Origin of the sequence: Pseudomonas syringae group sp. J248-6 (assembly GCF_032586995.1) — a bacterium.
GTDB lineage: Bacteria > Pseudomonadota > Gammaproteobacteria > Pseudomonadales > Pseudomonadaceae > Aquipseudomonas > Aquipseudomonas amygdali.
In genome coordinates this window covers 1-115,220 of the sequence record NZ_JAWHOP010000018.1, presented here as the reverse complement: position 1 = coordinate 115,220, position 115,220 = coordinate 1, and the positions used below count along the sequence as shown (strand labels likewise).

Annotated in this window: 106 protein-coding genes and 2 pseudogenes; 50 read left to right on the top strand and 58 right to left on the bottom strand. The window is 58.3% G+C overall.

Annotated elements, in window-relative coordinates; genetic code table 11:
- From RYC17_RS20880 to RYC17_RS20845, 8 genes are all read left to right on the top strand, one after another.
- A partial coding sequence (locus tag RYC17_RS20880) for an energy transducer TonB (RefSeq protein ID WP_316904314.1) occupies positions 1-503 on the top strand: 503 nt, incomplete at its 5' end.
- A gap of 74 nt (positions 504-577) precedes the next feature.
- Positions 578-1,264, top strand: a complete 687-nt coding sequence (locus RYC17_RS20875) for a MotA/TolQ/ExbB proton channel family protein (protein ID WP_003435083.1) — start codon at positions 578-580, stop codon at positions 1,262-1,264.
- On the top strand, positions 1,264-1,665 hold the full coding sequence (locus RYC17_RS20870; RefSeq protein ID WP_002555939.1) for an ExbD/TolR family protein: 402 nt from the start codon (positions 1,264-1,266) through the stop codon (positions 1,663-1,665). The genes RYC17_RS20875 and RYC17_RS20870 overlap by 1 nt, the downstream gene beginning before the upstream one ends.
- Before the next feature lie 100 nt (positions 1,666-1,765).
- The gene (locus RYC17_RS20865; RefSeq protein ID WP_316904312.1) at positions 1,766-4,591 is read left to right on the top strand and encodes a TonB-dependent receptor; all 2,826 of its coding nucleotides are present in this window, start codon (positions 1,766-1,768) and stop codon (positions 4,589-4,591) included.
- A 144-nt stretch (positions 4,592-4,735) separates the two neighbouring features.
- Entirely contained in the window at positions 4,736-6,619 is a 1,884-nt protein-coding gene (locus tag RYC17_RS20860) for an extracellular solute-binding protein (RefSeq protein ID WP_219170723.1), read from the top strand.
- Position 6,620: 1 nt separating this feature from the next.
- Positions 6,621-7,688 (top strand): microcin C ABC transporter permease YejB, encoded by a 1,068-nt coding sequence (locus RYC17_RS20855; protein ID WP_316904310.1) that lies wholly within the window; start codon positions 6,621-6,623, stop codon positions 7,686-7,688.
- Positions 7,688-8,710 carry an ABC transporter permease gene (locus tag RYC17_RS20850; protein ID WP_316904308.1) on the top strand — a complete coding sequence of 341 codons (1,023 nt, stop codon included), beginning with the start codon at positions 7,688-7,690 and terminating at the stop codon, positions 8,708-8,710. The genes RYC17_RS20855 and RYC17_RS20850 overlap by 1 nt, the downstream gene beginning before the upstream one ends.
- 1 nt (position 8,711) lies before the next feature.
- The gene (locus tag RYC17_RS20845; RefSeq protein ID WP_044324527.1) at positions 8,712-10,295 is read left to right on the top strand and encodes an ABC transporter ATP-binding protein; all 1,584 of its coding nucleotides are present in this window, start codon (positions 8,712-8,714) and stop codon (positions 10,293-10,295) included.
- Positions 10,296-10,304: 9 nt separating this feature from the next.
- On the opposite strand, the gene RYC17_RS20840 is transcribed toward RYC17_RS20845, so the two are convergent.
- The 4 genes from RYC17_RS20840 to gabT all read right to left on the bottom strand — a co-directional run bounded on the left by RYC17_RS20840 (position 10,305) and on the right by gabT (position 14,738).
- Positions 10,305-11,801, bottom strand: coding sequence for a methyl-accepting chemotaxis protein (locus tag RYC17_RS20840; protein WP_316904306.1), 1,497 nt, complete (start codon positions 11,799-11,801; stop codon positions 10,305-10,307).
- A gap of 358 nt (positions 11,802-12,159) precedes the next feature.
- Positions 12,160-12,648, bottom strand: a complete 489-nt coding sequence (locus tag RYC17_RS20835; RefSeq protein WP_002555947.1) for an Lrp/AsnC family transcriptional regulator — start codon at positions 12,646-12,648, stop codon at positions 12,160-12,162.
- A 47-nt stretch (positions 12,649-12,695) separates the two neighbouring features.
- Positions 12,696-13,352, bottom strand: a complete 657-nt coding sequence (locus RYC17_RS20830; protein ID WP_058409791.1) for an HAD family hydrolase — start codon at positions 13,350-13,352, stop codon at positions 12,696-12,698.
- 81 nt (positions 13,353-13,433) lie between these two features.
- The gene (gene gabT / locus RYC17_RS20825) at positions 13,434-14,738 is read right to left on the bottom strand and encodes a 4-aminobutyrate--2-oxoglutarate transaminase (RefSeq protein WP_316904304.1); all 1,305 of its coding nucleotides are present in this window, start codon (positions 14,736-14,738) and stop codon (positions 13,434-13,436) included.
- Between the two features lie 284 nt (positions 14,739-15,022).
- Between gabT and RYC17_RS20820 the strand changes: the two genes are divergently transcribed.
- The gene (locus RYC17_RS20820) at positions 15,023-15,952 is read left to right on the top strand and encodes a glyoxylate/hydroxypyruvate reductase A (RefSeq protein ID WP_316904301.1); all 930 of its coding nucleotides are present in this window, start codon (positions 15,023-15,025) and stop codon (positions 15,950-15,952) included.
- Between the two features lie 189 nt (positions 15,953-16,141).
- On the opposite strand, the gene RYC17_RS20815 is transcribed toward RYC17_RS20820, so the two are convergent.
- The 11 genes from RYC17_RS20815 to RYC17_RS20765 all read right to left on the bottom strand — a co-directional run bounded on the left by RYC17_RS20815 (position 16,142) and on the right by RYC17_RS20765 (position 29,157).
- The gene (locus RYC17_RS20815) at positions 16,142-17,599 is read right to left on the bottom strand and encodes an NAD-dependent succinate-semialdehyde dehydrogenase (protein ID WP_316904300.1); all 1,458 of its coding nucleotides are present in this window, start codon (positions 17,597-17,599) and stop codon (positions 16,142-16,144) included.
- Between the two features lie 114 nt (positions 17,600-17,713).
- The gene (gene argE / locus RYC17_RS20810; protein WP_316904298.1) at positions 17,714-18,871 is read right to left on the bottom strand and encodes an acetylornithine deacetylase; all 1,158 of its coding nucleotides are present in this window, start codon (positions 18,869-18,871) and stop codon (positions 17,714-17,716) included.
- The gene (locus RYC17_RS20805; RefSeq protein ID WP_058400883.1) at positions 18,868-20,022 is read right to left on the bottom strand and encodes an NAD(P)/FAD-dependent oxidoreductase; all 1,155 of its coding nucleotides are present in this window, start codon (positions 20,020-20,022) and stop codon (positions 18,868-18,870) included. Before RYC17_RS20805 ends, argE (RYC17_RS20810) begins: the two co-directional genes overlap by 4 nt.
- Positions 20,019-21,428: an NAD(P)/FAD-dependent oxidoreductase gene (locus tag RYC17_RS20800; RefSeq protein WP_316904297.1), complete on the bottom strand. Its 1,410-nt coding sequence runs from the start codon at positions 21,426-21,428 to the stop codon at positions 20,019-20,021. The genes RYC17_RS20805 and RYC17_RS20800 overlap by 4 nt, the downstream gene beginning before the upstream one ends.
- Positions 21,407-21,718 (bottom strand): (2Fe-2S)-binding protein, encoded by a 312-nt coding sequence (locus RYC17_RS20795; protein WP_122259065.1) that lies wholly within the window; start codon positions 21,716-21,718, stop codon positions 21,407-21,409. Before RYC17_RS20795 ends, RYC17_RS20800 begins: the two co-directional genes overlap by 22 nt.
- Complete coding sequence (locus RYC17_RS20790; RefSeq protein WP_316904295.1) at positions 21,715-23,556, bottom strand: ABC transporter ATP-binding protein; 1,842 nt, start codon at positions 23,554-23,556, stop codon at positions 21,715-21,717. Before RYC17_RS20790 ends, RYC17_RS20795 begins: the two co-directional genes overlap by 4 nt.
- Position 23,557: 1 nt before the next feature.
- Positions 23,558-24,436 (bottom strand): ABC transporter permease, encoded by an 879-nt coding sequence (locus RYC17_RS20785; RefSeq protein ID WP_316904293.1) that lies wholly within the window; start codon positions 24,434-24,436, stop codon positions 23,558-23,560.
- Positions 24,433-25,389 (bottom strand): ABC transporter permease, encoded by a 957-nt coding sequence (locus RYC17_RS20780; protein ID WP_002555958.1) that lies wholly within the window; start codon positions 25,387-25,389, stop codon positions 24,433-24,435. Before RYC17_RS20780 ends, RYC17_RS20785 begins: the two co-directional genes overlap by 4 nt.
- A gap of 31 nt (positions 25,390-25,420) precedes the next feature.
- Complete coding sequence (locus RYC17_RS20775; RefSeq protein WP_058400887.1) at positions 25,421-27,058, bottom strand: ABC transporter substrate-binding protein; 1,638 nt, start codon at positions 27,056-27,058, stop codon at positions 25,421-25,423.
- A gap of 89 nt (positions 27,059-27,147) precedes the next feature.
- Positions 27,148-28,422, bottom strand: coding sequence for an NAD(P)/FAD-dependent oxidoreductase (locus tag RYC17_RS20770; RefSeq protein WP_058409787.1), 1,275 nt, complete (start codon positions 28,420-28,422; stop codon positions 27,148-27,150).
- A gap of 66 nt (positions 28,423-28,488) precedes the next feature.
- Positions 28,489-29,157, bottom strand: a complete 669-nt coding sequence (locus RYC17_RS20765) for a haloacid dehalogenase type II (RefSeq protein ID WP_058400889.1) — start codon at positions 29,155-29,157, stop codon at positions 28,489-28,491.
- A gap of 35 nt (positions 29,158-29,192) precedes the next feature.
- Here RYC17_RS20765 and RYC17_RS20760 point away from each other — a divergent pair, with 35 nt between their 5' ends.
- The 5 genes from RYC17_RS20760 (at position 29,193) to RYC17_RS20740 (ending at position 33,381) form a co-directional block, all read left to right on the top strand.
- Positions 29,193-29,546, top strand: coding sequence for a hypothetical protein (locus RYC17_RS20760; RefSeq protein ID WP_227447903.1), 354 nt, complete (start codon positions 29,193-29,195; stop codon positions 29,544-29,546).
- Positions 29,547-29,691: 145 nt separating this feature from the next.
- Entirely contained in the window at positions 29,692-30,549 is an 858-nt protein-coding gene (locus RYC17_RS20755; RefSeq protein ID WP_316904288.1) for a GNAT family N-acetyltransferase, read from the top strand.
- Between the two features lie 160 nt (positions 30,550-30,709).
- Entirely contained in the window at positions 30,710-31,423 is a 714-nt protein-coding gene (locus tag RYC17_RS20750) for a cupin domain-containing protein (protein ID WP_316904286.1), read from the top strand.
- A 539-nt stretch (positions 31,424-31,962) separates the two neighbouring features.
- Positions 31,963-32,670: a hypothetical protein gene (locus tag RYC17_RS20745; RefSeq protein ID WP_316904285.1), complete on the top strand. Its 708-nt coding sequence runs from the start codon at positions 31,963-31,965 to the stop codon at positions 32,668-32,670.
- 138 nt (positions 32,671-32,808) lie between these two features.
- Entirely contained in the window at positions 32,809-33,381 is a 573-nt protein-coding gene (locus tag RYC17_RS20740; RefSeq protein ID WP_316904319.1) for a hypothetical protein, read from the top strand.
- A gap of 18 nt (positions 33,382-33,399) precedes the next feature.
- Here RYC17_RS20740 and RYC17_RS20735 read toward each other — a convergent pair whose 3' ends face one another.
- Entirely contained in the window at positions 33,400-33,900 is a 501-nt protein-coding gene (locus RYC17_RS20735) for a GNAT family N-acetyltransferase (RefSeq protein ID WP_193601229.1), read from the bottom strand.
- Positions 33,901-34,343: 443 nt separating this feature from the next.
- On the opposite strand from RYC17_RS20735, the pseudogene RYC17_RS20730 reads away from it, so the two are divergent.
- From RYC17_RS20730 to RYC17_RS20720, 3 genes and pseudogenes are all read left to right on the top strand, one after another.
- A pseudogene (locus RYC17_RS20730) lies at positions 34,344-35,648 on the top strand (DUF6402 family protein); the annotation flags it as partial.
- Between the two features lie 99 nt (positions 35,649-35,747).
- A complete protein-coding gene (locus RYC17_RS20725) occupies positions 35,748-36,170 on the top strand; it encodes a hypothetical protein (RefSeq protein ID WP_410478467.1) in 423 nt (140 codons plus the stop codon).
- 45 nt (positions 36,171-36,215) lie between these two features.
- Positions 36,216-36,410, top strand: a pseudogene (locus RYC17_RS20720) (T6SS amidase immunity protein Tai4 family protein); the annotation flags it as partial.
- A gap of 153 nt (positions 36,411-36,563) precedes the next feature.
- On the opposite strand, the gene RYC17_RS20715 reads toward RYC17_RS20720, so the two are convergent.
- The 3 genes from RYC17_RS20715 to RYC17_RS20705 form a co-directional block, all read right to left on the bottom strand.
- Positions 36,564-38,108 carry a phosphoenolpyruvate carboxykinase gene (locus RYC17_RS20715; protein ID WP_316904283.1) on the bottom strand — a complete coding sequence of 515 codons (1,545 nt, stop codon included), beginning with the start codon at positions 38,106-38,108 and terminating at the stop codon, positions 36,564-36,566.
- 179 nt (positions 38,109-38,287) lie between these two features.
- Entirely contained in the window at positions 38,288-39,190 is a 903-nt protein-coding gene (gene hslO, locus RYC17_RS20710; protein WP_122259072.1) for an Hsp33 family molecular chaperone HslO, read from the bottom strand.
- Between the two features lie 172 nt (positions 39,191-39,362).
- Positions 39,363-39,770, bottom strand: coding sequence for an RNA-binding S4 domain-containing protein (locus RYC17_RS20705; protein WP_044310511.1), 408 nt, complete (start codon positions 39,768-39,770; stop codon positions 39,363-39,365).
- A 171-nt stretch (positions 39,771-39,941) separates the two neighbouring features.
- Here RYC17_RS20705 and RYC17_RS20700 point away from each other — a divergent pair, with 171 nt between their 5' ends.
- From RYC17_RS20700 to RYC17_RS20670, 7 genes are all read left to right on the top strand, one after another.
- Positions 39,942-40,724 (top strand): EAL domain-containing protein, encoded by a 783-nt coding sequence (locus RYC17_RS20700; protein WP_122280186.1) that lies wholly within the window; start codon positions 39,942-39,944, stop codon positions 40,722-40,724.
- Between the two features lie 49 nt (positions 40,725-40,773).
- Positions 40,774-41,217, top strand: a complete 444-nt coding sequence (locus tag RYC17_RS20695; protein WP_170947379.1) for an ATP-dependent zinc protease — start codon at positions 40,774-40,776, stop codon at positions 41,215-41,217.
- Positions 41,214-42,119, top strand: coding sequence for a 30S ribosomal protein S6--L-glutamate ligase (gene rimK, locus RYC17_RS20690; protein WP_003318100.1), 906 nt, complete (start codon positions 41,214-41,216; stop codon positions 42,117-42,119). The genes RYC17_RS20695 and rimK overlap by 4 nt, the downstream gene beginning before the upstream one ends.
- 456 nt (positions 42,120-42,575) lie before the next feature.
- Positions 42,576-43,907, top strand: coding sequence for a glutamate/aspartate:proton symporter GltP (gene gltP, locus RYC17_RS20685; RefSeq protein WP_316904279.1), 1,332 nt, complete (start codon positions 42,576-42,578; stop codon positions 43,905-43,907).
- A 91-nt stretch (positions 43,908-43,998) separates the two neighbouring features.
- Positions 43,999-44,274, top strand: a complete 276-nt coding sequence (locus tag RYC17_RS20680) for a hypothetical protein (RefSeq protein WP_080394867.1) — start codon at positions 43,999-44,001, stop codon at positions 44,272-44,274.
- Between the two features lie 216 nt (positions 44,275-44,490).
- Positions 44,491-44,739, top strand: a complete 249-nt coding sequence (locus RYC17_RS20675) for a TIGR02647 family protein (protein WP_003367562.1) — start codon at positions 44,491-44,493, stop codon at positions 44,737-44,739.
- 183 nt (positions 44,740-44,922) lie between these two features.
- On the top strand, positions 44,923-47,769 hold the full coding sequence (locus RYC17_RS20670; protein WP_316904277.1) for a class I adenylate cyclase: 2,847 nt from the start codon (positions 44,923-44,925) through the stop codon (positions 47,767-47,769).
- Positions 47,770-48,391: 622 nt separating this feature from the next.
- Here RYC17_RS20670 and rnk read toward each other — a convergent pair.
- The 3 genes from rnk to cyaY form a co-directional block, all read right to left on the bottom strand.
- Positions 48,392-48,799 carry a nucleoside diphosphate kinase regulator gene (rnk, locus tag RYC17_RS20665; protein ID WP_057401476.1) on the bottom strand — a complete coding sequence of 136 codons (408 nt, stop codon included), beginning with the start codon at positions 48,797-48,799 and terminating at the stop codon, positions 48,392-48,394.
- A 137-nt stretch (positions 48,800-48,936) separates the two neighbouring features.
- The gene (locus RYC17_RS20660; RefSeq protein ID WP_044295754.1) at positions 48,937-49,167 is read right to left on the bottom strand and encodes a DUF1289 domain-containing protein; all 231 of its coding nucleotides are present in this window, start codon (positions 49,165-49,167) and stop codon (positions 48,937-48,939) included.
- 2 nt (positions 49,168-49,169) lie between these two features.
- Complete coding sequence (gene cyaY, locus RYC17_RS20655; protein ID WP_058402142.1) at positions 49,170-49,502, bottom strand: iron donor protein CyaY; 333 nt, start codon at positions 49,500-49,502, stop codon at positions 49,170-49,172.
- A 237-nt stretch (positions 49,503-49,739) separates the two neighbouring features.
- Here cyaY and lptM point away from each other — a divergent pair, with 237 nt between their 5' ends.
- From lptM to RYC17_RS20625, 6 genes are read left to right on the top strand one after another with little or no spacing between them, the layout of a single operon-like run.
- On the top strand, positions 49,740-49,886 hold the full coding sequence (gene lptM / locus RYC17_RS20650) for an LPS translocon maturation chaperone LptM (protein WP_002555817.1): 147 nt from the start codon (positions 49,740-49,742) through the stop codon (positions 49,884-49,886).
- A gap of 9 nt (positions 49,887-49,895) precedes the next feature.
- Positions 49,896-51,143 carry a diaminopimelate decarboxylase gene (gene lysA / locus RYC17_RS20645; RefSeq protein WP_316904274.1) on the top strand — a complete coding sequence of 416 codons (1,248 nt, stop codon included), beginning with the start codon at positions 49,896-49,898 and terminating at the stop codon, positions 51,141-51,143.
- Between the two features lie 4 nt (positions 51,144-51,147).
- Positions 51,148-51,978, top strand: a complete 831-nt coding sequence (gene dapF / locus RYC17_RS20640; RefSeq protein ID WP_058402144.1) for a diaminopimelate epimerase — start codon at positions 51,148-51,150, stop codon at positions 51,976-51,978.
- 13 nt (positions 51,979-51,991) lie between these two features.
- Complete coding sequence (locus RYC17_RS20635) at positions 51,992-52,726, top strand: DUF484 family protein (protein WP_058402145.1); 735 nt, start codon at positions 51,992-51,994, stop codon at positions 52,724-52,726.
- Between the two features lie 2 nt (positions 52,727-52,728).
- Entirely contained in the window at positions 52,729-53,628 is a 900-nt protein-coding gene (xerC, locus tag RYC17_RS20630; RefSeq protein ID WP_058409779.1) for a tyrosine recombinase XerC, read from the top strand.
- A complete protein-coding gene (locus RYC17_RS20625; protein WP_058402147.1) occupies positions 53,621-54,313 on the top strand; it encodes an HAD family hydrolase in 693 nt (230 codons plus the stop codon). Before xerC ends, RYC17_RS20625 begins: the two co-directional genes overlap by 8 nt.
- A gap of 74 nt (positions 54,314-54,387) precedes the next feature.
- Here the strand turns inward: RYC17_RS20625 and sutA are convergent, their stop codons facing one another.
- The 4 genes from sutA to glnK all read right to left on the bottom strand — a co-directional run bounded on the left by sutA (position 54,388) and on the right by glnK (position 57,193).
- Positions 54,388-54,717 carry a transcriptional regulator SutA gene (sutA, locus tag RYC17_RS20620; RefSeq protein WP_058402148.1) on the bottom strand — a complete coding sequence of 110 codons (330 nt, stop codon included), beginning with the start codon at positions 54,715-54,717 and terminating at the stop codon, positions 54,388-54,390.
- 104 nt (positions 54,718-54,821) lie between these two features.
- The gene (locus RYC17_RS20615; RefSeq protein WP_058402158.1) at positions 54,822-55,241 is read right to left on the bottom strand and encodes a secondary thiamine-phosphate synthase enzyme YjbQ; all 420 of its coding nucleotides are present in this window, start codon (positions 55,239-55,241) and stop codon (positions 54,822-54,824) included.
- A 242-nt stretch (positions 55,242-55,483) separates the two neighbouring features.
- Positions 55,484-56,821 carry an ammonium transporter gene (locus RYC17_RS20610; RefSeq protein WP_003435008.1) on the bottom strand — a complete coding sequence of 446 codons (1,338 nt, stop codon included), beginning with the start codon at positions 56,819-56,821 and terminating at the stop codon, positions 55,484-55,486.
- A 33-nt stretch (positions 56,822-56,854) separates the two neighbouring features.
- A complete protein-coding gene (glnK, locus tag RYC17_RS20605) occupies positions 56,855-57,193 on the bottom strand; it encodes a P-II family nitrogen regulator (protein WP_002555808.1) in 339 nt (112 codons plus the stop codon).
- A 418-nt stretch (positions 57,194-57,611) separates the two neighbouring features.
- On the opposite strand from glnK, the gene RYC17_RS20600 reads away from it, so the two are divergent.
- Positions 57,612-57,887 (top strand): accessory factor UbiK family protein, encoded by a 276-nt coding sequence (locus tag RYC17_RS20600; protein WP_058402149.1) that lies wholly within the window; start codon positions 57,612-57,614, stop codon positions 57,885-57,887.
- Positions 57,888-58,058: 171 nt separating this feature from the next.
- Here the strand turns inward: RYC17_RS20600 and RYC17_RS20590 are convergent, their stop codons facing one another.
- Positions 58,059-58,973 carry a LysR family transcriptional regulator gene (locus RYC17_RS20590; RefSeq protein WP_244392284.1) on the bottom strand — a complete coding sequence of 305 codons (915 nt, stop codon included), beginning with the start codon at positions 58,971-58,973 and terminating at the stop codon, positions 58,059-58,061.
- Positions 58,974-59,448: 475 nt separating this feature from the next.
- Here RYC17_RS20590 and RYC17_RS20585 point away from each other — a divergent pair, with 475 nt between their 5' ends.
- From RYC17_RS20585 to RYC17_RS20545, 9 genes are all read left to right on the top strand, one after another.
- Positions 59,449-60,969 (top strand): amino acid ABC transporter permease/ATP-binding protein, encoded by a 1,521-nt coding sequence (locus tag RYC17_RS20585; protein ID WP_316904271.1) that lies wholly within the window; start codon positions 59,449-59,451, stop codon positions 60,967-60,969.
- Positions 60,970-60,993: 24 nt separating this feature from the next.
- Entirely contained in the window at positions 60,994-61,866 is an 873-nt protein-coding gene (locus tag RYC17_RS20580) for a phytanoyl-CoA dioxygenase family protein (RefSeq protein ID WP_316904268.1), read from the top strand.
- Between the two features lie 26 nt (positions 61,867-61,892).
- A complete protein-coding gene (locus tag RYC17_RS20575; protein ID WP_316904267.1) occupies positions 61,893-62,726 on the top strand; it encodes a transporter substrate-binding domain-containing protein in 834 nt (277 codons plus the stop codon).
- A gap of 58 nt (positions 62,727-62,784) precedes the next feature.
- Positions 62,785-63,516, top strand: a complete 732-nt coding sequence (locus tag RYC17_RS20570) for a class II aldolase and adducin N-terminal domain-containing protein (RefSeq protein ID WP_057405245.1) — start codon at positions 62,785-62,787, stop codon at positions 63,514-63,516.
- Positions 63,517-63,642: 126 nt separating this feature from the next.
- Positions 63,643-64,938, top strand: a complete 1,296-nt coding sequence (locus tag RYC17_RS20565) for a flavin-containing monooxygenase (protein ID WP_054082343.1) — start codon at positions 63,643-63,645, stop codon at positions 64,936-64,938.
- 31 nt (positions 64,939-64,969) lie between these two features.
- Positions 64,970-65,386, top strand: a complete 417-nt coding sequence (locus RYC17_RS20560) for a RidA family protein (protein WP_003408344.1) — start codon at positions 64,970-64,972, stop codon at positions 65,384-65,386.
- A gap of 12 nt (positions 65,387-65,398) precedes the next feature.
- Positions 65,399-66,076 carry a DUF1028 domain-containing protein gene (locus RYC17_RS20555; protein WP_316904265.1) on the top strand — a complete coding sequence of 226 codons (678 nt, stop codon included), beginning with the start codon at positions 65,399-65,401 and terminating at the stop codon, positions 66,074-66,076.
- Entirely contained in the window at positions 66,073-67,227 is a 1,155-nt protein-coding gene (gene argE, locus RYC17_RS20550; RefSeq protein WP_316904263.1) for an acetylornithine deacetylase, read from the top strand. Before RYC17_RS20555 ends, argE (RYC17_RS20550) begins: the two co-directional genes overlap by 4 nt.
- A gap of 113 nt (positions 67,228-67,340) precedes the next feature.
- Positions 67,341-67,958 (top strand): hypothetical protein, encoded by a 618-nt coding sequence (locus RYC17_RS20545; RefSeq protein WP_193600999.1) that lies wholly within the window; start codon positions 67,341-67,343, stop codon positions 67,956-67,958.
- A 66-nt stretch (positions 67,959-68,024) separates the two neighbouring features.
- Here the strand turns inward: RYC17_RS20545 and RYC17_RS20540 are convergent, their stop codons facing one another.
- The 4 genes from RYC17_RS20540 to RYC17_RS20525 form a co-directional block, all read right to left on the bottom strand.
- Entirely contained in the window at positions 68,025-68,711 is a 687-nt protein-coding gene (locus RYC17_RS20540; RefSeq protein WP_316904260.1) for a hypothetical protein, read from the bottom strand.
- Entirely contained in the window at positions 68,711-69,403 is a 693-nt protein-coding gene (locus RYC17_RS20535) for a hypothetical protein (protein WP_058409685.1), read from the bottom strand. Before RYC17_RS20535 ends, RYC17_RS20540 begins: the two co-directional genes overlap by 1 nt.
- The gene (locus RYC17_RS20530; protein WP_316904257.1) at positions 69,400-72,798 is read right to left on the bottom strand and encodes a toxin VasX; all 3,399 of its coding nucleotides are present in this window, start codon (positions 72,796-72,798) and stop codon (positions 69,400-69,402) included. The genes RYC17_RS20535 and RYC17_RS20530 overlap by 4 nt, the downstream gene beginning before the upstream one ends.
- 321 nt (positions 72,799-73,119) lie before the next feature.
- Positions 73,120-73,662 carry a GNAT family N-acetyltransferase gene (locus RYC17_RS20525; RefSeq protein WP_058402712.1) on the bottom strand — a complete coding sequence of 181 codons (543 nt, stop codon included), beginning with the start codon at positions 73,660-73,662 and terminating at the stop codon, positions 73,120-73,122.
- Positions 73,663-73,839: 177 nt separating this feature from the next.
- On the opposite strand from RYC17_RS20525, the gene RYC17_RS20520 reads away from it, so the two are divergent.
- Complete coding sequence (locus tag RYC17_RS20520; RefSeq protein WP_058409292.1) at positions 73,840-75,333, top strand: YifB family Mg chelatase-like AAA ATPase; 1,494 nt, start codon at positions 73,840-73,842, stop codon at positions 75,331-75,333.
- A gap of 60 nt (positions 75,334-75,393) precedes the next feature.
- On the opposite strand, the gene RYC17_RS20515 is transcribed toward RYC17_RS20520, so the two are convergent.
- The 14 genes from RYC17_RS20515 to RYC17_RS20450 form a co-directional block, all read right to left on the bottom strand.
- The gene (locus tag RYC17_RS20515) at positions 75,394-76,242 is read right to left on the bottom strand and encodes an aminotransferase class IV (protein ID WP_058409291.1); all 849 of its coding nucleotides are present in this window, start codon (positions 76,240-76,242) and stop codon (positions 75,394-75,396) included.
- A gap of 48 nt (positions 76,243-76,290) precedes the next feature.
- Positions 76,291-77,178: a hypothetical protein gene (locus tag RYC17_RS20510; protein ID WP_058409290.1), complete on the bottom strand. Its 888-nt coding sequence runs from the start codon at positions 77,176-77,178 to the stop codon at positions 76,291-76,293.
- 12 nt (positions 77,179-77,190) lie between these two features.
- Positions 77,191-78,126, bottom strand: coding sequence for a hypothetical protein (locus tag RYC17_RS20505; protein ID WP_057402752.1), 936 nt, complete (start codon positions 78,124-78,126; stop codon positions 77,191-77,193).
- A 37-nt stretch (positions 78,127-78,163) separates the two neighbouring features.
- A complete protein-coding gene (locus RYC17_RS20500; RefSeq protein WP_316904253.1) occupies positions 78,164-81,532 on the bottom strand; it encodes an ATP-binding cassette domain-containing protein in 3,369 nt (1,122 codons plus the stop codon).
- Positions 81,533-81,537: 5 nt separating this feature from the next.
- Positions 81,538-82,623, bottom strand: coding sequence for a cupin domain-containing protein (locus RYC17_RS20495; RefSeq protein WP_122258927.1), 1,086 nt, complete (start codon positions 82,621-82,623; stop codon positions 81,538-81,540).
- Positions 82,624-82,649: 26 nt separating this feature from the next.
- Entirely contained in the window at positions 82,650-83,813 is a 1,164-nt protein-coding gene (locus RYC17_RS20490; RefSeq protein WP_122281521.1) for an acetyl-CoA carboxylase biotin carboxylase subunit family protein, read from the bottom strand.
- A 677-nt stretch (positions 83,814-84,490) separates the two neighbouring features.
- Positions 84,491-85,798 carry a CitMHS family transporter gene (locus tag RYC17_RS20485; RefSeq protein ID WP_057402756.1) on the bottom strand — a complete coding sequence of 436 codons (1,308 nt, stop codon included), beginning with the start codon at positions 85,796-85,798 and terminating at the stop codon, positions 84,491-84,493.
- A 423-nt stretch (positions 85,799-86,221) separates the two neighbouring features.
- Positions 86,222-87,619, bottom strand: a complete 1,398-nt coding sequence (locus RYC17_RS20480) for an aminoacyl-tRNA deacylase and HDOD domain-containing protein (RefSeq protein WP_044324611.1) — start codon at positions 87,617-87,619, stop codon at positions 86,222-86,224.
- 86 nt (positions 87,620-87,705) lie between these two features.
- Positions 87,706-89,781, bottom strand: coding sequence for an ATP-dependent DNA helicase RecG (recG, locus tag RYC17_RS20475; protein WP_219170746.1), 2,076 nt, complete (start codon positions 89,779-89,781; stop codon positions 87,706-87,708).
- 11 nt (positions 89,782-89,792) lie between these two features.
- Positions 89,793-90,716, bottom strand: a complete 924-nt coding sequence (locus RYC17_RS20470; protein ID WP_219170747.1) for a hydrogen peroxide-inducible genes activator — start codon at positions 90,714-90,716, stop codon at positions 89,793-89,795.
- Between the two features lie 92 nt (positions 90,717-90,808).
- Complete coding sequence (locus RYC17_RS20465; protein ID WP_316904251.1) at positions 90,809-91,555, bottom strand: energy transducer TonB; 747 nt, start codon at positions 91,553-91,555, stop codon at positions 90,809-90,811.
- Positions 91,552-91,977, bottom strand: a complete 426-nt coding sequence (gene exbD, locus RYC17_RS20460; protein WP_002551495.1) for a TonB system transport protein ExbD — start codon at positions 91,975-91,977, stop codon at positions 91,552-91,554. Before exbD ends, RYC17_RS20465 begins: the two co-directional genes overlap by 4 nt.
- Positions 91,978-91,980: 3 nt before the next feature.
- On the bottom strand, positions 91,981-92,934 hold the full coding sequence (gene exbB / locus RYC17_RS20455; protein WP_010192284.1) for a tonB-system energizer ExbB: 954 nt from the start codon (positions 92,932-92,934) through the stop codon (positions 91,981-91,983).
- A gap of 471 nt (positions 92,935-93,405) precedes the next feature.
- On the bottom strand, positions 93,406-93,846 hold the full coding sequence (locus RYC17_RS20450) for a hypothetical protein (protein WP_058409287.1): 441 nt from the start codon (positions 93,844-93,846) through the stop codon (positions 93,406-93,408).
- A gap of 272 nt (positions 93,847-94,118) precedes the next feature.
- Between RYC17_RS20450 and RYC17_RS20445 the strand changes: the two genes are divergently transcribed.
- Positions 94,119-94,964: an SDR family oxidoreductase gene (locus RYC17_RS20445; protein WP_219170749.1), complete on the top strand. Its 846-nt coding sequence runs from the start codon at positions 94,119-94,121 to the stop codon at positions 94,962-94,964.
- A 51-nt stretch (positions 94,965-95,015) separates the two neighbouring features.
- On the opposite strand, the gene RYC17_RS20440 is transcribed toward RYC17_RS20445, so the two are convergent.
- The 6 genes from RYC17_RS20440 to RYC17_RS20415 all read right to left on the bottom strand — a co-directional run bounded on the left by RYC17_RS20440 (position 95,016) and on the right by RYC17_RS20415 (position 100,311).
- A complete protein-coding gene (locus RYC17_RS20440) occupies positions 95,016-95,753 on the bottom strand; it encodes a hypothetical protein (protein ID WP_057402761.1) in 738 nt (245 codons plus the stop codon).
- Positions 95,754-95,807: 54 nt separating this feature from the next.
- Complete coding sequence (locus tag RYC17_RS20435; protein WP_044319282.1) at positions 95,808-96,188, bottom strand: RidA family protein; 381 nt, start codon at positions 96,186-96,188, stop codon at positions 95,808-95,810.
- A gap of 24 nt (positions 96,189-96,212) precedes the next feature.
- A complete protein-coding gene (gene spoT / locus RYC17_RS20430) occupies positions 96,213-98,318 on the bottom strand; it encodes a bifunctional GTP diphosphokinase/guanosine-3',5'-bis pyrophosphate 3'-pyrophosphohydrolase (RefSeq protein WP_002551499.1) in 2,106 nt (701 codons plus the stop codon).
- A gap of 60 nt (positions 98,319-98,378) precedes the next feature.
- Positions 98,379-98,642, bottom strand: coding sequence for a DNA-directed RNA polymerase subunit omega (gene rpoZ, locus RYC17_RS20425; RefSeq protein ID WP_002551500.1), 264 nt, complete (start codon positions 98,640-98,642; stop codon positions 98,379-98,381).
- A 147-nt stretch (positions 98,643-98,789) separates the two neighbouring features.
- The gene (gmk, locus tag RYC17_RS20420) at positions 98,790-99,434 is read right to left on the bottom strand and encodes a guanylate kinase (RefSeq protein ID WP_002551501.1); all 645 of its coding nucleotides are present in this window, start codon (positions 99,432-99,434) and stop codon (positions 98,790-98,792) included.
- 13 nt (positions 99,435-99,447) lie between these two features.
- The gene (locus RYC17_RS20415) at positions 99,448-100,311 is read right to left on the bottom strand and encodes a YicC/YloC family endoribonuclease (protein WP_002551502.1); all 864 of its coding nucleotides are present in this window, start codon (positions 100,309-100,311) and stop codon (positions 99,448-99,450) included.
- Positions 100,312-100,621: 310 nt separating this feature from the next.
- On the opposite strand from RYC17_RS20415, the gene rph reads away from it, so the two are divergent.
- Both rph and RYC17_RS20405 read left to right on the top strand, forming a co-directional pair.
- Positions 100,622-101,344 (top strand): ribonuclease PH, encoded by a 723-nt coding sequence (rph, locus tag RYC17_RS20410; protein ID WP_002551503.1) that lies wholly within the window; start codon positions 100,622-100,624, stop codon positions 101,342-101,344.
- A gap of 20 nt (positions 101,345-101,364) precedes the next feature.
- Positions 101,365-101,733 (top strand): DUF4870 domain-containing protein, encoded by a 369-nt coding sequence (locus RYC17_RS20405; RefSeq protein WP_044344530.1) that lies wholly within the window; start codon positions 101,365-101,367, stop codon positions 101,731-101,733.
- A 69-nt stretch (positions 101,734-101,802) separates the two neighbouring features.
- Here RYC17_RS20405 and RYC17_RS20400 read toward each other — a convergent pair whose 3' ends face one another.
- On the bottom strand, positions 101,803-102,582 hold the full coding sequence (locus RYC17_RS20400) for an exodeoxyribonuclease III (protein ID WP_002551505.1): 780 nt from the start codon (positions 102,580-102,582) through the stop codon (positions 101,803-101,805).
- 82 nt (positions 102,583-102,664) lie between these two features.
- Between RYC17_RS20400 and pyrE the strand changes: the two genes are divergently transcribed.
- Positions 102,665-103,306, top strand: a complete 642-nt coding sequence (pyrE, locus tag RYC17_RS20395; protein WP_316904248.1) for an orotate phosphoribosyltransferase — start codon at positions 102,665-102,667, stop codon at positions 103,304-103,306.
- Positions 103,307-103,316: 10 nt separating this feature from the next.
- Positions 103,317-103,949: a hypothetical protein gene (locus tag RYC17_RS20390; protein ID WP_058402723.1), complete on the top strand. Its 633-nt coding sequence runs from the start codon at positions 103,317-103,319 to the stop codon at positions 103,947-103,949.
- A gap of 313 nt (positions 103,950-104,262) precedes the next feature.
- Here the strand turns inward: RYC17_RS20390 and argB are convergent, their stop codons facing one another.
- Genes argB through coaBC form a run of 4 tightly spaced genes read right to left on the bottom strand, consistent with a single transcriptional unit; the run spans position 104,263 to position 109,504 of the window.
- Positions 104,263-105,168: an acetylglutamate kinase gene (argB, locus tag RYC17_RS20385; RefSeq protein ID WP_002551508.1), complete on the bottom strand. Its 906-nt coding sequence runs from the start codon at positions 105,166-105,168 to the stop codon at positions 104,263-104,265.
- A gap of 28 nt (positions 105,169-105,196) precedes the next feature.
- Positions 105,197-107,782 (bottom strand): phosphomannomutase/phosphoglucomutase, encoded by a 2,586-nt coding sequence (locus RYC17_RS20380; RefSeq protein ID WP_316904246.1) that lies wholly within the window; start codon positions 107,780-107,782, stop codon positions 105,197-105,199.
- Positions 107,783-107,833: 51 nt separating this feature from the next.
- Positions 107,834-108,289 carry a dUTP diphosphatase gene (gene dut, locus RYC17_RS20375; RefSeq protein ID WP_005731629.1) on the bottom strand — a complete coding sequence of 152 codons (456 nt, stop codon included), beginning with the start codon at positions 108,287-108,289 and terminating at the stop codon, positions 107,834-107,836.
- A gap of 6 nt (positions 108,290-108,295) precedes the next feature.
- Complete coding sequence (gene coaBC, locus RYC17_RS20370) at positions 108,296-109,504, bottom strand: bifunctional phosphopantothenoylcysteine decarboxylase/phosphopantothenate--cysteine ligase CoaBC (RefSeq protein ID WP_316904316.1); 1,209 nt, start codon at positions 109,502-109,504, stop codon at positions 108,296-108,298.
- Positions 109,505-109,639: 135 nt separating this feature from the next.
- Between coaBC and radC the strand changes: the two genes are divergently transcribed.
- Positions 109,640-110,314, top strand: a complete 675-nt coding sequence (gene radC / locus RYC17_RS20365) for a RadC family protein (RefSeq protein WP_058402727.1) — start codon at positions 109,640-109,642, stop codon at positions 110,312-110,314.
- A 157-nt stretch (positions 110,315-110,471) separates the two neighbouring features.
- On the opposite strand, the gene RYC17_RS20360 is transcribed toward radC, so the two are convergent.
- On the bottom strand, positions 110,472-112,058 hold the full coding sequence (locus tag RYC17_RS20360; protein ID WP_058402728.1) for an ABC transporter substrate-binding protein: 1,587 nt from the start codon (positions 112,056-112,058) through the stop codon (positions 110,472-110,474).
- Positions 112,059-112,422: 364 nt separating this feature from the next.
- Here RYC17_RS20360 and rpmB point away from each other — a divergent pair, with 364 nt between their 5' ends.
- Positions 112,423-112,656 carry a 50S ribosomal protein L28 gene (gene rpmB, locus RYC17_RS20355; protein ID WP_002551514.1) on the top strand — a complete coding sequence of 78 codons (234 nt, stop codon included), beginning with the start codon at positions 112,423-112,425 and terminating at the stop codon, positions 112,654-112,656.
- A gap of 11 nt (positions 112,657-112,667) precedes the next feature.
- Positions 112,668-112,823, top strand: a complete 156-nt coding sequence (gene rpmG / locus RYC17_RS20350) for a 50S ribosomal protein L33 (RefSeq protein ID WP_002551515.1) — start codon at positions 112,668-112,670, stop codon at positions 112,821-112,823.
- Between the two features lie 81 nt (positions 112,824-112,904).
- Here rpmG and RYC17_RS20345 read toward each other — a convergent pair whose 3' ends face one another.
- On the bottom strand, positions 112,905-113,273 hold the full coding sequence (locus RYC17_RS20345) for a cupin domain-containing protein (RefSeq protein ID WP_058402729.1): 369 nt from the start codon (positions 113,271-113,273) through the stop codon (positions 112,905-112,907).
- Between the two features lie 239 nt (positions 113,274-113,512).
- Here RYC17_RS20345 and RYC17_RS20340 point away from each other — a divergent pair, with 239 nt between their 5' ends.
- Positions 113,513-115,006 carry an aldehyde dehydrogenase gene (locus tag RYC17_RS20340; RefSeq protein WP_122281543.1) on the top strand — a complete coding sequence of 498 codons (1,494 nt, stop codon included), beginning with the start codon at positions 113,513-113,515 and terminating at the stop codon, positions 115,004-115,006.
- Positions 115,007-115,220: the final 214 nt, after the last annotated feature.

Genomic DNA, 115,220 nt, shown 5'->3' with positions numbered 1-115,220 from the left:
AGCCGGAACAACCGGTCGAGGACCCGGACGCGGTAGAGCCGCCGCCAAAACCGGTGGAGAAGCCTAAGGTCGAGAAGCCCAAGCCGGTCAAGAAAGTCGAGCCGGTGAAAAAGCCGACGCCACCTGCGCCAACGCCTGCTGCCGCGCCCAGCCCGCCTGCGCCGCCAGCACCTGCGCCTGCACCTCCGGCACCTGCCGCGCCACCGGCGCCAGCCAAGGAAAGCGCTGCCGTATCCGGGCTCGCCAGTCTGGGCAACCCGCCGCCGGAATACCCGGGGCTGGCCTTGCGCCGCAGTTGGGAAGGTCGCGTGATTTTGCGCATCAAGGTGCTGCCAAACGGCCGCGCTGGCGCTGTCGAGGTGACCAAATCCAGCGGCAAACCGGTATTGGACGAAGCAGCCGTTGAGGCCGTGCGCAACTGGAAGTTCATACCGGCCAAACGGGGTGACACGCCGATAGAAGGCTTCGCGACGCAGACCATCGACTTCAAGTTGCCGGAATGATCCGGCACCTGACAACCGACACTTCAATTATTAAAGCTGGTGAGGTTTAAACCATGAACGCATCGCTCTCTTCCATGATTGTCCCGGCCGTGCTCTGGGCATTGATTCTGTTTTCCGTATTGAGTTGGGCACTGTTGCTGATCAAGTCGGCGCAGTACGTGCGTCAGAAATCGCAGAACAAACAGTTCACCAAGGCGTTCTGGAGCGCGCCGGACCTGCTGACCGCCGCCGAGCACTCTGCACAATATCCTGGAGCGCTGGCGCGTATTGCCAACAGCGGCTTCGAAGCCATGGCGGTCGACGAGTCGCCGCGCACCACGCAACAACTGGCGCACACCATCAACCGCTCGGACCGTCTGGAGCGCAACCTGCGTCAGCAGATACAAAAAGAGCGTCGCGCACTGGAAAGTGGTCAGGCAATTCTCGCCAGTATCGGCAGCACCGCGCCCTTCATCGGCCTGTTCGGTACGGTCTGGGGGATCATGGAAGCACTGCAAAGCATCGGTGTGACCGGCTCGGCCAGCCTCGAAGCGGTCGCCGGTCCTATCGGCCATGCGCTGGTCGCCACCGGTGTGGGTATCGCCGTCGCGGTGCCTGCGGTGCTGATCTACAACTTCTTCCTGCGCCGCCTCAAGCTCGCTGTGGCCGACATGGATGACTTCGCCCACGACTTCGACGCCCTCGCCCAGCGCAGCGCCTTCGCGGTCACCCGTCAGCCCATCGCCAGCAAGAATGGCCATGCCGTTCGGGAGGCCAGCTAATGTCTTTCTCCACTCAGGACAGCGATGAAGTACTCAGCGAAATGAACGTCACGCCGCTGGTGGACGTGATGCTCGTGCTGCTGGTGGTGTTCATCGTCACCACGCCGCTGATGACCAACGCGATCAAGGTCAACCTGCCCAAGACTGATGCGGTCGCCCCTGCCGAGAAGAAAAACCCGGTGGTGGTCAGCGTTGATCAGGACGGCAAGTTCTACCTCGCCAAATCGGAAATCGCCCCGGAACTGCTGGAAAAAAGCCTGCAGGACGAAAAGGCCAAGGACCCGGAAATCCGCGTCCAGTTGCAGGCCGATACCGCCGTGAATTATGGCCAGGTGGCCAAGGCCATGGCGTCCATCGAGCGTTCGGGCATTACGAAGATATCCGTCATGACGGCGAAATGACCCTCAGGTGATTTGACGGCTTCGCCGCGCGAAGCCGTCTGACCCGACCCCCCGTAAATGCGGTTGTCCGTGGGCTGAAAAGCCTCTGGAGGGGAGCGGCTTGCTGGAAAAAGAAGAAGTGGAACTCCCGCTCGGCACAACCGCGTCGGGAACAGAGGGCTCACAAGGCCATTTCAATAACGTCTGGACCAAGTCGGAACTAACCATGCTGATGAATCTTCCCGGTTGCACCCTCAAACCACTGGCCCTCGCGGTCCGGCGTCATCCACGTGCCCTGCTTTGTGCATTGGCCATGGGCATGAGCGGTGCTCAGGCGGCAGACGCCGTCGACGCGGACACAAGCGGCTCGGCCGTGTCCACCAGCGCAGCGGTTGTGCCTGCCACGACCCAGCTGCAACGTGTAGAAGTGACCGGTTCGGCGATCCGCCGGGTCGATGCCGAAACCGCAGTGCCAATTACCATCCTGCGCGCTGACGACCTTAAGAAACAGGGCGTGACCACCACCCAGGAAATGGTCCAGCGCATCACTGGCAGCCAGTCGATCAACAACAGTGCAGGCTCGGTCGGCGCCGGAACAGGTGGTGCCTCGTTTGCCGATATGCGCGGCATCGGCGCCAACAAGACGCTGGTGCTGCTCAACGGCCGCCGTCTGGCCAATAACGCACTGTCGGGTGTGGGCACGCCCAACGGCAGCGCCATCGACCTGAACATGATCCCTTTTGCCGCCATCGACCGTGTGGAAGTATTGCGTGACGGCGCCTCGGCGCTATACGGCACTGACGCCATTGGCGGTGTGATCAACTTCATCACCAAAAAATCCCTGACCGACGGCAGCCTGACCCTGGGTGGAGAAACCCCGACCGCCAGCGGCGGCGGTGCCACCAAGGACATGAGCGCCAGTTGGGGCTTTGGCGATCTGGAGCAAGACCGCTTCAACGTCATGGGTGTCTTCAACTACAACAAGCAGCAAAACCTGGACGCCAACGACCGCTCGTTTGCCAGAGATTACGTGCCAGGACGCGGGCTCAATCAGACCTCCGGTACGGCCTATCCCGGCAATTACTTCCAGGGTGACAACTCTGCGAACCCGCTGGGCAGAAACTGCGGCGGCCCTAACCTGATCGCCAGCAACGGCATCTGCCGGTTCAGCACCCGTGAATACATCGACCTGATCCCGCAAACCGAAAAGACCTCGTTTTTTGGCAAGGCCACCGGCAAGCTGGCAGACGATCATAACGTCAGCCTCGAATACTTCTGGGCTCGTAACAACAACCATACCGATATCGGGCCTGCGCCCCTTACCGGCCTGTCTCTGGACTCATCGTCGCCTTTTTATCCCGGCAACGGCATCACTCCGGCACCGACCGACTTTACTCTCGACCCGACCCAACCGATCAGCACAGCCTGGCGAGAAACGGCGGCCGGGCCACGCGGGTCCAGCGACCAGAACACCAGCCAGCGTTTTCTGCTGAACTTCGACGGCCTGGTGGGCGGCTGGGACTACAACGTAGGTGCTTCTTACAACCAGAACAAAGTCCTGTCATCGCTCACCAACGGGTATGTCAGTGACGCTGCAATGCTCAACGGCCTGGCCAATGGCACCCTTAACCCGTTCGGCCCGCAAACCACTGCCGGTCAGGCGCTGATCGATGCCAGCGAATATCACGGCCAGTACTCCAGCGCTGTGGGCCGGGTGGCCGGGCTCGATGCGCGCATCAGCCGGGAAATCGGTGACTGGTTCGGTGCAGGCCCTGCGGGTCTGGCGTTGGGCGGCGAATACCGCAAAGAGAAAATGCATCAGCAGTACGAAGCCTACGTCAACGACATCAGCAGCCTGGGCGCAGATGCCGCCGGTAGCGTCGAAGGCGACAGGAGCGTCAAGGCGGAATACGCCGAACTGAACGTGCCCGTGCTGGACAGCCTTGAACTGACCGCCGCCGTCCGTCACGACAAATACAGCGACTTCGGCAGCACCACCAACCCGAAATACTCGTTCCGCTACCAGCCGTTCAAGCAACTGGTGGTCCGCGGTGCCTACAGCGAAGGTTTCCGCGCGCCGTCGCTTTACGAGCTGTATGCCCCGCGCAGTACGACTTTCACCCAGGGCTATTACAACGACCCGGTTCTGTGTGCCGGTGGCGTCGTTCAGCCGGGTGGTAACGCCGGTCGTGATTGCCAGCAGCAGTTCCTCAACAATGGTGGAGGCAACACCGAACTGGCCCCGGAAAAAGCCCGCAACATGACCCTGGGCTTCGTCTATCAGCCGGTCAACAACCTGTCGATGGGCCTGGATTTCTGGTGGATTCACATTTCCAACCAGATCCAGTCGTTCCCCGAGTCGACTGTGTTTGATGATCCGAACACCTACGCCGACCGCTACGTGCGCGCTGCTGATGGTTCGATTGCCAACATCGTGACCGGCAACGCCAACCTGGGTATCGTCAAGACCAGCGGCGTCGACGTAACGCTCGACTATCGCTTTCCGAACACACCTTACGGCCAGTTCGGTCTGGGCATGACCGGCACCTACGTCACCCGTTATGACTTCCAGAACATCATCGACGGCCCGTACACCGACAAGGTCGGCGACTTCCAGGGCGACGGCGTGATTTCGCGCTGGAAACACGTGCTGACCGGCACCTGGGCACTGGGCGATACCCGCGCTTCCATCACCAACCGCTTCACCAGCGGCTACAACGACTACGACCGCACCACCAATGCGCGGGTCGCATCGTATGCTTTGTGGGACATGTCGGTGGGTCATACCTTCGACAAGGTGCTGGATATCGACGCCGGGGTGCGCAACATGTTTGACCGCAACCCGCCGTTCACCAACCAGGCCTACAACTTCCAGTCCGGCTACGACCCTCGTTACGCCGACCCGCTGGGCCGCACCCTGTTCGCACGCGCGACTTACCACTTCTGAGTGTGACGACGTGGCCCATACACGCTCCTTGGGCCACGTCAGATTGCGAGCTCGCCCCCTCCGGCCCAGGTTTCATCCACCTTCCCCGGCCGGGGGCTTTTTCGCGACTCATCGTCATTCAGTGCGTACGAGGAAAGCCCCATCATGTTGCGTCATACCCGTTTTCTGCGGCGCCTGATTCTGGGTGTTGCGCTGTGCAGTTGCTGGCAGGTCGCTCAGGCCGCCCCGACTCACGCCTTGACCGTCTATGGCGAGGCACCGAAATACCCGGCTGGCTTCCAGCACTTTGACTACGTCAACCCGAACGCCCCCAAAGGCGGTTCACTAAGCCGCTCAGCGGAAGAAATCGGACAGTTCAATTACCTCAATCCCTACGTCGATCAGGGCATCAATGTGCGCGAGGTCGACAGCTGGGTGTACTCGCCACTGGCCTATCGCTCGCTGGATGAGCCGTACACGGTGTATGGCCTGATCGCGGAAAAGATGGAGATGGACCCGGACGGTCTGTGGATTCGTTTTTTCCTCAACCCCAAGGCGCGCTTCGAGGACGGCAAGCCCGTCACCGCAGAGGACGTGCGCTACACCTTCGAGCTGATGACCACCAAGGCCAGCTTCAGCTATCGCCCCATGTTCGCCGACGTCAAACAGGTGACCATCGAGGGGCCGCTACAGATTCGCTTCGACTTCAAGAACAACCTCAACCGCATGCTGGCGCTGGATATTGCCAGCCTGCACATTCTGCCCGAGCACTGGTGGAAGACCCGCGACTTCGCCAATGGCGGCGGGTTCGAGCCGCCGCTGGGCAACGGGCCCTACCGGGTCGCCAAGGTCGATGCCGGACGCAGCGTGGTCTTTGAACGGGTCAAGGACTGGTGGGGCAAGGACCTGCCGGTCAGCCGTGGCCTGTACAACTTCGACACGCTCACCGTGAACTACTACGGCGACATCGAAATCGCCCGCCAACTGCTGCAAGCCGGGATGTTCGACTACAACCGCGAGTTCTCCTCTTCAGGCTTCGTGGTCGGCTACAGCGGCCCGGCGATTGACGACGGGCGCCTGCAAAAGCGCATCCTCGCACCGCAACGTCCGGTCGCCGCGCAGGGCTTTGTGTTCAATCTGGACAAACCCATGTTCAAGGACCGCCGCGTGCGCGAGGCGCTGTCGTTGCTGTGGGATTTCGACTGGATCAATCGTCGAGTCATGCGCAATTTCTACGTGCGCGAACAAAGCTATTTCCCGAAAAGCGACATGGCCGCCACCGAGCTGCCGACCCCGGCCGAGCTGAAGATTCTCGAACCCTTGCGCGGTCAGGTGCCGGACGAGGTGTTCACCACGGTGTATCAGCCGCCGAAAACCGACGGCAGCGGTTACATCCGTGACAAACAGTTGCAGGCCCTCAAGCTGCTCGCTGAGGCGGGCTGGCACCCGAAGGACAACAAGCTGGTGAACGCCGCTGGCGAGCCGATGGTGTTCAGCTTTCTCGATGGTCAGGGTGGTTTCGATCGCCTGATTCTGCCCTTCAAGCGCACGCTGGCGCAGATCGGCATCACCCTGGATTTCCTGCGCATCGATTCGGCGCAGTACATCAACCGGCTCAATGCGCGGGACTACGACATGATCGTGGTCAGCCTGCCGAAAAACGGTAATCCGATCATTTCTCCTGGCCGTGAGCTGTACAACCTGTACGGCTCGCAAAGCGCCACCGAAGTGGGCAGCTCCAACGCCATGGTGCTGCGCAATCCTGCGGTGGACACGCTGATCGACGGGCTGGTGAGCGCCAATACGCGTAACGATATGGTGCTCTACGCGCGGGCGCTGGACCGGGTCCTGCAATGGGGCTACTACATGATTCCCAACTACTACTCCAAGGGCACGCCACTGGTGTTCGCCAACCGTTTCGGCATGCCGGATGTGGCACCGACCTATGACGTTGGTCTGGAAACCTGGTGGCAGATCAGCCCGACCCCGCTGACCAACGCTCAGGCCGCCGCACTGACCGGCAAGCCCGCCGCTGCCAAGGAGTATTGAGATGCTGGCTTATGTGATTCGACGCCTGCTGCTGATCATTCCCACGCTGCTGGCCATTTTGATCGTCAACTTCCTGATCGTGCAGGCCGCCCCCGGCGGACCGGTCGAGCAGGCCATCGCGCGCATTCAGGGTTTCAGCCCCAATGGTGTTGGTGGCGGCGGTGGTGAAGTAGCCGCAAGCGGTACCGCCAGCCGCAGCACGCGCGGGCTGGACCCGGCGCTGATCGAGCAGATCAAGGAACATTACGGTTTCGACAAACCGATGCACGAACGGCTGTGGCTGATGCTCAAGAATTACGCACAGCTGGACTTCGGCACCAGCTTCTTCCGCGGCGCGCCGGTCACCGAACTGATTGCCCAGAAGCTTCCGGTGTCGCTGTCACTCGGGCTTTGGGCGACGCTGATCACCTACCTGATTTCCATCCCGCTGGGTATTCGCAAAGCGGTGCGGCATGGCAGTGCGTTCGATGTCTGGAGCAGCACGCTGGTGATCATCGGCTACGCCACGCCCGCGTTTCTGTTCGCCATTCTGTTGATCGTGGTGTTCGCCGGAGGCAGTTACCTGAGCTGGTTTCCGGCGCAGGGGCTGTTCTCGGACAACTTCGACAGCCTGAGCACCTGGGGCAAGGTGAAGGACTATCTGTGGCACCTGGTGTTGCCGGTCAGCTCGCTGGTAATCGGCGGCTTCGCCACGCTGACCATCCTCACCAAGAACAGCTTCCTCAACGAAATCAGCCGTCAGTACGTGGTCACGGCACGCGCCAAGGGCCTGACCGAGCATCGCGTGCTGTACGGCCATGTGTTTCGCAACGCCATGCTGCTGGTCATCGCGGGTATTCCGCAGGCGTTGATCGACGTGTTTTTCGCCGGCTCGCTGCTGATCGAAACCATCTTCGGCCTCGATGGCCTGGGGCGCATGAGTTACGAGGCGGCGGTCTCGCGGGACTACCCCATCGTGTTCGGCACGCTGTTTCTGTTCACGCTGTTCGGCCTGCTGATCAAACTGATCGGTGACCTGTGTTACACGCTGGTCGACCCACGCATCGACTTTTCCGCGAGGAGCGCCTGATGTTCGAGTTCTCTCCCCAGACCCGGCGCCGCTTCGACCTGTTCAAGGCCAACCGGCGTGGTTGGTGGTCGCTGTGGATCTTCATCGGCCTGATGCTGGTCTGCCTGTGCGGCGAGCTGATCGCCAACGACAAGCCGCTGCTGGTCAGCTACGACGGGCAGATGTATTACCCGGTATTGCGCACCTACATGGAAACCGATTTCGGCGGCGAACTGCCCTTCGAGCCGGACTATTCAAGCGACTACGTGCGCAAGCTGATCGCCGCGAAAAACGGCTGGATGCTGTTCGCACCGATCCCGTTCAGCTACGACACCATCAACTATGACCTGGACGCGCCCTCGCCCAGCCCGCCCGATGGCACCAACTGGCTGGGCACTGACGAGCAGGCCCGTGACGTACTGGCGCGTGTGCTGTTCGGCGCGCGGATTTCCATCCTGTTCGCGCTGCTGCTGACCGCGATCAGCACGGTGATCGGCGTCTGTGCCGGGGCCATTCAGGGTTACTACGGCGGCATGACCGACCTGATCGGCCAGCGCATTCAGGAAATATGGTCGGGTTTGCCGGTGCTGTATCTGCTGATCATTCTGTCCGGCTTTGTGTCACCGAGTTTCTGGTGGTTGCTGGGCATCATGGCGCTGTTCTCCTGGCTGTCGCTGGTGGACGTGGTGCGTGCCGAGTTTTTGCGCGGGCGCAATCTGGAATACGTCAAAGCCGCCCGCGCACTGGGCCTGACCGATGCCGCGCTGATGTGGCGGCACATCCTGCCCAACGCGATGACCAGCACCCTGACGTACCTGCCGTTCATCATCACCGGCGCCATCGCCACCCTCACTGCGCTGGATTTTCTCGGCTTCGGCATGCCGGCGGGCAGTGCGTCGCTGGGCGAGCTGATCGGCGAGGCCAAGCGCAACCTGCAAGCGCCCTGGTTGGGGCTGACCGCGTTCGTGGTGCTGGCCCTGATCCTTTCTCTGCTGGTGTTCATCGGCGAAGCCTGCCGCGACGCGTTTGATCCTCGGAGCTGACATGCAAGACAACCTGATTGAAATTCGCGACCTGCGAGTCGCCTTCAACGGCCATGAAGTGGTGCATGGCGTCAGCCTCGACATCCGCCGTGGCGAGTGCCTGGCGCTGGTCGGCGAATCCGGCTCTGGCAAGTCGGTCACTGCGCATTCGATTCTGCGTCTGTTGCCGGCCAAAACCGTCAGCACCCAAGGCTCGATTCGCTATGACGGGCTCGACTTGGTTACTGCCAGCGACAAGCAATTGCGCAGCCTGCGTGGCAACCGTGTGGCGATGATTTTTCAGGAGCCCATGAGCTCGCTGAACCCGCTGCACACGGTCGAAAAGCAGATCGGCGAAATTCTCGTCACTCACAAGGGCCTGAAAGGCAAGGCCGCGCTGAGTCGCACCCTGGAGCTGCTGGAACTGGTCGGCATTCGTGACCCGCTGTCACGCCTCAAGGCATATCCGCATCAACTGTCGGGTGGGCAGCGGCAGCGCATCATGATCGCCATGGCGCTGGCCAACGAGCCGGATCTGCTGATCGCCGACGAACCGACCACCGCACTGGATGTGACCGTGCAGGTGAAGATTCTGGAGTTGCTCAAGTCCCTTCAGCAGCGGCTCAACATGTCGTTGTTGCTGATCAGTCACGACCTCAATCTGGTGCGGCGCATCGCCCAGCGGGTCTGCGTGATGCGTGAGGGCGAGATCGTCGAACAGGCCGATTGCCAGGCCCTGTTCGACAATCCGCAGCATCCTTACAGTCGCTTGCTGATCAACGCCGAACCAGACGGCGAGCCGGTGCCGTCCACGCACAGCAACACGCTGCTGTCGGTGCAGGACCTGAAAGTCTGGTTCCCGCTGGGCAAAGCCTGGTTCAAGCGCGAGCCGCAGTATGTGAAGGCAGTGGATGGGGTGAGTTTCGAGCTGCTCAAGGGCAAGACACTCGGGATTGTCGGCGAGTCCGGTTCGGGAAAATCGACTCTGGGCCAGGCGATTTTGCGTCTTGTCGATTCAGAGGGCAGCATCCGTTTTGGCACCAAGGAGCTGAGCCTGCACAGCCAGCACCTGATGCGCCCGTTGCGTCGTCAGTTGCAGGTGGTGTTTCAGGACCCGTTCGGCAGTCTCAGCCCGCGCATGACCGTGGAGCAGATCATTGCCGAGGGGTTGGTGACGCACAATATCGGTACGCCGAAAGAGCGTGAGCAGACTGTGATCCGGGTGTTGCAGGAAGTCGGGCTCGACCCGGCAACCCGGCATCGTTACCCGCACGAATTTTCCGGTGGGCAACGCCAGCGCATTTCCATCGCCCGGGCGTTGGTGCTTGAGCCGGATCTGATCCTGCTCGACGAGCCTACATCGGCGCTCGACCGCACCGTGCAGAAACAGATCGTCGCCCTGCTGCGTGACCTGCAAATCCGTCATGGCCTGACGTACCTGTTCATTAGCCATGACCTGGCGGTTGTTCATGCGCTGGCGCATGACCTGATTGTGATCAAGGACGGCAAGGTGGTCGAACAAGGTCCGTCCCGCGAGATCTTCGCCGCGCCGCAGCAGGCCTACACTCAGGAACTGCTGCGTTCTTCGGGGCTGGTGTTTGCCTGAGCCCGAAAGCTACGCGTGAAAGCTCTGGCCAAGCGCTTCCAGGCGAATGGCCAGCGGCGACAGGCTCTGGCTGCTGGTCGCCAGCACACCGATATTGGCGGCGGTGTGCTCGGCGATGGTCTGCACCGAACGTAATTGATCGGCGATTTCCTTGCTGGCGGTGGACTGCTGTTCAGTGGTCGTGGCAATGAGGCCGTTAAGCTGGGTGATATGACCGATACCTTCGCCGACTGCACGCAGGAATTCCGACGCCCGCTGGCTGTTTTCCACACAACGCCCTACGCCTTGCAGGCTGTCGTTCATGGCCGTAGCGGCCTGACGGCTGCCCTTTTGCAGGTCTTCGATGATGGTCTGGATTTCCTTGGTCGACGACGCTGTGCGCTGCGCGAGGTTGCGCACCTCGTCCGCCACCACCGCAAAGCCTCGGCCCTGCTCACCGGCGCGGGCGGCTTCGATTGCAGCATTGAGGGCCAGCAGGTTGGTCTGCTCGGCAATGCTGCCGATCACGTCCAGCACCTTGCCGATCTGCTCTGACTGGTTGGCCAGGGCCTGTACGGTTTCATCGGTGGTCGTGATGCGTGCGGCAAGCTGGGTGATTTCGCTCTGCGCACGGTCGACACTGTCGCGCCCGTGGGCGACCTGATCGCTGGCGTCACCGGCCCGCTGCACGGCGTGCGCAACATGGCTGGAGATATCGTTCATGGCATCACCCATGCGCTGCATCGCGCCGGTCATGCGGGCGATCTCGCTGAGTTGATGCTGCGCCCCGGTTTCCAGCGTACCGCTGGCCTTGGCAAGGTCATGACCCAGCTCGCCGAGCCCGCGTGTGTCGCGCACCACGCCGTCGACAAGGCTGGTGATCTGCTCCAGAAACTGCTCGAAACGTTGCGCCAGCGGCACGCGTTTGGCCGAACGCTCGCTGGTCTGGCTATTGGGCGAAAACTGGTTGGTGGTGGCCAGCATTCGATCGAGCATGTCCTGATTCTCGACCGCTTCAGCCTGATTCTGCACGGCCAGATAGACCAGAATCGCGCTTTCTACGACGACGTACACCGCATGCACCATCACCATGCTCCAACCACCGCCGTGGTGCATGACGTAAACCGGGAAGCCTGCATGCTGCAGAGCGTGGAAGCCGACATGGTGGATAGCGATGGTGACGGCAGCGACCAGAATCGGCAGCCAGTCGCGGTAGAAGGTCAGTACAGCTAGAAACACGAAGATGCCGAAATGTATTTCGATCAGCCCGTGCGCCTGATTGATATGCAATGCGGCCATGACCATCAGGCCTACACCCACACAGCAGCGCATCAATCGGGTGCCGCCGATGGCGCGATACAGCCCGGTCAGCACCACCGCGGTGCCGCCACCGACCACGACTGCCTGGGTGAACGTATCAAACCAGAACGCCAACCCGAGCGCGTAGATGAACAACAGCCAGATCAGGCCCAGCATGATCCGGTCGGCCTTGCGGTAATGGTCCAGGAAACGAGGGGCTACGGGCATCGAACACATCCTTTTGAAATCCATGGCGACAGGGGGCCCCGTCGGTTTTCAGATCTGCACGAGCAAAACCCCGGCCAACGTGCCAGCTGGATGGTGGCCCTATGCCAGAATTTCAGAAATATATTATTCGGTCAGTGTTGAGGCGCGACGATCTCTCTGGCTTGAGCAAGCGGCGCTACGCAGATTTGTGACGCAGAGCGTCACGAAGGGCGTTCCCACGCTGGAGCGTGCGGAACGATAAGTGTCTGGGGGATCGCGGAACGGGCGGCCCACGCGGTGGCCGGGCAAACACTATCGTGCCCATGCTCCGCGTGGGTATGCCGTTCTGGACGCTCTGCGTCCTCTCCGAGCTAGAGATTCAATGGCGCAACAGTTTGCGCAGTGGCACGCCGTCTTTCATGACCGGGGATTTGATGACGATGTAGCTGAAGTACTTGGAGATGCCGATGTTCTTGTCCAGCAGCTCTTCGATCACTTCCTGATAGTGCTGAATGCTGCGGGTCATGAAGCGCACCAGGTAGTCGTAGCCGCCGCTGATCAGGTGGCACTCCAGGACTTCGTCAACGTGGCGGATGTTGGCTTCGAATTTGGCGAAGTCTTCACGTTTGTGGTCGCTGAGGGAGATTTCCGTGAATACGGTGACCGATTCGGTGATTTTTGCCAGATTAAGGTGCGCCTTGTAACTGGAAATGTAACCTGCCGACTCAAGACGTTTGACGCGCTGCAGGCAAGGGCTCGCGGAAAGCCCGACGGCGTCGGCCAGGCTGACGTTGGTCATGCGCCCGTCTTTCTGGAGTTCTACCAGGATATTGATATCAATCCGATCCAGTTTGACCAAGCCTTCCATTACCTACCTCTTGTATTGCCATTCACGGTGCCTACCTTCTAGCAAAATCAGCGCCGTAAAGACAGCTGATGCTGAGCGACCAGATCGGCCATGCTGTTGATGCACAGGTCGGCAGTGCATGGCTGACAGTGTTGCTCACGGCTACGGCGGATCAGACACAGCCCACCGGTGCCTAACGCCGAGGCAGGCGGGCGAGACACAAGAAGCGTTTCACGCGGTTCCAGATCCATCCCGGCAAGCCAGTCCGGATCGTCCAGCGGGTGAGTGGTCAGGGACAGCAGGCTGTCAGGTTCAAGCCCCAGCCGTTCGCACAGGATGCCGCGATCCTGCAGGTCCCGGTCGGCGTAAACCAGCAGCCGATAGAACTTGCGCAGGTAGAGCATCGCGCCGGGAGCATCCTCGAACAGCGTCCAGTTCGGTACGGAACGGGCGAAAGTCATGCCCTCTTCCCAACTGGCCTTGATGCCAAGGCGCTCGGCCAGTTGCCGGTGCGCAAAGCACAGCAGGCCGCTGAAACCCAGTTCGTCGAAGCGCGGATAGAGCGTGCGCACAACATCATTGAATTCGGTCAGGACCGAGTCTTTATCCGGTGTGTTCAGACCGTTTTCCAGCAACGGCTGCAACGCCGCCCAGACACCCGAATCACGGTCTACCAGAACCTCATCACAATCGATCAGCAGTGCGCGGTAATCAATAAGCCCCATGGCAGGCAACGTCTCCATTCAACAATGATCCCCAGCGCTGGTGGTCGCAGCGTCTCGCGACAACCGCGACCACGCCTACGCTCAGCTGGACTTCAATACTCGTGCCAAGGCGGCATCGAGAATGGTCAGTGCTTCATCGATCTGCTGTTCTGTGGTGACCAGCGGTGCGAGGAAACGCAACACGTTGCGGTACACACCGCACTTGATCACCAACAGGCCGCCAATGCGTGCCTGATCAATGATCTTCTGATTGAGATCAGCGTCCGGGCTACGTGCGGCGTCGTTCTTGACCAGTTCCATGGCGAGCATGAAGCCGGTGCCGCGCACGTCGCCGATGCAGGTGTAACGGTCCTTGAGCTTGAGCAGACCGGCACGCAAATGTTGGCCCAGATGCTCGCCACGCGCGAGCAGATTGTCCTGCTCGTACGTGTCGATCACCGCCAGCGCAGCGGCGCAGGACAGCGCATTACCGCCGTAGGTGCCGCCCAGGCCGCCCGGAAGCGGTGCATCCATGATCTCGGCACGACCGACCACGCCTGACAGCGGCATGCCGCCCGCGAGGCTCTTGGCCACGGTCACCAGATCAGGCTGGATACCCGAATGCTCGAAACCGAACCATTTGCCGGTACGCCCGAAACCGGACTGGATTTCATCGACAATTAGCACGATGCCATGTTGCTCGGTCAGCGCACGCAAGGCCTTCATAAACTCCACCGGCGCAGTCAGGAAGCCGCCATCGCCCTGCATCGGCTCGATCAGAATCGCCGCCACACGCTCCGGTGCGACCTGGGTGGCCAACAGCTCGTGCAACGCCGCCAGCGCTACTTCGGTGGTGACGCCGCGGTATTCGTTCGGGTACGGCGTGTGGAACACTTCGGGGGCCATCGGGCCGAAATTCTGTTTGTACGGCTGGCTCATGCCGGTCAGCGTAGTGCCAAGCAGCGTACGGCCATGAAAACCGCCGCGGAACGAGATAACTGCCGGGCGATTGGTGTGAGCGCGGGCAATTTTTACCGCGTTTTCGACCGCTTCGGCACCTGAGGTGAAGAACACGGCCTTGTGATCGATGCCGCTCTGGCCCGCTATGAGATGGCTCAGGCGTTTGGCCAGATCCAGATAGGGCTGATAGGACGCCACCTGAAAGCAGGCGTGGGTGACTTTGGTCAGTTGCGCCTGAATCGCCGCGATCACGTTCGGGTGGTTGTGGCCGATGTTCAACACGCCGATACCGCCGACGAAATCCAGATAGCGCTTGCCATCGACGTCCCACAGTTCAGAACCCTGCGCGCGGTCGATGACCAGCGGGTGGGCCGTGACAATCCCGCGCGGCACGAACTGATCGCGCTGGCGGAGCAGATGAGGTGTTTCGTCGACTTTGCTGTTCATGGTTTTACCTGTCGTGGGCCTGGCAGCCGGCGGGGTGGCTGCGATGCTGTTCAGGTTAAGCGTTCAGCGAAATCATCTACGCCGAACTTGCCCTCTCAGATGTCCAGATCGACTGTTTTTTGCCTCGCAAACGGCAGATTCCTTCATGCCTTGCGAGCACCACGCAATCTGCCGGGCAACGCTGCTTTTCAGTCATGTCGGTGCTCTGCAAAAGGCTGTTTCGACAGATCCTGCTTCCCACTTGCGGCATGATGGGGCTCCACTTTCACACTCAGGAAATGCCCATGCCCGCCCTGCTCTACAAAGCTGACCCCGCACGCGCCGAACGCTGGCGCGTCCTGTTTGCCGAGCACGCGCCGGACATTGAATGGCGGGTGTGGCCGGATATCGGCGACCCGGCCGATATCCACTATCTGGGCGCCTGGCTGGCACCTGACGATCTACAGGAATTGCTGCCCAACCTGAAGGTGCTGTTCGCCCTGTCTGCGGGCGTCGATCAACTGGACCTGAGCCGTATTCCCGAGTCCTTGCCGGTGGTGCGTCTGCTGGACCCCGGCATCAGCCACGGGATGTGTCAGTACGCATCTTTTGCGGTGCTGAGCCTGCACCGGGAAATGCTGCGTTATCGGCAACAGCAGGTCGAGGGCGTCTGGAAGGCGCATCCGCTGGTTCCGGCGCACAAGCGTCGCGTGGGAGTGATGGGACTGGGCTTGCAGGCGCAGCATATTCTGTCGAGCCTCAAACCATTCGGTTTCGAGCTGTCGGGCTGGGCGCGCAGCGAGCATCAGGTAGAAGGCGTGACGTGTTATGCGGGTGAAGAACAGCTGAGTGCGTTTCTTGGTCAGTGCGACATTCTGCTGTGTGTCTTGCCGCTGACCGGGCAAACCGAAGGCATCCTCAATCGCCAGCTTTTCGAGCGTTTGCCCCAAGGCGCAGCATTGATCAACATGGGCCGTGGCGGGCATCTGGTGGAAGCGGACCTGCTTGACGCGCTGGACAGCGGCCAATTGAGCGCTGCGGTGCTGGATGTACTGCAACAGGAACCGGCACCGGCTGATCATCCGTTCTGGCAACACCCGAAGATCATGCTGACACCGCATGTCGCGGCCATGACCCAACCGGAAAGCGCCTTCCCCGGCCTGCTCGATAACATTCGCCGCTTTGAGCGTGGTGAAGCGATGCAGGGGCAGGTGGATCGCGGCCAGGGTTATTAACGCGCCACACTTTGAAGATCGGACGCAGAGCGTCCAGAACTGCATTCCCACGCTGGAGCGTGAGGAACGATAATCTCAACTATCGTGCCGACGCTCCGCGTCGGTACGCCGTTCTGGACGCTCCGCGTCCGATCTTGAGCCAGCAGCGCGGCGCAGATCTGTGACGCGGAGCGTCCTCGCACTGCGCTGCTACAACCCCCCCACATGAAACGCCTTCACTTCCAGGTATTCATCCAGGCCGTAGCTGGAGCCCTCGCGGCCAAGGCCGGATTGTTTGACACCACCGAACGGGGCGACTTCCATGGAGATGATGCCGGTGTTGAGGCCGACCATGCCGAACTCCAGCGCCTCGCCGAAACGCCATGAGCGACGCAGGTCCTGGGTGAAGTAGTACGCGCCAAGGCCATAAGGCGTGGCGTTGGCCAGTGCTAGCGCTTCGGCTTCGTCGGTGAAGCGCATCAGTGGCGCAACAGGCCCGAAGGTTTCTTCGTTGGCCAGCAACATGCCCGCATGGGTTTCGCCCAATACCGTTGGCTGGACGAATTGGCTGGTGCCATCGGGACGGCCGCCATGCAGCAACTTCGCGCCCTGGCTCAGTGCATCATCGATGTGCCGAGTAACCTTGCTGACCGCCGCCGGGTTGATCAGCGGGCCAATGGTCACGCCCTCTTCCAGGCCGTTGCCGACCTTGAGTTTGCTCACTTCCTCTACCAGCCGTGCAGCAAAACGGTCGTAGATGCCGTCTTGTACCAGAATCCGGTTGGCGCACACGCAGGTCTGCCCGGCGTTGCGGAATTTGCTGAGCATGATGCCCGTCACCGCCTGTTCCAGGTCCGCGTCGTCAAACACAATGAAGGGTGCATTACCGCCCAGTTCAAGGCTCAGACGCTTGATGTGTTCGGCGCTCTGGCGCATCAGCAGACGGCCGACCGGGGTCGAGCCGGTAAAGGAAATTTTGCGCACCACCGGATTGCCGGTCAGTTCTTCGCCAATGCCTGCGGGCATGCCGGTAATGACGTTGAACACACCGGCAGGAATACCCACGCGTTCGGCCAATACCGCCAGCGCCAGCGCCGACAAAGGCGTAAGGTCCGATGGCTTGACGATGATCGGGCACCCGGCAGCCAAGGCTGGCGCGCACTTGCGGGTGATCATGGCGTTGGGAAAATTCCACGGGGTGATTGCGGCGCACACACCCACCGGCTGCTTGAGGGTCATCAAACGACGGTCTGCGCTGGGCGCGGGGATGGTTTCGCCGTAGGAGCGGCGCGCCTCTTCAGCGAACCATTTGACGAAGCTCGCGCCATAGCGGATCTCGCCGCGAGATTCGTTCAGCGGCTTGCCCTGCTCAAGGGTCATGATCAGCGCCAGGTCTTCGACGTTATCGAGCATCGCCTGATGCCAGCGCTCCAGCAGGCCCGCGCGCTCGGCAGCGGGACGTGCACGCCAGGCGGGCCAGGCACGATTCGCAGCTTCGATGGCGCGACGGGTTTCAGGGCCATTCAGGGCCGGAACCTGCGCGATCATTTCGCCGGTCGCCGGGTCGCTGATGGTCAGCGTTGCACCATCGTCAGCGCTGATCCATTGCCCATCGACGTAGGCGCGGTCTACCAGCAGGCTGGGGTCTTTCAACTGATTCTTGAGCATGGTCGAGTCCTGTTTCGGGATACCTGCCAGTCTAGGCAGGCGCCGCAGTCCAGGATGCTGAAAGCAGGATAACGGCAGCGTCCGATGCTGAAATTTGCCCTCGGACGGCAGCCTCTACTGCTTCAACGAACCCAGCAGGCTTTGCAAAAAGCGCTCGCCCGCGTTCATCTGGCTCTCCTCGATAAACTCGTCCGGCTTGTGTGCCTGCTCGATGGAGCCAGGCCCGCACACCACCACCGGCACGTTGAGCCGCCCGGCGAACAGGCCGCCTTCAGTGCCATAGGAGACCTTGATGTGCTGTGTGCCCGGTTCGGCAAATGCATGCAGCATGCGCACTGCTTCAACGCTGGGGTGTGTCTCCAGTGCCGGGTACTCGTTCATCACTTCGATTTCGATAGCGGCCACGCCCGACAATTGTTTCGCTTCGCGTACCAGCACTTCGGCGCGCTCGCGCAGTTGCTCGAGTAACAGCTCGGGATTGTCGCCCGGCAGGTTGCGGTACTCGAATTCCATGGTGCACAGGTTGGGCACAATGTTCAGCGCCTTGCCGCCATCGATACGGCCGATGTGCACGGTGCTGTAAGGGATGTCGTAACCCTCGTCACGCGCGCCTTGTTGCTCGATCCGTTTCTGGCTGTTGCGCAGTTCGGCGATGAAATCGCTGGCCAGATGAATCGCGTTGACCGCTCTCGGGGCCAACGAGGAATGCGCTTCCTGGCCTCGGCAGAAGGTGCGATAGGACGCCTTGCCCTTGTGCCCGACGGCAAACTGCATCAGCGTCGGTTCGCCCACCACACACAGAAACGGACGCACCGGTGCCAGATGCAACACATCCAGCAGCCGCCGCACGCCGACACAGCCGATCTCTTCGTCGTGGGACAGCGCCAGTTGCAGCGGTCGCATCAGGGGCATGTCCGCGGCATTGAGCATCGCGTCGATAGCCAGGGCGATAAAGCCCTTCATGTCGCAGGTGCCACGGCCGTAGATGCGCCCGTCACGCAGGGTGGCCTGAAACGGCGGCATCGTCCACGCCTGACCGGCCGCAGGAACCACGTCGGTGTGGCCGGACAGCAGCACGCCGGGTACATCACGCGGGCCGGTGCTGGCGAATAGGTTGGCCTTCTTGCCGGTCTCGTCTTTGACGATAAGCGACTCGATGCCTTTGCTGGCCAGCAGTTCACGGACGTATTCGATCAGTGCCATGTTCGGCTCCGACGACACGGTGTCGAAGGCGATCAGGCGTTTGAGAATTTCCAGGGCGCGGGGGCTCATGAGGCTTTACTCGCTTGTTCGGTAACGATTTCAAAACGGCGAATGTCGAACGGGCTGATCGAGGTGCTGGTCGTACCGGTGCTGATCAGTTCAGCCATCACGTCGCCCACGCCCGGACCGAGCTGGAAGCCGTGACCGCAGAAGGCGAACGCATAGAACAGCCCGTCGACCTTGCCGCTGCGGCCCATCACCGGCAGCGAATCCGGCGTGTAGCCTTCAATGCCGCTCCACACGCGGATGATGTTCAGGTTGCCGACGCCGGGCAACAGCCGACGCATCTGCTGCACCTGATTGATGATGCTGCGCGGCTCGACATAGGCGCGGCGGTTGACCATGTCCGGCTTGCTGCGAAAGCCACCGCCGATGACGATGTTGCCACGTGCGATCTGCCGAAAGTAGATCACTTCGTGAGGGATTTTGGTGAACACGCCGATCACTGTCGGCAGTGCATAAGGCACCGGTTCGGTCACGGCCATCTGCGGGCCATTGGTTTCCAGCGGTACGGGCTCGCCAAACTGCGCGGAGAGTTTTTGCCCCCAGGCACCTGCGGTGATCAATAATTGATCGGCAGTAAAAATGCGCCCGTCAGTGGTGGTGACTTCAAATTCGTGACCGACCTTTTCCACATGCGCCACTTCGGTACGCTCTTCGATGCGCGCCCCGGCACGAATCGCTGCGCGCGCAAAAGCCGGTGCGGCCAGACGCGGGTTGGCGTGGCCATCGTGCGGCGCGTAGGAGCCGCCCTTTACGTCCGGCCCGAGAAACCCGAAACGCTCGTGCAGTGCCTTGCCGCTGTAGATTTTCAGGTCCAGCTCACGGGCTTCCGGAGCCGCGGCGTAAGCTTCCAGTTCAGCGATTTCATCCTCGCGATAGCAGACGCGCATGTGACCGCTGGGCAGAAACTCCAGGTCTTCACCGATCAGCTCAGGCAATCGCTGCCACAGTGCTCTGGAACGGTTGGCCAGTTCCAGCTGACCAAGGTGCCGGCCTTGACGCCGCACGTTGCCGAAGTTGACGCCGCTGGCGTACTGGCCGATCACGTCGCGCTCCAGCAGCGTCACCGACTTGCCGCGCTGACGCAGAAAAAACGCCGACGCCGAGCCCATGAAGCCGCCACCGACAATCAGTACATCCACTTTCGGTTGTTTCATGAGGCCACCTCGTCCACCAGCATCGACAGCGGTTTGACCGGTGCCTGCCCGCGCTGACGACCGACCTGCTCGACCGGCACACCGGCCTGGGCAGCGATTACTTCGGCACCGGCCTGAGAGCAATAACGCCCTTGGCAACGGCCCATGCCGACGCGACTGAATGCCTTGGCGCGGTTGACTTCGCATGCGCCCTTTTCACGCACCACGCCGCGCAACTCGCCTGCGCTGATCATCTCGCAGCGGCAGACAATCGCTTCATCGGGCAACGCAGCTGCCTGGGCAGCAGGCCAGGGAAACGCTTCGGTCAGCCCGACACGGAAGCGGTCCATGACCAGCAGATTCTTGCGTACTTCTTCGCGGCGCGAGTTATCCACAGGCCGGCCAAGATCGTCCAGCAGCGCCATCGCCGCCAACCGCCCTGCCTGTTCGGCAGCATCGGCACCGCGAATTTTTGCGCCGTCGCCCGCAGCATAAACGCCGTTCACCGAGGTGCGACCGTCTTCGTCGACCGCCAGCACCCATTGCCCGGACGCATCGTCGAAACGCAGTTGGCAGCCGGCCAGGTCAGCCAGTTGGGTTTCCGGACGCAGGTGATAACCCAGCGCCAACGCATCGCAGTCGACGGACAGCGAGTTGCCGTTGGCGAGCTTCACCCGCACGCCGGTGACGCCGTCCTGCTCGCTGCCGATAATTTCCTCAGGCTGCACGCCCAGGTGCACCGGCACTTTGGCGCTGTACAACTGGGCCAGCAGCTTCATGCCGTTGAACAGCAAGCCTGGGCGCGCGAGCAATTTGGGCATCGCGCCGATGCGCTTGCTGAACGGCGAAGTGTCGAGCACAGCAGCCACGTCGGCACCGGCTTTGACGTACTGGCTGGCGACCAGGTAAAGCAACGGGCCGCTGCCCATGAACACCACACGACTGCCGATGGACACCGACTGCGACTTGAGCGCGATCTGCGAGCCGCCCAGGCTGTAGGTGCCCGCCAGTTGCCAGCCCTTGATCGGCATCAGCCGGTCGGTGGCCCCGGCACACAGGATCAGTGCGTCGTATTCGACCACGGTGTGCACGCCCTGACTGGCGCAGCACAGTTCGCCATGCGTGAGGTTCCAGGCCAGCGTGTCAGGGCGATAGTCGATTTGCGCGCGCAGGCGATCAAAGCTTTCGTGCAGGTCACGTGCCTTGGCGGCTTCAGTGCCATACAACGCTGAATAATCGCGCTTGAAGCCTTCTGGCTGACGGCGATAGATCTGCCCGCCGTCGCGTCGGTTTTCGTCGATCAGAATCGGTTTGATGCCCGCCGCCAGCAAGGTTTCGGCGCAACGGGTGCCCGCCGGGCCAGCGCCAATGATGACGACTCTCGGGCTGGCAGGGTTCTGAACGTCTAACCGTGAAGAAGTGGCCATTTCGCCTCCGGTTGGGTGGTGACGATATCGAGTCCTTCGCGGACTTCGTTGGAGCAGGCGCGCAGGCGCTCGCCGCTGCGGGTCCAGACCCAGCAATCCTGACAGGCACCCATCAGGCAAAACCCGGCACGGCGTCCGGGGTCGAACTCGGACTGGCGCAGCGTGGCTTTGCGGGTCAGCAACGCCACCATCAAGGTGTCGCCCTGTAATGCTTCTATGGGTGCGCCGTCGACCATCAGGCTCACAACCGGGCGATCACGCTCGCCCAGTCTCACAAAACGGCCACTCATGCGTAGGCTCCCACGGTCACAGGATTAAGGTTTTCTTGTACGGCCTGCAGTTCGTCGCTGTCGCGATGGCAGAGGATCTCGCTGCCGCCTGCGATCATGCGACGGCTCGGGGCAGTCTTGTTGCACAGGCCTTCGACACGGGCCGGGCAACGGTTGAGGAAGGTACACAGTTCGGGGTTGTTGGCCGGGGCGCTGATGGGTGGCAGCTTGCCGCTGGTCACACCACAGGTTTCCAGCCAGCCCTGACGCAGTTCCGGCACTGAGTGCACCAGCAGGTCGGTGTACGGATGGAACGGCACACGGCTGAACGCTTCGCGGCTGCCCTCTTCGACCTTGTGGCCGCTGTACATCACCACAATGTCGTCGCACAGCGCGCGGACGGTGGAAATGTCATGGCTGATGAACAGGTAGGAAACGCCCAGCTTGCGGCGCAGTTCGCCGAGCAGTTCAAGGATGCACGCGCCCACCACGGTATCCAGCGCCGAGGTCACTTCATCACAGAGGATCAGGTCCGGCTTGGCCGCCAGCGCACGGGCCAGGTTGACGCGTTGTTTCTGGCCCCCCGACAGTTCGTTGGGACGCCGCTCGGCCAGCTCGCGAGGCAGGCGCACCAGGTCCATCAGTTCGTCAATGCGATCATGCAGGGCTTTGCCCTTCAGGCCGAAATACATCTTCAACGGGCGCGCCAGAATTGCGCTGATGCTGTGCATCGGGTTGAGCGCGGTGTCGGCGTTCTGGAACACCATCTGGATGCGCCGAAACTGCTCTTCGGTGCGTCCCGCGAGGGTACCGGACAATTCGGCACCGTCGAATGTCAGGCTGCCGTGCGCCGGGTCCAGAAGACCGGCGACCACACGGGCCAGGGTCGACTTGCCCGAACCGGACTCGCCGATCACGCCAATGGCCTGACCACGGCGAATGGTCAGGTCGATGTCTTCCAGCACGCGAATCATCGGCATGCCTTGCAGGTTCTTTTTGCCGTAGCCCGCCGTCAGGCCCTTGATGGTCAACAGCGTGCTGTCCTTGACCACTTCGCTGGCCGGTTTCAGTACTTTGTCGGGCCGCGCCGCTGCCAGCAGGCTTCGGGTATAGGCGTCTTCCGGGCCTTTGAGCAGTGCTCCAGTGCTGCTCTGCTCGATAATCCGCCCGCCATTGAGCACCACGATCTGATCAGCCATCTGCGCCACGACGGCAAGGTCGTGGGAGACATAGACTGCCGTCGCACCGCGCTCGCGCACCACCCGCTTGAAGGCGCGCAGCACGTCGATCTGCGTGGTGACGTCCAGCGCCGTGGTCGGCTCGTCGAGGATCACCAGCAACGGGTCGCTGATCAGCGCCATGGCCGCCATCACTCGTTGCAACTGACCGCCCGAAACCTGATGCGGATAGCGCTGGCCGATGCTTTCCGGGTTGGGCAAGGCCAGGTCGCGGAACAGCTCTACGGCCTTGGCTTGCAGGTCTGCACGGCTGCCCAGACCATGAATCAGCGCGCCTTCGATAACCTGATCAATAAGTTTTTTTGCCGGGTTGAAAGCCGCCGCGGCACTTTGCGCGATGTAGGAAACACGGTTGCCGCGCAGGCCCTGCAACTGGCTTTCGGGCAGGCTGAGCATGTCGTGCTCGCCCACCTGAACCACACCGCCAGCCAGTTTGCAGCCGCGTCTGGCATACCCCAACAGGGCCAGCGCAATAGTCGTCTTGCCCGAGCCGGACTCGCCAATCAACGCCAGCACTTCGCCTTTTTCCAGCGAAAAGCTGACGCCTTTGACGATCTCCAGCTCGCCCTGATCGCCATCGGCAACCACGCGCAGGTCTTGCACACGAATCAACTGGCTCATTTCAATGCCCTCCCGAGCGGCGACCGCGCCGTGAGGCCAGCCGGTCGATGAACAGGTTGACACCGATGGTCAGCGTGCCGATGGCCAGCGCCGGGATCACGATGGCCGGAGCGCCCTGGCTGAGGCCGCCGATGTTCTCGCGTACCAGCGAGCCAAGGTCGGCATCGGGCGGCTGCACGCCAAGCCCCAGAAAGCTCATGCCGCTGAGCAGTAACACGATAAAACCAAAACGCAGCCCCAGGTCGGTCATGACCGGGTTGAGCATGTTCGGCAGAATTTCCCGGCAGGCAATGTAGATACGACCCTCACCCCGCGTGCGCGCCACTTGCACGTATTCCAGCGCCTCGATATTCACCGCCAGGCTGCGCGCGATACGAAACGCTCCCGGCGTGTAGCTCAATACCGCCGTACAGATCAGCAGCACTTCGGAGGAGCCGAACGCCGAGACCATGATCAGCGCCAGCATTTTGCTGGGGATCGAGATGAACGCGTCCATCAGGCGGCTGATGATTTCGTCCAGCCATTTTGGCGCGACCACCGACAACAGGGCGCAAAGCGTGCCGATGCCGCTCGCCAGTACCGCCGAAATCAGCGCCAGGCCCACTGTAAAGCGCGCGCCGACCAGCACCCGGCTGAGCATGTCGCGGCCCAGGTAATCAGTACCGAATGGATAAAGCGCGCTCATGCTTTCAAACATGTTGTCGGAAACCACTTCGCCGACAGCATGTGGCGCTAGCCAAGGGCCGAACAGCGCAACCATCAGCCAGATAAAGCACACCGTTGCGCCCAGCAAGCCAAGCCATGAGGTGGGGCGGGACGCTTTTTTGCGCAGCACCGGTGCCGGCGCTTCAGGCGTCGATTTCGCAATGAATTGAGTCATTGGGTTCTCAGCCTCGGATTGGAAAGAATTGCACACAGGTCGGCCATTAGCACCAGACCCAGGTAAGCGGAGCAGAACAGCATGGTGCAGCCCTGAACCAACGCCATGTCACGGTTGGTTACAGCATCGACCATCAGGCTGGCGATGCCGGGATAGTTGAAGATGGTTTCAACGATAACCACCCCACCCAGCAGGTAGGAAAGGCTCAGCGCCACCGCGTTGACGATGGGCCCGATAGCGTTGGGCAAGGCGTGGCGCAGCACGATACGCACCGGGCTGACGCCCTTGAGGCGGGCCATTTCCACATACGGGCTGTCCAGTTGGTCGATGACCGCAGCGCGGGTCATGCGCGCCATTTGCGCCACGATCACGCAGCACAGGGTCATCACCGGCAGCGCGTAAGTACGCATGAACTGCCACGGCGAGCTGACGTCACCGCCATACGACAACGCCGACAGCCAGCCCAGATTAACGGCGAAAATCAGCACCGCCAGGGTGGCCACCAGAAATTCGGGCACCGCCACCAGGGTCAGCGTGATGAAACTCAGCGCCCCATCAAGGCGGCTGCCGCGGTACATCGCTGCGCCAATGCCCAGTGCCAGCGCTAGTGGTACCGAGACCAGCGCGGTAGTTGCCGACAGCATCAGGGTTTTCGGAAAGCGCCCGGCAATCAGCTCGGACACCGGCATTGCGTTGGACACCGACTCACCGAAGTTGCCACCGAGCAGGTTGGTCAACCAATGCAGGTAACGCACCACACCTGGCTGATCCAGGCCCAGTTTTGTACGCAATGCGGCGACCTGTTCAGGCGTCGCGAATTGCCCAAGGGCCTGTTGTGCCGCGTCTCCAGGCAACACCGCCGTAATGGCGAAGACCACGATGGAAACGATCAACAACGTCACGATGGCCGCGCCGAAGCGCTGCACGATCAACCAGAGTGTGTTGCTATTCATCTGCATCCTCCTGCTCGGTTCAGCGTTGCATTTACGCGTCCAGCCAAACCTGCTCGCTGAACATGTAGCCCATGAAGCCGCCCAGCGGGTTGCTGGAATAGCCCTGAACGCGCTTGTCCACGCCGTCGATGTTGCTGATGAACACGGGGATGCCGATGCCGCAGTTCTGGCTCACCAGAGTCTGCATGTCGCCGTACATTTTGGCGCGCTTGGCGTCGTCGGTTTCCCCGCGGGCCAGCAGCAGCAACTGGTCGAACTGATCGTTTTTCCAGCCGGATTCGTTCCACGGTGCCGAGGACTGGAAGAACTGCGAGAAGATCACGTCGGCGTTCGGTCGCGGGTTGATGTTGCCGAAGCTCAGCGGGTGCTTCATCCAGTGGTTGGACCAGTAGCCATCGCTCGGCAGGCGGTTGACGTTGAGCGTCAGCCCGGCCTGTTTGGCCGACTGTTGCAGCAGCACGGCGATGTCCACCGAACCGGTCGCAGCAGGCGATGCCGCTACGGCCATGGTGATTTTTTCCATGCCGGCTTTCTTGAGCAGGAATTTGGCCTTTTCCGGGTCATAGGCGCGTTGCGGCAGGTCAGCGTTGAAGTAGCGCGAGCCGGGCGCAATCGGGTGGTCGTTACCGACGCGGGCATAGCCACGGAACACAGCCGATTTGACCTGTTCACGGTCCAGCAGGTACTTCATGGCCTCGGTGAATTCCGGGCTCTTGCCGGGCATCTGGTCCTGGCGAATGATCAGGTCGGTGTAGTTGCCGGACGGCGCATCCACAACGCGGTGCTTGGCACTGGCCGCGATGCGTGTGGTCGAGCGCGGGTTGACCTCGTTGATCATGTGCACGTCGCCGGACAGCAGCGCGTTGACGCGTGACGGCTCGTCGGCAATGGCAATGAATTCGATCTCGTCCAGGTACGGCAGGCCTGGTTTCCAGTAGTTAGGGTTGCGCGCACTGACCGAACGCACGCCAGGGTTGAATTCCTTGACGGTGAACGGGCCGGTACCGATGCCCTTGCTGAAATCTGTCGTGCCTTCGGGCACGATCAGCAGGTGCGAAACCGCGAGGATCGATGGCAACTCGGCGTTTGGCGAGCTGAGGGTGATCTGTACTTCCAGCGGGCCAGTGGCCTTGATCTCGGAAAACTGCGCCATCAGCGGCAGGACTTTAGAACCGGTGGCCGGGTCCTTGTGGCGCGACAGGGAGAACACCACGTCGCCAGCGGTCAATGCCTTGCCGTTGTGGAAGGTCACGCCCTGGCGCAGGGTGACGGTCCAGACCGTGGCGTTGTCGCTCTCGATCTTCTCGGCCAGTTCCATGTGCGGAACCAGATGGCTGTCGAAACGGGTCAGACCGTTGTAGAACATGAAATGGCGAACGTAGTCGGTAGACAGCGCGCCTTTGGCCGGATCAAGTGTGTCAGCGGTGGAGCTGGACATGCCCGCTACACGAATGCGCCCGCCTGGCTTGCCTTTGACAGGCGCATCGGCGTCATCGGCAAAAACCTTGCCCGCCGCACCGAACAGGCTGGTCGAGCCCGCCGCAACCACACCTGCAACACCCAGCATACGCAGCGCATCGCGCCGCGACAGACCACGATTGAGACCTTCGAAAACACGCAGGCTGTCTTCGCCTGTGATTAGCTGGGAGTCGGTTTTTTTGTCAGCCATATCAGTTCTACCTGTCGAAAAGGGGAAATTCCGAGTTGCTCACGGTTGGCCGGAGCGTCCTTCAAGCACACACGACGGTTAAACAAAACTCAGTGGCGGCTGTCCTGATAGCGGTAATACGCACCTACCAGCGGCAGAAACCACGGCTTGCCGAAGTGGCCGGGAATGGCTGGCCAGTTCAGGTCTTTCCAGGGATTGGCCAACGCCTTGCCTTCCATGACCTCAGCCATCACCCGCCCCATATGCACCGACATCTGCACACCATGGCCGCTATAACCCATCGAGTAGAAGACGCCGTTGTGTTCGCCTGCACGCGGCAGACGGTCGGACGTCATGTCCACCAGCCCGCCCCAGCAGTAGTCGATCTTGACGTGCGCCAGTTGCGGGAACATCTGCACCATCGCCGCCTGCAGCACCTTGCCGCTCTTGGCATCGGAACTGCTGTTGGACATGGCGAAGCGTGCCCGCCCGCCGAACAGCAGGCGGTTGTCCGGGGTCAGACGGAAATAGTTGCCGATCAAACGGCTGGTCACGTAAGCGCGCTGGTTGGGAAACAGCTGGTCAATCAGCGCCTGTGGCAATACTTCGGTAACGATGACGAAACTGCCGACCGGCACGATGCGTCGGCGATACCAGCCCAACCCGCCGTGCTGGCAGGCACCAGTCGCCAGTAACACCTGCCCGGCCTGAATAGAGCCTTTCGAGGTGTTGACCACGAAGCCGCCACGGTTGGCTTTCCAGTCCTTCACCGTGGCACCCTGATATACCTTTGCGCCGTGACGCACAGCCGCATCGGCCAGGCCCAGGCCGAAACGGCCGACGTGCATCTGCACACCGTTGCGCTGCAGCAGGCCACCGTGAAATTCGTTTGAATCGATTTCGCTGCGCACGTCCTCAGCAGACAGCAACTCAACGTCGGCATCGACCTCACGACGAATCAGCTCGCAGGTGCGCGCCAGTCCTTCGTAATGCCCTGGCTTGGCCGCCAGCTTGAGCTTGCCGTTACGCTTGATGTCGCAGGCGATGTTTTCCTGCTCGACCACAGTGACGACGCTCTGCACCGCACTTTCATAAGCCTTGTAATACTCGCGCGCCTGATCGGCCCCCAGGGTCGCGCTCAATGACGCGTAGTCCTGAGCCACGCCGGTATTGCACTGTCCGCCGTTGCGGCCCGACGCTTCGCCGATCACCCGGCCAGCTTCCAGAACCACCACGCTGGCACCTTTCAAGGCCAATGCACGCGCCGCCGCAAGACCGGTGAAACCGCCACCGACCACCACAACGTCAGCCTGCCCCTCCACTGCGCCGTCCTGCGCGCCGGTAAAGTCTGGAGCCGTATCGAGCCAGTAAGACTCACTGCGCATTCTGTTCCCCTTGTCACTCATAGAAGAGCACCTTGAAAAATGCCGGTGTTGCGCGAGTTGTCCGGTTTAGAGGCCGACCAGCCCGGCCAGCCCGCCGATGTCCGGGATCTGGTGGTATTCATAAGAGCTGTGAGCTGGCTGTTCATGACCACGCGCCACAAATGCCTTGTTCTTGATTTTCATGTCGTGTGCGGAAAACAGGTCGTAACGGAAGCTTGAAGACACATGCAAGATGTCTTCCGGGCCGCAACCCAGGTTGTCGAGCATGAATTCGAAGGCTGCCAGACGTGGCTTGTAGACCTTGGCCTGGTCAGCGGTGAACACCTTGTGAAACGGTGCGCCGAGTTTGTCGACGTTGGACATGATCTGGCTGTCGCTGGCGTTGGAGTAAATCACCAGCGGGATCTTGTCGGCGATTTTCGACAGCCCGGCGGGTACATCAGCATGTGGGCCCCAGGTCGGCACGGCGTCGTAATACAGCTGGCCTTCTTCGCGGTATTCAACGTTCCAGCGCTTGCAGGTGCGAGCCAGTGCAACCTTGAGAATTTCGTCGTACGGCATCCAGTCCCCCATGACCTGATCCAGACGATACGCCGAAAAATCCTTGACGAACTGATCCATCTGTTCAGCCGGAACGCGGTCGGCAAAGAGCTCGCGCGTCATGGTGCCCATGTGGAAATTGGTCAACGTGCCGTAGCAGTCGAACGTAATGAATTTTGGTCGAAGAAAGCTCATTGTGTGCGGTCCTGAAAGTTCGTTGAGGTCATGGCATGACGAGCAATCCGGCCTCATTTCCAAGGGCGGTGATGCACGCTGCAGCACAACCTCATTACAACACCGTGAAATCAGCATATGGCGTTAAAAGTGATGGCTGCTTGATAGAAACCACCGTTTTGAGGTGCGCGCTCAGCAGACTTTGCGGGGCGCTCCAGCCTTGGGCAGCCCCCGGTTTTTGGCGCTTTTTTGACCCTTTTCAGGGCGCTCGGGCTCAAGGGCGCGGGTTTGCACCGCAGAAACTGCGCCGCGCCAGTGATCTGCGAGCAGCAAATTCCGGCGGCTATATAAAGAGCCTGAAGCCGAAGAAAAACCACAAGCATTTGCTGCCGGGTGCCCGCCCGATTTAAGCAGTAACTGTGGTCTGGCGAACGGCGGTTTGTGGAATCTGCCGAATGCTTGCAGACCTCTTGTCAGCGCCCGCATCAGGTGGGATACAGCAAGCTTGCCGCAGCCTTTATTTTGCCGGTGCATCCTTCTGGACGGAGACACGTCATGCTCGCTCAGCAACGCCTCGACTTTGAATTTCGCCCCATGACCGCAGCCGACGTCGGCAACGCTCATGAGTTATCCATTGCCCTGAAGTGGCCGCATCGACTGGAAGACTGGGCCATGCTGCAACGTGTCGCCCAAGGCTTTGTTGCAGTACACAACGGTCGCTTGATCGGCAGTGCCTTCGCCTGCCATCAGGGCGAGTTTTCCACTATCGGTCTGGTGATTGTCAGCGACGACTATCAAGGCAAGGGCATTGGCCGCAAATTGATGGAGCTTGCTGTCGGCAGCGTGCCGCCGCGCACCGCCATTCTCAATGCAACACTTGCCGGCGCCCCGCTGTACGAAAAAATGGGCTTCGTCAGTTTTGGTGAGGTTCAGCAGCGTCAGGGGCAGGCACAGCTGCCCGACACAACCGCATTGAAAGCACAGGAAAGCAGTCGTGCGCTGAGCGAGGCTGACCACGCTCGCGTGCTGGAACTGGCCAACGCCGGTTCGGGCATGGACCGTTCGGCAACGCTGGGCGATGTGCTGAATAACCTTGAGCACGCAGTCGGCATCGAACGCGATGGCCAGTTGCAGGCTTTTGCCCTGTTGCGTCCTTTCGGCCGTGGCCTGTGCATCGGCCCTGTTGTCGCCCAGACGGTGGAACAGGCCCGCCACATGATCGAGCAACTGCTGGCCAAAGTGCCTTACGCATTTGTACGCATCGACATCCCGACCGACTGCGGCCTGGCCGACTGGCTGGACGAAGCTGGCCTCAAGCGTGTCGACAGCGTGACCTGCATGAGCATGGGCGCAGTTCCGCAAGCCCGCCAGGGCGTGCGCCAGTTTGCGCTGATTACCCAGGCGATCGGCTGATCGCCCGGAAGAACATCATCGTGCCAATGCTCTGCGTTGGCATGCAGTTCTGGACGCTCTGCGTCCGGTCTTGAGCATGTGACGCAGAGCGTCACGAAAGGCATTACCACGCAGAGCGTGGGAACGATCAGCCACTCTTCAACTTCAGGAGCCCAACCCAATGCCCCAACCCACAGTCCTGCTATTGGCCCGCGCTGACCTCAGCCCGGTAGATACCGAATTCACCACCGGCCCCATTGATGCGCATGACCCGTTCGACAGTGGCCGCCGCACAGCATTTGTCGATGAACAGGGTATTGCGGCTGGCATCGTTGAATTGGGTACGGCGCTCTCGGTGGAGGCCTACCCCTACACCGAAATGCTGGTGATGCATCGCGGCAGCGTCACGCTGACCTCTGGCACCGGCAGCATCACCATCAGCACCGGCGAAAGTGCCGTGATCGGTCGTGGCACGCAAGTACGTATCGAAGCGCAACCGGACAGCCTCTGGGCGTTCTGCGTATCCACTCAGGCCAATGGCCCCGACAAACCCGGTATTACCGCTCTGGACCGCCTCGCCATGCTCACACCGTCCTCACCGCCAGACCCGGCGATCATGATCAGCGCGCTGCCGCAGTGCCGCAGCAACAACCTGTTTGAAGACACCGCAAGCACTTTGCGCATCGGCGTCTGGGACTCCACACCCTACGAGCGCATCTCGCGCCCGCACAAAATCCATGAGCTGATGAACCTGATCGAAGGCAGCGTAGTGTTGAGCCTGGAAAACGGCTCGAGCCTGACTGTGAATACCGGCGATACCGTATTCGTCGCCCAGGGCGCGCCCTGCAAATGGACCAGCACGGGGTATGTGCGCAAGTTTTATGCGGTGACGTAAAGAAAGTTATTGCGCCCTTCAGCCTTGTAGGGCGCAACATACTTATATGCTTAGCTCTCGCCAGCGCAGTTAATCCAATGCAGCGCTAAAAGGCAAGAATAAAAAATATCTTTTGCCAATGCGCGAAGAATCAGAAGTTTCCTACTTGCGTTCCTTGTCGCCTGTGTTAAAAAAACACAACAAATGTCAGCAAGTAAAAATTTGCTCCTGACGGGCACAGTAAGATAGCGATACGCCTCATGCGTCGCTTTAACGTTTATCTATTAAATTAACTGGAGGCATTTTATCTGACCGACGCATTCATTATGCGCACGCCTTCAAACTCTGAAGGCGGCGCTGTCTGCGCGGCGACGTCTCGCGTCACCAATCTCTCCAGCTACGCGTGGGCTGCTGAGTTCACCATGAAATAAGCCCCCGGAGCGTGCGTGTAGCATTTTGATACGCACGCTTTTCAGCGGAAAACTAAAGCGGTGTCTGGCTGGGCCGATACAAAGAGTGAATATAAAGCCATGGATTGGCCCCTGCCGCGAGGACGCAGCATGATTGATACAACATTCCTCACACACCTCACCCATAAAACTGCACTAACGACTGTCGAGAAAAGCACCTCCGCCACGACTTTAAACTCCAGCCTGAAAGAACTTGATTCTGCATCTGCTATTGACGGTGCCACCTTCTCGACATTGTCCCGTCAATTAAGTAGTAGTGCCGCACGAGCTCAGGCTCGCGACAGCAGTCTTGACTTCAAAAGCCTGAGGTCTCTGGCAAACAGTATTAGTGACAAAATTGCAGGCAACAGCTATCACGCCAATAGAAAACTGCACGACGCAGAGATTCCGGATACGGACGACCCTGCATTGCTCGAAAGAGCCATGCAAGCGACTTCGTTCAACAACGGGGCAGGAAAAAACCCATTCGCAGGTTTATCTCAGGATCAACTGAGGTTGATTATTTATGACGAGGGTGGCGACTTCACAATAAACGAAAGAAATGCCGCGTACTCCGAAAACTACTCTCAAGAGCAAGTATGGAAAAGGGCCATATGCCAAAGGTATACCGACGAATACAACGAAACCGGCAAAAGCACTCAAACGCTGGTCATGCTTCTCGCCCACTACGACCAGCTGCCACCGATAGAAAAAGCACAATACCCCGCCAATTACGCTGCGCTCATCACATCGGACGACAGCTGGGCCATGGACATTTTCAACGCGCGGAAAAGCCAGTCAGATATTCAGGAGACTTGATTGCAAGACATGAAGAATCGCCGTGACGCTTACGAGAACTTGAGTGTCGACGAGGAAGACACAATTGCGCGCGCTCAGCGCCGCAAGTCAAGGAGTGCTCCGACGCTCCAGCACTATCTATTGATGGTGCTTTTACTGATGGGGCTGTGCGCTTACGGCCTGTTTCATTACAAGCATTTGCCGAAAACAATCGATGCCGCGCCTGCGCTATCTTCTGCTTTCGTCGTTGCCGACGCTCCAGCCGTTGCTCCGCTACCACTACACGAGACGCCGGGCCGCCCCCAAACGCTGTCTGAGTGCATGGGACCGGATAATCTCATCGGCGAAACGGTCGCTACCTGTCGATTCGGCAGAGGCCAAGAGACATTTCAAAATTCAAGCGCACAGGGCATGGTGTCTGCGAGCTACATGAGCCACTACAAGGCACAACAGCAAAGGCCGCAGCCAAGGCTCGCAGCGGCGCAATTCGTTGAGTCGGCCGTTGTGTGGCAGTGGGACAGGAAGCGCACCTATCACGCTGAATGGATCGTTACAGATGCTCAAATCGACGGCACCAGCGTGTGCCGTAACTGGCGTAGAGGCTCAATCGAATATCGGGAGTGTCGCAAGGGTGCCAAGGTGTATTTCAAGGAGCAGTGCAAGCGTCTCGCTGAATCCGCCACTCGCCAACGCTATTGCAGTGCGGCGAGCGGGTTTAATCCGTTGGGCTGAGCTGCGGCCACAGCGTTACTAAGGGTTCAGACCCAGCACGTAGAACTTGCTGTCCACCGCAATCAGCGGAAAGCTCGCAGGCAGATCCTCTTTTGCGATCTCCTGGAAACCGTGCTTTTCATAAAATCGATGTGCGGCGAGAAATTTGTCGGTTGTACCCAGAAACACTTCGGTCACGCCTTTGCGAGTCGACTCTTCGATCAAACGGTCCAGCAGCCTGGCTGCAATCGAGAACTCTTTGCCGCGAAACGGCGCGGCAACGAACATCTTGCGCAGCGCTGCCTGCCCTGAGCCGATGTCCTTGAGCGCGATACTGCCGACGACGTGATCACCTTGCACCGCGACCCAGAAATCGCCGGTGCCGGTCTGGTAAAACTCTGGAATCGCCTTCAGATCAGGCTGATCCTCGGCGGTGATGGGGATGCCGAATTCTTCACGCTGGATGGGCAGGATCAATGCCGACACACCTTGCTCATCGTTCGGCACAAAACGACGTACCTGAATTCCGGTCGCTGTCACAAACCACCTCCTTGTCCATCGTCACAAATGGAAATCAGTATTCCAGACAAGCAAACGCCCCGACAAGTCGGAGCGTCTTCATGAGCATTTACGGGGTCCGCATGAGGGACGGACTCGAAGATGTTTAATTACAACATGGCTCCGGCGACCTCGCGGTTACGGCGGTTGCCGTTGAATCAGGCGATCAGTCTTGCCCCTCCACCACTCGGGGTGGACAACTCCCGACCGCTGCGATTGAGCTGATCACTGGCCTAATGCGCTGTGGCCGAAGCAATAGCCATATGGGCAGAATTTGCGACGCATGAACGGCACAGGCTAGGCCATCCATCACGCGGTCAAACGTCGCGGACGTGCGGGCTCACAATGTTAATCGAGTCACATGGAGAGAGAATTGATACTCCGTTGTGCAGCGAAATTGACGGTTTGGGTACACAGGCTAAACAATGCAGACCTGCATTGCTTTGCTCCGGCAGTCCTGCCGCTGCGCAAGAGGTGCTGAGCGGATTTGGGATTTGATTGTTTTACCAAGGAAAGGGTTTATGGCTGAAGTAAAGAAAATACCTTACTACACGATGAAACGGTCTATTTTTCGTGGCAAAGTATGGAAAGAAAATGATGGACTAGAAGGTGCTGTCCCCATCAATACTTCGCAAGAAATCTCCTATGATCGTTGCGCGCCCGGTCAAGTAGTCTTAAAGCCCACAGAGCGCAGTAAAGAGCAACTCATAGCGCAAAAAACAGAAGCGGAAGGTAAGAGATCGCTTACTGAAGTTAAAAGTAATAAACCATCCTCCGGGGAAACCAAACCCTCAAAGCCCTATACGTTAGAGAGCGATGCGGAAGATAAGGAAAAGCTTCCAAAGTTCGATCTTCAGGATGTTCCTTTGGCTATGGACAAAATAGGTTGGCCGACAGCTGCCAAAATCGCCAGACGGTGGTTCGCTAACCCTAAGCATATCTACAATGACCAACCCAATTCAGTTCAACCCATTGATGACACAACAGCGACATTAAAATGGGCTTTGAAGTATGGAAGCGTAGCAGAAAAATTTAATGAATTGGTTGAGGAAAAAATTTACTCTGAAAAAGCAATTGCAGGTGCTAAACAAAAAATCCTCAAGCATGTAAAAAATAAATTCGATGATTCTAGTTCGGCAGCAAATCTTTCCTTTGATACGTCTCCTTGGATAAGGGATATCAGGCAGTTTCATATTGACTGGCAAATTCAATTTCAGGCTATATCAACAAGTAACACTCTTGACGGCCTGAGTTTAACTGATCTCACTGCCACGCTAGGAAATTTTAATATCTATGCTGCTATTGGCATGGTTGAAGTTGCTGTGGAAAAATTCTACAGATATGACGATAAAGCCAGAACCAAAACTTTTTGCGCTGAAGCTACAGCGACCATCACTAGTGTATATACCTACCTGAAAGATAACTATTCCTTTAACGACAAAAATGATGGCAATAGTCAATACCTAGGGCACTGGAACAAAAATGACATGATTCTTTCCTACTCTGCCGTTGTCAGTGATCTTGTTGACGGTAAGAAAATTCATACTAATATGGGTAGTACCCCTATAACTGAAACTAAAATCAATTGGGACTATTTGCCTGGCGGGCAGATTGACAAGCCAGTAGATAAAAGAACAGGTATTGTCAGAAAATTTATGGAGAAAGATGTTTACTGGCCTGTGTACAATAGCTCTTATAGTGAGTGGAGAGAAAAGCATGGTCGGGGTGGCGATTTTATGATTTACAGCAGACCTGAAATACATAAACTAAAAAAGCCTATTATCATAAAGCTGGACATTATGCAAACCCTCAGAGCCCATGTAAGAAAAATGTACCTCTGGTCTTTTTTCTTCTTTGTTTTTATGTTTATTGCTTTGGTTGTTTACTCCACTGCATTTAACGTGCTAGACAATACTGACTGCCAGAGCTACAACCACACTAAAGAATTAAACGGAGGCACAAAAAACTTCGACAATGAGAAATTTATAATAAATATTTGCGGAGCCGGACTCAACAACAGTCTTTTTAATGGCGATGGCATGGAGAGGGTCCGGCTGACTATCTTCGACGATCAAGGCGAGCTGTTAGCCAGGAGATACTATAGGATCTTTTGGGACGGCCAGCCCGGACATGAGCCGCTTAAGGTTTCTGATAACAGTATCACCTATCAAGACGACAGGGAGCAAAAAGACCACGCAATCACTATGCCTCCTACACGCTTGGAATGGATTCGCGCAAGGCTTCCCCTGTAATTTTGGTCTTCATACGAATGGGCTTATTACGGATTTTAGAAAAGCCCTGATGCAGTGGAAGCGCTCATTGATAAGTATTTAGCCAGAGACTATACAAGCCCTCTGGCTGGCTCTGAAGTAAAGGGCGTAAAGTTTGATTTATTAAAGTGCCTTGATCTCTACCACAGTAAAAAATTCAATGTTCTGGTAAAGAATATTGTAATAAAACCGGGCCACGCACATAGGCAAGATAATAAATGACAGATGCCAACGCTGACATTTCCACGCAGATTGTGCGGACGCGATTCAATCGTCGGTTCGCAATCTGAAAGGGCCTACATCAAGTACTCAATTCCAGGACCAAAAAAAACCGCCTGATGAAGGCGGTTTTTTAAAGAGGCTAATTAAAGCTTCTTACAACTTCGGACCCGCAGCCTTGATGGCGTCGCTCACGTCGAACTTCTTGAAGTTCTCCACGAACAGACCAGCCAGGGCCTTGGCGGCTTCGTCGTAGGCAGCCTTGTCAGCCCAGGTGTTGCGTGGGTTGAGCAGGCCGGTGTCTACGCCGGGTACCGACTTCGGTACGTCGAGGTTGATGGTGTCGAGGTGCTCGGTTTCGGCACCGATCAGTGCACCGCTCTGGATCGCTGCGATCACGCCACGGGTGGTCGGGATGTTGAAGCGCTTGCCGACGCCGTAGCCGCCGCCGGTCCAGCCGGTGTTGACCAGGTAGACCTTGGATTTGAAGCCACGGATGCGCTTGATCAGCAGTTCTGCGTATTCGCCAGCCGGACGCGGGAAGAACGGTGCGCCGAAGCAGGTGGAGAAGGTGGACTTGATGCCCGAACCCGAACCCATTTCAGTCGAGCCGACCAGTGCGGTGTAACCCGACAGGAAGTGGTAGGCGGCCTGTTCTTCGCTGAGGATCGACACAGGCGGCAGTACGCCGGTCAGGTCGCAGGTCAGGAAGATAACGGCGTTCGGCTCACCACCGAGGTTTTTCGGTGCGCGTTTTTCGATCAGTTCACGCGGGTAGGCCGCACGGCTGTTCTGGGTCAGGCTGCTGTCGGCGTAGTCGGCTTTTTTGGTGACCGGGTCGAGTACGACGTTTTCCAGTACCGCGCCGTGCTGAATGGCTTTCCAGATGACCGGCTCGTTCTTCTCGGACAGGTCGATGCACTTGGCATAGCAACCGCCTTCGATGTTGAACACAACGCCTTCGCCCCAGCCGTGCTCGTCGTCACCGATCAGGTAACGGCTTTCATCGGCGGACAGGGTGGTCTTGCCGGTGCCGGACAGGCCGAAGAACAGGGTTACATCGCCCTCTTCGCCCATGTTGGCTGCGCAGTGCATCGGCAGAACGTCCGAAGCCGGGAGCAGGAAGTTCTGCACCGAGAACATGGCTTTCTTCATTTCGCCGGCATAACGCATGCCTGCGATCAGTACCTTGCGAGCGGCGAAGTTGATGATAACGGTGCCGTCGGAGTTGGTGCCGTCACGCTCAGGGTCGCAAACGAACCATGGCGCGTTCTGGATTTCCCACTCGTCCTTGCCAGCCGGGTTGTACTGTTCAGGGTTGATGAACAGGCAACGGCCGAACAGATTGTGCCACGCAGTCTCGGTGGTCATCTTGACGGGCAGGTAGTGCGCAGGATCGGAGCCTACATGAACGTGGGAAACGAAGCGCTCGCGCTCGGCGAGGTACGCACCGACGCGGTTCCACAAGGCGTCGAATTTCTCGGACGGGAACTTGCGGTTGATCGGGCCCCAGGCGATTGCGTCCTGGGTGCTCGGCTCTTCAACGATGAAACGATCGACCGGCGAACGGCCAGTACGATGGCCTGTCTCCACAACCAGTGCGCCAGTGTCGGAAAGTACGCCTTCGTTACGGGCAAGGGCTTCCTTGACCAGTTCGTCGGTGCTCAGATCGGTGTGCACAGCGTTGTTGATTTGCGTCATGAGGTTCCCCGTCGGCCTGTAGCCGAGTGCTCCAAACGGTTTTGTAGTAAAAAAACAACCACTACTACAGCGTAAAAGTGGGCCGGATTATGCCAGAAATGCCCAGAAATGGTAGGACCCTCCTGTCAGAACAGCATTACAAGGGCCCATACCGTATTCTGAGGGGCTTTACGCGCTGATCAATGGCGCGTGTCAGACGGCGAATCGACACCGCCGCCAGCAAACAGCTGTGCAACGTCAGTGGCATCGAACAGGTAGCGCTCGTTGCAGAACTGGCAGTCGATCTCGATCGTGCCGTTGTGCTCGATCACCAATTGCTGCGCGTCCTCCAGCCCGAGACTGACCAGCGCATTGGCAGATCGTTCGCGAGAGCAGCTGCAACGGAAGCAGATCGGTTGAATATCGAACAGGCGAACCGGGTCTTCGTGGAACAGGCGATGCAGGATGGTCTGGTTATCCAGACTCAGCATTTCTTCGGCCGTGAGAGTGTTGGCCAGGGTGATGACATGCTCCCAGTTGGCATCACGCTCTTCAGCGTCGGTGATCTGCGCGGCAGGCAATTGTTGCAGCAGCAATCCACGCGCACGATGACTGTCAGCCTTGAGCCAGAAACGCGAACCCAGCTGCTCGGACATCACGAAGTAGTTGGAGAGGCTTTCCGACAAGTCGACCCCATCCAGCGCCACGATGCCCTGATAACGCTGGCCTTGGCGCGGGTCGACGGTCAGCGCCAGCGATCCGTCAGGCATCATGTCCTGAAGGCCCGCGCCGGGGTTGATCAGCGATTCGTCGTATCGAGCGATGCCACGTAGCTCACGTTCGCTGGAGCACTCGACCATCAGCAATGGCACTGCGCCGCTGGAGCGAGCCTGCAGGATCAACAGGCCGTCGAATTTGAGGGTGCCGACGAGCAGCGCAGCCGCCGCCATCAGTTCGCCGAGCAACTGCGCGACCGGCTCCGGATAGGGATGCTTGGCGAGCACTTCGGCGTAACTGCGCTCCAGAGCGACCAGTTCTCCGCGAACGTCGCTTTCGTCGAAGATGAAGCGCTGGGTGAAATCGGTGTCCGGTAAATCATGCATAGGGAAGGTATCTGAAGTAATGACATTGGATGGCACGCGGCTGAGCAAGCACCGTCCGGCACTCGAAAGCGCCGCGGTCATGCGGATTGACCGGCATTTTAGGAGCTATCCGGTGCGCTTCCAAGCGGGTTGGCCCTTCGGGCTGATCGCCGGAGCTGCCCGGTGCAGTGTTTCAGTCGTTGCTCTGGCTGGCGCGGAAACCGAAAAGCTCCCGGCGTTGCTTCTTGGTCGGCTTTCCGTCGGTGGTTACTCCCAGGTTGCCGGCCTTGCGCTGAGCCGCCGCGTTCTCGCGTCTGGCGATGCTCTCGGGCGTCTCGTGATACAGCGTTTGAGCCTCCGGCGCGCCACGCCGAACGATGGATAATGCCTCGACCACCACCGTGCGGTCGTCGAAGCCCATGCGAATCTGAAACTCGTCACCGATACGCGGCTCCTTGCCGGGCTTGCAACGTTCGCCGCGACAGTGCACCTTGCCGCTTTCGATAGCCGCTTTGGCCAGCGCACGTGTTTTGAAAAAGCGCGCGGCCCAGAGCCATTTATCCAGGCGGACCTTATCGTCTTCTTCTGGCTTTTGCGCCATTTGAATTCCTCATCAATGTGACAGTCTGAACTTTACCAGGCCAGATAAACAAAGCGACGGCACATGCTCGCCCCCTTTTTCTGTGCCCCCATGAACATGAAGTAACCGATATGTGCTTGTCAAAAACAGCTATTCATCTTTTTATTGCCCCACACCTATATGGAGCGCGACGTGACAGATTTTCCAACTTCGTTGACCGCCCCTAGAAAAGGGTGTGCTGGATGCACTGGCAGTCCAGAGCTGGATTTCTCGTTTGACTACGCCTATCAGCCGATCGTGAACCATCACGACCAGTCGATTTTCGCCCATGAGGCGCTGGTTCGCGGGCCCAATGGCGAGGGCGCGATGTCAGTCCTGAGTCAGGTCACCGACCAGAACCGCTATCGATTCGATCAGGCCTGTCGGACCACCGCCATTGCTGGTGCCGCGAAACTGGGCATGACCGAGCGTTTATCGATCAACTTCTTGCCCAACGCCGTGTATCGTCCCGAGCTGTGCATCCGCAGTACGCTGGAGGCCGCCAGGCAACACAACTTCCCTATCGAGCGCTTGATTTTCGAAACCATCGAAAGCGAGCATGTGAATAACAATGGTCATTTGAGCAACATTCTGCGCGAATATCGCGAGTTCGGCTTTATGACCGCTATCGATGATTTCGGTGCCGGGTATTCCGGGCTGACGCTGCTCGCGGACTTTCAGCCAGACCTGATAAAACTCGACATGAACCTGATTCGCGACATTCATCGTGATCGCGCGCGTCAGGCTATTGTTCGTGGTGTTGTCACAATGTGTTCGGACTTGGGGATTAAGCTCATTGCCGAAGGTATAGAGCAGGTTGAGGAGCGGGACTTTCTCGCCGATTGCGGCATTTTCCTGATGCAGGGCTATCTGTTCGCCAAACCTGCATTCAAAGCCCTGGCGCAGATAGCACCTGACGCCTGGCAGAAGTCTTGAGAAATACGGAATCGCATTGAAGACATTCGACCATCTGACAGTCATCGGCCTGCGCGAGTGGGTGGCGCTTCCCGACCTGGGGGTGGCGGGCCTGCGGGCAAAAATCGATACCGGTGCGAGCACGTCAAGCCTGCATGCCACCGAAATCGAACCTTTTGAGCGCGATGGCCAGAAATGGGTGCGCTTCAACGCGCATCTGGGCACTGTGGTTCAGTTGCGCCATCGCCGCTGCGAGGCGCAACTGGTTGCCATGAAAACCATTAAAAGCTCCAACGGCCACGCGCAGGTGCGTTACGTCATTCGCACCACGCTGGCCCTGGGTGATCGTATCTGGCCAGTGGAATTCACACTGGCTTGCCGCAAGTCGATGCGTTATCGACTGCTGCTGGGTTCCAAAGCGCTGATCGACGGCCAACTGGTGGTCAATCCGGGCATAACTTACGTACAAGACAAGCCGGTGTTCCCGGCCTCTACTTCCTCAGGTGTTGCATGAAGATCGCTGTGCTTTCGCGTAATCCGCGTCTGTATTCCACCCGTCGTCTGGTCGAAGCTGGCATTGAGCGTGGCCATGAGATGGTGGTGATCGACACCCTGCGCGCCTATATGAACATCGCCAGCCACAAGCCGCAGATCCACTACCGCGGCAAACCTCTGGAGGGCTTCGATGCGGTGATTCCGCGCATCGGTGCTTCGGTGACTTTCTATGGCTGTGCGGTGTTGCGTCAGTTTGAAATGATGGGTGTGTTTCCGCTCAATGAATCGGTCGCCATTGCCCGCTCGCGCGACAAGTTGCGCTCGCTACAACTGCTGTCACGTCGGGGCATCGGCTTGCCGGTGACAGGCTTTGCCCACTCGCCTGACGATATTCCCGACCTGATCCAGATGGTCAACGGCGCGCCGCTGGTCATCAAGGTGCTGGAAGGCACTCAGGGCATCGGCGTGGTGCTGTGCGAAACCGCCACGGCAGCCGAATCGGTGATTGAAGCCTTCATGGGGCTCAAGCAGGACATCATGGTGCAGGAGTACATCAAGGAAGCGGGCGGTGCTGATATTCGCTGCTTCGTTGTCGGTGACAAGGTCATCGCCTCGATGAAGCGTCAGGCCAAACCGGGCGAGTTTCGCTCCAACCTGCACCGTGGCGGCAGTGCCAGCCTGATCAAGATCACCCCGGAAGAACGCATGACTGCATTGCGTGCAGCCAAGGTCATGGGCTTGAGTGTGGCGGGTGTGGATATTCTGCGCTCCAATCACGGCCCATTGGTGATGGAGGTCAACTCGTCACCTGGCCTGGAAGGCATTGAAGTCACCACCAGCAAGGATGTGGCCGGGATGATTATCGAGTATCTGGAGAAAAACAGCGGCCCGCACATGACCCGCACCAAAGGAAAAGGCTGACAGGGCGGCGACTCGACTCAATCGCTCAGGCCATGAGCTTGTCTGCGGATAAGCTGGCCTGAGCACTGCACTACCGTACATCTGTTAAATGCGCCGAGTAATCGATTCAGCAGCGCTATGTTCTTTCTGCAAACCCGCTTCTCTCCATCAGGCCGAAGACGACGTTTTAGCCACCTTCGCGCCGAATCGCCCTCTCGCCTCGCGACATAAATCAACACATTTCTGCTTATTTGTATGCCGATTGAGCATGAGGTAGTCGTTTACGGCATTAGACGTATGCGCGTGCCATGGGAATAGTTGCGACTTTTTTCGCCTGCTACAGAGCCGGGATGCTCGTCTGCGGTGACCTTCTCGGGACATTTCCAAAGGGATCCCCTGCCCTGAAACTGCTTTGAAAAGCACGCTCGGCGCATCGGTCTTGGACTTGCCCAAGCCACTTTGAACAAGGGTAATAATATGAAGAAGGCAAAGCTGAGTCTGGCCTGGCAGATTCTTATCGGACTGGTACTGGGTATCGCGGTGGGTGCGCTGCTCAACCATTTCAGCGCCGAGAAGGCCTGGTGGATCACCAATCTCCTGCAGCCTGCGGGCGATATCTTCATTCGTCTGATCAAGATGATCGTTATCCCTATCGTTGTCGCATCGCTGATTGTAGGCATCGCGGGTGTAGGCGACGCCAAGAAACTGGGGCGCATCGGTCTGAAGACCATCCTCTATTTCGAAGTCGTGACCACCATCGCCATTCTGGTGGGCCTGGTGCTGGCCAATGTGTTCCATCCGGGCACCGGCATCGACATGAGCACCCTGGGCACCGTTGATATCTCCAAGTATCAGCAGACTACGGCCGAGGTTCAGCACGATCACGCATTTATCGCGACCATTCTCAACCTGATCCCGTCCAACATCTTTGCCGCCATGGCGCGTGGCGAGATGCTGCCGATCATCTTCTTCTCAGTGCTGTTCGGTCTCGGGCTTTCCAGCCTGCAGGCCGAGGTCCGTGAGCCGCTGGTGAAACTGTTTCAGGGCGTCTCGGAAACCATGTTCAAGGTCACACACATGATCATGAACTACGCGCCGATCGGCGTGTTCGCGCTGATTGCGGTGACCGTCGCCAACTTCGGTTTCGCCTCCTTGTTGCCGCTCGCCAAGCTGGTGATTCTGGTGTACGTGGCCATCGCTTTCTTTGCCTTCGTGGTGCTGGGACTGATCGCTCGGGCATTCGGCTTCTCGGTGATCAGGCTGATGCGCATCTTCAAGGACGAGCTGATTCTGTCCTACTCCACCGCCAGCTCCGAAACCGTACTGCCACGCGTGATCCAGAAGATGGAAGCCTATGGTGCGCCGAAAGCGATCTGCAGCTTCGTGGTGCCGACGGGTTACTCGTTCAACCTCGACGGCTCGACGCTTTATCAGAGCATTGCGGCGATATTCATTGCCCAGCTGTATGGCATTGACCTGTCGATTGGCGCGCAACTGATACTGGTACTGACGCTGATGGTCACGTCCAAAGGTATCGCGGGTGTGCCGGGTGTTTCCTTCGTGGTGCTGCTGGCAACGCTGGGCAGCGCCGGTATCCCGCTGGAAGGTCTGGCATTCATCGCCGGTGTCGACCGGATCATGGACATGGCGCGCACCGCCTTGAACGTGATCGGCAATGCCCTGGCAGTGCTGGTCATCTCGCGCTGGGAAGGCATGTACGACGATGAAAAGGGCGAGCGCTACTGGAACTCCCTGCCGCACTGGCGCAGCAAGGAACCTGTGCCGATGGGCCAGCCGACGGCTGACTGATCTTCGCCAATACGCTGACAAACCCCGGACCTCCGGGGTTTGTTGTTTTCAGGTCGCCGGTTAGACTGCCTGCCTTACCTGAGGAGTGACCATGACCGACGACATCGATAATGACGAAGAAGACTTTGCTGCCTCGACCCTGATCGAAGCCATCGAAAACCAGATCGAAGCTGGTAAACCGCCTGCAGCCAGAGCGGTCTTCAACATGCTGACCCTGGTGAACTATGAGCGTGAGGATATTCTGGAGATGATGGCCCACGTGCTGGCCATCGAGATCGATGCCTTGCTGGAGCAGGACCGTCCGTTTGACACGCAATGGTATGAAGCAGCGCTGCGCGCCCTGCCCGATCTGCCACCGGAAAAGTAATCCTGCGGTCCGAGCATGCCAGCAAGATATATGCTGCAAACACTTCAGACGCTGACTACACTGCAAATGCCCCGCTGCCGCTTGATCCTCCGGGGCCACACGCCAAACCGGCTTTAACGGTCATCCAGAACCGACGAGCGCAGATCGGACACGTCGATTCCAGAGCACACCCACCAGCCGGTGAGGTCGTACTACTACAAAAAGTCTGGAGTACCTATGTCGTATACCCCTGAGTTGGTTGCCGAACTGGAAATCCTTGCACTGTTCAATCTGGGAAACACCCAGGAAGGCCTCAAAGTCCACCATGTAGCGGCGCCCACGGCCGTCGCAGCAGCACAAAGACTCTTCGATAAAGGACTGACGACCCAGGTCGATGGCGGTTATCTGACCAGCCTCGGGCTTGAGGCCGCTCAACATGCCCAATCACTGTTGACCATCCTCAACGTTTCCAAACAAGCTGCCTGACGGTCGCAGGGCCTGCGCACAAAAAAGCGTGGCAGGCCCTTCACTTATCTGAACGCCGGTCGATACAGGATTCTGGCGTCAGAATAACAACCCGACTGAATCCTCTTCTCTCGGCTGCAAACCTTCTCCGCCATCTTTGCTCAGTAATTCCACGCCTGCACAGGCCAGATGCCTTGAGTTGCGATGACGCGTAATCCTGAAATTCGCCCCGACCTGGATGAGGGCATCGACCGCAAGGTTCTCAGCCAGCTGCGCAACCGTTTCCTGTCTCTCAATGACGGGCGATACGCGCGTGCCCTCGAAGGCATGTCGACGCGTCAGCAAAGCGTTCTGACGCTGCTGCCGCTGTTCTTTCACGTCAACCACCCTCTGCTGCCCGGTTACGTTTCCGGTGGCACGCCTGCTGGCGTCTCGCAGTACGAACCGGACACGCTGGCGCTGGCTGAAGCGCAACGCCTGACGCGCTCCTTCTCGTACAAGGTCCGGCGTGGTAACGCTCCCCAGCCGATTCACGGCCTGTTTCTGATGGGCAGCCTGGGCACGCTGGCTCAGGCTGAACAAAGCGATATGGATGTCTGGGTCTGCCACGACAGCGAGCTGGACCCGGAGGCTATCGCCGAACTGCGCAAGAAATGCCAGGCACTTGAAGCCTGGGCTGCGACGATGGGCGCAGAGGCGCATTTCTTTCTGATCGACCCACAGCGTTTCAAGAGTGGCGAGCGCGATTCGCAGCTCAGCTCGGACGATTGCGGGACTACTCAGCATTACCTGTTGCTCGACGAGTTTTATCGCACGGCGATCTGGCTCGCCGGGCGCACCCCGATGTGGTGGCTGGTGCCGGTCTATGAGGAGCAGAATTACGAGGATTACACCCATACTCTGCTGAGCAAGCGCTTCATCCGCGCCAGCGAGGTGCTCGATCTCGGTCCGATGTCGCACATTCCTCCGGCCGAGTTCATCGGTGCCGGATTGTGGCAGTTGTTCAAAGGCATCGAGTCGCCCTACAAGTCTGTGCTCAAGCTGCTGTTGATCGAGGTCTATTCCAGCGAGCATCCTCGCGTGCAGTGCCTGAGCCTGCGTTTCAAGCAAGCGGTGTTTGCCAACCAGCTGGACCTGGATGAGCTGGACCCGTACGTGGTTGTGTACCGGCGTATCGAAGAGCATCTACAGGCACGCAACGAGCAAGAGCGGCTGGAACTGGTGCGGCGCAGCCTGTACCTGAAGGTCAACAAAAAGCTCACCGGCTCGAGCCGTCAGCGCAACACCGGTTGGCAACGCCTGCTGCTGGAGCGCCTGACCTCTGAGTGGGGCTGGGATGAACGACAACTGGCGCTGCTCGACAGCCGCAGCCAGTGGAAAGTCCGCCAGGTGGCCAGCGAGCGTCGTGCGCTGGTTAACGAGCTCAATTACAGCTATCGCTTTCAGACCCGGTTCGCCAGAACGCAAAGCACCGCCGATGCGCTCAATGCTCGTGACCTGACCATACTCGGTCGGCGTTTGTATGCGGCTTTCGAGCGCAAGGCGGGCAAGGTCGAGTTCATCAATCCGGGCATCGCCCCGGACCTTGCAGAAGACACGCTGACGCTGGTGCATTCTCCTGACAAGCGCGAGCCAGGCAAGCATCAGTGGGCCCTGTACAACGGCAACCTGGGTATTCACGAGTGGCCGAACTTTTCGCCGATCAAGCGCAGCCGGGAATTGCTCGAGCTGCTGACCTGGTGCCACCGCAACAACGTGATCGACACCACGACCCGCGTGGCGCTGCATCCAGGCGCCAGTGACTTGAGCGAGTTCGAGTTGTTCAACCTGCTGGGTGCCTTGCAGCAGAGTATTGAACTGCCGCTGCCCGAGGTCAGCGACGACGAGCTGCTCATGCCCAGTACACCCAGCGAGATACTGTTGCTGGTCAATGTCGGTGTCGACCCGCTCAGGCATCACCGCGACCTTAATATTCTGATGACCACCGAGCGCACCGACTCGCTCAGTTACGCGGGCGTCCGGGAGAATCTGGTGCTGACGCTGGACCAGATCACCCTCAATACCTGGAACGAAACGCTGGTCAGCCGCTATGACGGCCCGCATGCCCTGCTCGACTGCATGAGCGAACTGCTCGGCAGCCTGCCGCAGAGCGGTAAACAGCCGCAGATTCGCGTGCGCTGCTTCTGTCATAACCGGGCGCCTGCCATCGCCCAGCGGGTTGAAGAGTTGATCAGCACGGCCCGGTTATTACTCGCCAGGCAGTTGAACCACCGTTATCTGATTCAGGTGCAGCAGCAGTATCACGTGTTGGAGATCAAACCCGGACAGGTCGGTCATGTAGTGGTCAACAGCCTGCCAGGCCTGTTCAAGTACCTGGGTGAAGAGCTGCCGTTGTACAGCCCTTTGCATCTGGACCCTCAGGCACTCGACGGCCACGATCTGGCCCTGATCCTGCCACTTGGCCAGCCTGAATGTATTCAGGTGTTCTACCGAATCAACGAGCCGGATGCCGACGTGTATGTGCTGGACGAACACAATTCGCTCTGGCACCAGCGCCTGCCGTATCACGACGAACAAAGCCTGCTGACGCCACTGCAGCGTTTTCTTCAATCGCTGGTTTATCGCCGAGGCGCGTCATTGCCGCTGGACGACCCGTCCGAGTCGGTTTCGCTGGAAACCCTGTATTACCAAGTGCTGCCTTCCGGCCCTGGGCTTGCCCGGCGTGTTGAACATCGGCTGGCACCGACTGCGGCGGACAAGGCGTTTTATGACGTGCAGGCAATCATCGAAGAAACCTCGCCCGGACAGCTGAGCGCCACGCTGTACTGCGATAACTGCGAGTTTTCCGAGCTGGAATATGGCGACCAGTTGTATGCCGCCGTTGCCCGGCAAATTCTCGGCAAACGCCTGGAACCCCAGCGCTATCGCTGTTACATCACCGACCTGGACCTGTCCGGGCTGCTGGATGACCGGCATGGACAAAGCATCCTCTTCCTGCATCACAAGGCCGAGCTGGAAAAACTGTTGAACGAGGCGATGGACCAAGCCTGACGTACGCTTATCCTGTCCCGCGCGCCTAACGTTCCAACGCGGAGCATTGGCACGATAGGTGTTCTGCGGGCCGCCTATCGTTCCGCACGCTCCAGCGTGGGGACGCCGTTCTGGACGCTCCGCGTCCGATCTTGAGTTTGCGGTGCGGCGCAAATTTGTGACGCAGAGCGTCACGAAATGCATGCCAACGCGGAGCATTGGCACGATAGGTGTTCTGCGTGCCGCCTATCGTTCCGCACGCTCCAGCGTGGGAATGCCGTTCTGGACGCTCCGCGTCCGATCTTGAGTTTGCGGTGCGGCGCAAATTTGTGACGCACAGCGTCACGAAATGCATGCCAACGCGGAGCATTGGCACGATAGGTGTTCTCTGGTGCGCCTATCGTTCCGCACGCTCCAGCGTGGGAATGCCGTTCTGGACGCTCTGCGTCCGCTCTTGAATGTGCGGTGTGGCGCAAATTTGTGACGCAGAGCGTCACGAAATGCATGCCAACGCGGAGCATTGGCGCGATAGGTGTTCTGCGGGCCGCCTATCGTTCCGCACGCTCCAGCGTGGGAATGCCGTTCTGGACGCTCTGCGTCCGCTTTTGAATGCGGAGGCGCTCTACGGATGCAGCGCCTTCGATTACTCGTACTCGCCCGCGGCTTCCGGCTGATATTCCACCGCCAGCAAGGTCAGCTTGAGGGTCTTGCCGCCCGGTGCTGGCCAGTCAATGTGCTGGCCGACCTGCAGACCCAGCAACGCCGAGCCCATTGGTGCCAGAACCGAGACGGTGCCGTCTGCGCCTGCATCCTGTGGATAAACCAGCTTGAGGTGGTAATCCTTGCCGCTGACTTCTTCACGGCAATGCACACGCGAATTCATGGTCACAACGCCCGCAGGCACTTCATCGTGGCCCACTACCTGGTCGGCGCGGTCCAGTTCGGCCTGCAACGCCTGGATGCCCGGCGTGTTTTCGTCCTGGCTGTCGATGAAACTCTCAAGACGCTGTACATCGAGGCGGGTGAGGATGATCGAAGGTGCTGTGGTCATGGTCTGGGCAGACTCCTTTATTCTCCATGAATAAAACAAAACCCCGCCGGGGTGGGCGGGGTTCTACGGGCCTCTCAATCTGGAGAAGCAGAGTCCGACACTAACACAGCGCAGTAAATACACAACCCGACACGGTATCAGCCTGCGGTCTGGCCCGCAGTGGCTCGACGCTGGTCCGCCTCATGGCGAATCTGTCGACGACGATGGTCATCGGCCGAGCGCCATTCGCGTATGTCTTCGACATGGCGGAAGCACCCAAGGCAAACCTTCTGCTCATCGAGCCGACACAGGCTGATACAGGGCGACGGTACAGCCGGGCTGACGTTGCTGAAAAGCGGTTTGGGCGGTCGAACGGGGGACTGGCTCACGATCAGATATCGTCGAAATCCAGTTCGACACCGGCTTGCTCAAGGGTGATGCGCGCAAGCATCTCGCTGAGCAGCTCATCGCTGGTGTCGCATGCCCAACGGCTGCTATCTCCGTCATAATCGAAATGGAAGCCGCCGGAGCGGGCTGCCAGCCACAGCTGACGCAGCGGCTCCTGACGGCTGAAAATAAGCTGCGAGCCGCCTTCGAACTTGACTGTCAGTACACCGGCCGAGTTTTCCAGGTCGACATCCAGTCCACTATCATCGAAAACATCTTCGATATTATGCTGAGTCGCATCGACGAGGTCGTGGAAACGGGCTTGGGTCAAACTCATTGCGGGAACCTCGATAAGTGTCTGCTGATGGCGCAGAGGGGCAAGATACGGACGCTGCCGGGCAAATGCAAAGCTTACCCATCATCGGCGACGGATGCGCGCATTAATCCCGTCAGCCATAGCTCTGCCCCGACATTCACGCCAAAGGCCCGCCAGACGGGAGATCCATCGCATAGGCAAGCTGCCGGGTGGTCGGTATACTCTGGCGCAATTAATGCTTTTACAAAGGATTTCGCCATGAAGCGCCTGATCTCTTCGCTTGCTGCGCTTGTCGCGGTCGCTTGTCTTGTTACGGCCTGCGGCCAGAAAGGCCCGCTGTATCTGCCGGATGACACCAAAACTCCGGATGAACAAGCCAAATCGCAATCGCACAAGCACCTTTAAGGGAATTCAATGGACGCCTTCAACTACCGCGACGGTGAGCTGTTCGCGGAAGGGGTAGCATTGTCTGCCATTGCCGAGCGCTTCGGCACACCGACCTATGTCTACTCGCGCGCTCATATCGAAGCGCAATACCGTGCCTACGCCGATGCGCTGAGCGGCATGCCGCATATGGTCTGCTTCGCCGTAAAAGCCAACTCCAACCTGGGTGTGCTCAATGTCCTGGCGCGTCTTGGCGCCGGTTTCGACATTGTTTCGCGCGGCGAACTCGAGCGTGTGCTGGCCGCAGGCGGCAAAGCCGAAAAGATCGTCTTTTCCGGTGTCGGCAAGACCCGTGAAGACATGCGTCGCGCTCTTGAAGTTGGTGTGCACTGCTTCAATGTCGAATCCACCGACGAGCTGGAGCGCCTGCAGAAAGTGGCTGCCGAACTCGACGTCCGTGCGCCGATATCGCTGCGGGTCAACCCGGATGTGGATGCAGGCACTCACCCTTACATCTCTACCGGCCTTAAAGAAAACAAGTTCGGCATCGCCATTGCAGATGCCGAAGACGTCTACATTCGCGCTTCGCAACTGCCGAACCTGGAAGTGATCGGGGTCGACTGCCATATCGGCTCGCAACTGACCACGCTCGAGCCGTTCATTGATGCGCTGGATCGCCTGCTGGACCTGGTTGATCGCCTGGGCGATTGCGGCATTCACCTGCACCATATCGATCTGGGTGGCGGTCTTGGTGTGCGTTATCGCGACGAAGAGCCTCCGCTGGCGGCCGACTACATCAAAGCCGTGCGCGAACGACTTGCCGGTCGTGATCTGGGGCTGTTGTTCGAGCCGGGGCGCTTCATCGTGGCCAATGCAGGCGCGCTGCTGACCCGAGTCGAATACCTCAAGTACACCGAGCACAAGGATTTCGCCATCGTCGATGCGGCGATGAACGATCTGATCCGCCCAGCGCTTTATCAGGCGTGGATGGACGTCACAGCGGTGCGTCCGCGCGACGGCGAACCTCGTGCGTATGACATCGTCGGGCCGATCTGCGAGACCGGCGATTTCCTTGCCAAAGGGCGCGAGCTGGCGCTGGCCGAAGGCGATCTGCTGGCGGTTCATTCAGCCGGTGCCTATGGCTTCGTCATGAGTTCGAACTACAACACCCGTGGCCGTGCTGCTGAGGTACTGGTCGACGGTTCCCAGGCTTTTGAAGTGCGTCGTCGCGAAACCGTGGCCGAGCTGTTCGCTGGCGAAAGCCTGCTGCCGGAGTAATCCCATGCTGCTGCGTTTTACCAAGATGCACGGGCTGGGTAACGACTTCATGGTCCTGGACCTGGTGAGTCAGCACGCGCACATCTTGCCCAAGCATGCCAAACAATGGGGCGACCGCCACACCGGTATCGGTTTTGATCAGCTTTTGCTGGTCGAGGCACCGAACAACCCGGATGTGGACTTTCGCTATCGAATCTTCAATTCCGATGGTTCCGAAGTCGAGCAGTGCGGCAACGGCGCGCGCTGCTTTGCCCGTTTCGTACTCGACAAGCGCCTGACGGCCAAGAAGCAGATACGCGTTGAGACCAAGAGCGGCATCATTGAGCTGGATATCCGCAGCGACGGGCAGATCAGCGTCGATATGGGGCCACCCAGGTTTGTCCCGGAAGAAATACCTTTCGAGGCCGCAGAGCAGGCCACCCGTTACAACGTCGAAGTAGAAGGGCAGAATATCGAACTGGCTGCTGTGTCCATGGGCAACCCGCATGCCGTATTGCGTGTCGATGACATCAATAACGCGCCGGTGCACGAGCTGGGGCCGAAGATCGAGCATCACCCGCGCTTTCCGGCACGGGTCAATGTGGGCTTTCTCCACGTGGTGGATCGTCAGCGTGCGCAGTTGCGTGTCTGGGAGCGTGGTGCCGGGGAAACCCAGGCCTGTGGTACCGGCGCCTGTGCGGCGGCGGTTGCTGCCATTAGCCAGGGCTGGATGGATTCGCCGCTGCTGATCGACCTGCCCGGAGGTCGCCTGTCCATCGAATGGGCTGGCCCGGGACATTCTGTCATGATGACCGGCCCCGCCGTCAGGGTTTATGAAGGCCAAGTTCGTCTTTGAGTGAGTAACTGCCATGACCGATCAACCTCCCGCTTCAACAGGCACACCCTGCGAATCGCCTGTCGATAGCGCAGCGCCAGACCTTGAAGCAGAGGCGGTCATCGCCTTTCTGCTTGAGCACCCGGACTTCTTCGCCGAGCACGACGAGCTGCTGGTGTCGATGCGCATCCCGCACCAGCGTGGCAATACCGTTTCGCTGGTCGAGCGTCAGCTAAAGCTGCTGCGCGAGCGCAACATCGAAATGCGTCATCGCCTGTCGCAACTGATGGACGTCGCACGGGACAACGACCGCCTGTTCGAAAAGACCCGACGCCTGAACCTCGCCCTGATGGATGCCACCAGCCTGGACGAACTGGTCATCGCTGTCGAAGACAGCCTGCGTCAGGACTTTCAGGTGCCCTTCGTCAGCCTGATCCTGTTCAGCGACAGCCCGATGCAAGTGGGGCGATGGGTCAGCAGCGCCGAAGCACAGAAATCCATCGGCGGCCTGATTGGCGAGAAAATCATCTGCGGCGCTCTGCGTGAGCATGAACTGGCGTTCCTGTTTGGCGCAGAGCAAGGCAAGGAAGTCGGCTCTTCCGCCATCGCCAGCCTCAATCACCTGGGCTTGCATGGCGTGCTGGCCATCGGCAGCCGTGATCCGCAGCATTATAAAAGCTCGGTCGGCACCCTGTTCCTCAGTTACATCGCCGATGTCCTGAGCCGCCTGCTGCCGCGTTTCGCTCACTCTTTACGCTCGGTTCGCTAGCTATGGAACAGCATCTGGACGCCTACTGCATGCACCTGCGCAGTGAGCGTCAGGTGTCGCCTCATACGCTTGAAGCCTACCGGCGCGATCTGAGCAAGGTTCTGGCGTATTGCCAGAAGGCGCAACTGTCGAGCTGGAATGATCTGGATATCCAGCACCTGCGCAGCTTTACCGCCCGCCAGCACCAGCAGGGCCAGTCTTCACGCAGTCTGGCGCGAATGCTGTCGGCGGTGCGCGGTTTCTACAAGTACCTCAATCGCGAAGGCATCTGCCAGCACGACCCGGCAAACGGCCTGTCACCGCCCAAGGGTGAACGGCGTCTGCCCAAGACGCTGGACACCGACCGCACCGCGCAATTGCTGGATGGCGGCGTCGAAGATGATTTTCTGGCTCATCGCGATCAGGCCATTCTGGAGCTGCTTTACTCATCAGGGTTGCGACTGTCCGAACTGACTGGTCTGAACCTGGACCAGCTGGACCTGCGCGACGGGCTGGTGCAGGTCTTGGGCAAAGGCAGCAAGACCCGCGTACTGCCGGTCGGCAGCAAGGCGCGCCAGGCATTGGAAATATGGTTGCCGTTGCGTGCCCTGACCAATCCGCAGGACGACGCCGTATTCGTCAGCCAGCAAGGCAAGCGCCTCGGCCCGCGCGCGATTCAAGTGCGGCTCAAGGCGGCCGGTGAGAGGGAGTTGGGGCAGAACCTGCACCCGCACATGCTGCGTCACTCGTTCGCCAGTCACCTGCTGGAGTCTTCACAGGACTTGCGCGCCGTGCAGGAGCTGCTGGGTCATGCGGATATCAAGACCACGCAGATATACACGCACCTGGACTTCCAGCATTTGGCTACTGTTTATGACAGCGCCCATCCCCGAGCCAAACGTAAAGGAGCTGCAGATGATTAAGCTGGTGACGTTTGATCTTGACGACACGCTCTGGGACACCGCCCCTGCCATTGCCGGTGCCGAAGTCACACTGCGTGACTGGCTGGGCGAAAACGCTCCCAGGCTGGGGGCGATTCCTGTCGAGCACCTGTGGGAAATTCGCTCGCGTCTGGTGGCTGAAGACCCGTCCTTCAAGCACCGCATAAGCGCCTTGCGACGCCGCGTGCTGTTCCATGCGCTCGAAGATGCCGGCTACGACCCGGACGAGGCGCAGGACCTTGCCGACCGGGGCTTTGAAGTCTTCCTGCATGGCCGCCATCAGGTGCAGATTTTCCCTGAGGTGCAACCCATGCTGGAAATTCTCGCCAAGACCTTCACGCTGGGCGTGATTACCAATGGCAATGCCGATGTGCGTCGTTTGGGGCTGGCAGACTACTTTGCCTTCGCGCTGTGCGCCGAGGACCTGGGCATCGGCAAGCCCGACCCGGCACCGTTTGTGGAAGCGTTGCGGCGCGCAAAGGTCGATGCCGGCGCGGCCGTGCACGTAGGCGACCACCCCAAGGACGATATCGCAGGTGCCCAGCAGGCTGGCATGCGCGCCATCTGGTACAACCCGCAAGGCAAGGCCTGGGACGCAGACCGGCTGCCGGATGCCGAGATCCACAACCTGTCGCAGTTGCCGGAAGTCCTGGCACGCTGGGCCTGAAAACGGTCTGATGTTCGCTCAATAGAAAAAGCCCGCAGCGACGGCGGGCTTTTTCTCATACAGCGTCTGCAGCCTTAAATCGGGCGGCTACCGTATTTGTTGTCAGGCTTCTTGGGCGGATCGGCGACCACGTTGGCCTCCACTTCCTGCACCTTGCCACCACGCGCCAGGAATTCTTCCATGGCACGCGCCAGAGCATCGCGCTCTTTGTTCTTGGCTTCTACGCTAGGCAGTTCATCGACCGAGACAGCGGCCTTGGCCTTGCCTTTTGCCGGTGCTGCCGGAACGTCGGAATCGTCTGGCTCGGCTGCGTCGTCTTCCGGGGAGGCCGCTGCGAGACCATCGTCTTCTTCGCCGTCCAGATCGTCTTCCAGATCATCCTTAATATCGTCGTCGTCGCTCATGTTGTACCTCATGACTTGCGAAAGCTGATTAGTTATAGCCCAACCGCCCGGAAATGCTAAGGCGATCGGAAAAATTCAACAACCGCTGATCTCAGCGGTTATGTCTACTCACCCTGAAGGGTGGCCAGGACGTTACGAGATCCACCAGCGTCTCGATGTTCGCCCAGGTAAATACCTTGCCAAGTGCCCAGCGCCAGTCGTCCTGCCGTCACCGGCAGAACCAACTGGCAGCCCAGCAGACTGGCCTTGAAATGCGCTGGCAAGTCATCAGGGCCTTCGTCGTCATGTTCGTAGCCGTCCACGCCCTGGGGCACCAGACGGTTGAAAAAACGCTCAAAGTCGCGACGTACCGCCGGATCGGCATTTTCGTTGACGGTCAACGAAGCCGAGGTATGTTGCAGCCATACATGCAGTAGCCCGACACGACAATCGCGTAATGCGGGCAAACCCGCGACTATCTCGTCAGTCACCAGATGGAACCCGCGGGGCCTGGCCCGCAAGGCAATTCTGGATTGATGCCACATACCGTTCTCCGCACCTTCGGCGCGCATTCTAACTCGACTGAGAAAAAAGCAAAGCGCGCAATAAACCGGCTTCCCTGCAAGTTGACGAAGACTGTCGATACATCGTTACCTGCGCTGCGTCACGGTGCCGAAATCATTGACGCGGGCAAGATCAATGACAGCAAAAAGCGGCGGTATATCCGCAACCGTCAGACAAAAAAAATGCCCGGAGACCGGGCATTCTTTTTTGCATCTGCGGCTGCTTACAAGTTGTAGCCACGCTCGTTGTGTTGCGCAAGGTCCAGACCGACAGACTCTTCCTCGTCGGTGACGCGCAGACCCATCACTGCATCCAGCACCTTGAGGATGATGAAGGTCACGATTGCGGTGTAGACAACGGTGAACGCAACGCCCTTGAACTGAATCCAGACCTGAGCACCGATGTCAGTCACAGTGCCGAAACCGCCCAGTGCAGGTGCTGCGAACACACCGGTCAGGATTGCGCCGACGATACCGCCGATACCGTGAACGCCGAACGCATCCAGGGAGTCATCGTAGCCAAGCTTGCGCTTGAGGCTGGTGGCGCAGAAGAAGCAGATCACGCCTGCTGCCAGACCGATGATCAAAGCGCCCATCGGGCCAACTGTACCGGCGGCAGGGGTAATGGCAACCAGACCGGCAACCACGCCCGAAGCGATACCCAGAGCACTTGGCTTACCGTGAGTCAGCCACTCGGCGAACATCCAGCCCAGTGCGGCGGCCGCGGTAGCGATTTGAGTAACCAGCATGGCCATACCGGCAGTGCCGTTGGCTGCAGCCGCGGAGCCGGCGTTGAAGCCGAACCAGCCGACCCAGAGCATTGCAGCGCCGATCAGGGTATAACCCAGGTTGTGTGGTGCCATCGGCGTGGTCGGGAAGCCTTTGCGTTTGCCCAGTACCAGGCAGGCCACCAGACCGGCTATACCGGCGTTGATGTGTACGACGGTGCCGCCAGCGAAGTCCAGAACGCCCCAGTCCCACAGCAAACCACCGACGCCGCCCCAGACCATGTGGGCGATTGGCGCGTAGACCAGAGTGAACCAGATACCCATGAACACCAGCATTGCGGAGAACTTCATGCGTTCTGCGAAAGCGCCGACAATCAGGGCAGGGGTGATGATCGCGAAGGTCATCTGGAAGGTGACGAACACCGCCTCAGGGAACAACGCAGCAGGACCGGTAATGCTTGCCGGCGTGATGCCTGCCAGGAACGCTTTACCCATACCGCCAAAGAAGGAATTGAAGTTGACGACGCCCGCTTCCATACCGGTTGTATCGAACGCAATGCTGTAGCCGTAAACGACCCACAGGATGCTGATCAGACCGGTGATGGCGAAACACTGCATCATCACGGACAGAATATTCTTCGAGCGAACCATACCGCCGTAGAACAGCGCGAGACCGGGGATGGTCATGAACAGGACCAGAGCGGTCGAGGTCAGCATCCATGCAGTGTCGCCAGAGTTCAGCACCGGCTCGGCCACTGGGTCAGCCGCCAGGGCAAGACCAGGTAATGCGAGGGACAACAGGGCACCGAGCCCTGCGAATTGACGCAGAGTCATATTGTTTTCTCCTGGGGCGTTGGGTTTGGCGGCTTAAATAGCGTCTGTATCGGTCTCGCCGGTACGGATGCGAATGGCCTGTTCCAGATTGACCACGAAAATCTTGCCGTCACCGATCTTGCCGGTGTTGGCGGCCTTGGTTATGGCTTCGATGACACGATCCAGATCCTTGTCATCGATGGCGACATCGATCTTCACTTTTGGAAGGAAGTCGACGACGTATTCAGCACCGCGATAAAGCTCAGTGTGACCCTTCTGACGCCCGAAGCCTTTGACTTCAGTGACGGTGATGCCCTGCACGCCGATTTCAGACAACGACTCGCGAACGTCATCCAGTTTGAACGGCTTGATGATGGCAGTGACTAGCTTCATGAAAACTTTCTCCCGAATTTGGTGGACTTGCCCCAGGAAAACAAACCCGACTCAAGTCTAAGCGCAGTGCCTGGCTTTGTAACGTGTCGGCCGCCTGATCAGGCCAGACCAACTCCAGAAAACCGCTTCTGACGAAACACTTCCCCGCTCCGCCTGCCGCACTGCATTCGTCACAGCGACTGCATCAGTGCATGGGTCATAAGCCACTAAGCAGAAAGCTTGCCATCTCGTGAATATTCATTGAATACAGGCCCTTGGGCAGGTTTTACAGGGCCAAACGGGTTTCGCGACGAAGGTAATGCACACTAATGGTGCTCATGTGCACGCCACAGCGCTCCATAAGCGTGCGAGTCGCCCCGTCAAATTGACTATAGACACTGCGTGTTACACTGCTGACCTCTGATTCAGGAAAATCATCATGCTCGCGCCCAAAGCCTTTCTTGACGCCCTCAGTGGCCACGCTTCCCGTCTTTTCAACGGCGAAACGCCAGTCCCCCGCAGCGAATTCGAAACCCAGTTCAAGGCCCTGCTGCAAAGCGGCTTCAGCAAACTGGACCTGGTCAGCCGTGAAGAATTCGACAGCCAGATGGCCGTCCTCGCCCGCACCCGCGCCCGCCTTGAAGCGCTGGAGGCCAAGATGGCCGAGTTGGAAGAAAAGGCCGCCGGGGCGACAGGGACTGAAAAAGCCGAATAAGCTTTCCTTGTTTTGCAGTCAGTGCGCTGCAGCGCTGAACATTGTCATGCACAGCGAGCCAGGCACCTCACCTGCTCGCGAATCTGAACGGCCTTTTCCATTTCTGTCTTGCCCAGGTGGTGAGTCAGTTGCAGGTTCAGCCAGCATTCGTTGCACGCTTCGCAAGCGCCTTCAGGCTGCAGGCGGTGCCAGCTCGATGGTCCGGCAGTAATCCATGAACAGGCGTGTCGCACGGGTTGGCTGGTTGTTGCGCAGGTAGGCCATGACCAGGGTGGAGGCGGGCATGTCGTCTTCGATATCGAGCTGCACAAGCAGCTCGCCGTCGTAGGTCATGTTGGTTCTGGGGCGTGTGACCAGGACCGAAAACCCCAGGCCCTGGCCGACCATGCAGCGCACCATTTCGATCGACGGGGAGCTGTACGCGACCACTGGGGTGTAGCCCTTTTCCGTGAAGATATCGATGAAGTAGGTCCTGCTGGGCACGGCGTCGAGCAGGATCATCGGCTCGCGGCTCAGCTCCAGCAAGGTCACGGTTTTTTTCTTCGCCAGAGGGTGGGCTGCTGGCAGCAGCGCATAGGGCTTGTGCGGTGCATTCAATTCCTCTTTGTTGATCGTGGTTCCCAGTTCCAGGTCGTACAGAAACGCCAGATCGAAGCGCCCACGGTGCAGCCCGTGCATCAGTTCATGTTGCTCGCCGTCATACAGCTGAATGGTGACGTCCGGGTATAAACGCTTGAAACCGGCCACCAGCCTGGGCATGTAAAGCGGCGCGGCCGATTCAAAACAGCCAATCGCGATAGTGCCGGAGACGTGTTTGTTTTCGGCCCGGGAGTTTTGTTCAAGCTCTTCGGAAAGTCGCAGCAACTCTTTGGCTTTCTCATACACTTTCCCGCCACCGGAAGTTAGCGAAACACCTTGAGCGTGGTGACGCACAAACAGCGGCTGATTGAAGGCTTCTTCGAGGTTCTTGATGGCGACGGAGATGGAAGGCTGTGAAATATGCAACTGCCGTGAGGCTTCGGCAATGCTGTCCATTTCGACGGCTGTCACGAAATACTTGAGCTGTTTCAATGTGAAGTGAGCCACGTGATACCTCGTGATGAGCAAATGCTGGACGGCTGCATTTGAATAGCTTTTACCTATGCTTAGCGAGGAGCGTGCCAGCCGCCCGCGCCTTGGCGGATTCACCGGGCGCGCTGCTGGCCATGGTCACTCAGTAACACCCGCAAATAATAGAGGCTTGCCAGAAAAGCCCGAAAACCCGGGCTGCGCACCTATTACGAGCGCTTATCGCTGCCGCTTTATTCAATCGCCCTAAAAGTGTGCAATCAATGCGCTGTGACACTAACGCACAACTAACCCGTTTCAACGCGACGCCGCCCTGAAGATGAATACCGGCGTATCTGCTTAGGATTTTCCTATGCTGCGGGCCAAAACTTACTATTTGTCTGCCGGACCTGGCATCAATCATGATGGTTTCAGAAGGGCAAACGGACAGCGTCCCGTTTCAACTTCAACAGGACGTCGCCCATCACTATTCAATTTGCCGAGCGAGCCGACAATGACGTTTGATTGGAAATACATGTTTGGCCTGTTCAGCGATACGGAATTCTGGATGGCCACCTGGACGGTCATTCAACTCAGTGTACTGACCTGGGTTATCAGTATTGTTCTGGGTTTTGTTCTGGCGCTGGCCAAACAATCATCGTTGCCGCTGATCAACTTGCCGGCCAAAGCCTATATCTGGTTATTTCGCAGTTTACCGTTACTGGTACTGCTGATCTTTGTCTACAACTTGCCACAGGCAGTACCCGCTACCTCGGCGGTGCTGGCCAACCCGTTCTGGGCCGGCCTGATTGCCATGGTGATGTGCGAAACGGCCTACGTCGCGGAAATTCATCGCGGCGGCCTGCTGTCCATCGCCAAGGGCCAGACCGAAGCTGCCCGGGCACTGGGCCTGCGTTTCGTGGGCACGCAATGGCGGATCGTGATCCCGCAGGCGCTGCGTGTGGCGCTGCCGTCGCTGACCAACGAATACATCTCCATCGTCAAACTCAGTTCACTGGTTTCAGTGATCTCGCTGACCGAGATCCTGATGGTCGGTCAGCGCCTGTATTCGCAGAATTTTCTGGTAATGGAAACCATGGCGGCCGTGGCGTTCTATTACGTGCTGATCGTGACCGTATTCGACTTCCTGCTCAAACGCCTGGAGCGCTATCTGGACGTCACGCAGCACAAGGTGACCCGCACGCCGGACGCCGAAATGCTTGAGCTGGCCAGCCGCAAATCGGCGGTTGTCGCTCGTCCTGTCATCGACTTCGAAGGGCCGGCACTGCAAGCGACGCGACTGCACAAGGCGTACAACGACATCGAAGTGCTCGGTGCGGTCAGCCTGCAGATCAATTCCGGCGAGGTGGTGTCGGTGATCGGCCCATCAGGCTCGGGCAAAACCACGCTGATCAGGCTGCTCAATGGTCTTGAGCAGATCGACAACGGCGACATCAAGATCAACGGCCAGCCATTCATTCACCTGGTTCGCCAGGGCGCGCAAAAGCCGCGTTACGTGGAGAACGCCGCCTACCGCCTGAACATCGGCATGGTGTTTCAGAGCTTCAACCTGTTTCCGCACCTGACGGTGTTGAACAACCTGCTGCTGGCCCCGCGTTATCACCGCCTGGCACCGGTACCCGAGCTCAAGCAGCAGGCCTACGAATTGCTGAACAAGGTCGGGATGCTGGAGCACGCCTGGAAATACCCGCATCAGTTATCGGATGGCCAGCAGCAACGTGTCGCCATCGCTCGCGCCCTGATGATGCGCCCGCAAATCATGCTGTTCGACGAGCCCACCTCGGCGCTGGACCCGGAGAAGGTCAACGAGGTGTTGCAGGTCATTGAAACCCTGGCCCAGGAAGGCATCACGATGGTCATCGTGACCCATGAAATGAACTTCGCCTTCAAGGTCTCTGACCGCATCGTCTTTATGGAGAAGGGACGTGTGATCTGCGATGACAAACCCCAGGCGCTACGCGACGGCCAGCACCCCCGCGTTGAAGCCTTTCTTAAAGATGTCTCACTGGCCTGAGGCCTTGTTGAAGAGGAGAAGAACATGATCGAGCAATGGCAGATTGACCAGTTTCACGAGCAGGGTTTTCTGGTAGTGGAGGGCGTGCTGGTAGCCGATGAAGTGGCAGCGCTTCAGCAGGACTTCGACCAGTGGGTCGACGACAGCCGCAGTCAGAGTCAGGCCTGGGGGCAGACTCAGGACGGGCGTCCGCGCTTCGACATCGAAAGCGATCATCGGCCGGATCACCCGTCGCTGCGCCGCGTGGCTTCGCCCACGGAGATCTCGCCGGCCTACCAGCACGCGGCGTTTCAGTCCCGGATGGCAGCCATCGCGGCGCAGCTGATCGGCGGCAATGGCACCCGTTTTCATCACAGCAAGATCAACTCCAAGCTGCCGCACACCGCGACTCAGGTGAAGTGGCATCAGGACTTCCTCTTCACACCGCACAGCAATGATGACCTGGTCACGGCGTTGCTGATGATCAGCGATGTGACCCCGGAAAACGGCCCGCTGAACGTGGCGCCGGGCAGCCATAAGCAGGCGCTCTGGTCGCATTGGCAGAACGACCGTTTCACCGGTGCCGTGGAAGACGCGGTGGTTGAACAGCATTGTCAGCAACCGGTCGCCTGCTATGGCCCGTCGGGCTCGGTGTGCTTCATGCACACACGCCTGCTGCATGCTTCAAGCCCCAATGAAACCGAGTTCCCGCGCACGCTGTTCATCAGCGTCTATGCCGCTGAAGACGCATTGCCGTTCGGTGAGAACCCTTTGCCCAGCGAGCATGCCGGGTTGATGGTCGCAGGCCAGGAGAGCGGTCTGGTACGTAGCACCGAGAACCATATACGCCTGCCGCAGAAACCCAAGGGTGCTTCATTTTTCGTGCAGCAAGCCGGAAAAGACGCCGCCGTTGCCTGATCTCCATGACCCCACGAGGAATACCTATGAAGCTGTCAGCTCTGATTGTTCGTCCCGTAGCCCTGGCTTTGCTGGGCGCGGTGGTTGCCATGTCCTCGTCTGCCGCTTCGGCTTTCCAGCAGCCCGGCAAGATCATCGCCGGCTCGGACATGACGTTCTTCCCCTATGAATACATGGACAAGAACCGTCCCGCCGGTTTCGACATCGAGTTTCTCGACGGCTTGGCAAAGGTCATGGGGCTCAAGGCCGAGAACATCGACACGCGCTTTCCCAATCTGATCGGCGGGCTGCAGGGCGGACGTTTCGACATCACCAACTCGTCGATGTACATCACCCCCGACCGCCTGAAAGTCATCGACATGATTCCTTACTTGAAAAGCGGTGAGGCGATTCTGTCGGTCAAGGGCAGCGCCTATCAGCCCAAGACGCCAGAAGACTTCTGTGGCCACAAGATCGGCTCCATGGCGGCTACTTCCTGGCTGCAACAACTGCAGAAACTCTCGACCGACTACTGCGTGAAGAACGGTCTGCAACCGATCGCCATCAGCGAGTACGGCACCGACCCACAGACCACCCAGGCCATGCTGGCCCATGCCGTCGAAGCGCAGATCACTGACGCAGCCGTCGCACGCGGCGTGGTCGAAAAGCTGGGTAACCGGGTGGTGATTTCTTCTGAAACGCTGATCTACCCGGTGCTCAACGGCTTTGGCGTGAAGAAGGGTAACGATGTGGTCCGCAAGGCCCTGGAAGATGGCCTTGAGAAGTACAGCAAGACCCCGGAATACGCCGCGTTGCTGGAGAAATACAAGTTTCAGGCACCGACAGCCGATGACATCGCCGCCCTGATGCCCAAGCCCTGACAACCAAAGGACGTGCCTGGCAGTTTCGGCAGGCACGCTCGACCGGAGAGCAATTAGCATGGCCCTTAATTTCGAAGAGCAGACGCGCATAGACCTGGCCGCGACGTTCCGCATCATCGCCCATCTGGGTATGCATGAAGCGGTCGCCAACCACTTCAGCGCGGCCATTTCGGCGGATGGCAAACAGTTCCTGCTCAACCCCAAGTGGAAACACTTCTCGCGCGTGCGCGCCAGCGATCTGTTGCTGCTCGACGCCGATGATGCCGACGCGGCGCATCGCCCTGATGTCGATGCGACGGCCTGGTCGATTCACGGCCAGGTCCACCAGCGTCTTCCCGATGCGCGTGTGGTGCTGCACTTGCACCCGGTCTACACCACGGCCGTTGCGTGCCTGGTCAAGCCGCATATTCCGCCCATCGATCAGAACACTGCGCGCTACTTCAACCGCATCGCGGTGGACGAGCTTTACGGCGGCATGGCCGACACGACCGCCGAGGGCGCTCGACTGGCCGGTTTGCTGGAGGACAAGAGCCGTTTGCTGATGGGCAACCACGGTGTGATCGTCACCGCGCCGACCGTTGGCGAAGCCTTCGATGACATCTGGACCCTGGAGCGCGCTTGCCAGATTCTGGTGACGGCCTGGTCCACCGGCCAGCCGCTCAAGGTGCTGGCGGACGATGTCGCCGAGAAGACCGCCCGTGACTGGCAGAAGATTACGGATTTCTCTCATCAGCACTTCGAGGAAATGAAACTGCTGATGATTCAGGCTGACCCCTCTTTGGTCGACTGATCGCCCCTGCTACTGACTGGATGCGCGTCTGCGGATGGCGTAGGGCTTTTTGCGCCCGCGCATCGACGTTTCAACACTTTTCATTACGTCCAACAGGTCGTAAGCCACCTGTCGAGGGATGCCGAGATGACAGAAAAAATCATAGAGATCGATACGCTCGTCGTAGGTGCAGGGCAGGCCGGAGTGGCCACCAGCGAACACCTGAGCCGTCTTGGCATCGAGCACCTGGTGCTTGAAAAACACCGCGTTGCCGAGGCGTGGCGCAGTGGCCGCTGGGACTCGCTGGTAGCCAATGGTCCGGCCTGGCATGACCGGTTTCCCGGCCTTGAATTCGCCATGGATCAGGACGGGTTCGCGGGCAAGGAGCAAGTGGCCGAGTACTTCGAGCGCTATGCCCGCAAATTCAATGCGCCGATCAAGACCGGCGTCGAGGTCAAGCGCGTTACCCGCAATACCGGGCGTGCAGGCTTTACCGTCGAAACCAGTGCCGGCACCTATGTGGTCAATCATCTGGTCTCGGCGACAGGGCCGTTCCAGAAACCGGTCATCCCGCCGATTGCGCCGGTTAACGAGGCGCTTCATCAGATCCACTCGGCGCACTATTTCAATCCGCAACAACTGCCCGAGGGCGGCGTACTGGTGGTCGGCGCTGGTTCCTCGGGTGTGCAAATCGCCGAGGAGCTGCTGCTCTCGGGTCGCAAAGTGTACTTGTCGGTCGGCCCTCACGACCGTCCGCCGCGCGCCTATCGCGGCCGGGACTTCTGCTGGTGGATGGGTGTGCTGGGGTTGTGGGACAGCGAAACCATGCAGCCCGGCAAGGAGCACGTGACCATCGCGGTCAGTGGTGCAAGGGGCGGCTACACGGTCGACTTCCGCCGGCTGGCTCAGGCCGGAATGAACCTTGTGGGCCTGACCGAAAGCTTCGTCGGCAACAAGGTGCACTTCCAGAACGATCTGGTGAGCAACCTCGACAGTGGCGACGCGAACTACCTGTCGCTGCTCGATGCCGCTGATGCCTACGCCGCACGCAACGGCCTGGACCTGCCGCTGGAGCCGTCGGCCCGTGAACGCGTGGCGGATGCGCCGTGCATCACCCATCCGCTTAGCGAGCTGGACCTGATCGAGTCAGGCGTCACGTCGATCATCTGGGCCACCGGCTATGCCCTGGATTACAGCTGGCTGCAGGTCGATGCCTTCGACAGCAAAGGCAAACCTCGTCACCAGCGCGGCGTGTCCTGCGAGCAAGGCCTGTACTTCGTCGGCCTGCCATGGCTGTCGCGCCGCGGCTCCGCGTTTATCTGGGGCGTATGGCACGACGCCAAACACGTCGCCGATCAGATCGCCACGCAGCACAAATACCGTTCCTATGACGCCGGCAAACGTGCCACCCCCGTCGTGCCGTTGCGCAACGTCAACGGTTGATCATCGCGCTCAATGTCCACAGGAGTTACCCATGACTACGCCGACTCATACTCGTATCCGCATGTTCAACACCAAGGACACCTACCCCAATCAAAGCCTGAACAACGACCTGTGTCAGGCGGTGCGCGCGGGCAATACCGTGTACGTCAGGGGCCAGGTCGGCACCGATTTCGACGGTAATCTGGTCGGCCTCGGTGATCCGGCTGCACAGGCGCAGCAGGCGATGAAAAACGTCAAACAATTGCTCGAAGAGGCGGGCAGTGACCTGTCGCACATCGTCAAGACCACCACTTACATCACCGACCCGCGCTACCGCGAGCCGGTCTATCACGAAGTGGGCAAGTGGCTGAAAGGCGTGTTCCCGATCTCCACCGGGCTGGTGGTGTCGGCGCTGGGTCAGCCGCAATGGCTGATGGAAATAGACGTGATCGCCGTGATCCCTGAATAAGGACTGTTGCCCATGACTTTTTCCATTGCCGCCCGCTGTGCCAAAACCGGCCAGCTGGGCATTGCCATCAGCTCGTCGAGTATTGCCGTAGGCGCGCGTTGCCCCTGGCTGCGTGCGGGTGTCGGCGCGGTGTCGTCGCAGAACATCACACTGCCGGCCCTGGGACCGCAAACGCTGGACCTGATGGAGCAGGGCATGTCTGCCTCTCAAGCGCTGGACCAGGTCATGAGCGCCAGCCCGCTCAGCGAGTATCGGCAGATCACGGCGATTGATCATCAGGGGCGAGTCGCGCATTTCAGTGGCAGTGAAACACTGGGCATCAACAACGCGGGCAGCCGCGATCAGTGCGTGGTGGCTGGCAACATGCTGGCGAGCCAGGCCGTCATCGACGCGATGATTCAGTCCTTCGAGCAGGCAACCGGGCACCTGGCAGAGCGTTTGTTACAGGCGATGCAGTCCGGTCTGGCAGCAGGCGGCGAAGCAGGGCCGGTCCATTCGGCGGCGCTGAAAGTCGTGGGCGAGCAGTCCTGGCCCATCGTCGATCTGCGCGTCGACTGGGCCGAGCACGACCCGCTAGGCGAGCTGAAAAGTCTTTGGCAGGCCTATCAGCCGCAAATGCTGGATTACCTCGACCGCGCCCTGAACCCGGCTGGCGCACCAGGCTACGGCGTGCCGGGAGACGACCGATGAGCTCCAGCCGCGAGCTGTTGGCGCGGTTGGTGGCCTTCGACACCACCAGTCGCGAATCGAATCTGGCCCTGATCGACTTCGCGGGTGATTACCTCAAACGCTTCGGCGTCTCCTGCGAGTTGATCTACAACGCGCAGAAAACCAAGGCCAATCTGTTCGCCACCATCGGCCCGGCTGACGTGCCAGGCATCGTGTTGTCCGGCCACACTGATGTAGTGCCGGTCGACGGCCAGCCATGGACGTTCCCGCCGTTCGAACTGAGCGAAGCGGATGGCAAACTCTACGGCCGTGGCACTGCGGACATGAAAGGCTACATTGCCTGCGTGCTGGCGCTGGTTCCGGCGCTGACCCAGGCATCGCTGCACATGCCGGTGCATATCGCGCTGTCCTACGACGAGGAAGTGGGTTGCCTGGGCGTACGCTCGTTACTGGCATCGCTGCGGGCGCGGCCGGTGAAGCCGATGCTGTGTGTGATTGGCGAGCCGACGGAGTTGCAGCCGGTGCTCGGCCACAAGGGCAAGGTCGCGGTGCGCTGCGATGTACAGGGTGCTGCCTGCCACTCGGCCCACGCGCCCAGTGGCGTCAACGCCATTGAATATGCGGCGCATCTGATCAGCGAGCTGGGTCGTCTGAGCGAGGCGTTACGGGCAGCTGACGCCCTTGACCAGCGCTTCGATCCGCCATTTTCGACCATTCAGACCGGCGTGATCAGCGGCGGCACGGCGTTGAACATTGTGCCCGAACAGTGCCGTTTCGATTTCGAAGTGCGTGCGCTCCCCACCCTGGACCCGCAGCAGATCGTCACTGCCATGCACGTATACGCCGAGCAAAAACTATTGCCTGCCATGCAGGCCGTCAGTGCCCGGAGCGAGATTCGCTTTACTGAATTGTCGAGCTATCCGGGACTGGATATTCCCCAGCACAGCCATGCGGCGGAATTGATTGCCGGTTTTTGCGGCTCCCGGGCGTTCGGCACGGTTGCCTTCGGAACCGAAGGCGGATTGTTCGACCAGTCAGGCATCCCGGCAGTGGTCTGCGGGCCGGGCAGCATGGAGCAGGGACACAAGCCGGACGAGTTCATCAGCGTCGCGCAACTTGACGCCTGTGACGAGATGCTCAAACGTGTACTGGCCTTCGCGTCGCAGCCATGAATCGCCACGGATTTCAGTGATACAGTTGCGCGCCGAAATACGCTAACGTCTCGGCGCGCCAGTCATGGACTGGCCACTCCTCCCGGCTATTCGAACGTTCTATGGATGGAAGCATGACAGACAAACGTCCCCTTGCTCACTGCTCCCTGGCTGCAACCCTGTTGCTATGTGCAGGCACATCGGCGTTCGCTCAGGACACGGCACTGCATTCCGGCAAATACGAGCAGTTGATGCTGGCCGTGACGCCTGAGTATCAAGTCGAGGGTTATTACTCGGAGACGCGCGGCGAGGCATTCAGCTGTGCGTTCTATCTGCAAGGCAAGGTCGAGGCCGGGAAGGGCGCAGCGGTGTCGTCCTGGCTTGATGACGTCTACCCAGGAACACTAAAAGCCTCGGCTGATGGCGTGGTTCTGACGATCAAGCAAGGCCAGCAGCACCCTGGCTGCATGAACGTGTTGGTACCGGACATCGCCACCGGCATGGATCTGACCCGGACCGCCAGCAAACAGTGGGTCGGTCTGGTGACCGTCACCGTGGACAAGGCCTGGCTGCAGAAAACGCCGAATGCCAAGGCCTCCCGAGGCGCTTATATCGTCAAGGATGACGTAGTCGGGGTTATGGCATTCAAGGATGGCGCGGCCCAGGTCGAGTTCATCAATGCGGATGATCGTTCGTTCACAGGATGGATCAGTCAGGGCCAATATGCGCGTTTGGCCGCGCCCGGACGTTGATTACAGACATCACCAGACACGTTGGCGAACTTGGCCCACTCCCGGTTAAGAGGGTTGCAAAGGCGGCTACCACCTCCAGGCTTTTTCGGTGAATTCCGCAGTTGGGGGCAGTACGGTGTGTAGGAAGTTCAGGTACTTGTTGAACAATACCTCGTTCTGAAAACGGGCCTCGAAGCCGAGCGTGATGTCGGAGCGGTGCGTGATGATCATGAGGCGTTTGCGGTCAATCGTGACAAAGTTTTCCAGTTTAGAATGTCTCGGGCTTTTAGCAGGCATGGGGAGGGCTTCTGTTGAGTCATAAGGAGTACTCTCTGCGATTTCCAAAGTCAGGGTGCCAATTCTGCTTGATGCCTTTACTTCAAGCTCCACAGCAGCCAAACCATCAATAGCGGTATCGCCCCTTGTGCCAAGCTCCATCTGAAACAGATAGCCTCTATCGTCTTCACCAGGATTGATCAGATTGTTCGGATACCAGATTTGCAGCTCAAGATACGTTGCGTCCTTGTCGAGCGGCACCCAGGTTTCCCAGATGAGGTCTTCGTTTTCAGGTGGCATGAGAGGATAGGTGAAATCTTCACTCGCCTTGCCAGCTGGCTTGTTGGTAAGCGTCCCGAACTTTTCGGCCTTCCTGAATTGTCCCCTTTCCAGAAAGTCTTCATGTACTGGACGCTCGATTTTTTCTACCGGCAGCCCACCACGATCGTTTGCTGCTGATGAAGTTGAAATGCACCGATTGCCCGCGCAGAGTGGCATCAACCCTGATGCCAGTTAGTGGCTTTTTCGATGTATTGAGCGTTCGCTGGAAGTGCCTTGCGCAGGAACGCGAGATACTTGTCCATAAGCACCTTGCTGGGAAAACGCGCGGCGAACCCGGTGGTTATATCGTCGCAATGGATAATGACCATCAGACGTTTGTGATCAACCGTGACAAATTCGTGCAAATGCCATGGGGCGGTTTGTCGATGGTGGACGGGGTTTTCCCAGTTCAGCAGTTTGATGGCTGCGACAAAAGCCATTGCCACCGGCCCGACCAGGAACAGCCATGACCCAGTGATTAGGGCGACGAGGACGAATGCCAGTATGACGAAAATAGCGATGCCTTTGAAAAACGATGAGGCGAAGTCGGGGTAGTGGAGGTAATACTCGACGGTTGCTCCGTCGGTTTTCAGGGTGTAGTTGTAGATGGTTTTTTGGCGGATGAGCAGGCCTGTGTAGTAAGCAAGATTTCCCGCAAACGCCAATATTACGGTAATGAGAAAGTCAGGGCTTTCTAAAAAACGATTCCAGCCTCCCCAAATAATAAGTGCGCCGGCTATTAAATGAATGGCGGTAAATCCAAGCTGCGTGATCACGATCTCTTTAGGTGACCTCGCAAGGGTTTTGATTTTCCAGTCTAGGATGCCTTTGCCTTTCGGCAGATCCAGAATTGTTTCTTGCTGACTCATACGTGTGTACTCTCTGCGACTTCCAAGGTCAGAGCCCCAATTCTGTTTGATGCCTTTACCTCTAGTTCTACAGAAGCCAGGCCGTCAACAGCGGTATCGCCTGTTGTGCCAAGTTTCATCTGAAACAGATAGCTTTTATCTTCTCCGCCAGTCTTTAAAAGACTGGCCGGGTACCAGAGTTGCAGCTCAAGATAGGTTGCGTCTTTGTCGAGCGGCACCCAGGTTTCCCAGATGAGGTCTTCGTTTTCGGGTGGCATCAAGGGGTAGGTGAAGTCGTCACTTGCCTTGCCAGCAGGCTTGTTGGCAAGCGTCCCGAACTGTTCAGCTTTCCTGAACTGCCCGCGGTTTAGAAAAGCTTCATGCAGAGGGTCGTCTATTTTTTCTACGGGCAGCACTCCCCATGGGCGCTTGCTGCTAAGGACATTGAAGTGTACGGACTGCCCGCGCACCAGGTTGGGTAAACGTACTTGTACTCCAGCGCCATTTTGTACCGCTACGCTGTAGTGATCGCCTTTGCCAAGATAACGGTTTTCATAATGCACGGTGCTTTTTACATGAACCTGCGGAGATAATTGAATTTCCATCAGCGCGCGAACTTCTTCATGCTCACCTTTGGCAGTCTCAGCGTAGCGATAGGCTAGGGTTCTGGACCAACAGCACTTGCGTAGCCACCAGCCGACACTGTCTTGCTTGAAGTGGTTAAGGGCCATCGTAGCAAAAAAATAAATCAAGCCTGTTACCAGTAGCACTACGCTGAACCACGGACTCATAACGATAATTGCAAGAGTACTGGCAGGAAAAATACCTGCGAATAACTGAGCGGCTGACCCTACTCCCATCAGGCCTACAGAGACGATCTTTAAATCCAGCCAGTCTTTTTCTTCTGATGTTTTAGCCCCAGCTGAATCATCCAGAACGTCAAATATCTCCAATGTAGCCGCTACAATCCCAAACCCACCCATCGCCACCATCGAAACCCTGAACCCAAATATCGCATCCCCCCAAACCGTATTACCCCGTGCTCTCCAATAAGCTGCCGATTGATCAAGAATGCCCACTGTGTACGTACCAATAACCACGGGCTTCGCCGTACTGATAACCGCCCACGGTGCTTCAACAAACACCGCCATCAACAGGTTGAAGCTGTACCCCAGTCCATACGTAACCTTGCCAATATCCTTAGCACTGAAGTCTCCATCCCGAGTAAGGTCCCGGTAAGTGAGCGCGGTATTGATGAAGTTGAGCATGATCACGCCCCAAGTGATTGCCCCGGCAATTCCTCCCAGCCCATCGATCCAGCGCTTGGCGGTGGTCAGCCAGTCTTTCGCCATGGTTTTGCCGGACTGGAAGTGCAGGCGAATCTCGTCCTGCAACTGCTTTGCGTATTGGTTGTTCTGATAGTCGAGCAGGGCGGGGATGCTCAATTCATGCAGACGAAGTTTTTCCTCAAGGACGCGAAGGTGGCTGGCGTTGCTTTTGCGGGTGTTGTAAGCGGTTGGATAAAGCCAGCTGCGACGGGTATCGCTGATCTGCTTGTTGAGGACCTGCCACCCGCGTATCCACTGTTTGAGCTTGGTGAATACCTGTTGATCGACTGCAATACGCGCCTTCGAATCAAGCAAAATCTGGCCGATCAACAGGGTGCGAAGCAATGCGACGATGTTCTGCTGTTTGCCCAGAGCCATGCGGCTGTCGATGGGTACCCAGGCCAGCAGGATACTCTCGAGCGTTGCCTTGCCTGCGCCGCTGGCCAGTTCGCCGAGAGCCTTGAAGGTACCTTGAACAGGTTGCTTCAGCGCCTTCATCCACGGCTTGTCGGCAAAGCCATGGTGATTGAGGGCGCCATTGAGTTCGCCAATGCGTGTGGCGAGGTTGGTGACGTCGCCGAGGCCGTTCAACAGCGCGTCGGCCTCCTGGTGCAGTGCTTGTTTGAGGGCGGGTGAGAAGCCGTAGCGCAAGGTACCAAACAGCGTGCTGGCGTTGGCTTCCTGCTCGGCCAGCCAGGTGGTGGCTGCGCTGTCCTGGGCGTAAATGATCTGCAGGTTGAGCATGATCGTTTGCAGGTACAGCAGCTGTGTCGGGCGGGTGGTGTCGATAAACAGCTTGAACGGTTCTGTGCCGATATGTGTCGCCCAGAGCTGAAAATCGCGTTGAGTGTCACGTACCTGTTGCAGCAGTGCGTCTCCGCTTGGCAGGTGCTGTTGAAGATACTGACGCGCGCCGCTCAGATCGACCTCGCGCCGCCATTTGTGGCGATCTTTCCAGGCCTGCGCGGCCTCTTCGGTAGGGACGCTGCCGTAACGTGCTTCGATCGATTTGCGCATGTCCAGGCTCTTGAACATGTCCGGCAGCAGCAGAAAATCTCCGGGAACGTTGCTGCTGCTGATCTGTGCTTCTTCAAGGATGCATTGCTCGAAGTACGCTTCGACCTCGCTCAGGTACTGATGCGTGCGAGCCGCATTGCCGCGCACCGACGCTGGCAGTTTTTGCGGGTCGTTTTCGGCACCACACAGTCCGGAGACAGTCTGGGCGATCTGAATCTTGTGTTCGTGCTCGGCTTGCCAGTCGCGAAAAGCCGCCTGATCAGCGGCCAGTTGCATGCCCAGATCATTGAAAACGGCCAGCGGGTCATCAAGGGCGATGAGCAGGGAACTGTCCTGATCGTCGACGCTGCCTTGCCAGAAAACGTCAGCACCCAGTGGTGCCCATAACGGATGTGTTTCGGCGTCTTCCGACAGCGAGCGAGCAGTGGGTATCGCCGAGTCAGCGAAACGGCCGTCGTCAGTGACATGGCCCTTGTCGATGTCCGCCACCGCCTCGGCGATACGGTTCAACGGCAGAGTGTCCGGCTCGGCCATGGTGATGCAGTAGCTGGCCAGATCCAGCGCTTTCATCCACAGCGCGCGGCTTGGGGCGCTGGAACGCATGTGCTCGCAAATTCGCCATGTCCATTGCTGCGGGGAAAAGGCGATGTGCAGTGTGTTACGTCTCGGGTAGAGCAGAAAGGGCTCGCCATCACTGGTGCCGATTCGCTGGTCACTGCCGATCTGCGCGTCCGTCCAGACGATGCGGCTCAGATGGCCGTTGTTTGCTGAAACGACATATTCATGCAGCGTCTCGGCGGTTTCGTCGAACACATAGACGTAGCCGTCGTACAGCTGGCGAAGGGTGTAGATGCGTGTTTCCAGTGTCGGCATCAGCGCCCATTTGCCCTGTTTCGGCAACGGCTTCAGTTGCTCCGGCGCGGCGTCGTAGCGGGATCTATCCAGCGCGTAGCGCACCGGCACGATGGCGACGTTCGGTCCTCTGAACGGGCAAAGGCTGATGGCCGTCGCCGGAGTCTTGGGGAACAGTGCGGCGCGTCGTTGCTGGTGTGTGCCGTGTTTATCGGTCATGCGGGAAATTCTCTGCGCAGAAACGGGCAATTCACCCGCTGTATGCAGAAGTACATTCCAAGATGTGTGCCGAGAAGTTTTTTATCTAATAAAAACAGATAGATAAAGATTTTCTACGAAGTGATTGGTCAATGTTTAATCAAGAAACCGCGAAAAAGCGCGCAAGCTTCTGCGCATGCGTGCGAATTCTTTCATGTGTGTTGCGGCGCTTTGAATATAAAGCGCTGCCTGTGTCACCCGGACTTTGGATGCGCAAAAGTCTGCGCATCCGATACGTTGCATGACGGCGATAGCGGAGTGTTTATTGAGGGGCAGGTTTAGCTAAGGTGAGCAGGGCAACGTTGAGGGCGGTGTCGTGATGAGCTGTTCAAGTTTGATCTCGACCAACCTGACATTGTCTCGTTCGATCGTCTTGGTTTTGATCGGCTCTTTTGCGAACCCTCGCTGATGGTAGAAATCGATGGCAGGGGCATTGCTCTCCAGCACCCAGACTACAAGTCTGGTGCGGCCAGCGGATTGAAAGACAGGCATCACATGGTCGAACAGCTCTCGCCCAATACCCTGGCGTGTGTGCATCGGGCTGATATAGATGGCCTGTATTTCTGCGACGCTGCGGTCTTCGGGATGTTCCCTGTCAGCCCCCGTGGCCACCCAGCCCAAGACCCGATCTAACCTGTCGACTTTAACGTATAGGCCAGATTCGCCCGAAGCGATCTCCTTGGTCCAGTGGGACAGCCTTGCCTCAAGCGTTATCCGATTGATATAGGCAGCGGGAATGATGCCCTCATAGGCACTTCTCCATGACTCCAGATGAATCGTCGCTATCTGCAACGAGTCCTTGGGAAGGGCAAGGCGGATGCTCATATCAATGCTCCTGCTCGGTGTGTTTCAGCATTTAAAGCAATGTTTATGGCATTTCTACGCAACCAAACATATATCCGTCTTTCTTGCCCTACTCACACCCTGTATCCATTCCCCACTCACCCCCATCCCGCAAATAAAGCACGATACCCGCCCATCGCTCATATCAAGGAATGATCCATGTCGCTGGCTATCGTCCATAGTCGTGCCCAGGTCGGGGTGGAAGCCCCGGCGGTTACTGTTGAAGCGCATCTGGCCAACGGCCTGCCGGCCCTGACGCTGGTGGGGTTGCCGGAGGGGGCGGTCAAGGAGAGCAAGGACCGGGTGCGCAGTGCCATTCTCAATTCCGGGCTGGATTTTCCGGCGCGACGGATCACGCTCAACCTTGCGCCGGCTGATTTGCCCAAGGATGGCGGGCGGTTCGATCTGGCGATTGCGCTGGGTTTGCTGGCCGCCAGCGGGCAGGTGCCGTTGGTTGCGTTGCAGGATGTTGAATGCCTGGGCGAGTTGGCGTTGTCGGGGGCGATTCGGCCGATTCAGGGTGTGCTGCCTGCTGCACTGGCGGCACGTGCGGCGGAGCGGACGCTGATTATTCCTGCGGTGAACGCTGAGGAAGCGTGTCTGGCCTCGGGGCTGCGGGTGATTGCGGTGAATCACTTGCTGGAGCTGGTCGCGCATTTCAACGGGCGCACGGTGATTGCGCCGTATCAGTCCAGCGGCCTGCTGCATCAGCCCAAGCCGTATCCGGACCTCAGCGAAGTGCAGGGCCAGACGGCTGCAAAACGTGCGCTAGTGATTGCCGCTGCCGGGGCGCACAACCTGCTGTTCAGCGGGCCGCCTGGCACCGGCAAGACTCTGCTTGCCAGTCGGTTGCCGGGTTTGTTGCCGCCGCTGGACGAGCACGAAGCGCTGGAGGTGGCGGCGATTCAGTCGGTTGCCAGTCAGGTGCCGCTGACCAGCTGGCCGCAGCGGCCGTTTCGCCAGCCACATCACTCGGCGTCCGGGCCTGCGCTGGTGGGCGGTGGCAGTCGTCCGCAACCTGGCGAGATCACGTTGGCGCATCACGGCGTTTTATTTCTTGATGAACTGCCGGAGTTCGATCGCCGCGTGCTGGAGGTTTTGCGTGAGCCGCTGGAGTCCGGGCATATCGTGATTTCCCGGGCGCGGGATCGCGTGCGCTTTCCGGCGCGGTTCCAACTGGTGGCAGCGATGAACCCGTGTCCCTGTGGATATCTTGGTGAGCCGACCGGGCGCTGCCGTTGCTCCACCGAGCAGGTGCAGCGCTATCGCAACAAGCTGTCCGGCCCGCTGCTGGACCGGATCGATCTGCACTTGACCGTCGCCCGCGAAGCCACCGCCCTCAACCCTGACCCGACCACCAGTGAAAACACTGCCAGTGCCGCAGCCGTGGTCGCTGAGGCGAGAGACCGTCAGCAACGTCGTCAGGGCTGTGCCAATGCTTTTCTCGACCTGCCGGGGCTGCGCGAGCACTGCGCGCTGTCCAGTGTCGATGAAAGCTGGCTGGAGACGGCCTGCGAGCGTCTGACCCTCTCATTACGTTCGGCGCATCGACTGCTGAAAGTGGCACGGACGCTGGCGGATCTGGAGCAAGTGGACACGATCAGCCGCAGTCATCTGGCCGAGGCGTTGCAATATCGGCCTTCGAATAATTGACTCGGCAGAATGTAAGTCCACCATGGATAAACAACAGGGGCGCACTCGCTTCTGCGTGGGTCAACCCGACGCGCTCATCACCATTTTTTTATACGCGGTAGCCAATAACTCGACCCATGAATTTTTCTTGTAGATGACGTCATCAATACAACTGACCTCTGTGATCTCCATAGCGGTACCGCACAGAAAGGCACCGTCAAACTGGTTCAGCTCCAAGCTTGAAATATCCCGCTGCACAACTTGCAAGTTCAGTAACTGAGACAGCTCGTCGATGACAACCTGGCGCGTTATTCCCGCCAATGCCATGTCAGTGGTCGGCGTGATGAGTAGGTTTTCTTTCACAAAAAAGACGTTCGAGCCGCTGGACTCACAGACCGTGTCCATCGTAGAAAGAAACAGCACGTCGTCGAAACACTCGCCCTTGTCACGAAAACTCAAAAAACTGAGCGCATAGGTAGATGAGGTTTTTGCTTGGTAGGGATGACAAGCAGCAGGGGCTCGACGCCAATTGGCTATCGTCAGCCGGTAAGGTGTGGTCGCGGATTTGGGGGCGAATGGAAGGACAAATATTACCACTTTGCTGCGACAGTTTCGGCCCATAAAACTGACGTCGACATCGTCATAGAACACGACGATTTTAATGTAAGCGTCTACAAGTTCATTTCGTCTCAGTAGTTCATGACAGGCTTCCGCCAGCATGGCGTTGCTGTAATTCACTTCGTGTTTGAATACCTGCGCTGACCGTTGCAGACGTTGCAAGTGCTCCTCGCATTTGAAAATGCTTGAGCCGTAACTGCGCATGCCCTCGTAAACTGATGACGCATAAGAAAGCGAGTGAGTGACGGGTGAAAAAGATACTTTGTCTATCTCGAGGTACTTGCCGTCCAGCCACGCGATTGTCGTCGTCATGATCCGTTCTCGGGTTAATTGTTGAGGTGTTATGACAGTGCAGAGGAATCAGCGGCTGACGACTTCACGTGCAGTCAATGCGTTGTAGAACTCGCCCTTGATCAAACCTTCGCCTTCGTAGCTATTAGGGCGACCCCCTTGAAGCTGGAGTTCCTTGATGATGGACTCGTAATCATCCACCGGGATAATCCTGAAATCCATGCTCACACGCGTTACATTCTCCGTGTTCTCTGCCGTCCCGTGCAGTACACGTGGATCAAACATCAGGCACTGGCCGTAGCGAAGGTTGGTCGGCATGGCATCCATCCTGAGGTCCGATATGAACTGCGGACGTTGCTTTGCATAATCGAAGAAATCGATTCGACTGTCCTTATATTCGTCGTAGCTATAACTCTGCTCATGGGCGAACGTTTTTAGAGCGCGCAGACTGGCACGCTTCGAGCAAACGCTGAGTGCTGCGGTATTTTTAACGTCGCAGAACGGTAACCATATATTGATTTGCTGGAAATAGTCGCCCAGTAAGGTATCCGAGTGGTGAGTAAACAACTCGCCGTCCGGTAGTCTGTAACGATCATCCAGTGTCGTGGGAATGTGGTAGCGCACCAGCGGGTTATGTTCGAACACAAAGTCGAAACCCAGACGCTGACTGAGCCCATTCACAAAGGTGTAGTATTCATTGATCATTGGCTCACCCAGCGTTTGTAACGGGTCATACCAGTGGCCAGACTCTTTTCGGTGGCGTTGGATTTCTTCGTGTTCGAGGCATTCGTGAATCTTGTCCAGCGGGAAGTTAGCCCTGAGCTTATAGCGGCCGACGAGCGTTTTTTGAAGTGTACCAGCCAAATCGAAGGTCGATGTCGAGTAGTCCATAATCGAGATACCATTCTCTATTATGTGCTGGCTATCAAGTTGCCGATTGAGATCAAAGAAAGACACGAAAATTCCTTATTAACCGTATGCTCTGACTGAAAATGCATGCATTTGTTTTTGCCGATTCGTTCTGACAGGAATCAGCCAGTTGTCCAGGTCGACTACCCGGTTGGCACCCATTCGTTTTTTCATATCGATGGCGCCGCGGCCAAGACAGCTTGTCTTGAATCCAAGCTCATCAGCCACTTTATAAAGTTGATAGTAATCGCTGACGTACAAGTTGAGCCCGGGGGGTACCTGGCTGCGGTCTTGACCTTGCACCAGCTGAGAGAAAACGCCCTGTTGCTGATCAGCGTAGCTTAGGGAGCCGTAGACAGCGACATTATTCAATTTTTCATAATTCATTTTTATATAGTATTTTGGACCTTCAGTTGAGCGTGCCAGTGCCTGCAGTGTTTCAAGAGCGTACAGGTTCCTCACGTGCTGGTATTTGTCCACGTTTAACGACTGCAGTGTTGAAAACGCTTCCAATACTTGATTGTTTTCAACCAGTTCGTCCAAGCGATAGAGTCGCGTATGGCACAGTTCTTCAGTCCTTCGGGTAAGGCGTACCATCTCCTTGTATGCTTTTCTGCCCATGGCAGTCAGCAAACAAGCGTCAAGTTCTCCTTCAACATGCAGATAGGCAACCTGCATGAAGGGAACCACTATTATGTCTGTTTCATATTGCTGGCGCAGCGAGTGATCGGTTTTCTTCAGGGAGGGAACCAACAGCCAGTCGGCTGTATGTGCCTGACGTATCAATTGCTTCAGGAACGGTGGGTCCGGCTGCGCAGTAACAGGCATATAAAAGAAGCCGGGTGCGACATAGGCCTGCTCTTCATGCAGGATACCGTCTTGCTCCGCGAGCCCTTTGAGCATTGACTCCCAGTGGGCAATACCGCTCAAGGGCAGCTGTGGGTTAGAGACGCCATAACTGATGCAAAACGCCTCCCGCTGCGCAGGCAACTCCATACTTACGATCCTTGTATAACAATGTGTGAGAATAGGCTTATATCGTTTTTTCAACCAATCGCTTTTCAGAGTTGAAGGTAAAGTTTCTGTTTCCCAGCGCAGAAAGCTCAGCGTTATGAGTAATGATGAAAAACAAGGTTTTTGGCAGGGCTGCCATCAACTTTCTGATGAGCTGAAGTTCTTCGACGCTGTCCAGCTCGGAGGTGGCCTCGTCGAGGATGGCGATGGACGGTGCATTGATGGTCAAATCAAGCAGCGCAAGTCGTTGAAGCTCTGACTTGCTCAGGTTAACGTCACCACTCCAGGCAACCTCTTGATTGAAGCCCTCCGGCAGGCGTTCGATAATGCTCGAGAGGCCCAGATAAGAGGCCTGCTGATAAAGTTCTTCCTGAGACGTGCTATTGAAATGTTCAAACAGCGGTCCCGGCTTGAATATCGGGCTGGAGGTCAATAACTGAACGTCTTCGGCATGTGGCCGTGTCAGATACCCGATAGTTTCACCCAGCGTCGATACCTGACCTTGACTTGGCAGCAGGCTGCCCACTACCAGACTGGCGAAGGTTGATTTACCGACACCGCTTGCCCCCATGATCACCACGACATCATTCTCGTGAAACGCATGGTCGAAATCTTCTAGCACCGTTATTCCGCTGTGAGGGTTAACGAATGTGACGTTTGAAAACGATACCAATGGCGCACCATTTTGAACGTATTGGCATCTCGGCGCTGCCGTTGGCAAGAGGCCAGCCACGACCAGGCGATCGGCACTGTCGAGGACTTGTCGCAACTCCACCACGCACCTTCCCAAGCGCGCGAAAATCGCAATCAGGCTGTATGAAAGACTCACAGCCAGAACGTTCGCCATCGTGGCTACGCCGATGGCGTGAAAGTAAATGGTTGATGCCACGATGCCGGAAAGAAAGAAAACACCCATCAAATCCAGTTTGTAGCTATACCAACGACGCATCGCAGCATTATCCAGAGAAGCAAACGCTCGAGCGGCCAGGTTGCCGCTCAACCAGTTCAGTATGCTGGAGTTTCTGGCCATGCTTTCAAATCGACCGCCGTCCCAACTCAGTGCTTGAATGCGTGTGAACAATAGGGCGGTGGTGTCGATTTCCCGAGTGTTGGATTTTTTTAGCAACTCGCCGGAGCGTCGTGCTCCCCGCCAATAACACAGGCTGATGAAAACAAACGGAAACAGTACGTAAATGTTATTCAGCACAACATACCCTGCCGTGACCGACAGCAAGGTTGCCGCGCCGATGGTTTCCAGCAACAGAACGGGCAATACTTCATCGACGCGCCGCTGATCCCATGTCAGCTTGTTTTGGCTGTCGTGATTGATTTTCTGGGTCAGGCGCTCATCAAGGCCCGGGTTCATTAAATAAGAAAGGTATCGATTGCAGTGTGCAGACGCCGCCTCAATACATTTCTTCGCCGTGACCAACGCCCCGGAAATCGAAAGCAAAGCACTCACTAGCAAAACGCCGGCCAGCCCGAGCAAAGATGCATTCAGATGCGTACCCAGATAACCGCTAGCGATCAGGTAGTCGCCTGCAATAGTGAGCACTTCTTTGAGTGCCATCAGGGTGAATGCGACCAACGTGATGGCGCCCGTGCCGAACGCTATCAGGCTGCTGGTGATTGATCTGGAAACCCGCTCAGGCTGTTCTGTCGAATTATTTTTACTGTGTACTGCCTTTGGCGGCGAGGACGCAGAGAAAGAGCTTGCCACCGGTGAAGCGAGAGGTCGCGAAGAAGCGCAAGCGTGGTGAGTTTTTATGTCGATAATCCTACCGCCAGAAACAGTCCAGATTTCTTCGGCAGTGTCTCTTTCCTCCGGCTTATCCGTGACGAACATTACGTTTGTATCACGCCATGGGCCGTCCAGCAGTGTTCTCAACAATCCCGCAGCCAGCGCGTCATCCAGCCCTGAGGTCGGTTGGTCGATGTAGATCCAGTCTGTGCGTGCCACTAGGGCGCGGACCAGTTCTATTCGTTTTCCCTGGCCTCTGGAAACGTCCCATTGCTTGATTGCGCCGCAATCCCGCTCTCTGATGTAGTCGAGATAAAAGTCCCCGGGCAGGCGTGCGAGCGCAATCGCCTCCTGTACCTCTTCGTCTGAAAATTCACGCCGATAGATACTCAGATTTTCGCCAAGACCGCCAGCGAATATCCACGGTTCGTCCGGAATGAAAATCGCCTGATCGTCAGCCCCGGGAAAGCGTTGCGCACAGTTTCTCAGCATAGATGTCTTGCCACTGCCTGCGGCGCCGACAATGGCAATATGCTTTGCCTTCGTGGAGGGCGGTATTGATGTTGCGCAAGGGGGGTTAACGGGCCCAGGGGCGTCAAGGTATTGCTCGATATGACGGTGGCCTACAAAGCCTTGGGAAATACTTTGCACAATGTCTGGAATATTATTGGCGACTGACTTCAGTCCCCCAATCAACGCGATGGCGGCCAGCACCCCTGGTGTATCGACTTGGCCCAGATAAATTAGTTGTAGCAGCGCCGAGCTTAACAGTGCGGTAATCGGCGTCATGGTCGAGATCAGACTAATGGCCGCGACCAGGCGAGCAGCTTTTTTCAAGGAGCCCTCTTCGAGGTTTCGTTTGGCGGCGTATTCACGGATCAGTTCGGCATTCCAGTTCCTCAGCCAGGCTTGACGCCGATTTTTCGTTGCGAATACCCCCACCTCTATGCGCTGAGTCGCACTCAACGATAACTGTTCATAGGTTGCGCCCAGTCGTTGAGCAACCCAGAACACGATCATTGAACTGCCAGCGATGACCGCAAGGGCAGCCACCGCACTAGCGCCCAGAGCAAGAAAGAAAAAAGCGGAGGTGAAAAGCACCGTTGCCAGCGCAAGCGCTATCGTAATCAATCCTGACCATGAGGATTCGACACGCGCGGCCTCTCGGTCGAGCAACGTTGTCAGGCTGAGCGCAAAGACGCCGTTTTGCGCAACAGTCCTTTTGATTAATACCCTTTGTTCCACATAGGAGCGACTGCCTACGCCGACTAGCTCAGCCAGAAAGAAAGTGTGGTTGAGCGCCAGCCAGGCACAGTAAATCAGCAGAAGACAGGTGGTGCCTTGGGTGATATTCGAGAGCACGGACGAGTCAGCCCGCATCAGTTGGATCAGCAATGATTTCAAGGTGACTGCGGCACCAAAAGCCGCCGCGGTATGCACCCCGATTGCAACCAGCGCTAACATGACATCCCGTTTGAGGGCTGCAAAAATCTCGATATGAAGCCGTCTGTTTCCGGCTCTACTTGCATCATCGATCGCGGCCTTGCACCAGCGTTGCCAGCGGTAGGCGTGTACCGAATGCGCTCCTCGAGCTCCTTCAGGCGTACGGAAGCAAAGGGCGGTTTTCAAGACTTCTGCAATCTTCATAGGAATCAGTTATATACCGGCACAGATTGAAGATCCGTGACGGTCTCACGTCCCAGTGAGTCTTGACAGGCAATATCGGCAAATCGATCGCAAAGCAGTGTGATCATGTCCCAGCCTTCACTTAACGCTACGCGTAAATCCTCGACTTCTCTTGGCGACGCGTCGTTCAGCAGCGCTATGCCCATACTGACGTGATGACCATCGTCTTCGCCATGTTCCTGAAAGTGCGGCATGCCAGCGAATACCCGAGCGGCTTCGCTGTGGAAAATTTCACCGCTGCCTTCCAGTACGACGTGCATCAAGAGCGTCTTGACCATATCGCTTTTATAAAGCATCTGGTGCCTGAACCATTCCATAGTGGAATGAAAGGCTGCATCCGAAACCGGGGAAGGGTTGGTGTTGCGCTGAAGACGCAGGTTATTGTTATGACCCAGCTCTTCTATCAAGTGCTCAAGAGCAATTTTTTTGTGAGCCTGATCAAGCGTCATCGCCACTCGGATATGCAGCAAATCCTGAAACATATCTGACCAGGTCTGCAGGCAGTCGAGGAGTTTTTCGCGCACTTGCGGTTGATCAATGGATGGCGAATTGATGAGCGACAACAGCCGACTATTCTTGAAGCTATCCAGGTAAGCCTGATTGTCTCGTAACAGCACATCGGCAGGCTTCGCGGTATCGGATTCCTGTGATTTGAAGACGACGCTCGGTCGCGACGTGTCTTCGTACAGGGCCTTGCCATTGAACTGAATGGAAAGTGCCCAAAAACCATTTTGGGTGCCTTTGAAGCCATGCAGGGCATGAGGTGGCACTAAAACCATGTCACCCGCTTCTATCGCACGCTCGGTCGCCCCCAACGTTTCCCCCGAACCATCACAAATCAGTATCAGGCTTGCTTCGGGATGCTGATGAACCGACAGTTCCTGATCCCTTTCGAGCCGGACCCAACTGATAGCAAGCTCACTGTTGGACGGGATGAATTCAGCCAGCGCAGGGTGCTGGGAGAATATCTTCACAACGCCTAAATCGTGCAAGGCGCCATCAACCACTACGCTGTTGAGGGTCTCGATATCGTTACGAGAGATGACTTCCATATCTGCTATTCCTTTGCGTAATAAACTTAGTTGGCGGAACTCAGTGTGTTGAGACGTTCGATGGCGGCGTAGAACTTTTCCCGGTCATGACTAGCGATGACCACCATGCCGACCTTGTCATCATTGGTGTGCGATCTGTTCAATGGCGGATTGGCTTCGCCCATGATCAACCTGATGATATCCACTTCCTGTAAAACATCATTAAGAAGTGCAGTGTCCAGCGGCTCATAAAAAAGATGAGAGCCCGCGAACGTGTAACGGGCCGGCTGTTCGAAACTGTTTTTATCCACCGCACAGCTATGGAACTGCAAAGTCTCCCTGAACAGGTCAACGCCTGTAGTCAGTTCAACCAGCAAGCCAATATAATCGCCGCCGACCCGGTTATTGACCTCTATGAGATGAAACTGTCCATCCGCGATGGTCACCTCAATATGGCAGGGGCCGTGTGTATGATTGAGGGCAGTCAACAACCGCTCGCAATAGCCAGCTAACTGCTCGAACACCGCGGCCTCCAGATTATCTGGCGAGATGATGTGCTGCTCTTCCGCCAGGGAGGTCTTGTACAGTCGCTTGTTGGTGACGGCAAGAACACGATGTTGTGAGTCGATGGTCAACGTTTCGACACTGACCTCTCGACCGTTCAGAAACTCCTCCGCCAACATAACGAAATTTTCCTGAGAAAACCCCTCCAGCATGCTCTGCAAAGACGTGGCATCTTTGATGATGAATACGTTTTCGCTCCCGGAGCCTTTGGGGTCTTTCAGGACAATCGGGCCATTGCGGGAATTGAAAAAATGCTCAACGTCAGCGCGTGTTCTGCAGATTGCGCTATGGACCGCAAACTCTGTATTTTCCAGCCTGGTGCGCATCAGCGCCTTGTTTATGCAGACTTCGCATGCGTCAAAGTCCATGCCGGGAATAGCATAATGCTGGCTCGCTCGTGCCGCTGCCAGCAGTCCGTCTTCGGTGAACGAAAAAATGAAATCGACTGTCTGCTTTTTAAGGATTTCATCGATTTTGCCGAGTACGGTGGCTTCGGAGAAATCGCTGACAAGATGAATTTTGTCTGTGAGTGCGGTGAGGTTAGGACCTACCGAGTCCGGCAATTGCAGCACGGTAAAATCAAAACCCAAGCCATCATAATGCATAAAAGTTTCATCATGGCCACCGATCATTACGACAGTCTTCATACACTACCTTTCATGGTCGAACCGACCAATAAATGAACGCATAGGGAATAACGCATTGGGCCTCTGCCGTGGTTTATACGCGGCGGTATTGATATTTTTCCAATACCGGTTGCCGTACGTTTCTGCGACAGAAACGTAGCGTGCACGACCGTACAAATAGCAGAACGCTATGCGGTAGAGAGTTTGTATAGTGAGTAGATTTCAGTCAGTCGAAAATCAACTCGCCCCGGTGGCGGAATGATAATAATCGTTGAAAGAGAGACGCACAGAGCCCGACAGTATACGAGATACTTTCGAGGGCCACTTGAATTGAGGGGAGTGCAAATGAGAACGCAGGGTATAAAGCATGCTATTCCTTTAGATATTTATAATTATTTGCGCTTTCCATACGCGCCATCTATGGTTTCATTGTTTAGTTTGAATGTCAACGCTGTCTGCCAACTGAATGGGCTATCCCTCGGCAAGTATAGAAATGGGCTAATGACAATCGATGCGCCGGGCCTGCGATCCTCGGCGGGCCTTTTACACCCGTCAGAAGTGTAATCAGAATCAACCGCGAGATCAGCCATCTGGCCGAGGCGTTGCAGTATCGCCCTTCGACCAATTGACCGCCCAAACGCAAAAACTCGCCGTCAACGATCAAGTCGACGGCGAGCCTTTGTGACAGGTACTGCGTTTTACATGCTGCTATAGAACGGAAAGATCCCCATCAGCAGCGCGGCAACCAGGATGCACATGCAGACCAGAATCGCCCATTTCAGGGTGAAGCGCTGATGGTCGCCGAACTCGATACCGGCCAGGGCAACCAGCAGGTAGGTCGATGGCACAAGAGGACTGAGCAAGTGGACCGGCTGACCGACGATGGAGGCGCGGGCCATTTCAACCGGGCTGATGCCGTAGTGGGCAGCGGCTTCGGACAGCACTGGCAGTACGCCGTAGTAGAACGCGTCGTTGGACATGAAGAAGGTGAACGGCATGCTCACCAGCGCGGTGATGACGGCGAGGTACGGGCCGAGCGCATCCGGGATCACTGCCAGCAGGCTTTTCGACATGGCGTCGACCATGCCGGTACCAGACAGAATACCGGTGAAGATACCTGCGGCGAAGATCAGGCCGACCACTGCCAGAACGCTACCTGCGTGGGCTGATACGCGGTCCTTCTGGTCCTGCAGGTTCGGGTAGTTGATGATCATCGCGATACTGAACGCGATCATGAACAGTACCGGCAGCGGCAGCAGGCCCATGATCAGGGCGACCATCAGTGCGAAGGTCAGCGCGCCGTTAAACCAGATCAGCTTTGGACGACGTGCATCCGGGAACTGCGAGACGCTGATTTCGCTGTGATCGACTTCATCACCCTTAAGTTGCAGTTCACCCAGACGAGCGCGTTCGCGTTTGCCGTAGAAGTAGGCAATTGCCAGGATCGCAACCACGCCAGCCAGCATTGCCGGGATCATCGGTACGAAAATGTCGGATGCATCGACATGCAGGGCACTGGCCGCACGAGCGGTCGGGCCACCCCACGGGGTCATGTTCATCACGCCACCCGCCAGAATGATCAGGCCGGCCATGATGCGCGGGCTCATGCCGACGCGGCTGTACAGCGGCAGCATGGCGGCGACGCAGATCATGTAGGTGGTCGCGCCGTCACCGTCGAGGGACACCACCAGCGCCAGCACGGCGGTGCCGACCGAAATGCGCATCGGGTCGCCCTTGACCATTTTCAGGATCTTGCGCACGGCCGGGTCGAACAGGCCGGAGTCGATCATCAGGGCAAAATAAAGGATGGCGAACATCAGCATCACGCCGGTTGGCGCCAGCTTGGTGATACCCGCCAGCATCATCGGGCCGATCTGGGCTGCGAAGCCACCGAACAGGGCGAAGATGATCGGAACCAGGATCAGGGCGATCAGCGCAGTGAGGCGCTTGCTCATGATCAGGTACATGAACGCAATAACCATGGCAAAGCCAAGGAAAGTCAGCATGGGAATACTCCAGACGTCATACGGCTACAGAACGTGAAATGAACGAGTCAGCTCAGCAGATCGGTACGTGGAGTGGAGGCGCAAGGAGGGTATGGAACGAGAAGTCAGCAAGCATCGGAATCACCATTATTGTTGTTAATTGGGCCTGAAACACGTTGGAATCCGTTCCTGGCTAGCCGGTCTTTTTGCCGGAAGTGAGGCGATGCTAATTGGCCAAGCTTTCACCGACCTTTCAATCAGCTATTGTGGAGATTTATTGTCAAAAGGGTTGTGGCGCATAAACGGAGAAGCACGGATGGGCGAGATACAGGTGGCTTAGCTGGCTGCGCCTGGGCAACCACCTGTTGGGGGATGAGGCTGAGAATTGAGCGCCGGCATCAAATCTGTCGGCACTATTACCGACAGATTAATTGTGCCGACTGATTACTTGCTGAACTGCGAAGCCAGTTCGCGCAGAAGCACCTCGGCCTCCAGCACTTTTTTCACTGACTCGTTGGCTTTTTCGCGGGACAGGCCCAGGCGTTCGAACAACTCGTCAGGAATCTCCTGCTCTGGCCCGGCACCGATGCCGTTCACCCGCAACAGGCGTACGGCCAGATAAACCAGGTTGGCGTAGACGTGATGTTCGCCCTTGTAGTGGGGGTCGTGCTGGAAGCGCAGCGCGATGGCGAGCTCATCGGGCATGTCCCAGTAGCGCATCAGCCAGGCACCGATCTGCTCGCGGCTGATACCCAGCAAATGCTGCTCAATAAAGCTGTGGTGCAGATGCGGGTTAACTTCCAGCTGGCGGCAAATCAGGGTGAAGTGTGGCGGAAATACGTGGGCCAGCAGCAGGTAGCCGAAGTTGTGCAGCAAACCGGCGAGGTAGCTCAGGCCAGCTTCCGGGCGACTGGCGCGGGGAATGGCGCGGGTCAGGCCTTCGATCACCGCAGCAGTGTAGATCGATTGCTGCCAATACGGCGTGGTCTGTTGCGGCTGGTCCTTGGGCAGACTCAGGGTTTTGCCCAGCGCGAGGCCCAGTGCCAGGTTGATCACCAGATCAAAGCCCAGCACGCGGACGATTGCATCTTCTACCGAGCGGATCTTGCCGGTGGACGCGTAATAGGGCGATGCCGCCCAGCTCACGACCTGTGCCGCCAGCGCAGGGTCGGTTTCGACTACGCCGGTGATGTCATCGATGGTCGCATCGGGGTCGACGCGCAGCTTGATGATTTTCTGTGCAGTTCCGGCCAGCGGTGGTATTTCCAGGGTCGCTTCCAGACGCTGCTGGATACGACGCGCCGTGAAAACGTGCATGGCCTGGGTGATTTCTGCCGGATCGTCGTCAGGACGATCCAGGTTCGGACGAATGGCTGCGACCGACTGGCCGAAGTGCGCGGCACTGGCCTTGCTCAGCATGCCTTTGAAGTCGTCACTGCTGATTTCCAGCAACAGGCCCTTTTCACCCGAGCCCACCAGCAGTGTTGGCTCTTGCAGCAGGCGATCATCGTAAAGGCACGGTGAACTGGTCAGTGCCGGGAGCCCCGGCAGCACTTGCAGGTTGTGCTTGGTGAGCATGCGCTGCAAGCGATCATGCGGCACAGCGGTCAGCTGGCGCCCGGTCAGCTCGGTGATTCGGCTGAGGTCGAGCAACTGGCTCTGCGGGAACAGGATAAGCAGCGCACCGACAGCGTCCTCGACCAGCACAGCCTGAACCTTGCGCGCCGGGGGCAAGCTTTTGTCGTCCATGACTTCGTTGTAGCTGATAGCCAATTTTTCAAGCAACTGCCGGATTACCGACGGCGCATGCTGCGGATCATTGACGTGGGCGACTTCTGTCATGAGCTATGTCCAAATTCCTACATTTTTTGAAGTATAACCACGTTATTCGTTTTCGGTCGCACGTGGTGTTCAAAGCGTAGCCTGCATCACACCTGGCCATACTGCTGGCCATGACGCAGCCATCTGTCGAGCAGTGGGCTGACATGTTGGGGCCAACGCTCCAACAGGGCCTGAGCCGCGTCGCGTACGGCCGGTAGCAGGTCTGCGTCACGCATAAGGTCGGCGACCTTGAATTGCAGAAGGCCCGTTTGTCGGGTTCCCAGCATTTCACCGGGACCACGCAGTTCAAGGTCCTTTTCGGCGATGACAAAGCCATCGTTGGTTTCGCGCATGATGCCCAGCCGCTGCCGTCCGATCTGTGAAAGCGGCGGGTGGTAGAGCAGCACACAATGGCTGACCGCACTGCCGCGCCCGACGCGCCCGCGCAACTGGTGCAATTGAGCCAGACCGAGGCGCTCGGGGTTTTCGATGATCATCAGGCTGGAGTTCGGCACGTCGACCCCAACTTCGATTACTGTGGTTGCCACCAGCAATTGCAGCGCACCCTGCTTGAATTCGGCCATGATCGCGGCCTTTTCTGCGGGCTTCATGCGTCCGTGTATCAACCCGACGCGAACCTCACCCAAGGCACTGCTCAGTTCTTCGTAGGTGGTTTCAGCGGCTTTGCACGTCAGTTCTTCGGATTCTTCGATCAGCGTGCATACCCAATAGGCCTGGCGACCCTCGGCGCAAGCAGCGCGTACACGCTCCACGACTTCCAGGCGGCGGCTGTCGGCAACCAGCACGGTATTGACCGGCGTCCGCCCGGGCGGCAGTTCGTCCAGAATCGACGTGTCCAGATCGGCGTAGGCGCTCATCGCCAGCGTGCGTGGAATCGGTGTGGCGGTCATGATCAATTGATGCGGACACATCAGGCCGCCGACGCCCTTTTTGCGCAGCGCCAGACGTTGCTGAACACCGAACCGGTGCTGCTCGTCGATGATCACCAGCGCGAGGTTCTTGAACTGCACTTCGTCCTGAAACAGCGCATGGGTGCCCACCACCATGGGCGTGCCACTGGCGATCTGCTCCAAAGACGCGACACGCGCCTTGCCCTTGAGCTTGCCCGCCAGCCAGGCCACGCCCACGCCCAGCGGCTCAAGCCAGCGCTGGAAATTGATGTAGTGCTGCTCGGCGAGAATTTCGGTGGGGGCCATCAGCGCCACTTGATAACCCGCTTCCAGCGCCTGCAAGGCAGCCAGCGCGGCGACCACGGTCTTGCCCGAACCGACGTCACCCTGGATCAACCGCAGCATCGGCTCAGGCTGGCTCAGGTCATAGGCGACTTCCTTGCCGACCCGCTGCTGGGCACCCGTGGGCGCGAAGCCAAGGTTGGCGAGAAATTGTTTCGGCAGTTTTTTCGCAACAGGCAACGCCGGTGCGCGCTGTGAGCGCAGACTTTCGCGCAGACGCTGCTGGGAAAGCTGGTGGGTAAGCAGTTCCTCGAAAGCCAGCCGGTGTTGCGCCCAGTGATGCCCGAGGGCCAGTTCCTCCACATCGGCATCGGCGGGCGGGTGATGCAGATAGCGGATCGCATCATCCAGCGGGGCCAGTTGATAGTCGCGGGCCAGCTCATCCGGCAGCCAGTCCGGCAGGCTTTGGGGGCCGAGCATCGCCAGGCTTTGCTGACACAACTGACGCAGGCGCTGCTGGGTGAGGCCTTCGGTCGTGGGATAGATCGGCGTGAGGGTCTGTTCGACGGGCGCGGGCTCATCACCGGTAATCGCCCGATATTCCGGATGATAGATTTCCAGGCCGGAAGCACCGGGACGCGCTTCGCCGAAGCAGCGAAGATGCGTGCCACGCTTCATGCTTTCTTTCTGAGCGTTGCTGAAGTGGTAGAAGCGCAGGCTGACGACACCTGTGCCGTCGCCAAGCCTTACCAGCAAGCTGCGGCGCTTGCCCATTACCACATCGGCACCGCTGACCACGCCTTCGATCACGGCATCCTGGCCGGGGCGCAATGCACCAATCGGTACTACGCGGGTCCGGTCCTGGTAACGCAGCGGCAGATGGAACAGCACGTCCTGTAGGGTTTCCAGCCCGACCCTGGCCAGCTTTTCTGCCATCGCTTCACCGACGCCTTTGAGCGCCGTGACCGAGACCCTGGAAAGCTCGCTCATTTCTTTTCTGCCTAGCTCGCGACTGGTTTCGGACGTGCCACCGAGCACAGGCGTGCAGAGTCAGCGAGAATTTCGATGGCTTTGGGTCTCGGAAAGCTTGCGCGCCAGGCGATGGCGACCGTGCGGAAAGGCACAGGCGGCGTCAGCGGGCGGACTTCGATCACGCCGGGCGCGTAGTGGTGACTGTCGACGGCCGAAAGCGGCAGGATCGAAATACCCAGCCCGGAAGCGACCATGTGCCGAATGGTTTCCAGCGAGCTGGATTCCACAGTCGTGTGCTTGGCGCCTTCATTGCCTTTGCCCAGAGTAGGGCAGGCTTCCAGAACCTGATCACGGAAGCAGTGACCTTCGCCCAGCAGTAACAGGCTCTTGTCGTTGAGTGCCGAGGCGTCGATGGTCTCTTTCTGAGTCCAGGGGTGATCGGCCGGCATCAGAACGGAGAACGGCTCGTCGTAAAGCGGCAGGGTCAGCACGTCGGCTTCGTTGAACGGCAAGGCGATGATGACGGCATCCAGCTCACCGTTGCGCAGCTTGTCGCGCAGCACATGCGTGAAGTTTTCTTCGATATACAACGGCATCTGCGGAGCAACCCGGTGCAGTTGTGGAATCAGGTGAGGGAACAGGTAAGGGCCGACGGTATAAATAGCGCCGACTTTCAGCGGCGCGGTCAGCTGATTCTTGCCTGCCTGGGCCAGCTCACGAATACCTTGAGCCTGCTCCAGCACTTTCTGCGCTTGCGCAACGATGCCTTCACCGACCGGTGTCAGGCGCACGGCGCTCTTGCTGCGCTCGAAAATGAGCACACCGAGTTCGTCTTCTAGTTTCTTGACGCCCACCGACAGCGTTGGCTGGCTGACGTGGCAGCGCTCAGCCGCATGGCCAAAGTGCTGCTCCTGGGCAAGCGTGACGATGTAGCGTAATTCTGTAAGAGTCATAACGTGCGTCCATGAAGTTGCGACCCCAGCATAGCGGGTGCGATCGATAGACGCACGTTATCAGAAGCACTCACAAGTAACAAAAGTACAATTCAGCGTTTATCCAGTGAATAAACGAACGGTGCGAGGATTTCAATGGTGCCGTTGTTGAGGATTTCCTTGGGCGGCTTGGGCAGTGGCTGAGCGCGACGGATCATTTCCATGGTCGCTCGATCCAGCGCCGGGCTGCCTGAACTATTGGCAATCGAGTAAGACAGCACGTTGCCGTCAGCATCGACAACGAAGCGCAGGCGTGCAACACCCTGCATGCCACGACGACGCGCATCCTCGGGATACTTCTTGTACTTGCCCAGATGACTTAACAGGTCACCCTGCCAGCTTGGCAGCGCATTGCTGGGCGGCGCAGGCGCAGGAGCGGGCTTCGGAGCAGCTGCTTTTTCCGGTTTGGCAGTCGTAGGCGGCGTGTCGACCGGTTTTTCGTCAGCAGGTTTTTCCTGAGGTGGCTCAGGCTTCTTCTGCGGCTTTGGCGGCTGCGGTTTTGGCTTGGGCTTTTCAACCTTTTTGGGCACCACGATTTCCGGCTTCGGCGCTTGCGCGATTTCCGGCATGGGCTCTGGTTCTTCAGGGGCTGGCGGCGGAGGTGGCTGAACGACTTTTGGTGGTGGCGGCGGTGCGGGCTCAGGCAGAGGCGCAAGCTCGACCATCATGGCCGCTGGCGTTAGCTCAATCGCCTGAGAGGCGGGCCAGCGAACGGCGATGATGATCGCGATAGCGTGCACGGCCAGCACCAACAACAGACTACCGCTATAGCGCGTCAGTTTTTGGCGCGTACTGATCATTTCTTACCAGCCGTCTCAAGACCCACCAGACCAACCTTGAGGTAACCCGCACCCCTAAGCGTGTTCATGACTTCCATCAGATCGCCGTAATCCACGCCCTTGTCGGCCTGGAAGAAGATCGTGGTGTCCTTCTTGCCCTTGGTCCGGGCGTCCAGCACCTGACCGATCTGCTCGCGGGCAACCTTCTCTTCACCCAGATACAGGCTCTTGTCGGTCTTGACGCTGAGGAAGATCGGCTTCTCGGGCCTGGGCTGTGGCGTGGCAGTGGATGCCGGCAGGTCGACCTTGATGTCCACGGTCGCCAACGGTGCAGCCACCATGAAGATGATCAGCAGCACCAGCATGACGTCGATGAACGGCGTCACGTTGATTTCATGGTTCTCGGCGAGGTCATCGCCGCCTTCGTTAAGATGCAGGCCCACGTGTTAGCCCACCTTGACCATGTGCGGTTGTTGTTGATTGCGCTCGGTCGGTTCTGGCAGATGATCCAGGTCGCGGCTGACCAGCAGCAGAACGTGCGCCGAAGCATCTGAAACCTGAGCCTTGTAACCGGCGATGGAGCGGGCGAACACGTTGTAGATCACTACCGCAGGAATTGCGGCAACCAGACCCAGTGCCGTGGCCAGCAGGGCCTCGGCGATACCCGGTGCCACGACAGCGAGGTTGGTGGTCTGGGTCTTGGCGATACCGATGAAGCTGTTCATGATGCCCCATACCGTACCGAACAAACCCACGAACGGTGCGGTAGAGCCGATGGTCGCCAGTACGCCGGTGCCCATGCTCATGTTGCGGCCGCAGGCTGCGACCAGGCGCTCGAGGCGGAAGCTGACACGTTCCTTGATCCCTTCGCGCTCACGGCTGTTGGCCGACAGGCGCATCTCTTCAAGAGCGTCATGCACCAGCAGGTGGGCGAGGGTGCCTTCCTTGCTGGCGGTCGAGCTCGCTTCGTTCAGGGAGCGGGCTTTTTTCAGGTTGACGATTTCACCACGCAACCGGCGCTTGGCACCCAGCAGTTCGAAACCCTTGGAGATCCAGATGGTCCACGTAATGATCGATGCGATGGCCAGACCGATCATGACCGCTTTGACCACGACATCGGCGTTCTGGTACATGCCCCATGGCGACAGGTCATGGGCCATGCCCAGGCTGTTGTCTTCGGCTGCAGGCTCCATGGCCTGCACCGGGGCAGCGGCATCAGGCGCGACAGGAGCTGTCGCCGCAGGTGCGGCAGAGGTTGCAGGGGCCGCAGTCGGTGCCGATTGATCTGCAAGGGCCATGGGTACGAACATCAGGCTCAAGACGAGGGCTGCGACACCGCGCCATGCACGAGGCAGGCGAGGCATCCGGGTAGGCGAAGCGATTGATTGAATGCGTGTCATGCTGGCCGGACCTGAGAGAAAAATAGGGGATGGTTCCAGTGCGTCGCTCAGTGCTCTCGACGCTCACAGGGAACAAATGGGTCGCCATTATTGCAAATCGTTCTTGTTAACAAAAGTAATACAGTATCTTTTTTACATATTCGCCCGAACGGTTGCCTATCGATGAGCATTTTTACGGCGCTGGAACTGTCATCTCAGCAGGTAAAGCACGCTGCGCTCACGAATGGCTCGGTTACGAAAAGAAGCAAGGGATTGAAGGCCGCGAAAGCATCGATTGATCAAATTCGATGCGAGCGTTAACATTACGCGGTCGACACAGACCGGAACCTTGGTGACAAGGGGTGTGGATTTCGGTGGCTCAGGCCACTCCCAGCCAGTGAGCGGGATAAGCAGGTAACTGCAAAAGGACAGGCCGATATTGAGATTCACAAAAAGCCCTGTTGCCTCGGCAACGGGGCTTTTTGCTTTTCGCTATACGGGTTTTCCGGCGTTGCGCATCTCAAGGATGTAGCGAACGTTATGAGGCTTCCCTTTCGGCAGGGTAGGCCGGCCCCACGTAGCGACTTCATACGCTGATATAACGCGAAGCTTCAAAAGGTTCGTGGTGCCTTGTGGCTTGCTGATCGAGAAAAAAATCGCATAGTCATGCAGGTCGAGGCAAAAATACCTTTGGCTGTTTTCCGTATAAAACGGGACAGCCAGCCCCTGAAAAAAGCGTTTCTGGATGTACTCCACCAACTGGGTGCTGCAATCGTAGCGCTCGCTGCAAAAGTAACGGCGCTCCCCTCTGTAATGAATGAGATGGCCATTGCCCTTGTCATCTGTAAAGCAGTGCAACCCGAATTCGAACTTGACGGTGACCTGCTGCAGCGCAACGTCGAACGTCAGGTCAAAAGGCTGAAGGTGCGCCATGGAGAATGTCCGATCTCCTATTTTTATGTCTTTCCATCGCATGTGAATCTTCGCCAATCCCGTTGAAGGCGCGCATTGTAGTCGCGTGATTTGCGCTTAACACGGGGTCGTCCGAAAATGCTCAAACCCCAGGTTTGGGAACGACGAGTCACCAGCGTGATCGCATAGGGGAGTAGCGCTGGACGCTTACATCTGTTTACAGCTTTGTTTCGAGTGTCGCGTCTCGATGAGCTTTTTTACGACACTGAAACCGCCTTCTCTGGAGATACCGAATGACTGCCCCTTCGCTTCTAATCGCCGGCTGCGGTGACATTGGTTCGCGACTTGCGACCCGCCTGCTGCCTCACGGCTGGACCGTGCATGGGCTGCGGCGCACTGTTTCCGAGCTGCCTGCCGGTGTTCACGGTGTGGCGGGTGACTTGTTCGATACCCGCAAGCCTGCCCTGTGGCCCACTGCGGTGGACTATGTGGTGTATTGCGCGACGCCTTCGCAGCGTGACGAAGCGGGTTACCGGATGGCTTATGTCGAGGGGCTGCGCAATGTATTGAGCTGGCTTGAGCAGACCGGGCAGCGTCCAAAGCGGTTGATCTTCGTCTCAAGCAGCGGTGTCTACGGTCAGCAGAATGGGGAGTGGGTTGATGAAGACTCCGTCACCGAACCGGCCAACTACACCGGCACTGTGATGCTGGAAGCCGAGCAGCTAGCGCTGAACAGCGGACTGCCAGCCACGGCGGTGAGGCTGACCGGTATCTACGGGCCCGGACGCAGTGATCTGTCGAACCGCGTGCGTCAGGGGCACAGTGTCAGAGTTGATCCTCCGGTCTATGCCAATCGCATTCATGCCGACGATGCCGCCAGTTTGCTGGAGCATCTGCTTCAGGCGGATCAACGAGGTGTGGCACTGGAGAATTGCTATCTAGGCGTTGACGACGATCCGGCTGCGCTGGCCGATGTGGTGGCGTGGATACGTGAATATCTGGGGGTGAGCGAATGGTCGGAGGAGGTCAGCGTGCAGCGCGTGGGCAGCAAGCGTTGCAGCAATGCCAGGGCGCGCGCACTGGGATGGACGCCAATGTACCCGGATTATCGGGCTGGCTATGCGGCTTTGTTGGGGTAGAAACGTCGCAGTCAGGAGCGCCTTGAAGGGCGCTCCCGAGGCTTGAGTTGCTTACTGCTGTTCGAGCAACCAGCGACGTGGGCCTGGACGCAGCTCGGGCATCTGGTCAGCACCGGCATTGTTCATAGCCTGGAATATCTCCAGTTGCTTGCCTTTGCGGGCAAAGATCCACGGGTTGCCTTTTTCGGCTTTCTCCAGCCACATACTGTCGTATTCGCCGCTCATGGCTGCGCAATCGCCCGCCAGGCATAGTGCGTAGCGATCGTTTTCGGGAAGCCCCTGCACACTGCCGTCAGGCATGAACTGCACGGTGCTGCCTTGGCCATCGCCTTCCACGACAGTCCATTTGCCGCCCATGTAGGCGCTATACAAGGCTTTCTCGAAGCTGGTGCCAGGCTGAGCGCCTTCCGGTGCCGGGTTTTCCGGCTTCTGGAAGTGCTGTTCAGGGCCTGACTCGCTGGCCGCTTGAACCAGTTCATCACCCTTCACGCTCAGGTCTTCGAAGAAGTTGCCGTAGAAGTCGATGTGCAGCTTGCCTTCGGCAGCGCTGACGATCTTGCCTTCACCCAGCTCGAAACCGTTGGAGTAAATGGCCTGATTGGCTTTGGAGTTTATTTTCCACTCCAGATTGGGGCCGTTGGCGAGCAGTGCCTGACGCAAGTTGCCTTGTTTGACGGCGGCGTCGATGGCGGTCTGGTTGATCCAGGTGCCGTCCGGATTGCGGTCGGCGTGGCTGGCGCAGCCGCCCAGAATGACGGCGAGCAGCGAGATGGCGAGCGCGGAGCGCATAACGGATTCCTTCCTTCAGGGAGAACGGAGCGCAAGGCACGCTCCGTCGGGGGATTATTCGATGACGAGAATCGCGTCCATTTCAACCTGGGCGCCACGCGGCAATGCTGCAACGCCGATGGCGGCGCGAGCCGGATAAGGCTGGGTGAAATAGGTGCCCATGATCTCGTTGACCTTGGCGAAGTGGCCCAGGTCGGTCAGAAAGATGTTCAGTTTGACGATGTCCTTGAAGGACCCGCCCGCCGCTTCGGCAACAGACTTCAGGTTTTCGAAGACCTGGGTGATCTGCGCTTCGATGCCTTCGACCAACTCCATGCTGTTCGGGTCCAGCGGGATCTGTCCGGACATGTAGACGGTATTGCCAGCTTTGATGGCCTGAGAGTATGGGCCGATGGCCGCAGGGGCTTTATCGCTGGTGATGACAGTCTTGGTCATGAGAACTCCTGATGATGGGATGGCCTACGCGCGCATCCGGGTGATGCGTGTGACACCGGTCAGGGCGCGCAGTTTCTTGATCACACGAGCCAGATGCACACGGTCGTGCACGCTGACCACCAGTTGGACCACGCTGATGCGACCATCGCGTTCGTCCATACTGATTTTTTCGATATTGCCGTCGGCCGCGTTGACGCTGCTGGCCAGCAGAGCGATCAGGCCGCGCTGATGCTCGAGTTCGACACGCAATTCGACGTTGAATTCGCCGGTGACATCCTTGGCCCAGGACAACTGGATGCATTTTTCCGGGTTGTGACGGATTTCGCTGATGTTGCGGCAGTTATCCAGATGCACAACCATGCCCTTGCCTGCAGACAGGTGGCCGACAATAGGGTCGCCAGGGATTGGCGTGCAGCATTTGGCGTAGCTGAGCACCAAGCCTTCGGTACCACGAATCGCCAGCGGACCTTCAGGGCTTGGCAACTGCTCGCCCTCGCCCAGCAGGCGGCGAGCGACGACATAGGCCATGCGATTGCCCAGCCCGATGTCTTCGAGCAGGTCTTCCAGCACTTCGACCCGGTACTCGTTGAGCACCAGCTGAATGCGTTCCTGAGTGATCTTGTCGAGACTGCATTCGAAGCCGTTGAGCACCTTGTTCAGCAGGCGCTCGCCGAGGTTGATCGACTCGGAGCGGCGTTGCAGCTTGAGCGCGTGGCGAATATGCGTACGCGCCTTGCCGGTCACGACGAAGTTCAGCCATGCCGGATTCGGACGTGCACCTGGGGCGCTGACAATCTCGACGGTCGAGCCGCTTTGCAGCGGTTCGGACAGCGGCGCCAGTCGGCGGTTGATCCGGCAGGCGATGCAGCTGTTGCCGACGTCGGTGTGTACCGCGTAGGCGAAATCCACCGCCGTGGAGCCTTTGGGCAGCTCCATGATCCGGCCTTTGGGCGTGAAAACGTAAACTTCGTCCGGAAACAGGTCGATCTTGACGCTTTCAATGAACTCCAGAGAGTTACCCGCACGCTGCTGCATTTCCAGCACGCCCTTGACCCACTGCCTTGCACGGGCGTGAGTGCCCTTGGGCTGCTCGTCGTCGCTGGATTTGTACAGCCAGTGTGCAGCGATCCCGTTGTTGGCCATCTCCTCCATTTCGCGGGTGCGAATCTGGATTTCGATCGGTACGCCATGCATACCGAACAACGTCGTATGCAGGGACTGGTAGCCGTTGGCCTTGGGGATCGCGATGTAGTCCTTGAAGCGGCCGGGCAGCGGCTTGTACAAATTATGTACAGCGCCCAGGACGCGATAACAGGTATCGACCTTGTCGACGATGATGCGGAATGCGTAGACATCCATGATCTCGTTGAAGGCGCGACGCTTGCCGCGCATCTTCTTGTAGATGCCATAAAGATGCTTCTGCCGCCCGCTCACGTCGCCTTCGATGCCGTCAACGGCCAGGCAATGACTAAGGGACTCTTCGATCTTGTTGACCAGTTCCTTGCGATTGCCCCTGGCGCGCTTGACCGCCTGGTTGATTCGCGAGGAGCGCATCGGGTACATCGCCTTGAAACCCAGGTCCTCGAATTCGATGCGCACACTGTGCATACCCAGCCGATTGGCGATGGGTGCGTAGATTTCGAGGGTTTCCTTGGCGATGCGCCGACGCTTTTCGCCCGACAGCACTTCCAGCGTGCGCATGTTATGCAGGCGATCGGCGAGCTTGACCAGGATCACGCGAATGTCGCGCGCCATGGCCATGGCCATTTTCTGGAAGTTTTCTGCCTGGGCTTCGGCCTTGGTCTCGAAATTCATCTGGGTCAGTTTGCTGACCCCGTCGACCAGTTCGGCGACGGTTTCGCCAAATTGGGCGCTGAGCGCTTCCTTGGCAATCCCGGTGTCTTCGATGACGTCATGCAGCATCGCAGCCATCAGGCTCTGATGGTCCATGTGCATGTCGGCAAGAATATTCGCTACCGCAAGAGGGTGCGTAACGTAGGCTTCACCACTGCGACGGCGCTGGCCATCGTGGGCTTGTTCGGCATAGTAATACGCTCGGCGAACCAGGTTGACCTGGTCCTTGCCGAGGTAGGCCGACAGTCTTTCGGCGAGGGCGTCTATGCTCGGCAAGGCGCTACCCCTTGCCAATGGCTTTTACCCTGCGCCGTACTACGTCGACCTGGCATAGGCTTAGACGGCCTCGTTGGACTCGTCCTCGAACGCTGCGAACAATGGTTCATCTTCAACGATTTCGGCTTCTGCGATTACAGCGTAATCCATCAGGCCAGCCGCGATTTCACGCAGTGCCATAACGGTAGGCTTGTCATTTTCCCAGGCCAGCTTTGGTTCTTTGCCGCCGGTTGCCAGTTGACGGGCACGCTTGGTAGAGAGCATGACCAGCTCAAAGCGGTTATCCACGTGTTCTAGGCAGTCTTCAACGGTTACGCGGGCCATGGGTATTCCTCGTAGCAAATGCGGATGCGCGATGCCCGGATGGGCGAGCGGACTCGATAGTTTACAAGCGGACAGCACCAGGCATCAAGCGGCAAGCCACCAACGGCATGCTTTTAACCTGTTGCCTGATGTCTGGAAACGACTCGATCAAGCCAGCAACTCCTGAAAAAGCTCGCTGTATTGCTCTTGCTGATGCTGCTGGGTCAGGCGATTGGCGCGGAATATCGCCTTGAGGTCTTCCAGTGCACCGGCAAAATCGTCATTGACCACAACGTATTCATACTCGTTGTAGTGGCTCATTTCGCTGACCGCTTCACGCATCCGCGCTTCAATGATCTCGTCACTGTCCTGGCCGCGATTGGTCAGGCGCTGACGCAATGCCTGCTGGGTAGGCGGCAGAATGAAGATCGACCGGGCCTGCGGCATTTGCGCACGAACCTGCCGGGCACCCTGCCAGTCGATTTCCAGAATCAGGTCGTGGCCTTCGTCCAGGGTCTGCTGAAGGTGGCTCTGCGAGGTGCCATACAGATTGCCGAAGACTTCGGCCTGCTCAAGAAAGTCGCCGTGCTCGATCATGCGCACGAACTCGGCACGATCGACGAAGTTGTAGTTCACGCCGTTCACTTCGCCGGGGCGCATGGCCCGTGTGGTGTGCGAGACCGAGACGCGGATCTTCGCCTGCGCGCCGTGCTGAGGCTCTTGCTGGGCGTCCATCAGGGCCTTGACCAGGCTTGTCTTGCCCGCGCCGGACGGGGCGGAAATGATATACAGGGTGCCAGTGATATGGGTCATGTCAGGTTCAGCCTTACTCAATATTCTGCACTTGCTCGCGCATCTGCTCGATCAACACTTTAAGGTTGACGGCAGCCTGCGTGCTGCGTGGGTCAAAGGCCTTGGAGCCCAGTGTATTCGCTTCGCGGTTAAGCTCTTGCATCAGGAAATCAAGGCGCCGGCCTGCCTGACCGCCAGCCTTGAGTACGCGACGCACTTCGGTGACGTGTGTGCTGAGGCGGTCCAGTTCTTCGGCAACATCGCTTTTCTGTGCCAACAGAACCATTTCCTGCTCCAGACGCTGAGGGTCGAGTTCGGCTTTCATGTCAGCAAAGCGATCCAGTACTTTCTGGCGCTGAGTTGCCAGCATCTGCGGCACCAGGGTGCGCAGGGTGGCAACCTCCTCGACGATGGAAGACAGCCGGTCATCAAGCAGTCTGGCCAGGTCTGCACCTTCGCGCCCGCGCCCGCTCTTCAATTCAGTCAGCGCATCATTGAACAGCTTCAGTGCTTCGGTGTTCAACACCTGCGGATCGCTGGCATCAGCCACAAGTACGCCGGGCCATGCCAGAACTTCAAGGGGGTTCAGCGCGGCAGGCTGTTTGATCAGGCCGGCAACCGATTCGGCTGCGGCGATCAACTGGCCTGCACGCTCAAGATCCACTTGCAGCGGTTTGCCAGCGGTTTCCTCGACAAAACGCAATGTGCATTCGACCTTGCCGCGCGACAGCCCCTGACGCAGCGCTTCGCGAATCGCACCTTCCAGATCACGGAACGACTCCGGCAGGCGCAGGTGCGGCTCCAGATAGCGGTGATTGACCGAGCGCAGTTCCCAGCTCAGTGTGCCTTGGGCACCGGCTCGCTCTACGCGGGCAAAGGCAGTCATGCTGTGCACCATGGGAAGTACCTCTTATCGATTCAGGAACGTGATTCAACCCATGAATGCACAGGCTCGGCGTTCATGGGTGTCGTGAAAGCCGACTGGCTGCAGAGGCGCAGGATTGTAGCGCAGTGCGACGCAGGCTCCCAATCCGGCAGCGTGACAAGTGACGCAAGGCATTCGCGGCGATCACGCGAGAGCGTCGGAAGCGTTGATCCAGAGCCTCCTATTCGGAGCAAATCGGCATTGGTGGCTTTTAGAGATGCCCAGTAGCAGCTGTGACCTCTATAATGCCCAGCAGTTTTCCGTCTCAGTACAGGTATCCCAGATGAAACGTCCAAGTGGTCGCGCCGCCGATCAGCTCCGCTCGATCCGCATCACCCGCAACTACACCAAACACGCCGAGGGTTCTGTACTGGTCGAGTTTGGTGATACCAAGGTGATCTGCACCGTCAGCGTCGAAAACGGCGTACCACGCTTCCTCAAGGGGCAGGGCCAGGGTTGGCTGACTGCCGAGTACGGCATGCTGCCGCGCGCGACCGGCGAGCGTAACCAGCGTGAAGCCAGCCGCGGCAAGCAGGGTGGTCGTACACTCGAAATCCAGCGCCTGATCGGTCGCTCGCTGCGCGCTGCGCTGGACATGTCCAAGTTGGGCGACGTTACCCTGTACGTCGATTGCGATGTCATTCAGGCTGACGGTGGCACTCGTACGGCTTCTATTACCGGTGCGATGGTTGCTCTGGCGGATGCGCTGAAGGTGATCAAGAAGCGCGGCGGCCTGAAAGGCGGCGACCCGCTCAAGCAGATGATCGCGGCCGTTTCGGTCGGCATGTATCAGGGTGAGCCAGTGCTCGACCTGGACTACCTCGAAGACTCGGCTGCCGAAACCGACCTGAACGTGGTCATGACCAGTGCAGGCGGTTTCATTGAAGTTCAGGGCACTGCCGAAGGCGCGCCATTCCAGCCTGAAGAGCTGAACGCGATGCTGGCGCTGGCACAGAAGGGCATTACCGAGTTGTTTGAACTGCAGCGTGCCGCACTGGCCGATTGATAAATAAGGAGCGTTTGATGATGAATGACAGTCCGCAGCCCTTGTACAAACCCAGCCGGGAAGCCCGTCAGTGGGCGATGTTCTGTCATTTATCCGCTCTCATTGGGCTGGTCTTCCCCTTTGGCAATCTCCTTGCGCCATTGATTCTCTGGCAAATGAAGAGGGAGACAGACCCGTTCATTGATTCGCAGGGCAAAGAAGCGCTGAACTTTCAGATCACTGCCGCGATTGCAGGCCTGATATGCATAATGCTGATGTTCGTGGTAATCGGCATCGCACTGTTCATGCTGGTGTGCCTTGGTGCTTTCATACTCACGGTTATCGCCGGGGTGAAGGCAAACAACGGACTGGAATATCGTTACCCCTTCACCTGGCGCCTGTTGAAATAACGCATAGCGCGAGCAACGCAAAAAGCCGACTTGAAGTCGGCTTTTTCGTGTGCGCTGTTCGCCTGGCTATCAGATAGTCAGGGTCCAGTCGTAATCCACGATCAGCGGCGCGTGTTGCGAGAAGCGCGGCTGGCGTGGCAGACGGGCGCTGCGCACGAAGCGGCGCAGACCTGGAGTCAGGATCTGATAATCGAAGCGCCAGCCCAGATTCAGCATCTCGGCCTGTTCGTTATCCGGCCACCAGCTGTACTGATCACCTTCGCGGCTGACTTCACGCAGGGCATCTACATAGCCCATGGTGCCGACAATCTCGTCCATCCAGGCGCGTTCGGGCGCCAGGAAGCCAGGAGACTGCTGGCTGTCACGCCAGTTCTTGATGTCGAGCTTCTGCTGCGCGACATAGAGCGATCCGCAATAGATGTATTCGCGACGCTTGCGGCGTTGCTTGTCCATGTACTTGCCGAAATCGTCCATGAGCTTGAATTTCTGATTCAGGTCTTCATCACCATTCATCCCTGACGGAAAGAGCAGGGTAGCGATACTGACCTTGTCGAAATCTGCTTGCAGGTAGCGCCCGTAGCGGTCGGCTGTCTCGAAACCGAGGCCGCTGATTACCGCCTTCGGCTGCAACCGCGAATAAAGCGCCACACCACCCTGAGCGGGAACCTCGGCTTCGCAGGCATAGAGGAAGTAACCATCCAGCTGAAAGGCTGGATCATCCAGTTCAAAGGTGGAGGCGCGGGTGTCCTGTAAGCAGATGACGTCGGCATTCTGAGCTTGCAGCCAGCTGAGCAAACCACGCTCGACTGCAGCCTGAATGCCATTTACGTTCACACTGATGATCCGCATAAATGGCCCCAAAAATCACGTGCGTGTATGATACCCGAGCTCTACCTAATTAGCTAAATCCGTGGTATCCGGAGCTTTTTCCATGCAAGCGTATCAGCGCGATTTCATTCGTTTTGCCATCGATCGCGGTGTTCTGCGCTTCGGTGAGTTCACTCTCAAGTCCGGGCGCACCAGCCCGTACTTCTTCAATGCCGGGCTGTTCAACACCGGTTCCGCACTGGCACAGCTGGGGCGTTTCTACGCAGCAGCGGTGGTTGAAAGCGGTATTGCCTTCGACGTTCTGTTCGGCCCGGCCTACAAGGGTATTCCGCTCGCCTCGGCCACTGCCGTGGCGCTGGCCGAGCATCATGACCGTGATCTACCGTGGTGTTTCAACCGCAAGGAAGCCAAAGCACACGGCGAGGGCGGCAGCCTGGTGGGGTCCCCGCTGACCGGTAACGTGCTGATCATCGATGACGTGATCACGGCGGGTACGGCGATCCGTGAAGTCATGCAGATCATCAAGGACCAGAACGCGACTGCGGCAGGTGTCCTGATTGCCCTCAATCGCCAAGAGCGCGGCAATGGCGAGCTGTCGGCGATTCAAGAGGTCGAGCGTGACTTCGGCATCCCAGTAGTGAGTATCGTGTCGTTGAATCAAGTGCTTGAGTTCCTGGCCGACGATCCGCAGCTCAAGCAGCATCTGCCTGCCGTCGAAGCCTATCGCGCGCAATACGGAATCTGAGGACGAGCCTATGGCAGTCAGCGGCACGGAGCGGGCTTCGGTTTCAGGCGTACTGAGCGTTTTGGGGTTCTGGCTGGCTCTTGGCATGCTTGCGCCCTTGCTCGCTCAAGCGGCTGATGCGCCTGAAGCTCGACTTTATCGCTACGTCGACAGCCGTGGCGTGACCGTGATCGATACGCAAGGCGTGCCGCCCGACTACGTTGCCAAAGGCTATGAAGTGCTCAACAGTCGTGGTCGGGTGGTTCAGGTCGTACCGCCTGCGCCAACGGCCGAGCAGATTCGCCAATCCGAAGCAGAAAAACGCCAGGCCGCTGCCGATGCACAGCTGTTAAGCCTCTACAGCAGCGTCGCTGAGGTGGACCGCGTCAAGGCCCGCAAACTGGCCGAGCTGGATGCGCTGATTGGCGTCGCCCAAGGCAATATTCAGGGGTTGGCGGCTCAGCAGCGCAACCTGCAAGGCCAGGCAGCCGACTTGGAGCGCGCGGGACGTCCGGTTCAGCAGGGGCTGGTCGATCAGCTGAATGACTTGCGCGATCAGCAGCAGAAGCTGCAAACCGATATCGCCGGGTATCAGGCCGCACGCGTTAAGGCTGAAGCAGATTTCGCCGTCGACCGCGCCCGCGTCCAGCGCCTGACTCAATGACCGGACGCAGAGCGTCCAGAAGCTCATGCCCACGCCTGTTTTTGATTCTGGCCGAAGGCCGTAGGAGCGAACTTGTTCGCGAAAGGGGTCGAAGCCAGACACCTATCGTTCCTCACGCTCCAGCGTGGGAATGCCTGTCGTGACGCTCTGCGTCACAAATCTGCGCCGCGCCGCTTAATTCATGAGCGGACGCAGAGCGTCCAGAATGGCGTTACCACGCTGGAGCGTGGGAACGATAGTCAGCGATCATCATCAACCAACAAAAAGGCCCCGTGAGGGTTAGCTCACGAGGCCTTTGGGTGTTGCGTCTGAATCAGTGCCGCTTGCGGTTGGTGATCTGGGTGCCGACACCGCTGTCGGTGAAGATTTCCAGCAAGACCGCATTAGGCACTCGTCCATCGATGATGTGCGAGCTATTGACCCCGCCCTGAACCGCTTCCAGCGCGCAACGGATCTTCGGCAGCATACCGCCGTAGATCGTGCCGTCGGCGATCAGGCCGTCGACCTGTTCGGTGGTCAGGCCGGTCAGGACTTCGCCCTGCTTGTTCATCAAACCCGCAATGTTGGTCAGCAGGATCAGCTTCTCGGCCTTGAGAGCCTCGGCAACCTTGCCTGCGACCAGGTCGGCGTTGATGTTGTACGACTCGCCATCCGGGCCCACGCCGATAGGCGCGATGACCGGAATGAAATCCCCTTTGACCAGCATGTTGAGCAGCCCGGTATTGACTCCGACCACTTCACCGACCTGACCGATGTCGATGATTTCAGGCTTGGTCATTTCCGGCGTCTGGCGCGTGACGGTGAGCTTCTTCGCACGAATCAGCTCGGCGTCCTTGCCGGTCAGGCCAATGGCGCTGCCGCCGTGACGGTTGATCAGGTTGACGATGTCCTTGTTGACCTGGCCACCCAGCACCATCTCCACCACATCCATGGTCTGCGCATCGGTCACGCGCATGCCATCGATGAAGTGGCTCTCGATGGACAGGCGCTTGAGCAGATCACCGATCTGCGGCCCGCCGCCGTGAACCACCACCGGGTTGATACCCACCGCTTTCATCAACACGATGTCGCGCGCAAAGCCGGTTTTCAGCTCTTCGCTCTCCATGGCGTTGCCGCCGTACTTGATAACCAGCGTCTTGCCGACAAAGCGGCGAATGTAAGGCAGCGCTTCGGAAAGGACCTTGGCTACATTAGAGGCGGCATCGCGTTCGAGGGTCATTCAGGGCTCCAGTCAAAAGGAAAAACAATCAAAATGGCAGGTCGAGATCCGGCGCAACTTTTTTCAGCTCAGCGTGGAACACGTCCTTGATGCGCTGCAACTCAGCCTCGGTTTCGGCCTCGAAGCGTAGCACCAGTACCGGCGTGGTATTGGACGCACGGACCAGACCCCAACCCTTCGGATAGTCCACACGGACACCGTCGATGGTGGTCAGTTTGGCGTCGCCCCACTGCGCATCGGTTTCAAGGGCCTTGATGATGCTGAACTTGGTGACATCCGTCACCTTGATGTTGATTTCAGGCGTCGAAATATCGTTCGGGAACGTTTCGAACAGGTCTTCGGCATTGGCCGACTCCTGGCTGAGGATCTCCAGCAGACGTGCCGCGCTGTAGATACCGTCGTCGAAACCGAACCAGCGCTCCTTGAAGAAGATGTGGCCGCTCATTTCACCCGCGAGCAGCGCGCCGCTCTTTTTCATTTCTTTCTTGATCAGCGAGTGGCCGGTTTTCCACATGACCGGACGACCGCCATGCTCGCGAATCAGCGGAGTCAGGCGACGTGTGCATTTGACGTCGAAAATGATGTCGGCACCCGGGTTGCGCTTGAGCACGTCCAGCGCGAACAGCATCAACAGGCGATCCGGGTAAACCACATTACCCTCGTTGGTCACGACACCGACACGGTCACCGTCACCGTCGAACGCCAGACCCAGATCGGCACCGGTTTCCTTGACCTTGGCGATCAGGTCCTGCAGGTTTTCCAGCTTGCCCGGGTCCGGGTGGTGGTTGGGGAAATTGCCGTCCACTTCCGCGAACAGCGAGATCACTTCACAGCCCAGTGCTTCGATCAGTTGTGGGGCGATAACGCCTGCCGCGCCGTTGCCGCAGTCGACCACGACCTTCAACTTGCGGGCCATGACGATGTCATCCTTGATCTGCTTGAAGTAGCGATCAAGGATGTCGACTTTGGTGATGCTGCCTTTCTGCGAAGTCAGGTTGTTGGTCTTGATACGCTCATGCAGCGCCTGGATCTGCTCGTTGGCCAGGGTATCGCCCGCGATGACGATCTTGAAGCCGTTGTAGTCCTTGGGGTTGTGGCTGCCGGTCAGCATCACACCGGTCTTGCCTGCCAGCACGTTGGCGGCGTAATACAGCGCAGGTGTCGGCACCAGGCCCACATCGCTCACATGGCAGCCGCTGTCGTGCAAGCCTTGAATCAGTTGCTGCACCAGTTCCGGGCCGGAAAGGCGACCATCGCGACCGACGCTGACGTTGGGTTCGTTCTGCGCCAGGCTTTCGGAGCCGATGGCGCGGCCGATCCAGTAAGCCGTTTCAGCGTTGAGGGTGTCCCCTACCACGCCACGGATGTCGTAGGCGCGGAAAATAGTCTCGGGAAGGTTGGGTGCCACGGATGCTGGGCTGTTCATAGCGAGGGAATGCTCCGATCTCAGGAAGTCCTGGTTTTCGTCGAGAAGGTCGATATCAAGGATATCGGTATCTTGAAACAGTGGATCGGTCCAGTCGGTGCGTGATGCAGCCACTGTGGACGAAGCACTGCCTTTGGCAATATCTGCATCGCGCTGCTCACCGACAACCGGCACAGGCACTGCCTGGGGTTGACTGCGAAGCGAGACACGAGCAAGGGCCTGGGCCAGACCACTTAGGGCCGGGAGGCTCAAACCGAAGGGTTTGACGGCTTTTCCGCGTGAGAGTTCTTGGAGCAACTGATCCAGTTGTCGTGCGTCGGCGCAAATACGCCGTTGCAGAGTTCTCTCGCTGCGATGCAAGCCAAGCAGTACGCCTGCTGCAGCAATAACCAGCGCCAGCAGCAAAAGCACGACGGAAGGCGAAGTTTTCAGGCCGGGACCGGGCGTGAAGTCGAGTTTCCAGCCGGAATAGCCGGTATCGAACACCTGGGGTTTGCCGCCGTCTGCCTGACCGCGCTGCAGGAAAACCTGTGCAGGTCCGCTACCGAACTGCTGGCTGAGCACCACTTGTCCGGCCTCGGCAGGCAGTGCGGGCAAGGCATTGAGCAAGCGCTGCAGGTCAAAGGCCAGCAGCAGTGTGCCCACCACCGGCTGAGTTGGCGCGGCACGTACCGGTGCAGCACTGTAGATCAACCAGCGCTCGCCCACCTTGCGAGCCTCCGGGGCAACGACTTCGCCTTGTGCAGCCTTGTTGAGCATATCCAGCGTGGCAAAGCTTACCGGCAACGCGCCCTGTGTATCGACGTCAGCCAGGCCTTTCGGGTAAAGCCGCGCGCCTGCCAGGCCGTCCCAGCGAGTGAAGCGATCCTGTGCTGCCAGCAACGCGGAGGCATCATTGCTCTGAAGCGTCTGTGCAAGTGCTGCGCTGGTGGCAGCCGATTGAGTGTCGGCGTTGATCTGATGCAGCGCCAGACCAATGGCCGCCGCCTGACTGCCGCCCCATGCCTGAACAAGCTGATCCTGCTGCTGGGGGCTGGTTATCAGCGCAACCCAGACCAGCGCCGCGGCGATTATCAGACCGATTGCCGCAGGCACAAGGCCTGGAGCAAGCCCTTTCAGGCTCGCAGCCGGAGGAGAGTTATCGGCCGCAATAGCGTGCTTTGAAGCGCTGTGCTGACTGCCTTTCACCGACCTCTCCCTGAGCCTTTTTCCAAACCCGGATTATTTGCCGAATGACGATTAATGGCTGCCGGAGTGGCCGAAGCCGCCTGCGCCACGCTGACTTTCGTCGAATGCTTCAACCAGTTCAAAGTGCGCCTGCACCACAGGCACCAACACCAGTTGCGCAATACGCTCGCCCACCGCGATGTTGAATGCAGTCTGGCCACGGTTCCAGCACGACACCATCAGCTCGCCCTGATAATCGGAGTCGATCAGACCCACCAGGTTACCCAGCACGATGCCATGTTTGTGACCCAGGCCGGAGCGCGGCAGGATCAATGCGGCCAGGCCCGGATCGCCGATGTAAATCGACAGGCCGGTAGGGATCAGCAGGGTCTGGCCGGGCTCGAGAACGGTATCTTCCTTGAGCATGGCACGCAGGTCCAGGCCTGCCGAACCAACAGTGGCGTAGGCCGGGAGTGGAAATTCGTTGCCAATGCGAGGGTCGAGGATCTTGGCTTGTAGAGCGTGCATTCGTAGTTAAACCTGATTCATGCGGTCGGCGATAAAAGTGATCAGCTGGCGGGCAATCTTGGCCTTGCTGGTCTGGGCAAAAAGCGTTGCGTGCAACGCCCGGTCAATCACGCTGCAAGCGTTCTCTTCACTGTTGAAGCCGATGCTGGGGTTGGCGACATCGTTGGCGACAATCAGGTCCAGGTTCTTGTCCTTGAGCTTGCGGGCAGCATAGTCGAGCAGGTGTTCGGTCTCGGCGGCGAAGCCGACACTGAAAGGACGGTCCGGGCGGGTTGCGATGGTCGCCAGAATATCCGGATTGCGGACCATCTGCAGCAGCAAGCCGTCACCGTTTGAAGGATCTTTCTTCAATTTGTGCGGGGCGACAACTTCCGGACGGTAGTCAGCCACCGCTGCCGAGGCGATGAACAGGTCACAAGGGATGGCAGCCTCGCACGCCGCCAGCATGTCGCGGGCACTGACCACGTCGATGCGCGAGACGCGATCCGGCGTTGGCAGGTTGACTGGCCCGGTGATCAGCGTGACGCGTGCACCGGCTTCCGCAGCCGCTTCGGCCAGGGCAAAGCCCATTTTTCCGGAGCTGTGGTTGGTGATGTAGCGCACCGGATCGATGTTTTCCTGGGTCGGGCCAGCGGTGATCAACACATGCTTGCCGGTCAGGCTCAGGCGCTGGAAACAGTCCGCTGCGCACTGGGCTAGATCGTCGGCCTCCAGCATGCGCCCGAAGCCGACATCGCCGCAGGCCTGACTGCCGGACGCTGGCCCGAACACACGAAAGTCACGCTCTTCAAGCAGCCGGGTATTGGCTTGCACTGAGGCGTCACGCCACATTGCCTGATTCATCGCCGGTGCGATGGCGACGGTGGCATCGGTTGCCAGCACGATGGTGGTCAGCAAGTCGTTGGCGATGCCTTGCGCCAGACGCGCGATGAGGTCGGCGGTGGCCGGGGCGATCAGGATCAGGTCGGCCCATTTGGCCAGTTCGATATGGCCCATCGCAGCCTCTGCGGCCGGGTCGAGAAGATCCAGATGCACAGGGTGCCCGGACAGGGCCTGCATGGTCAGCGGCGTGATGAACTCCGCTCCGCCTTTGGTCATGACAACACGCACTTCAGCGCCCTGATCGCGCAGGCGGCGGACCAGCTCGGCGCTCTTGTAGGCCGCGATGCCGCCGCCGACGCCAAGAACGATGCGTTTTCGATACAGCCGCTGCATAGACCTGCCTTTTTGGTCGAGTGAATACGCGATGCCCATGACGCCTCCCCAGGCCAGGTCGTCGCGCAAAAAAGATGGGCTAAGATAGCACAGCGACTGCACCGCAACAGCGGTGCCCAAACACATGGAGGTGCTATGAGTATTCGCAGTTGGCCCGCGGCCGAACGCCCGCGGGAACGCTTGTTGGAGTTGGGGGCGGGGAGCCTTTCCGACGCAGAGTTGCTGGCTATCTTTTTACGCACCGGGGTGGCCGGAAAAAGCGCCGTAGACCTTGCCCGTCATCTTCTGAATCAATTCGACGGGCTCAGATCGTTACTGGATGCTGACCTGCCCACGTTTACCTCCCAGCTCGGGCTGGGGCCTGCCAAATTTGCTCAGTTGCAGGCAGTCATGGAGATGGCGCGCCGGCACATGGCCGAGTCCTTGCGCCGTGACTCGGCGCTGGAAAACCCCACTCAGGTGCGCAACTACCTGAAGGCTCAGCTCAGACATGAACAACATGAAGTTTTCGCCTGCCTGTTTCTGGACAACAAGCACCGGGTCATGACCTTCGAGATACTGTTTCGCGGGACGATCAACGCCTCCTATGTGCATCCGCGCCAGGTGGTGAAGCGAGCGATGGCTCACAACGCCGCCAGCCTGATCCTCTGCCACAACCATCCTTCGGGTATCACCACGCCCAGCCGTTCCGACATCGACCTGACCAAGCGCCTCAAGGAAGCACTGATGCTGGTGGATGTTCATGTGCTGGACCACGTGATCGTGGGCGACGGCGAGCCATTGTCGATGGTCGAGCGCGGGTTGATGTAGCGCTCACGCGGAGCGATAGGGCGGGATTCGGCTTATCGTTCCCACGCTCTGCGTGGTAATGCCGTTCGGGACGCTCTGCGTTCGGTCTTCAGAGAGGTCGTGCCAATGCAAACATTGGCACGACATCACACAGACAGGCTTGGGTCACTCTGGCGACTTACTTGACCTGCACCTTGTAGAAATCCTGCCTGCCAAACGGGCTGACTTGATAGCCCGTGACATCCTTGCGTACCAGGGCTGCGGCCGTCGGGTGGGCGAGGGGGATCCACAGTGCCTGCTGCTGAATCTGCTGCTGCGCCTGGTGATACAGTTTGCTGCGCTCGGCCTGATCACTGACTGATTTACCGTCTGCGATCAGCTTGTCCAGTGTCTTGTCGCAATAACGGGCGAAGTTGGTGCCCGACTGCACGGCTGCACACGAGAACTGCGGGGTCAGGAAGTTATCCGGGTCGCCGTTGTCGCCCGCCCAGCCCATGAACAGCAGATCATGTTCACCGGCCTTGGCGCGGCGAATCAATTCGCCCCATTCAATGATCTTGATCTCGGCATCAATACCTATCTGTTTCAAGTCAGACTGCAGCAGTTGAGCGCCCAGACTCGGATTCGGGTTCAGCAGGCTGCCGGAAGGCCGGGTCCAGATAGTGGTCTTGAAGCCGTCTTTCACACCGGCTTTAGCCAGCAAAGCCTTGGCCTTGGCGACATCGTGCTGATAGCCGGGCAGGTCCTTGGCGTAACTCCAGGTGTTGGGCGGGTAAGGGCCATTGGCCGCCTCAGCGGTGCCTTCGAACACGGCTTTCAGGTAGTTGTCCTTGTCAAACGCCAGGTTGATGGCCTGGCGAACTTCCGGCTTGTCGAACGGCGGATGCTGGCTGTTGATCGCGACAAACGCGGTCATGAATGCTTCAGTCTTCTCGACCTTGAGCGAGTCATCCTCGCTAGCCGCTTTAATGTCCAGAGGCTTGGGCGAAAGCGCTATCTGGCATTCGTTCTGACGGACTTTCTGCAGGCGCACATTGGCGTCCGCTGTGATGGCATACACCAAGGTGTCGACATCAGACTTGCCGGCGAAATAATCCTTGAACGCCTCATAACGCACCACGGCATCTTTCTGGAAGCGCTTGAATACGAACGGCCCAGTGCCGATCGGCTGGCTGTTGAGTTTTTCCGGTGTGCCGGCTTTCAGGAGTTGCGCGGTATATTCGGCCGAGTAGATCGACGCAAACCCCATGCTCAGCGTGGCCAGGAAGGTCGAGTCCGCATGGTTGAGCGTAAAGCGTACGGTGTGTGCATCGGGCGCTTCGATGCTCTTGATCAGCGCGGGCAACTGCATCGATTGCGCATGCGGGAAACCGCTCTGGGCAATTTTGTGCCACGGATTCTGCGGGTCGAGCATGCGCTGGAAGCTGAACAGCACATCATCGGCGCTCAGCTCGCGGCTCGGCTTGAAATAGTCGGTGGTATGAAATTTCACTCCGGAGCGCAGCTTGAAGTCGTAAGTCAGGCCATCAGCGGAGACCGTCCAGCTTTCTGCCAGGCTCGGTACCAGCTTGCCGCTCTGGGCATCGAAGTCCACCAGACGGTTCATCAGCACGTCGGCCGATGCGTTGGTGGTGGTCAGGGAGTTGTACTGCACAACGTCGAAGCCTTCGGGGCTGGCTTCGGTACAGACCACAAGGCTCGATGCCTGGGCAGCAATCGGAAGCAGCAACGGAACAAGCAAAAAAGGGAGTGCAGCTAGGCGCATGGCGTTATTTCCTATTCAGAAAGGGCCCCATCTGCCGGCGCAGTCTGGTGAGGGACTAACCCTAGACCATGTACTGGCGTAGAACAATCGTCACGGTGCGACGAGCGGTCGATTTGCCTGTGCCCCCGCATTGCTTGAGCATACCGCCGCGCAGAGCGGATTCATTCGGGTCAAAGTGCTTTGCCTGTTGTTGCGTCCAAGGGTTTCTGGTATAAAGCAGCGCTCTTTTCTAGGGGCCCGGTTCCTTCACTGTAGGTGTAGCCGGTAAGACCCTTAAAGAAACGCGGCGCCTGGCGCCAAATGACTGAGAGATTAAGCGGCCAACCCATGCCGGGTTGGGCATGTGGTTTTAGAGGGCTGAGGCATGTCGAGAGTATGTCAAGTTACCGGTAAGGGTCCGGTGACTGGGAATAACATTTCCCACGCAAACAACAAAACCCGTCGTCGTTTCCTGCCAAACCTGCAGCATCACCGCTTCTGGGTTGAAGGCGAGAAGCGTTTTGTTCGTCTGCGCGTATCTGCTAAAGGCATGCGTATCATCGACAAGCGTGGCATTGAAGTTGTGCTCGCTGAACTGCGTCGCGACGGCAAAATTTAAGGGAGAGAATCATGCGTGAATTGATCCGTTTGGTGTCGAGCGCTGGTACAGGCCATTTCTACACCACCGACAAGAACAAACGTACTACCCCGGATAAAATCGAAATCAAAAAATTCGATCCGGTTGTACGCAAGCACGTGATCTACAAAGAAGGCAAAATCAAGTAATTGATTCTGTCGGCTACAAAAAAACCCGCTTCGGCGGGTTTTTTTGTGTCTGCGCTCTTGGCGCGGCTGCAAGGGCGGTACTTATTTATCTGCAGTGGGTTCAAACACCACATAAATCTTGCGGCATGTTTCCAGCACCTCCCAGGTGCCCTTGAAGCCGGCCGGAATCACGAAGCGGTCGCCTGCGCGCAGGGTTTTCGCGTTGCCCTGCTCGTCGCGCAGGACTGAAACACCCTGCACAATCTCGCAATACTCATGCTCCGAGTAACTGACCTGCCACTGCCCGGGCTCGCCATTCCAGACGCCCGCGCTCATCTGTCCGCAGGGGCTGTTGTAGTGGTTGTAGAGGGTTTGTGCCGGATCGCCCTTGAAGACCTTTTCCGGTGCAGGGCGATAGTGCTCGGCGGCGGTGCTGGCTTCACTGAAGTCGACGATGCTTTCGATGCTCATAATGGGCCCCTTGTCCTGAATGCGTTGAGGGTTTGACGTGCGTGCTGTGCGTTAGTGCCTCGGCGCGCGTGCGGAGATGTTTAATAAAATCAACATAAAAGCGCCGTAGCGGCTATTTTTGTCAAATATATTGGTTTTGTCGGGCCGCTGGTTTAGGGTAACGGCCTTCCTGAAAAATTTCAGATTGTGTCTTTAATCAACCATGACACACCCACATTCAACAAGAGGAGGACATGCAAATGACCACCCTGACTCGTGCTGACTGGGAGCAACGCGCCCAGAATTTGAAGATCGAAGGCCGTGCCTTCATTCAAGGTGAATACACCGCAGCCTCCTCCGGCGAGACGTTTGATTGCATCAGCCCGGTCGATGGCCGGATGCTTGCCAAGGTCGCCAGTTGCGACACCGCTGACGCGCAACGCGCTGTCGACAGTGCGCGCAGCGCCTTCAACTCGGGTGCCTGGTCGCGACTGGCTCCGGCCAAACGCAAGGAAACCATGATCCGTTTCGCCGGGCTGCTCAAGCAAAATGCCGAAGAGCTGGCCCTGCTTGAGACTCTGGACATGGGCAAGCCGATTGGCGACTCGTTCGGTGTCGACATCCCTGGCGCCGCCAGAGCCCTGAGCTGGAGCGGCGAGGCCATCGACAAGCTGTACGACGAAGTTGCGGCAACACCTCATGATCAATTGGGCCTGGTTACTCGCGAGCCGGTCGGTGTCGTGGCCGCCATCGTGCCGTGGAATTTCCCGTTGATGATGGCTTGCTGGAAGCTTGGTCCTGCATTGTCCACCGGCAACTCAGTGATCCTGAAGCCGTCGGAGAAATCTCCGCTGACTGCCATTCGTATTGCGCAACTGGCCATCGAGGCAGGCATTCCTGCAGGCGTGCTCAACGTATTGCCGGGTTACGGTCATACCGTCGGCAAGGCGCTGGCGCTGCATATGGACGTGGATACCGTGGTGTTTACCGGTTCGAGCAAAATCGCCAAGCAACTGATGATTTACGCAGGCGAGTCGAACATGAAACGCGTCTGGCTGGAAGCCGGTGGCAAGAGCCCGAATATCGTCTTTGCCGACGCGCCGGATTTGCAGGCCGCCGCCGAAGCAGCCGCCAGCGCAATTGCCTTCAACCAGGGCGAGGTCTGCACTGCCGGCTCGCGGCTGCTGGTCGAGCGCTCCATCAAGGAGCGCTTCCTGCCGATGGTGATTGAGGCATTGGCCACCTGGAAGCCCGGCAATCCACTGGACCCTGCGACCAATGTGGGCGCGCTGGTCGACACCCAGCAGATGAACACAGTGCTGTCTTACATCGAAGCCGGCCACGCCGAGGGTGCCAGACTGGTTGCGGGCGGCAAGCGCATTCTGCAGGAGACCGGCGGCACGTACGTTGAGCCGACCATTTTCGACGGTGTGAACAACGCGATGAAAATCGCTCAGGAAGAAATCTTCGGCCCGGTGCTTTCAGTGCTGACGTTCGACAGCGACGAAGAAGCGATACAGATAGCCAACGACACGCCTTATGGCCTGGCTGCTGCCGTGTGGACTGCAAATATCTCCAGAGCACACCTGACCTCCAAAGCACTGCGCGCAGGCAGCGTATGGGTCAACCAATACGACGGCGGCGATATGACTGCCCCGTTCGGTGGCTTCAAGCAGTCAGGCAACGGTCGTGATAAATCGCTGCACGCCTTCGACAAATATACCGAGCTGAAATCCACCTGGATCAAGCTGTAAGTCAGGAGCGTGACACCTATCGTGCCGACGCTCCAGCGTCGGTACGCCGTTCTGGACGTTCCGCGTCCGGTCTTGCGTCTGCGGCGCGGCGCAGATTTGTGACGCGGAGCGTCACGCACGGCATTCCCACGCTGGAGTGGTATGACCCCCGAAGGTTGGACAATTATCCACCTACGCTGCCTTGGCGGCCTGCATTCTGTATTCCACAGGACTC

Bases quoted from the DNA above. Each gene is read 5' to 3' on its own strand.
- RYC17_RS20815 (WP_316904300.1), bottom strand. From the start codon at position 17,599: ATGCTCAAGAATCAGTTGAAAGACCCCAGCCTGCTGGTAGACCGCGCC.
- RYC17_RS20500 (WP_316904253.1), bottom strand. From the start codon at position 81,532: ATGAAGATTGCAGAAGTCTTGAAAACCGCCCTTTGCTTCCGTACGCCT.
- cyaY (WP_058402142.1), bottom strand. From the start codon at position 49,502: ATGAGTTTGACCCAAGCCCGTTTCCACGACCTCGTCGATGCGACTCAG.
- RYC17_RS20505 (WP_057402752.1), bottom strand. From the start codon at position 78,126: ATGGAGTTGCCTGCGCAGCGGGAGGCGTTTTGCATCAGTTATGGCGTC.
- RYC17_RS20775 (WP_058400887.1), bottom strand. From the start codon at position 27,058: ATGGCTGACAAAAAAACCGACTCCCAGCTAATCACAGGCGAAGACAGC.
- RYC17_RS20705 (WP_044310511.1), bottom strand. From the start codon at position 39,770: ATGGCGCAAAAGCCAGAAGAAGACGATAAGGTCCGCCTGGATAAATGG.
- RYC17_RS20800 (WP_316904297.1), bottom strand. From the start codon at position 21,428: ATGGCCACTTCTTCACGGTTAGACGTTCAGAACCCTGCCAGCCCGAGA.
- argB (WP_002551508.1), bottom strand. From the start codon at position 105,168: ATGACCCTCGAACGCGATGCCGCCTCTAATGTAGCCAAGGTCCTTTCC.
- RYC17_RS20760 (WP_227447903.1), top strand. From the start codon at position 29,193: ATGACGAGCAATCCGGCCTCATTTCCAAGGGCGGTGATGCACGCTGCA.
- RYC17_RS20390 (WP_058402723.1), top strand. From the start codon at position 103,317: ATGGCAGTCAGCGGCACGGAGCGGGCTTCGGTTTCAGGCGTACTGAGC.
- RYC17_RS20470 (WP_219170747.1), bottom strand. From the start codon at position 90,716: ATGACTCTTACAGAATTACGCTACATCGTCACGCTTGCCCAGGAGCAG.
- RYC17_RS20400 (WP_002551505.1), bottom strand. From the start codon at position 102,582: ATGCGGATCATCAGTGTGAACGTAAATGGCATTCAGGCTGCAGTCGAG.
- RYC17_RS20520 (WP_058409292.1), top strand. From the start codon at position 73,840: ATGTCGCTGGCTATCGTCCATAGTCGTGCCCAGGTCGGGGTGGAAGCC.
- rpmG (WP_002551515.1), top strand. From the start codon at position 112,668: ATGCGTGAATTGATCCGTTTGGTGTCGAGCGCTGGTACAGGCCATTTC.
- RYC17_RS20770 (WP_058409787.1), bottom strand. From the start codon at position 28,422: ATGCGCAGTGAGTCTTACTGGCTCGATACGGCTCCAGACTTTACCGGC.
- RYC17_RS20405 (WP_044344530.1), top strand. From the start codon at position 101,365: ATGAATGACAGTCCGCAGCCCTTGTACAAACCCAGCCGGGAAGCCCGT.
- exbB (WP_010192284.1), bottom strand. From the start codon at position 92,934: ATGACACGCATTCAATCAATCGCTTCGCCTACCCGGATGCCTCGCCTG.
- RYC17_RS20715 (WP_316904283.1), bottom strand. From the start codon at position 38,108: ATGACGCAAATCAACAACGCTGTGCACACCGATCTGAGCACCGACGAA.
- argE (WP_316904263.1), top strand. From the start codon at position 66,073: ATGAGCTCCAGCCGCGAGCTGTTGGCGCGGTTGGTGGCCTTCGACACC.
- RYC17_RS20785 (WP_316904293.1), bottom strand. From the start codon at position 24,436: ATGACTCAATTCATTGCGAAATCGACGCCTGAAGCGCCGGCACCGGTG.
- radC (WP_058402727.1), top strand. From the start codon at position 109,640: ATGAGTATTCGCAGTTGGCCCGCGGCCGAACGCCCGCGGGAACGCTTG.
- RYC17_RS20850 (WP_316904308.1), top strand. From the start codon at position 7,688: ATGTTCGAGTTCTCTCCCCAGACCCGGCGCCGCTTCGACCTGTTCAAG.
- lptM (WP_002555817.1), top strand. From the start codon at position 49,740: ATGAAGCGCCTGATCTCTTCGCTTGCTGCGCTTGTCGCGGTCGCTTGT.
- RYC17_RS20435 (WP_044319282.1), bottom strand. From the start codon at position 96,188: ATGACCAAGACTGTCATCACCAGCGATAAAGCCCCTGCGGCCATCGGC.
- argE (WP_316904298.1), bottom strand. From the start codon at position 18,871: ATGAGCCCCCGCGCCCTGGAAATTCTCAAACGCCTGATCGCCTTCGAC.
- RYC17_RS20845 (WP_044324527.1), top strand. From the start codon at position 8,712: ATGCAAGACAACCTGATTGAAATTCGCGACCTGCGAGTCGCCTTCAAC.
- RYC17_RS20790 (WP_316904295.1), bottom strand. From the start codon at position 23,556: ATGAGCCAGTTGATTCGTGTGCAAGACCTGCGCGTGGTTGCCGATGGC.
- RYC17_RS20580 (WP_316904268.1), top strand. From the start codon at position 60,994: ATGATCGAGCAATGGCAGATTGACCAGTTTCACGAGCAGGGTTTTCTG.
- coaBC (WP_316904316.1), bottom strand. From the start codon at position 109,504: ATGCAGCGGCTGTATCGAAAACGCATCGTTCTTGGCGTCGGCGGCGGC.
- RYC17_RS20625 (WP_058402147.1), top strand. From the start codon at position 53,621: ATGATTAAGCTGGTGACGTTTGATCTTGACGACACGCTCTGGGACACC.
- RYC17_RS20780 (WP_002555958.1), bottom strand. From the start codon at position 25,389: ATGAATAGCAACACACTCTGGTTGATCGTGCAGCGCTTCGGCGCGGCC.
- RYC17_RS20830 (WP_058409791.1), bottom strand. From the start codon at position 13,352: ATGGGGCTTATTGATTACCGCGCACTGCTGATCGATTGTGATGAGGTT.
- RYC17_RS20835 (WP_002555947.1), bottom strand. From the start codon at position 12,648: ATGGAAGGCTTGGTCAAACTGGATCGGATTGATATCAATATCCTGGTA.
- RYC17_RS20820 (WP_316904301.1), top strand. From the start codon at position 15,023: ATGCCCGCCCTGCTCTACAAAGCTGACCCCGCACGCGCCGAACGCTGG.
- RYC17_RS20560 (WP_003408344.1), top strand. From the start codon at position 64,970: ATGACTACGCCGACTCATACTCGTATCCGCATGTTCAACACCAAGGAC.
- sutA (WP_058402148.1), bottom strand. From the start codon at position 54,717: ATGAGCGACGACGACGATATTAAGGATGATCTGGAAGACGATCTGGAC.
- RYC17_RS20490 (WP_122281521.1), bottom strand. From the start codon at position 83,813: ATGAAGACTGTCGTAATGATCGGTGGCCATGATGAAACTTTTATGCAT.
- RYC17_RS20755 (WP_316904288.1), top strand. From the start codon at position 29,692: ATGCTCGCTCAGCAACGCCTCGACTTTGAATTTCGCCCCATGACCGCA.
- RYC17_RS20750 (WP_316904286.1), top strand. From the start codon at position 30,710: ATGCCCCAACCCACAGTCCTGCTATTGGCCCGCGCTGACCTCAGCCCG.
- RYC17_RS20575 (WP_316904267.1), top strand. From the start codon at position 61,893: ATGAAGCTGTCAGCTCTGATTGTTCGTCCCGTAGCCCTGGCTTTGCTG.
- rimK (WP_003318100.1), top strand. From the start codon at position 41,214: ATGAAGATCGCTGTGCTTTCGCGTAATCCGCGTCTGTATTCCACCCGT.
- xerC (WP_058409779.1), top strand. From the start codon at position 52,729: ATGGAACAGCATCTGGACGCCTACTGCATGCACCTGCGCAGTGAGCGT.
- rnk (WP_057401476.1), bottom strand. From the start codon at position 48,799: ATGACCACAGCACCTTCGATCATCCTCACCCGCCTCGATGTACAGCGT.
- gltP (WP_316904279.1), top strand. From the start codon at position 42,576: ATGAAGAAGGCAAAGCTGAGTCTGGCCTGGCAGATTCTTATCGGACTG.
- RYC17_RS20545 (WP_193600999.1), top strand. From the start codon at position 67,341: ATGACAGACAAACGTCCCCTTGCTCACTGCTCCCTGGCTGCAACCCTG.
- RYC17_RS20465 (WP_316904251.1), bottom strand. From the start codon at position 91,555: ATGATCAGTACGCGCCAAAAACTGACGCGCTATAGCGGTAGTCTGTTG.
- dapF (WP_058402144.1), top strand. From the start codon at position 51,148: ATGCTGCTGCGTTTTACCAAGATGCACGGGCTGGGTAACGACTTCATG.
- gmk (WP_002551501.1), bottom strand. From the start codon at position 99,434: ATGACCCATATCACTGGCACCCTGTATATCATTTCCGCCCCGTCCGGC.
- RYC17_RS20565 (WP_054082343.1), top strand. From the start codon at position 63,643: ATGACAGAAAAAATCATAGAGATCGATACGCTCGTCGTAGGTGCAGGG.
- RYC17_RS20535 (WP_058409685.1), bottom strand. From the start codon at position 69,403: ATGAGTCAGCAAGAAACAATTCTGGATCTGCCGAAAGGCAAAGGCATC.
- hslO (WP_122259072.1), bottom strand. From the start codon at position 39,190: ATGCATGATTTACCGGACACCGATTTCACCCAGCGCTTCATCTTCGAC.
- RYC17_RS20570 (WP_057405245.1), top strand. From the start codon at position 62,785: ATGGCCCTTAATTTCGAAGAGCAGACGCGCATAGACCTGGCCGCGACG.
- RYC17_RS20525 (WP_058402712.1), bottom strand. From the start codon at position 73,662: ATGAGCATCCGCCTTGCCCTTCCCAAGGACTCGTTGCAGATAGCGACG.
- recG (WP_219170746.1), bottom strand. From the start codon at position 89,781: ATGAGCGAGCTTTCCAGGGTCTCGGTCACGGCGCTCAAAGGCGTCGGT.
- glnK (WP_002555808.1), bottom strand. From the start codon at position 57,193: ATGAAGCTAGTCACTGCCATCATCAAGCCGTTCAAACTGGATGACGTT.
- RYC17_RS20345 (WP_058402729.1), bottom strand. From the start codon at position 113,273: ATGAGCATCGAAAGCATCGTCGACTTCAGTGAAGCCAGCACCGCCGCC.
- RYC17_RS20600 (WP_058402149.1), top strand. From the start codon at position 57,612: ATGCTCGCGCCCAAAGCCTTTCTTGACGCCCTCAGTGGCCACGCTTCC.
- RYC17_RS20675 (WP_003367562.1), top strand. From the start codon at position 44,491: ATGTCGTATACCCCTGAGTTGGTTGCCGAACTGGAAATCCTTGCACTG.
- rph (WP_002551503.1), top strand. From the start codon at position 100,622: ATGAAACGTCCAAGTGGTCGCGCCGCCGATCAGCTCCGCTCGATCCGC.
- RYC17_RS20555 (WP_316904265.1), top strand. From the start codon at position 65,399: ATGACTTTTTCCATTGCCGCCCGCTGTGCCAAAACCGGCCAGCTGGGC.
- RYC17_RS20440 (WP_057402761.1), bottom strand. From the start codon at position 95,753: ATGCGCTCCGCGCTCGCCATCTCGCTGCTCGCCGTCATTCTGGGCGGC.
- RYC17_RS20680 (WP_080394867.1), top strand. From the start codon at position 43,999: ATGACCGACGACATCGATAATGACGAAGAAGACTTTGCTGCCTCGACC.
- RYC17_RS20635 (WP_058402145.1), top strand. From the start codon at position 51,992: ATGACCGATCAACCTCCCGCTTCAACAGGCACACCCTGCGAATCGCCT.
- RYC17_RS20860 (WP_219170723.1), top strand. From the start codon at position 4,736: ATGTTGCGTCATACCCGTTTTCTGCGGCGCCTGATTCTGGGTGTTGCG.
- pyrE (WP_316904248.1), top strand. From the start codon at position 102,665: ATGCAAGCGTATCAGCGCGATTTCATTCGTTTTGCCATCGATCGCGGT.
- RYC17_RS20585 (WP_316904271.1), top strand. From the start codon at position 59,449: ATGACGTTTGATTGGAAATACATGTTTGGCCTGTTCAGCGATACGGAA.
- RYC17_RS20875 (WP_003435083.1), top strand. From the start codon at position 578: ATGATTGTCCCGGCCGTGCTCTGGGCATTGATTCTGTTTTCCGTATTG.
- RYC17_RS20855 (WP_316904310.1), top strand. From the start codon at position 6,621: ATGCTGGCTTATGTGATTCGACGCCTGCTGCTGATCATTCCCACGCTG.
- lysA (WP_316904274.1), top strand. From the start codon at position 49,896: ATGGACGCCTTCAACTACCGCGACGGTGAGCTGTTCGCGGAAGGGGTA.
- RYC17_RS20515 (WP_058409291.1), bottom strand. From the start codon at position 76,242: ATGACGACGACAATCGCGTGGCTGGACGGCAAGTACCTCGAGATAGAC.
- RYC17_RS20360 (WP_058402728.1), bottom strand. From the start codon at position 112,058: ATGCGCCTAGCTGCACTCCCTTTTTTGCTTGTTCCGTTGCTGCTTCCG.
- RYC17_RS20540 (WP_316904260.1), bottom strand. From the start codon at position 68,711: ATGCCACTCTGCGCGGGCAATCGGTGCATTTCAACTTCATCAGCAGCA.
- RYC17_RS20340 (WP_122281543.1), top strand. From the start codon at position 113,513: ATGACCACCCTGACTCGTGCTGACTGGGAGCAACGCGCCCAGAATTTG.
- RYC17_RS20445 (WP_219170749.1), top strand. From the start codon at position 94,119: ATGACTGCCCCTTCGCTTCTAATCGCCGGCTGCGGTGACATTGGTTCG.
- RYC17_RS20610 (WP_003435008.1), bottom strand. From the start codon at position 56,821: ATGACTCTGCGTCAATTCGCAGGGCTCGGTGCCCTGTTGTCCCTCGCA.
- rpmB (WP_002551514.1), top strand. From the start codon at position 112,423: ATGTCGAGAGTATGTCAAGTTACCGGTAAGGGTCCGGTGACTGGGAAT.
- RYC17_RS20485 (WP_057402756.1), bottom strand. From the start codon at position 85,798: ATGCTGACTTTCCTTGGCTTTGCCATGGTTATTGCGTTCATGTACCTG.
- dut (WP_005731629.1), bottom strand. From the start codon at position 108,289: ATGCACGCTCTACAAGCCAAGATCCTCGACCCTCGCATTGGCAACGAA.
- gabT (WP_316904304.1), bottom strand. From the start codon at position 14,738: ATGAACAGCAAAGTCGACGAAACACCTCATCTGCTCCGCCAGCGCGAT.
- RYC17_RS20870 (WP_002555939.1), top strand. From the start codon at position 1,264: ATGTCTTTCTCCACTCAGGACAGCGATGAAGTACTCAGCGAAATGAAC.
- RYC17_RS20415 (WP_002551502.1), bottom strand. From the start codon at position 100,311: ATGGTGCACAGCATGACTGCCTTTGCCCGCGTAGAGCGAGCCGGTGCC.
- RYC17_RS20670 (WP_316904277.1), top strand. From the start codon at position 44,923: ATGACGCGTAATCCTGAAATTCGCCCCGACCTGGATGAGGGCATCGAC.
- RYC17_RS20805 (WP_058400883.1), bottom strand. From the start codon at position 20,022: ATGAAACAACCGAAAGTGGATGTACTGATTGTCGGTGGCGGCTTCATG.
- RYC17_RS20765 (WP_058400889.1), bottom strand. From the start codon at position 29,157: ATGAGCTTTCTTCGACCAAAATTCATTACGTTCGACTGCTACGGCACG.
- rpoZ (WP_002551500.1), bottom strand. From the start codon at position 98,642: ATGGCCCGCGTAACCGTTGAAGACTGCCTAGAACACGTGGATAACCGC.
- RYC17_RS20725 (WP_410478467.1), top strand. From the start codon at position 35,748: ATGTACCTCTGGTCTTTTTTCTTCTTTGTTTTTATGTTTATTGCTTTG.
- RYC17_RS20530 (WP_316904257.1), bottom strand. From the start codon at position 72,798: ATGACCGATAAACACGGCACACACCAGCAACGACGCGCCGCACTGTTC.
- RYC17_RS20480 (WP_044324611.1), bottom strand. From the start codon at position 87,619: ATGACAGAAGTCGCCCACGTCAATGATCCGCAGCATGCGCCGTCGGTA.
- RYC17_RS20450 (WP_058409287.1), bottom strand. From the start codon at position 93,846: ATGGCGCACCTTCAGCCTTTTGACCTGACGTTCGACGTTGCGCTGCAG.
- RYC17_RS20840 (WP_316904306.1), bottom strand. From the start codon at position 11,801: ATGCCCGTAGCCCCTCGTTTCCTGGACCATTACCGCAAGGCCGACCGG.
- RYC17_RS20495 (WP_122258927.1), bottom strand. From the start codon at position 82,623: ATGGAAGTCATCTCTCGTAACGATATCGAGACCCTCAACAGCGTAGTG.
- RYC17_RS20615 (WP_058402158.1), bottom strand. From the start codon at position 55,241: ATGTGGCATCAATCCAGAATTGCCTTGCGGGCCAGGCCCCGCGGGTTC.
- RYC17_RS20745 (WP_316904285.1), top strand. From the start codon at position 31,963: ATGATTGATACAACATTCCTCACACACCTCACCCATAAAACTGCACTA.
- RYC17_RS20740 (WP_316904319.1), top strand. From the start codon at position 32,809: ATGGGGCTGTGCGCTTACGGCCTGTTTCATTACAAGCATTTGCCGAAA.
- RYC17_RS20795 (WP_122259065.1), bottom strand. From the start codon at position 21,718: ATGAGTGGCCGTTTTGTGAGACTGGGCGAGCGTGATCGCCCGGTTGTG.